This is a genomic window from Streptomyces tropicalis, from assembly GCF_029269835.1.
GTDB classification, from domain to species: domain Bacteria; phylum Actinomycetota; class Actinomycetes; order Streptomycetales; family Streptomycetaceae; genus Streptomyces; species Streptomyces tropicalis.
Genome location: NZ_JARJBB010000006.1, coordinates 57672 through 171190, shown reverse-complemented (window position 1 = coordinate 171190; position 113519 = coordinate 57672). Strand labels below are relative to the sequence as shown.

The window sequence follows — 113519 nt, the reverse complement described above, 5'->3', positions numbered from 1 at the left end:
GGCTGCACGCGCTGCCGGGCCGCGGCGAGCGCTGACGGCCCAGGCACTAGGCTCGCAGCATGTTCTGGCCGATGTTCGCGGTAGCCGCCGGTTTCCTGGGTCTCGCCGTCCTCGGTGTGCTCGCCGTACGGGTCTTCGTCGAGGCGCAGCGCCTCGGCCGTCAGGTCGCGGAGTCGGGGCGCCGCATCAGCCGGGCCGCCGAGGACCTGGAGCGGGCCTCCGCGAGCACCGCCCGGGCCGCCCGGTCGCTGTGACCGCCACGCCGGCCCGTTCCGTGGCGGGGTGAGTGGTGGGGGAGGGGTTCGCCCTGCCATGCTGTCGCCGTCGGCAGGTACGCTGCTGATCGCGGACCGTTGAACGAGGCTCGGACCGTACGGGAGGACGCACGGGGCTTGCCTCGCGTTCACCCCGGAGCGTTACGATCGCTGGCAGCACGGTCGCTCGGACATCAGCCCGACCGGTCGGACAGCATCCCACCCAGCCGCCTCGGTGAGAAGGTAAAAACTCATGATCGGAAGGCTCGGAGCTCCCGAGATCATTCTCATCCTCATCGTCGTCTTCCTGCTGTTCGGCGCGAAGAAGCTCCCGGACATGGCGCGGTCGCTCGGCAAGTCCGCTCGCATCCTGAAGAGCGAGGCCAAGGCGATGAAGGACGAGGGCAACGGTTCCACGCCGGCCGCCCAGCCGCAGCCGAAGGGGGACGAGCAGCCCCCGGCGCAGCGCACCATCCAGGCCGCCCCCGGTGACGTGACGAGTGCACGCCCGGTCAACGAGCCGACGGATTCCACCCAGCGCTGACCTGTGGCCGGATCCTCGGCCAGTTGCACGAGATGAGGACGTGGGTTGCTGAAGTCTGCCCGCAAGAAAGAGAAGGACCCCGAGGGACGGATGCCTCTCGCGGATCACCTGCGCGAGCTGCGCAACCGGCTCGCGAAGGGCATGCTCGCGATCGCGGTCGTCTCCGTGGTGGTCGCCTTCTACAGCCAGAACCTGATGTCCTTCCTCATGCACCCCGTCCCGCGCTGCACCAAGGGTCTGGGTGAGTCCACGGGAGGCAGCTGCGCTGTCATCGCGTACACGGACCTGCTGTCCCCCTTCACCACCACGGTGAAGGTGTGCTTCATGGCGGGCGTGATCATCTCCAGCCCGGTGTGGCTGTACCAGCTCTGGGCGTTTGTGGCGCCCGGCCTGCACAAGCACGAGCGGAAGTACACGTACTGGTTCGTGTCGGCGGCGGTGCCCCTGTTCCTCGCCGGTGCGTGGCTGGCCTACACGATCCTGCCGATCAGCATGCGCGTGCTGCTGGGCATCACGCCCACCGGCTCGGCGAACATCCTGCCGATGGACAAGGTGCTGGACTTCATCGTCCGGATGATCCTCATCTTCGGCGGTGCCTTCGAGCTGCCCCTGCTGCTGGTGATGCTCAACTTCGCGGGCATCGTGACCGGGCACCGGATGGCCGGCTGGTGGCGCGGTGTCGTGATGGGCGTCTTCGTCTTCGGCGCGGTGGCGACCCCCACCACGGACCCCTTCGGCATGATCGCGCTGGCCGCACCCATCGTGGTCCTGTACTTCATCGCCGTCGGCATCGCCATCCTGAACGACCGGCGCCGTGAGCGGGCGAATCCCGACGCCGAGCTGGACGACGACGAGGCCGCGCCCCTCGACCTCACGCCGGAACCCCTCGGCGAGGTGGAGCGTGTGCCCGCGGCGCGGGCCCTGCCGGAGCAGACGCGGGGCGGCGCCGACGGGCAGCCGCCGGCCAGGTACAACGGCTACGACGACGTGACCTGAGCACCGCCCCGGGGCGGTGGCACGTGCGAGGGGCCGGACGGTAGATCCGTCGGGCCCCGGCGTCGTCCGTGCCGGGGGCGCCGGAACCCGATAATGATCGTCCTGTTGTCAGTGCGGCCCGGTACGCTCGGGAGCACGATGACAGAGGACCTCTCACCGGCCGAGCGGTACGCGGCAGCACGCAGGCGCGCTGCCGAGCAGGCCACCGCGCTCGCGGGCTTCCGCGAGATGTACGACTTCGGCCTCGACCCCTTCCAGATCGAGGCCTGCCAGGCCCTCGAGGAGGGCAAGGGCGTACTGGTCGCCGCGCCCACCGGATCCGGCAAGACGATCGTGGGCGAGTTCGCCGTCCACCTCGCCCTCCTGCAGGGCCGCAAGTGCTTCTACACCACGCCCATCAAGGCGCTGTCGAACCAGAAGTACTCCGACCTGTGCCGCCGTTACGGAAGCGACAAGGTCGGCCTGCTCACCGGGGACAACAGCGTCAACTCCGACGCCCCGGTGGTCGTGATGACCACCGAGGTCCTGCGGAACATGCTGTACGCGGGCTCCCAGACCCTCCGCGGTCTCGGCCACGTGGTCATGGACGAGGTCCACTACCTCTCGGACCGCTTCCGCGGCGCCGTCTGGGAGGAAGTGATCATCCACCTCCCCGAGTCGGTGACGCTGGTGTCGCTGTCGGCGACCGTGTCCAACGCCGAGGAGTTCGGCGACTGGCTCGACACCGTCCGCGGCGACACCGAGGTGATCGTCTCCGAGCACCGGCCCGTGCCGCTGTTCCAGCACGTGCTCGCCGGGCGCCGGATGTACGACCTGTTCGAGGAGGGCGAGGGCCAGAGGAAGGCCGTCAACCCCGACCTGACCCGCATGGCCCGCATGGAGGCCAGCCGCCCGTCGTACGGCGACCGGCGGCGCGGGCGTGCCATGCGCGAGGCCGACCGCGAGCGCGAGCGCCGGCAGCGCTCCCGGGTGTGGACGCCCGGCCGGCCGGAGGTCATCGAGCGGCTCGACGCCGAGGGCCTGCTGCCCGCGATCACCTTCATCTTCAGCCGCGCCGCCTGCGAGGCCGCCGTCCAGCAGTGCCTGTACGCGGGCCTGCGGCTCAACGACGACGCGGCCCGGGAGAGGGTCCGCGCCCTCGTGGAGGAGCGCACCGCCTCCATCCCGCGGGAGGACCTGCACGTCCTCGGCTACTACGAGTGGCTGGAGGGCCTGGAGCGCGGCATCGCGGCCCACCACGCGGGCATGCTGCCGACGTTCAAGGAGGTCGTCGAGGAGCTGTTCGTCCGCGGCCTGGTCAAGGCCGTCTTCGCCACCGAGACGCTGGCCCTCGGCATCAACATGCCCGCCCGCTCCGTGGTCCTGGAGAAGCTCGTCAAGTGGAACGGCGAGCAGCACGCCGACATCACCCCCGGCGAGTACACGCAGCTGACCGGCCGGGCCGGCCGCCGCGGCATCGACGTCGAGGGCCACGCCGTGGTGCTGTGGCAGCGGGGGATGAACCCCGAGCACCTGGCGGGCCTCGCCGGCACCCGCACCTATCCGCTGCGCTCCAGCTTCCGGCCCTCGTACAACATGGCGGTCAACCTGGTCGAGCAGTTCGGCCGGCACCGCTCCCGCGAGCTGCTGGAGACGTCCTTCGCGCAGTTCCAAGCCGACAAGTCGGTCGTCGGCATCTCCCGGCAGGTGCAGCGCAACGAGGAGGGTCTCGAGGGCTACAAGGAGTCCATGACCTGCCACCTCGGCGACTTCGACGAGTACGCGCGGCTGCGCCGCGAACTGAAGGACCGGGAGACCGAGCTCGCCCGGCAGGGCGCCGCCCAGCGGCGCGCCGAGGCGGCCGTCGCCCTGGAGCGGCTCAAGCCCGGGGACGTCATCCACGTCCCCACCGGCAAGTACGCGGGCCTGGCCCTCGTCCTGGACCCGGGCCTGCCCGCCGGCCGTTCCAACGGCCACCGCGGCCTGGAGCACCACGACGGCCCCCGCCCGCTGGTGCTGACCGCCGAGCGCCAGGTCAAGCGCCTGGCCGGCATCGACTTCCCGGTGCCGGTCGAGCCGCTGGAGCGTATGCGGATCCCCAAGTCCTTCAACCCGCGTTCCCCGCAGTCCCGCAGGGACCTCGCGTCCGCGCTGCGCACCAAGGCCGGGCACATCCCCGCCGAGCGGCACCGCAAGCGGCGCTCCCAGGCGGCCGACGACCGCGAGATCGCCCGGCTGCGCACCGCCCTGCGCGCCCACCCCTGCCACGGCTGCAACGACCGGGAGGACCACGCCCGCTGGGCCGAGCGCTACCACCGGCTGATGCGGGACACCTCCCAGCTGGAGCGCCGCATCGAGGGCCGCACGAACACGATCGCGCGGACCTTCGACCGCATCGTCGCGCTCCTGACCGAGCTGGACTACCTGCGGGGCAACGAGGTCACCGAGCACGGCAAGCGGCTCGCCCGGCTCTACGGCGAGCTCGACCTGCTCGCCAGCGAGTGCCTGCGCGAGCGGGTGTGGGAGGGCCTCGCCCCCGCCGAGCTGGCGGCGTGCGTGTCGGCGCTGGTGTACGAGGCGCGTGCCGCGGACGACGCGATGGCGCCCAAGCTGCCCTCCGGGCGGGCGAAGGCGGCGCTCGGCGAGATGGTGCGGATCTGGGGCCGCCTGGACGCGCTGGAGGAGGACTTCCGCATCAACCAGACGGAGGGCGTCGGCCAGCGCGAGCCCGATCTCGGCTTCGCCTGGGCCGCGTACATGTGGGCCTCGGGCAAGGGGCTGGACGAGGTGCTGCGCGAGGCGGAGATGCCCGCCGGCGATTTCGTGCGCTGGTGCAAGCAGGTCATCGACGTCCTGGGCCAGATCGCCGCGGCGGCTCCCGTCGCGGAGGGCTCCACGGTCGCGAAGCAGGCCCGCAAGGCCGTCGACGCACTGCTGCGGGGCGTGGTCGCCTACTCGTCGGTGGGCTGACAGGGCCTGGTCCTGCCGGCGGCGTGCCGGCGGGCGGGGGAGGCCGGTCGGGCGGGAGACGTCCCGCCCGACCGGCCTTCCGGCGTCTTCGGGCCCCGGCGCGGGAGCCCCGTGGCCGGGCCCGGCGGGTCACGGCCCGGACCGGCACGGAATCCCGGATTCACCCGTGAAGGTGAGTAGTTCTCGCACGTCTGTGCGCGGTGACATTCCGTGTGCGAGGGGCAGCCGAGCGTGCAAAAGGGCCGAGGTTACTCCTGGGGCGCCTCTGGTTTCAGGCGGTTGCTGAATATGACTCGGCGATGATCCGGTCGGACTAGGCTCGCCCGCGGCGCAGCGAGTTGAGGTGTATTCGTGCGCTTGTTCCCGTATCTGCCGAAGATCCGACATTTCCATGACGTACCCCCCTGCAAGCTCCCCCGAACCCCAGCCGACCCGTCTCAGAGGGCTTACATGGTGAGTGTTCAATCGCCCCCCGGTGGCCGTGAACTTCCCTATCTGCGCGTCTTGTTGCTGCCCGCCATAGTGATGGCGGCGGTCACCGGAGCCGCCGTCGCCCTGGTGGCCGGCCCGGCCCGCCTCGCCGTCGGCTGCTGCGGCGCCGTCGCCACGCTGCTCGTGCTCGTCACCGCCGCCGAGGCGGTGCGCCGCGGGCGCACCGTCCAGGACCAGCGCGTCGAGCACGCCCGTGACCGCGCGCATCTGGAGCGGCGGCTCGCGGCCCACGACCAGGAGGTCCTCCGCCTCGGAACGGAGATCCTGCCCACCGCGGTCCAGTACCTGCGCTCCGGCAACTCCCCCCGCGAGGTCATGCTCGACGTGATCGACGACCACCCCGAGTGGCGCCGCATCCCCGAGTCGCAGCGCGCGGTGGTGCGCATGATCCTCGACATCGTCGACCAGGAGGAGGCCCAGCGCGACTCCACGGCCCGCTCCTTCGTCAGCATCGCCCGGCGCGTGCAGGCGATCGTGCACCAGCAGGCCAAGGAGCTGCGGGAGATGGAGGAGGACCACGGGCGCAGCCCCGAGGTCTTCGACGACCTGCTGCGCATCGACCACGGCACCGCCCTGATCGGCCGCCTCGCCGACTCCGTCTCCGTGCTCGGCGGCGGCCGCCCCGGACGCCAGTGGCCGAACCCGGTCACCCTCTACAGCGTGCTGCGCGGCGCCATGTCCCGGATCCTGGACTACCGCCGCATCGAGCTGCACTCCATCGCCAAGGTCAACATCAAGGGCACCCGCGTCGAGCCGGTCATCCACGCGGCGGCCGAACTCCTCGACAACGCCACCCGCTACTCGCCGCCGCAGACCAAGGTGCACGTCACCGCCGTCGAGGTGCAGACCGGCGTCGCCATCGAGATCGAGGACGGCGGCGTCAGCCTCAGCGAGGAGGCCCGCGCCCGCGTCGAGAACATGCTGGAGCGCGCCAAGGCCGGCATGGACCTCCAGGAGCTCGGCGAGAGCCCCCGCCTGGGCCTGGCCGTCGTCGGCCGCCTCTGCTCGGCGTACAACATGCAGGTCTCCCTGCGGGCCTCGGCGTACGGCGGTGTCCGCGCCGTGCTCATCGTGCCCAGCGACATGATGACCACCGAACCCGCACCCGGCCTCGCCCACGGCATCGGCGCCACCGCCATCCCCAAGCCGGCGGAGGGCGCCCTGGAGGGTCCCAAGCGCACCCCCAAGCGCCGCCGTCCCACCAGCCCCCGCATCCCCGCCCCGGTGTCCGTGGAGGACGACATCCCCGAGGTCACCGAGTGGACGCCCGGCGGTCTGCCGCAGCGCCGCAGCCGGGTCAGGACGCCGCTCAGCCAACGCATCGCCGAGCAGGTGGCCGCCGAACGCGCCGATCAGGAGGCACGGTCCGCCGCGTTCGCGCCCGCACCGGAGCCCGCGTCGAAGGAACCCGAGCCCGGGCTGTGGGTCGAGGCGTTCTGGGACGGCCTCAAGAAGGACAACCCCGGCCCGGACCCGACCGCGTTCACCCAGGACCCGACCGCCTTCACCCACCTGATCGAGCAGCCGGCCCGCGCCGAGGCCGACGACGAGGGGGACCTCACGTGATCCAGCAGCGAGCGAACTTCGACTGGATGCTCAAGGAGCTCCACGACGGCGTACCCGGCATCGAGATGATCGTGGTGCTGTCGGCCGACGGCCTGCGCATCGCACGCTACGGCGGCGACCCCGACGCCGCCGACCGCGTCGCGGCGGCCTGTGCGGGCCTGCAGAGCCTGGCGAGCGCCGTCGCCGTGGAGATCCCGGACAGCGACGGCCGGATGAAGCTGGTCATCATCGAGATCAACGGCGGCTACTTCTACCTCATGTCCGCGGGCGCCAACGCCTACCTCGCGGTGCTCGCCGACATCCGGACCGAACCCGGCCTCATGAGCAGCCGGATGCGGGACCTGGTGGTCCGCATCGGCGCCCATCTGACCAGTCCGCCCCGGCGCAACGGGCAGACCGTATGACTCCTCCGCGACGCAGGCGGCGCCTGCCCGAGCACGAACAGCCGCCGCCTCCGGCGGACGCCGGACGGCAGCGTGCGTCGAAGAACCCCGAGCGGCTGTACGTGGTCGCCGGCGCGGACGAGGACGGCGCCCGTGCCGCCCTGGACCTGGTCACCCTGATCGTGGCCCGGGCCGAACCGCCGCCGTCCGCACCGCCCGAGCAGGTCGCGGTCCTCCGGCTCTGCGCGGCCCCCCTGTCCGTGGCCGAGCTGTCGGCCTACCTCAATCTGCCGTTCAGCGCGATGACCGTCCTGCTCACCGAGCTGCTCACGGCCGAACTGGTCCAGGCGCGGGCGCCGATCGTGCGCCAGTCGATCCCCGACCGTTCCCTCCTCGAAGCGGTGATGCATGGACTTCAACGGCTCTGACACCATCCCCGGACCCCGGACCGAGGACCATCTGCCGCACACGGCCCAGGCCGCGGTGAAGATCGTCATCGTCGGCGGTTTCGGGGTCGGGAAGACCACGATGGTCGGCTCCGTCAGCGAGATCAGGCCGCTGACCACCGAGGAGACGATGACGCAGGCCGGCATCGGCGTCGACGACAACTACGGCTCCGAGTCCAAGACGGCCACCACCGTGGCGATGGACTTCGGCCGCATCAGCATCACGGACCAGCTGGTGCTGTACCTGTTCGGCACCCCCGGACAGCAGCGCTTCTGGTTCCTGTGGAACGGGCTCTTCGAGGGCGCGCTCGGCGCGGTCGTCCTCGTCGACACCCGGCGCCTGGAGGTCAGCTTCGACGTCATAGGGCGGCTGGAGGAACGCGGCGTCCCCTTCGTCGTCGCCGTCAACTCCTTCCCCGACGGGCCCCGTTACCCGCTGCCGGAGCTGCGTGCGGCGCTGGACCTGTCCGAGGAGATCCCGATCGTCGCGTGCGACGCCCGCCGCCGCGCCTCCAGCCGGGACGTGCTGATGACCCTGATGCGCTTCCTGCACTCGCTCGCCATGACCGGTTCGCTCACCTGACCCGGCCGCCGCGGGCCCCCGCGCCGGCCGCCGGGCCCCATGTCCGCGGCCGCGCCGGCTCCCCGCACCCCGCAACCACTTCAGTCCCGAAAGCGACCACTGTGACGCCTGAACCCCACTCCCTGACCGGACCGGACGACCTCGCCCTCGATCCGCCCCCCGGGTGCCCCGCGCACGGCACCGGGCCCGGAGGGCTGCACCGGTTGCACCTGGCGGAGGACCTGACGGCGCTGTACGACACCCTGCGCAAGCAGTACGGCCCCGTGGCACCGGCACTGCTCCACGACGACGTGCCGATGTGGGTGGTCCTCGGCCACGCCGAGAACCTGCACATGGTCCGCACGCCCTCCCAGTTCACCCGCGACAGCCGCATCTGGACCCCGCTCAGGGACGGCATGGTCAAACCCGACCACCCCCTCATGCCGCACATCGCCTGGCAGCCGATCTGCTCCCACGCCGAGGGCGACGAGCACAAGCGGCTGCGCGGCGCGGTCACCGGCGCCATGGCGACCATCGACCACCGCGGGCTGCGCCGCCACATCGGGCGCTGCACCCAGCGGCTCGTCAACCGGTTCTGCGAGGAGGGACGGGCCGATCTCGTCGACCAGTTCGCCGAGCATCTGCCGATGGCGGTGATGTGCCAGGTCCTCGGTATGCCGGAGGAGTACGACGACCGGATCGTCCAGGCCGCCCGGGACATGCTCAAGGGCACCGAGACCGCGATCGCGAGCAACCAGTACATCATGGACTGCCTGCTGCGCCTGGCCGCCCGGCGCCGGGCCCGGCCCGAGGACGACTTCACCAGCCACCTCGTCGGCCACCCGGCCCGCCTCACCGACGACGAGATCGGGCAGCACCTGCGGGTCGTGCTCATCGCCGCCTACGAGGCCACCGCCAACCTCCTCGCCAACGTGCTGCGCCGGGTGCTCACCGAGCCCGGCTTCCGCGCCCAGCTCAGCGGCGGGCAGATGACCGTGCCCGAGGCGGTCGAGCAGTCGCTGTGGGACGAGCCGCCCTTCAGCACCGTCTTCGGCTACTTCGCCAAGCAGGAGACCGAGCTGGGCGGGCAGCGGATCCGCCGCGGCGACGGACTGCTGTTCGGCATCGCACCGGGCAACGTCGACCCGCGGGTCCGGCCCGACCTGGCCGCCGACATGCGGGGCAACCGCTCCCACCTGGCCTTCGGCGGCGGCCCGCACGAGTGCCCCGGGCAGGACATCGGCCGCGCCATCGCCGACGTCGGCGTCGACGCGCTGCTGATGCGGCTGCCGGACATCCAGCTCGACTGCGACGAGGACGCGCTGCGCTGGACCGAGTCCATCGCCTCCCAGCACCTGGTGGAACTCCCGGTGCGGTTCACGCCGCGCTCGCCGCAGGCGGTCACCGCCAAGCCGAGCCCCGGCACCGCGGAGGTCCCGCAGCAGCGGACCCCGTGGGAGATCACCGGCGGCCCGACCGCTCCCGCCCCTGCGGCCGGGCCCGCGCCCGCGGCGTCCCGGCCCGCGGCCGCGGCCGAGGAAGCCGTGCCGGGCGGGCCGGTGACGGTGGGCGGTGCGGACGGCCCGGCTCGGCCGGAGGGAGCCTGGCGGCGCCTGCTGCGCTGGTGGCGCGGCTACTGACCGGCCGCCCAGGCGCCGGGCGAGGACCAGGCCCGCAGCGTCCGCCCGCTGCGGAACCGGTGCGCCCGCCCCGTGACCGGATCGGTGAACTCCAGCTCCCGCGCCAGCAGTTGCAGGGGGCGCCGGAAGTCGCCGGCCGGCACGGGGTCGGTCACCACCGGATACAGGGGATCGCCGAGAATCGGCACGCCGAGAGCGTTGAGGTGCACCCGCAACTGGTGCGTCTGGCCGGTGGCCGGGAGCAGCCGGTAGCGGGCGAGTCCGTCCGCGCGGTGCACGGCGGCCTCCACGCGGGTGACCGCGTTCGGCTCGCCCGGCACCTCCCGCGCGGCGAGCACGCCGCGCTCCTTCAGGATCCGGCTGGACACCGTGCGGGGCAGCGCCAGGCCCGGATCGTGCGGCGCCACCGCCTCGTACTCCTTGCGCACCGCCCGGTCCCGGAACAGCGTCTGGTACGCGCCGCGCTCCTCGGGCCGCACCGTGAACAGCACCAGCCCGGCCGTCAGCCGGTCCAGGCGGTGGGCCGCCGAGAGCGCGGGGATCCCGAGGTCCCGCCGCAGCCGCGCCAGGACGGTCTCGGTGACGTGGCCGCCGCGCGGGGTGGTGGCGAGGAAGTGCGGCTTGTCCGCGACGACGATGTGCTCGTCGCGGTGGACGACCTCGACCGGGAACGGCACCGGAACCTCGGCGGGCAGGTCCCGGTGGAACCAGACGAACATGCCCGGCCGGTACGGCGCGTCGGCACCCACCGCCCGCCCGTCGGCGCCGACGAACCGGCCCGCGCCGAACATCGCGTCGACCACCCCGGGGCCCGCGGCCGCGAGCCTCTCCACGAGGTGCTCCCGCACTGTGCTCCACGGCCCCTCGCCGGGCAGCCGGACGCGCACGGGGTCCACCCCGTCGCGCTGGGGGAGGGGCGGAGGCGGTGGCGGATTCCTGCGTCGCACCCGGTCAGCGTACGAGGCCACCGGCCCTGTACGCAGGTGTGCCCGTCCGCCGGCCGGTGCGCCCGTGCGCCGGTACGGGCCGTGCCGACGCACGGGCGGCCCGCGGGGCCGCCCGCCCGGAGGGGTCCGCCGTCCGGCTATCCGGCCGCGTAGAAGGTGATCAGTGTGGCGCCGCCGTCCCCGTCGACGACCCGGATCGCGGGCTCGGGGATGTCGTGGGTGGCGACGTCGATCTCGCGGGGCCGCTGCACCATGTGCCGCAGGACGACCGGGTAGCGCGCCGTGGCGCCGCCGACGGCGACCACGACGACCTCGTCGCGCGGGTCGTAGGACAGGTAGGAGAACGGCAGCCGCTCGGCCTCGTACTGGTGCCCGATCTCCGGGTCCAGGATCTCGATCGTCACGAGCTCGCCGGCGTGCTCCTCGGTCATCCGGTCCAGGGCCGCCTGCCAGGTGTCGCGGTCCAGCGTCTCGGTGTCGGCCATGGTGGTCCTCCTGCGCGGATGCGATGCCGTTGCGCCCCCGGTGACCGCGGGCCGCTCCCCTCGGCGCCGTCCCGTCCATCGTCCCCGCCGTTCCCGCCGCGCGCACACGGACGCGTGCGGCCGTCACGCGCCGGAGGGGCGGCGCCGTGACGGTGCCGCCCCTCCGTGGGGTCCTCCGGAGGGATCACGCGGCCGGTGCCGAGCCCTCCTGCTCCGCCTCGATGCGCGCGTTCCACTCCCGCTTCGACGACTGCCAGCCGTCCTCGTCGTGGCCGAGCCGCCAGTAGCCGGAGACCGACAGGTCCTCGCGCGGGACACCGAGCTCGACCCGCAGCAGGCGGCGCAGCTCCTTCACGAAGCCCGCCTCGCCGTGCACGAAGGCGTGCATCCGGCCCGCGGGGAACTCCAGCGCCCGCACGGCCCGGACCAGGGCCTCGCCGACCGGCCGGTCCCCGCGGTGCAGCCAGACCACGTCCACGCCGGAGTCGATCTTCTGCTCCTCCTCGGGGCCGGAGACCTCGACGAAGGCGTGGGCCGCGGCGCCCTGGGGCAGCGCCTCCAGGGCGCGGCCGATGGCGGGCAGGGCGCTCTCGTCACCGGCGAGCAGGTGCCAGTCGGCGGTCGCGTCGGGGGCGTAGGCGCCGCCGGGGCCGGAGAAGCGGACCGTTTCGCCGGGCCGTGCGCGCAGCGCCCAGGGGCCCGCGATGCCCTCGTCCCCGTGGACCACGAAGTCCAGCGTCAGCTCGCGGTGCGCGGGGTCCCAGGCGCGGACGGTGTAGGTCCGGGTGACCGGCCACTGCTCGCGCGGGAGCTCCTCGCGGATCCGCTGCAGGTCGAAGGGCTCCGGGTAGGCGGCTCCCGGGGCGGGGAAGAGCAGCTTGACGTAGTGGTCGGTGAAGGCGTCCGCGGAGAAGGCGGCCAGGCCCTCGCCGCCGAGGACCACGCGCTGCATGTGCGGGGTCAGGCGTTCGGTGCGGACGACCTGAGCCGCGTGCACCGGCCGTGGCCTGCGCGCCGGACGTTCTGACATGACGGCCTCCCTGATCCCCGTGCTTAGGCTTGCCTAAGTTAGCATCTTTCGCCGGGGAACACCTCTCCCGTGGGCGCCGCATGACCCCACGTCAGTGGAAGCCTCAGCTCCGCAGCGTGGTGAGGAGCCGCTCCAGGGAACCGCCCAGGCCCCAGCGGGCCGCCAGGTCCTCCAGCGCCGCCGGATCGCGCGGGGCGCGGGGGAGCGCCGTGTCGACGTCGGGCAGCGGGACGTCGGCGGCGACGCGCACCACCTTCGGCGCGACCGCGAGGTAGGGCCGGGACTCGTCGAGCCGCCTGCGCTGCGACGGCGTCAGCCCGGACGCCGGGTCGTCGACGGCCGCCAGGATGCCGGCCAGGTCGCCGAAGCGGTCCAGCAGCCGGGCCGCCGTCTTCTCGCCGATGCCGGGTACGCCGGGCAGACCGTCGCTGGGGTCGCCTCGCAGCAGGGCCAGGTCCGCGTACCCGCCGCCGCCGACGCCGTACTTCTCCCGCAGCACCTCCTCGTCGGTGGTCTGCAGGGTGCCGACGCCCTTCAGCGGGTACAGCACCCGGATCCCGCGGGCGTCGTCCACCAGCTGGTACAGGTCGCGGTCGCCGGTGACGATGTCGACCGGGCCGGCGGACCGGGCGGTGAAGGTGCCGATGACGTCGTCCGCCTCGTACCCCGCGACGCCGACACGCGCGACGCCGACGGCGTCGAGGACCGCCTCGATGACCGGGACCTGCGGGGAGAGCGTGTCGGGGACCTCCTCGGTGTCGGGGCCGCCGGGATGCTCCTCGGCCACCCGGTGGGCCTTGTACGAGGGGATCAGGTCCACCCGCCACTGCGGCCGCCAGTCCGCGTCCATGCAGGCCACCAGGTGGCCGGGTGCGTGGTCCCTGACCAGGCGGTCGATGAAGTCGAGCAGGCCGCGCACGGCGTTCACCGGGCTGCCGTCCGGGGCCCTGACCGACTCCGGGACGCCGAAGTAGGCGCGGAAGTACAGGGAGGCGGTGTCGAGGAGCATCAGTCGTCCGGTCACGTTCCGCATCATGCCGTACGGCACCGACAGCGTCCGCCGTGCGGCACCGACAGCGTCCGCCGTGCGGCACCGACAGCGTCCGCCGTGCGGCACCGGCGCCGACTGCCGACCGCCCCGGACGGTTCCCGGAAACGTATGTGAGGCGGGCCACCTTTGCGTTTGACCCCGGAGCGCCGGGGCAGGCGCGGCTCCGGAACGAAGGTGGTTGCGTCACTCAACTGTTAGCGGCCCTTACGTCCCGCCACCGGCCCCGAGACGAAGAGGTACGCGTGTCATCCAGGCTTGAGGCCGAGCATCTGTACAAGGTGTTCGGCAGACGACCGGACGCAGCAGTGGAGAGGCTCCGCGACGGAGTGGACCGTGAAGAGCTGCGCGCCGTCGGCGCGACGGCCGCGGTGATCGACGCCTCCTTCACCGTGGAGCCCGGCCAGATATTCGTCGTGATGGGCCTGTCCGGGTCCGGCAAGTCCACGCTCCTGCGCATGCTGAACGGGCTGCTGGAGCCGACCGCGGGCCGTGTCCGCTTCGACGGCGACGACCTGACCGGACTCAGCGACCGTGAGCTGCGCGGGGTCCGCTCCCACAAGATCAGCATGGTCTTCCAGCACTTCGCGCTGTTCCCGCACCGCAGCGTGCGCGAGAACGCCGCCTACGGCCTGGAGGTGCAGGGCGTGCCCCGCGCCGAGCGCGAACGCCGCGCCGACGAGGCGCTCGCCCTGTGCGGCCTGGACGGCTGGGAGAAGTCCTGGCCCGACGAGCTGTCCGGCGGCATGCAGCAGCGCGTCGGCCTGGCCCGCGCGCTCGCCACCGACGCCGACCTGCTGCTGATGGACGAGTCCTTCAGTGCCCTGGACCCGCTGATCCGCAGGGACATGCAGGACCAGCTGCTGTCGCTGCAGAAGACGCTGAAGAAGACCATCGTCTTCATCACCCACGACCTGAACGAGGCCATGCGCCTGGGCGACCGCATCGCCGTCATGCGCGACGGCCGCATCGTCCAGACCGGCTCCGCCGAGGACATCCTGCTGCGCCCCGCCAACGACTACGTCGCCTCCTTCATCCAGGACGTCGACCGCTCCCGGGTGCTGACCGCGGAGGCGGTCATGGACCGGGACGTGCGCGGCGACGAGGCCTCCTGCGACTGCGAGACCGCCGCGCCCGACACGCCGTTCACCGACCTGTGCGCGATCAGCGCCCGGGTCCCGCACCCGGTCGCCGTGGTCGGCGAGGACGGGGCGCTCGTCGGGGTCGTGCCCCGGCAGCGCCTGGTCGGGTTCCTCGGCGACGAGAAGGCCGGCCCGGGCACCTGCGACAGCCCCCGGGGCGAAGGCGACGAGAAGGTGATGGCCCATGCCTAGGATTCCGCTCGGCGACTGGGTCAACACCGCGGTCGACTGGCTGCTCGGCCACATGGCCTGGCTCTTCGACTTCCTGAAGGCCGTCTTCACCGGCGCCTACGACGGCATCAACGCGGTGCTGCAGGCCCCCGAACCGCTGCTGCTCGCGGGCATCTTCGCGGTGATCGCCTTCTGGCTGCGGGGTACCGTCGCCGGTGTCCTGACCTTCGTCGGCTTCGCGTTCATCGACTCCCTCGAACTGTGGAACGACGCGATGGTCACGCTGTCGCTCGTCCTCGTCGCCACGATCATCGCCCTGGTGGTCTCCGTGCCGGTGGGCATCTGGGCGGCGCGTTCCAGCAGGGTCAGTGCCCTGGTCCGGCCCGTGCTGGACTTCATGCAGACGCTGCCCGCGATGATCTACCTCATCCCGGCGATCCTGTTCTTCGGCACCGGCGCCTCCGCGGGCATCGTCGCCACGCTGATCTTCGCGCTGGCCCCGGGCGTGCGCATGACCGAGCTGGGCATCCGCCAGGTCGACGAGGAGCTGGTCGAGGCCGCGGCCGCGTTCGGCACCACGCCCCGCAACACCCTGCTCCGCGTCCAGCTGCCGCTGGCATTGCCCACCGTCATGGCGGGCGTCAACCAGGTGATCATGCTCGGCCTGTCCATGGCCGCGATCGCCGGCATGGTCGGCACCGGCGGCCTCGGCGGCGACGTCAACGAGGCCATCGGCCAGCTCAACGTCGGCCTCGGTTCCGAGGCCGGTGTCGCGATCGTGATCCTCGCGATCTACCTCGACCGGATGACCGGTGCGCTCGGCACCCAGGTGTCCCCGCTCGGCCGCCGCGCCGCCGCCAAGGCGCGCGCCGCTCAGGGCCTGAAGATCTGGTCCTACCGGCCCCGCCCGGCCGTCGCCGTGGTCGGCGTCGTGATCCTCGCCCTGGTGGCGGGCGGCATGGGCGTCTTCGCCGGCAACGGCGGCTCGACCGCCGTGGCCGACGCCGAGAACGTCGGCCACGGCAAGAAGATCTCCATCGGCTACATCCCCTGGGACGAGGGCGTCGCCTCCACGTTCCTGTGGAAGGAGATCCTCGAGCAGCGCGGCTACCAGGTCGACGCCAGGCAGTACGACGCGGGACCGCTGTACACCTCCCTCGCCCAGGGCAACGTCGACTTCGAGACCGACTCCTGGCTGCCGACCACGCACGCGCAGTACTGGAAGAAGTACGGCAAGCAGCTCGACGACCTGGGCTCCTGGTACGGGCAGACGTCCCTGGAGCTGTCGGTGCCGTCGTACATGAAGGGCATCGACTCGCTCGACGACCTCAAGGGCAAGTCGGGCACCTTCGGCGGGAAGATCACCGGCATCGAGTCCAGCGCCGGAGAGATGGCCATGCTCAAGAGCAAGGTCCTCAAGGACTACGGCCTGGACAAGGAGTACAAGGTCGTCGACAGCTCCACGCCGGCGATGCTGGCCGAGCTGAAGCGGGCCTACAGCAAGAAGGAACCCATCGTCGTCACGCTCTGGTCCCCGCACTGGGCGTACAACGACTACCGGCTGAAGAAGCTCAAGGACCCGAAGGGCGCCTGGGGCAAGGGCGACGGCGTGCACACGCTGGCCCGCAAGGGCTTCACGGGCGACAACCCGGTCGTCGGCAAGTGGCTGAAGAACTTCAAGCTGGGCGAGAAGCAGCTCACCAGCCTCGAGGCCGAGATCAACAAGGCGGGCAAGGGCAAGCAGCAGGACGCCGTGCGCGCCTGGCTGAAGCGCAACCCGGGCGTCGTCGACAAGCTGGCCCCCGTCCCCGGCGGCTCCGGCGCCAAGCCCGCGGAGGCCAAGCGCCCCGTGAACGTCGCCTGGTTCCCCTGGGACGAGGACGTCGCCGTCACCTACCTGTGGAAGAACGTCCTGCAGCGGCGCGGCTACCAGCTGAACCTGAAGCAGATGGACGTGGGCCCGGTCTACACCGGCCTGGCCGGCGGTGACATCGACCTCAACTTCGACGCCTGGCTGCCCTACGCCCAGAAGAACTACTGGGACAAGAGCAAGGACCGGCTCAAGGACCTCGGCACCTGGTACCCGACGACCTCTCTGGAGATCGCCGTGCCGTCCTACGTCAAGGGCGTCACGTCGCTGGAGGACCTCAAGGGCAAGTCCGGCACCTTCGGCGGGAAGATCGTCGGCATCGAGCCGGGCACCGGCGAGATGAACCTGCTCAAGAGCAAGGTCCTGCCCGGCTACGGCCTGGACAAGGAGTACAAGGTCGTCGACGGCTCCACGCCGGCGATGCTGGCCGAACTCAAGCGGGACTACGCGCAGAAGAAGCCGGTCGCGGTCGTGCTGTGGTCCCCGCACTGGGCCTACAACCGCTACGACCTCACCAAGCTGAAGGACGACAAGAAGCTCTTCGGCGAGGGCAACACGATCCGCACCATCTCGAACGAGAAGTTCCCCGGGCAGTACCCGCAGCTCACCAAGTGGATCAAGAACTTCCGGATGAGTGAGAGCGAGCTGGGCAGCCTCGAGAGCGAGATCAACCAGCGCGGCCAGGGCCACGAGCAGGACGCCGTCGCCGCCTGGGTGAAGCAGCACCCGGACGTCGTGCAGCGCATGACCCCGCAGTAGCCGCCGTCCCGCACACCGCCCGAGGGGCGGGTCCCGCCACGCATACCTGACCGCGTGGCCGGGGCCCGCCCCTCGGGCCGTCCGCGCGCCCCCGCCTTCCCGCCCGCGCGCCCCCGCTTTCCCGTACGCCCGTCCCCGCTTTCCCGTACGCCCGTCCCCGCGCCGCCGTCCGGGGCTACGGTGGGGGGACGACGGCAACGATCCGGCCAACCACGCACAGCCATCCCCTCACCCGAGCCTCCCCGACCGGTGGGCCGGACCCCGCGCCGGGGCCACCCGGGCAGCGGTGCCCCCCGGCCGGCCCCTCCGGACGACCGGGCGGCACGGGGCGCCCGGTGCGGCGCGGACCCGATTCCACTGGCGCGAACCGTGGGGTCGCACCCCACGCGGTACGGCGGGGATGTGACGGCCGCGTGAAACGGTTTGCCGAACGTGCGTAGGGTGCAGAGAAGCCAACAGAAGGAACGCGCCCCGACCAGGACCCCCGGACGGCGGACCGACGAGCGGAGGAGGGAGCCGGAGCGATGGGCGACCACAAGGAACAGCCCCTTCGGGTGGGCGCGGCCGTGCGCCGCCGCCGTCGCGCGCTGGACCTCACGCTCGCCGTCGTGGCCGAGCGCAGCGGCCTGTCGGTGCCCTTCCTCAGCCAGGTGGAGAACGACCGGGCGCGGCCCAGCCGCAGCTCCCTGGAGAAGGTCGCCGACGCCCTGCGCACCACCGCCGTCGAACTCCTGGCGGCGGCCGACCCGGCGTGCAGCGTCGACGTCGTCCGCGCCGAGCCCGACGAGGCCGACGCGCCGGCCCCCGAACCCCGGTTCCGCTCCCTGGTCCGCGGCCACCACCAGCTCCACGCCTCGGAGTACACCGGCGACCACGACGCCGGCCGCGAGTTCCAGCACCGCAACGACGAGCTGATGTACGTCGCCGACGGCGCCGTCGAGATCGAGGCGGAGGGCCGCGCCTACCGGCTCGGCCGCGGCGACACCATGTACCTGACCGGCGGGGTGCGCCACCGCTGGCGGGCGACCGTGCCGGACACCCGGGTGATCGTGGTCGCCGTCGCCGAGCACATCGAGGCGGTCCAGGACCGGTCGCGCTGATGCGGGTCGTCTCCCTGGTGCCGTCGCTCACCGAGGCGGTGGCCGCGTCGGTGCCGGGCGCGCTCGTCGGCGCCACCGACTGGTGCAGCCACCCGGCCCGCCTCGGCGCCGTCCGGATCGGCGGCACCAAGAACCCCGACGTGGAGCGGATCACCGCCCTCGCCCCCGACCTGGTGATCGCCAACGAGGAGGAGAACCGCCCCGCCGACCTCGACGCCCTGCGCGCGGCCGGCACCGAGGTCCTGGTGACCGGGATCCGGTCCGTTCCGCAGGCCCTCGACGAACTGGCGCGGGTGCTCGCCGCCTGCGGGGCGCCGCGCCGCCCGCGCTGGCTGGAGGCGGCCGAGGCCGTCTGGGCGTCGCCGCCCCGGCTCGCCGCCACGGCGGTCGTGCCGATCTGGCGGCGGCCCTGGATGGTGCTCGGCCGGGACACCTTCGCGGGCGACGTCCTCGCCCGCCTCGGCGTCGGCCACGTGTACGCCGGCCACGCCGAGCGCTACCCGCGCATCCCCCTGGAGGAACTGCGTGCGGCCGGTTCCGACATGGTCGTGCTGCCGGACGAGCCGTACCGCTTCACCGCCGACGACGGCCCCGAGGCGTTCCCGGGACATCCCTGCGCGCTCGTCAGCGGCCGCCATCTGACGTGGTACGGGCCGTCGCTGGCCGAGGCGCCCCGCGTGCTGGGCGAGGCGCTGCGAGCAGGGCTCCGCTGACCAGGCCGCGTGCGGTGTGCACGGCCGCGGCGGCCCAGGCGGCGACGAGGACGGCGTACAGACCGGCCGCGAGGGCGACGTAGACGGCGAGATGGGTGTGCCGGGCCAGGGCCGCGGCACCGGTGACGCAGGTCCCCACCGGGAAGGTGAACGCCCACCAGGACATCGCGAAACCCATGCCGCGGCGGCGGGCCCGCGCCACGTACGCCGCGGCCAGGGCCAGCCACAGCAGGGCGAACCCCATGACCGGGACGCCGTACAGCACGGCCAGCACCGCGAAGCCCCGGGCATACGGAGCCGGTACGGCGCCCGGTGCCGCGTCGGCGAAGGCGCCGGTGGCGGTGGTGGACTGCCCGAGCGGGCCGAGGACCAGGAACAGGGTCGGCGCGAGCGCGAGGGGGAGCGCGCCGGCGGTCAGCAGCCGGGTCAGGACCAGGGGCAGCAGGGCCAGCGTCGCCAGCAGGCTCATCCCGAACATCGCCGCACAGCCCAGCAGCAGGCTCTCCCGGGCCTGCCCGGGCGGCAGATGCCCCACGAGTTGCGGGCCGAGCGCGGCGGACACCATCGGCGCGACCACCGGCAGCAGCCACACCGGGGAGGCCTGCCGCAGCTCGGCCCGGTGGTGCACGGCCATCAGGTACGGCACCGCGACGGCGGCCGCCAGAGCGACGACCGTCCCGGCCGTGAACAGGACGACGTCCAGGGCGACCGCCGCCCGGACGCCGATCCAGTCCCGCCCGACGGCCGGGGCACCGCCTCCGACGGCCAGCAGTGCCATCGCCAGGCAGCCGTAGAACGGCGCGGCCGACGGGTCCAGGAGATGGGCGCGGGCCTGGTCGCTGTGGTACCGCCAGTGCAGGGCGCGGGCGGCCAGCAGCGCCACGAGCAGGCCCAGCGACAGCGCCCACACGGCGGCGCACGCCGGGCGCAGCCCCGGAAGGTGACCCGGGAGTGCGGCACCCGCACCGGCGACGGCGGCGGTGCCCATCACGGAGGCGTACCAGTGGGGTCCGAGGTGACGGAGGGCGGGGAACCGGGGCCGGAGTGCGGCGCGGACCGGCAGGGACTGGGCGGCGGTGACCATGCCCCCAGGCTGGCGCGGGCCCGGGGCTCCGGCCAGGGGGCCCGTCCCTATCAGGGCATAAGCTGGGCTTATGGCATGGTCGGAGGGGAGCGCGCAGGCACGGACGCCCGGGGTGCCCCTGGCGCACCGTGTACCGGATCTCGGCGCGCTGGAACTGCTGCTGGCGGTCGCGCGGCTGGGCAGCCTCGGCGCGGCCGCCCGCGAGGTCGGCATCACCCAGCCGGCGGCCAGCAGCCGGATCCGCTCCATGGAGCGCCTGCTCGGCGTCGCCCTGGTGGACCGCTCCCCGCGCGGGTCGCGGCTGACCGACGCCGGTGCGCTGGTGACGGACTGGGCCCGGCGCGTCGTGGAGGCCGCCGAGGCCTTCGACGCGGGCGCGCAGGCGCTGCGCGACCGGCGCGACTCCCGGCTGCGGGTGGCCGCCAGCATGACGATCGCGGAGTACCTGCTGCCGGGATGGCTGATCGCGCTGCGCGCGCGGCGCCCCGACACGGCCGTGTCGCTGCTCGCCGGGAACTCCGCTGCGGTGGCCGCGCGGCTCCTCGCGGGCGAGGCGGACCTCGGCTTCGTGGAGGGGCTGAGCGTGCCGTCCGGCCTGGACTCCGCGGTGATCGCCCGCGACCGGCTGATCGTGGTGACCGCGCCCGGCCATCCGTGGGCGCGGCGCCGGCGGCCGCCGGCCGCGGCCGAGCTGGCGGACACCCCGCTGATCCTGCGGGAGGAGGGGTCGGGGACCCGGCAGGTCCTGGACGCGGCGCTCGGCCGCCCGGCCCGGCCCCTCTTCGAGCTCTCCTCGACCACGGCGGTCAAGGCGTCCGCGGTGAGCGGGGCCGGGCCCGCGGTGCTCAGCGAACTCGCCGTCGGCGAGGAGCTGGCCTCGCGCCGGCTGGTGAGCGTCCCGGTCGAGGGCATCGTCCTGGCCCGCGACCTGCGCGCCGTCTGGCCGGCGGGCCACCGTCCCGCGGGCCCCGCCCGAGAGCTGCTCTCCCTGACCCGCTCCCGCCCCGGCACGGAGCCACCGGCGGGTTGATCGGCGGCGGTCGGCCCCGGCTGCCATCGGCCGTCGGCCGGGGGTGCCGCTGTCGGTCCGGGGTGCGGCCGTCGGTCCGGGGCGCCACGGCGCGTGCCGCCTCCGGGCACGGTCCGGCCCGGCGAAAACGGATGGCGCGCCCGCCCGTCCGCTCGCCACGATGGGGCGCATGAAGCCGACCGCCCCGCCCGCCACCGGAGTCCGGCTCCCCTGGGAACGGCTGCCGGAGACCGTCAGGGACGCCGTCACCGGTGTGCTCGGGGCGCCCGTCGTGCACGCGGTCACCCAGCCCGGCGGCTTCTCGCCCGGCGCCGCCGTGCGCGTACGCACCGCGACCGGGCGGCGGGCCTTCGTCAAGGCGGTCGGCGCGGACACCAACCCCGGCAGTCCGGGGCTGCACCGCGCCGAGGCCCGCCTCGCGGCCGCCCTGCCCGCCGCCGTGCCCGCACCCCGCCTGCTCGGTGCCCACGACGACGGCACCTGGGTCGCACTCGTCTTCGAGGAGGTGGCCGGGCACCAGCCGTCCGTGCCGTGGCGGCCGTCCGAACTCCGGCGCGTCCTGGACGCCGTGGGCCGCCTGGGCGGTGCCTTCACCCCGGCTCCCGTCGCCGTCCCGCCCGCGGCCGAGGCGCTGCGCGACGCGTTCGACGGCCGGCGCCGGCTGCTCGACGACGACCGGACCGACCACCGCGGCCGCCCGGAGCCGTGGGCCGCGGCCCGTCTCGCGGAGCTGACCGCCCTGGCCGCCCCCTGGCCGGAGGCCGTCACCGGGGACACGCTCGCCCACGGCGACCTGCGCGCCGACAACATCCTGCTCACGGGAGGCCGTGACGACGGCGTCGTGTTCGTGGACTGGCCGCACGCGATGCGCGCCGCGCCCTGGGTCGATCTGCTGCTCATGCTGCCCTGCGTGTCCGCACAGGGCGGCCCCGACCCGGAGGAGCTGTTCACCGCGCATCCCCTGGGCCGCGCCGCCGACCCCGCCGCCGTCACGGCGGCGCTGGCGGCCTTCGCCGGCTGTCTCGCCGGAAGCGCGCTGCGGCCCGCGCCCCCGGGGCTGCCCACCCTGCGTGCCTTCCAGCGGGCCCAGGGGGAAGCGGCCCCGGCGTGGCTGCGGACCCGGCTGTCCCGGTCACGGCTCCGACGCGGCCGCTGAGCCGGCCCGGCCGCACCGCCGAGCCGGGCCCGCCGGAGGGAGGAGGGCCCGCCGGAGGGAGGAGGCGGGTGCGTGGGCGTCTCAGGCCGGGTCCGGGACGCTGCGGGCGGCGGACGCCGCCTCGACGAGCGCCCGCACCACGCGGAGGTCGTCGGCCATCTCCGGATGCCACTGGACGCCCACGACCCAGGGGGCGGTGGGCAGTTCGACGGCCTCGACCGTGCCGTCCGCCGCGTGCGCCGACGGGACGAGACCGGTGCCCAGCCGGTCCACGGCCTGGTGGTGGTACGTCGGGACGGTCGTCGCCTCCGGCACCGCGGCGGCGTAGCGCGTGCCCGGGACCGGGGCGACCGGATGGCCGCCGAAGACCCCGACGACCTCCGCGTGCCCGTCGAGGTGCTGCACCAGGGTGCCGCCGAGGGCGACGTTCAGCAGCTGCATGCCGCGGCAGATGCCCAGCAGCGGGACCCCGGCCGCGAGGGCGGCCCCGATCAGGGCGAGCTCCCAGGCGTCCCGGGCCGGCGCGGGCGGCCCGGTCCGGGGGTCGCGCGCGGCGCCGTAGCGGGACGGGTCGACGTCCGGGCCGCCCGCGATCACGAGCCCGTCGAGCCGGGCCACCGCCGCCGCGGCCCGTTCCGGCGCGTCCGGCGGGAGCATCACGGCGAGGCCGCCCGCCCGCTGCACCAGACGGGGGTAGCCGGAGGGCAGCAGGGCGGCCTCCAGCTCCCACACGCCCCAGCGCGCGGCGGTCTCCAGATACGTGCTGATGCCGATCAGCGGCCCCTCGGTCACACGTCCTCCCTGCCTCCCGGTCGCGGCAATGGTGCTGCCTCATACCTTTCCGGTCCACGGCCGGCACGGCAAGCCCCACCGGCCGCGCCGCCCTTCGTCGGCACCCCGTCGACCCGCTTGCGACGGCCCGCCCCTTTGCGGTCGGCCCGCGCAGCCCTCGTCCCGGGCCCGCGCCCGGTCCTCGTGCCGGGCCTCCGCGCCCGCCCGCGCCCGGTCCTCGCGCCGCCCGGCTACCGCGCCCGCGGTCAGGCGGCCGCGGCGACCCCGGCCCGCGGGGCGCCCGGGCTCAGGTCAGGAAGCCCCGCAGCAGGGACGCCGTCCCCGCGCAGTGCTCCCGCATGATCTCCCGGGCCCCGTCGGCGTCGCCGTCCAGCACCGCCTCCACCAGCGCGCTGTGCTGCCGTTGCGAGTGCTCCAGATTCCGCACCAGCAGCGGGATGCAGTCCAGCAGGCCGTTCACCGTCGCCCGGACCGCCGCGTACTGCGCGGCCAGGGACGGCGAGCCGGACAGCTCCGCCAGCGTGAGGTGGAGCAGCGTGTCCAGGCGCCGGTAGTCGGCGAGCGGGGCGTCCCGCGTGCCGTCCAGCGCCTCGCGCAGCCGTGCCGCCTGCCCGCCGGTCAGCCCGTGCGCCGCGCACAGGCCCGCCGCGCCCACCTCCAGCACCTCGCGGAAGCGCAGCGCGTCCTCCACGTCGACCGCCGCGATCCGGCGCCGCAGCTCGTCCTCGCCGCCGGCGTCCGGGCGGGGCCGCACGAACGTTCCGCCGTACCGGCCGCGCCGGGCCTCCACCAGCCCCTGGTCCTGGAGCACCCGCAGGACCTCGCGCAGGGTGACCCGGCTGATCCCGAGCCGCTCGGCCAGCTCCCGCTCGGCGGGCAGCCGCTCGCCCGCGGGCACCAGGCCGAGCCGGACCACCTGGAGGATCTGCTCCAGCGCCTCCTCGAAGCCGTTGCCCGCCCGCACCGGCCGCAGCACCGGTGCGAGGCGGCCGTCGAGCCGTCCCGGACCCGCATCCCGCGCCATCCCGCCGAGCCCCCTTCCCAAGCAATGGTCCTCAGCAATACCTTAGGGCTTCCGGCTCCCCGACGTGGCCCGAGGAGGCTCCCCCCGTGGCAGACCGCACACCCCCGCTCGGCGTCGAGGAACTGCACGCCCTCGTCGCGAGCGGAGAGATCGACACCGTCGTCCTGGCCTTCCCCGACATGCAGGGGCGCCTCCAGGGCAAGCGGTTCGCCGCGCGCTTCTTCCTCGACGAGGTGCTCCACCACGGCACCGAGGGCTGCAACTACCTCCTCGCCGTCGACGCCGAGATGAACACCGTGGACGGCTACACCATGTCCTCCTGGGACCGCGGCTACGGCGACTTCGCCATGCACCCGGACCTGACCACGCTGCGCCGCGTCCCCTGGCACCCGGGCACCGCCCTGCTCGTCGCCGACCTCGCCTGGGAGGACGGCTCCCCGGTGGTCGCCGCCCCCCGCCAGATCCTGCGCCGCCAGCTCGACCGCCTGGCCGAGCTCGGCTACACCGCCCAGGTCGGCACCGAGCTGGAGTTCATCGTCTTCAAGGACACCTACGAGGCCGCCTGGGACGCCGGCTACCGCGGGCTCACCCCGGCCAACCAGTACAACATCGACTACTCCGTCCTCGGCACCGGCCGCATCGAGCCCCTCCTGCGCCGGATCCGCAACGAGATGGCGGGCGCCGGGCTGACCGTCGAGTCGGCCAAGGGCGAGTGCAACCCCGGCCAGCACGAGATCGCCTTCCGCTACGACGAGGCGCTCGTCACCTGCGACCAGCACGCCGTCTACAAGACCGGTGCCAAGGAGATCGCCGCGCAGGAGGGCGTCTCCCTCACCTTCATGGCCAAGTACAACGAGCGCGAGGGCAACTCCTGCCACATCCACCTCTCGCTCGCCCGCGCCGACGGCACCAACGCCATGGCCGGAGCGGCCGACGACCCGGGCGGCATGGCGGAGGTCATGCGGCACTTCCTCGCCGGACAGCTCGCCGCCCTGCGCGAGTTCTCCCTGCTCTACGCCCCGCACATCAACTCCTACAAGCGTTTCCAGCCCGGATCCTTCGCCCCCACCGCCGTCGCCTGGGGCCGCGACAACCGCACCTGCGCCCTCCGTGTCGTCGGCCACGGCCGCTCCCTGCGTTTCGAGAACCGGCTCCCCGGAGGGGACGTCAACCCCTATCTCGCGGTGGCCGGGCTGGTCGCCGCCGGCCTGTACGGCATCGAGAACCGGTTGCAGCTCCCCGAGCCCTGCCCCGGCAACGCCTACGCCGCCGACCACGAGCACGTCCCGGGCACGCTCCGCGAGGCCGCCGAGCTGTGGGAGAACAGCGACATCGCCCGTGCCGCCTTCGGCGACGACGTCGTGGCCCACTACCGCAACATGGCGCGCGTGGAACTGGACGCCTTCGACGCCGCGGTCACCGACTGGGAGCTGCGCCGCTCCTTCGAACGCATGTGAGAGGTCCCTCCGTGTCCGACCAGCACCACCAGCACCCCACGGACGCACCGCACGAGCTGCGCGTCCTCAACCCGGCCACCGAGGAGGTCGTCGCCACCGTGCCGGCCGCCACCGCGGCCGACGTCGACGCCGCCGTGCGCCGGGCGGCCGCCGCCCAGGCCCGGTGGGCGGCCCTGCCGCCCGGGGACCGGGCCCGGCTGCTGCGCCGCTTCGCGGCCGCGGTCGACGCCCACGTCGACGAACTGGCCCGGTGCGAGGTCCGCGAGGCCGGCCACACCATCGGCAACGCGCGCTGGGAGGCGGGCAACGTCCGCGACCTCCTCGACTACGCGGCCGGGGGAGTGGAGCGGCTGACGGGCCGTCAGATCCCGGTGCCCGGCGGTCTCGACATCACCCTCCTCGAACCGCTCGGCGTCGTCGGCGTGATCGCCCCCTGGAACTTCCCCATGCCCATCGCCGCCTGGGCCTCGGCCCCGGCGCTCGCGGCCGGCAACGCGGTCGTCCTCAAGCCGGCCGAGACCACCCCGCTCACCGCGCTGCGCCTCGCCGAACTCGCCCTGGAGGCCGGGCTCCCCGAGCACCTCTTCCAGGTGCTCCCCGGACACGGTCCCGTCGCGGGCGCCGCCCTCGTCGAGCACCCCGGAGTGGCGAAGATCGTCTTCACCGGGTCCACCGCCGTGGGCCGGCAGGTGATGGCCCGGGGCGCCGCCCTGCTGAAGCGGGTCACCCTCGAACTCGGCGGCAAGAGCCCCAACATCGTCTTCGCGGACGCCGACCTGGAGGCCGCCGCGGCCGCCGCCCCCCTGTCCTTCCTCGACAACGCCGGGCAGGACTGCTGCGCCCGCACCCGCATCCTCGTCCAGCGCGGCGTCCACGACCGCTTCCTCGAACTCCTCGCCCCCGCCGTCGAGTCCGTCCTGGTCGGCGACCCGGCCGACGAGGCCACCGCGATGGGCCCGCTGATCTCCCGGACCCAGCTGGAACGCGTCCGCTCCTACGTCGACCCCGGCGCGCCCGGCATCCGCGGCAAGGCCCCCGAGGGCCCCGGCTTCTGGTTCCCGCCGACCGTCCTCACCGGCGTCGACCCGGGCGCGCGGGTGGCCGTCGAGGAGGTCTTCGGCCCCGTCGCCGTCGTCCTCCCCTTCGACGACGAGGCCGACGCGGTCCGTCTCGCCAACGACACCCCCTACGGCCTGTCCGGCTCGGTGTGGACGCGGGACGTCGGCCGCGCCCTGCGGGTCTCCGGCGCCGTCCGCGCCGGCAACCTCTCCGTCAACTCCCACTCCAGCGTCCGCTACTGGACCCCGTTCGGCGGTTTCAAGCAGTCCGGCATCGGCCGCGAGCTGGGTCCGGACGCCCTGACCGCCTTCACCGAGACCAAGAACGTCTTCATCAGCACGGAGGGCCCCGCACAGTGAGCTCACAGACCCCCGAGACCGTCTGCCGCCGGCTGGTCGGCCGGACCGCCGTCGTCACCGGAGCCGGCAGCGGCATCGGCCTCGCGACCGCACGCCGGCTCGCATCCGAGGGCGCGCACGTCGTCTGCGGTGACGTCGACGAGGCCCGCGGCAAGGCGGCCGCCGACGAGGTCGGCGGACTCTTCGTCAAGGTCGACGTCACCGACCCCGCCCAGGTGGAGGCCCTGTTCAAGGCGGCGTACGACACCTACGGCAGCGTCGACGTCGCCTTCAACAACGCCGGCATCTCCCCGCCCGACGACGACTCCATCCTGGACACCGGCCTGGAGGCCTGGAAGCGGGTCCAGGACGTCAACCTCACCTCCGTCTACCTCTGCTGCAAGGCCGCCATCCCGTACATGCGCCGCCAGGGCCGGGGCTCCATCATCAACACCGCCTCCTTCGTGGCCCGCATGGGCGCGGCGACCTCGCAGATCTCCTACACCGCCTCCAAGGGCGGGGTCCTCGCCATGTCCCGGGAGCTGGGCGTGCAGTTCGCCCGCGAGGGCATCCGGGTCAACGCCCTCTGCCCGGGACCGGTCAACACCCCCCTGCTCCAGGAGCTGTTCGCCAAGGATCCCGAGCGGGCCGCCCGCCGCCTGGTCCACATCCCCCTCGGCCGCTTCGCCGAGGCCGAGGAGATCGCCGCCGCCGTGGCGTTCCTCGCCAGCGACGACTCCTCCTTCGTCAACGCCAGCGACTTCCTGGTCGACGGCGGCATCTCCGGGGCGTACGTCACCCCGCTCTGAGGGCTGACCCGTGATCCACGGTGGACCGGCGCGCGGCGTCGGATGCGGTGCGTCGCCGGGCGGAGGGTCGTCGTCATACCGGGCGTGTCCGGGCGGCGCGACAGCGCGGCGAGGTGCCGTGGCTGTCGTCGTGCGGCCGCCGGGGACCGCGGGAGCCCTCCGGCGCGCCCTACCGCGCCCCGGACCGTTACCGCCCGGCCGCAGCGGCGCGCGCCCCGTCCGGCCTACAGTGCCCGGATGAGCATGACGCCCCCGCCCGGCTGGTACCGCGACCCGGACGCCCCGCACCTGGAGCGCTGGTGGGACGGCGCGGCCTGGACGCAGCACCGGCGCCCGCCGGAGCCTGCCCCCGGGCCCGGGGGCGCGCCGCTCGCGCCGCCGCCCGGCCTGAGCGCGGCCCGCGACCGGAGGACCGCCCTCGTCGCGGCCGGGGTCGTCCTGGCCGCCGCGGCCGTCGCCGGGGCACTCGTCCTCGGCCGCGGCGACGGCGGCGGCACCGGCACGGGCGGGACGACCGCCCCCGCCGCCACGTCGGCCGCGGGCACCGAGCGGTCCCGCACGCCGTCCCCGGCCGCCACGGACACCGGCGACCCGTCGGCCGTCGTGGACCAGCTCAACGGCATCACCCTGCCGCTGCCGAGGGGCTGGGAGCGCCCGCAGTACGTCGCCGACGACGACGTCGTCATGACGACCCACGGCACCTACGACTGCCCCGGGGACAACGGGCAGTGCCGGCACGGCACGGTCCGCACGGACACCGCGACCGCGGCCGCCGGGACGTCGCCGGAGACCCTCGCGCGGCAGGACATCGCGGACGCCGCCGACCAGGCGTACGACCACGACACCCTCGACCAGAAGCCGTTCGGCGGGATCACCTCGCACCGGGTCGTCGGATCCGGGCAGGTGGCGGTGGCGGGCCGGGCCGGGTACTTCGTGCGCTGGCGCGTGCGCACCGCGAAGGGCCCCGGCGGGTACGTCGAGTCGCTGGCCTTTCCCTCCAGCGTGGGCACCGAGGCGCCGGTGGTCGTGCGCCTCGCCGCGGACGCCGGTCCCGGCGCGCCCCCGGCGGCCGACATCGACACGATCACCCGGGGCATCCGGCCGGTCGGGGACGCCGCCACCGACGGCGGCGTCGGCAGCAGCATCGGCCCCTCGCACTGACGCACCCGGACCCGGCACGGCCCGGGCGCCACGTGGCGCCCGCCGGCTCAGAGGAAGGTGTGCCCCTCACCGCGGTACGTCGGCACGGTCGCCGTGACCCGGTCCCCCTCCACCAGGTGCAGCTCCGCGAACCGCTCGCACAGCTCACCCGCCTTCGCGTGCCGGAACCACACCTTGTCGCCGATCAGCAGGTCGTCGGCGGGGGAGCCGAGCAGCGGCGTCTGCACCTCGCCCGGGCCCTCCTGCGGGTCGTAGCGCAGCCCCTCGGGCAGGTACGGCACCGGCAGCCGGTCCGGTCCGGCGGCGCCCGAGGCGGGGTACCCGCCGCCCAGCACCGTCACCACGCCGACCCCGGGCCGCCGCACCACCGGCAGGGCGAAGAGCGCGGCCGGACGGCCCCGGAAGGACGTGTAGTTGTCGAAGAGGCGCGGCACGTACAGGCCGGAGCCCGCGGCGATCTCGGTGACCGCGTCCTCGGCGGCGGTGTGCTGGACACTGCCCGTGCCGCCGCCGTTGACGAACTCCAGGTCCGGCGCCACGGCCCGGACCGCCCGCACCACCGCGGCCCGCCGCTCCGCCAGCTCCCGGCGCGCGGCCGTCTGCATCAGCCGGACCGCCCGGGACCGCAGCGGCCGGCCGGACACCGAGTCGCCGACCCCCGCGATGTGCCCCTCGTAGGCCATGATCCCGACCAGCCGGAAGCCGGGCCGGCGGGCCACCAGCCGGGCCAGTTCGGCGACCTGGGCGGGGGAGTGCAGCGGCGAGCGGCGCGCGCCGACCCGCACCCGGCCGCCCAGCAGCCTCAGCGAGGTGTCCAACTCCAGGCACACGCGCACCACTTCGCGGCCGCCCGCCCGAGCGGCGTCCACCAGGTCGAGCTGTGCCGGATCGTCGACCATCACCGTGACGGCGGCGGCGAGCTTGGGGTCCCCGGCGAGTTCGGCGTAGCCGGCGCGGTCGGCCGAGGGGTAGGCGAGCAGGACGTCCTGGAAGCCGGACCGGGCCAGCCACAGCGACTCGGCGAGGGTGAAGGACATCAGCCCCGCGAAGCCGTCCCGGGACAGGACGCGTTCGAGCAGGGACCGGCAGCGTACGGACTTGCTGGCGACCCGGACCGGCTTGCCGCCCGCGCGGCGCACCAGGTCGTCCGCGTTGGCGTCGAAGGCCTCCAGATCCACGATCGCGACGGGGGCGTCGAGAAGGGCGGCGGCCCGGTCGTAACGGGCCCGGTCGGCGGCGCGCGCAGTCATGAACGAAGCCTGCCAGACGGGATTACCGCAGGGTAGAGGGACGTTCCGGGCAGATGCCCCGGCGTCGCGGACTGGTTCCCGTACGGGTGCCGGCAACCCGTAGAGTGACGCGGACGGCGGCCCGGCGAACCGGCCGGACATCTGAGCCGGGATGGCGATTCGCCCGTACGGGTATGCGTGCCCGGTGACGGACGAGACCGTACCGGGCGGGGCCGCGAGCGGGGCCCGCGTACGGGAACGGCCCGGGTACGAGGAAACGGGGGGTGCATGAGCACGGAAGCGAGCCACGCCTCCCTCCCCCCGCGGCCGCCCCGGCCGCCGCACCCGGCCCCGCCCGCAGAGGGCTCCGGCGCGGCGCCGACGGACGCACAGGATGCACCGGGCGGACCGGGCACACCGGGTGCGGGCGGCGCCCGGGCCGCGGGCTCCCCGGCCGCCCGGGACTCGGTGAACTCCCCGGACCCTTCGCAGGCGGCGGCCTCCGGCGCCGCCGCGGCCGACGGCTCCGCCACGCGTTCCCGGCCCACCGGGTCCGCGGCCGCGGGCGCCGCCGCGGCGAGCTCCCGGGAGCAGGTGCGCGGGCCGTCAGGACGGCCCGCTCCGGCGGCGTCGACGGCCGGGCAGGCGGCGGACCGGTGTGCGTCCACCCCCGTGGCCTCCGGCGTCACCGCTCCGGTTGCGCGGACGGCGGACCCGTACGCGACCGGCCCCGCGGCCTCCGGCGGTGCCCCCGACCACCTCCGTCGCCCGGGTCAGGCCCGTTCCGAATCCGCCGCTCGGAACTCCCTTCCCTCCCAGGCGACTTCGACATCCCGTGCGGTACCCGCCCCGGCCTCCCCGGAGCCCGGTCGCCCCGGCTTCCGGGGGCCGCGGTCTCCGCGGGCCGACGGGCCCGCCGGCCCGCCCCCGCCGGCCGCCACCGCCCGCTTCCCGGACTCCCCGCCCACCGCCGGCCGCCCGGCGTCCGCCGACGACCGCCGCCACGCTGCGGCAGACCGCGGCGAGACACTCACGGCCACGACCGGCCTCGACGGAACCGGTACGGCCACGACCGGCCTCGACGCGACCGCTGCGGGCACGACCGGCCCCCACGAGACCGGTTCGAGCGCCGCGGGTTCCGGAGTGCCCCGTCCGGCCACGAGCGGCCCCGGCGCGAACGGCCCCGTGGCCGCGCCCCGGCGCCCGGTCGACCGGCCGGCCGCGTCCGGGCGGCCGGGGGCGGGCGGTCAGGACGTCCGCCCCGGGCGGCCCGCAGCGCGTGGCCGGGACGTCCACCCCGGGCACGCGTCGGAGACGACGACCCGCCTGCGTCCCGTGCCCGCCCACCGGCCCCCGGTACCCGGCGCGCCGCCGGCGACCGGGCACCCGGCCGCCGCACCGGCTCCCGCCCGCCCGGCCGTCCCGCCGCAGCCGGCGCCCGGTGCGGTCGCGCCCGACCCGGCGCTGTCCTGGAGCACCGCGACGCACACCGGTGCGCCCGCCGGCACCGGCCGGCCCGTCATCGCCCTCGGCGAGCCCGAGGGGTACGACGAGCGGGGCCGGCCCCGGGCGCTCGGCATGCGGGTGCGGCCGCGGGCCGCCGCCGCGGCCGCGTGCGTCGTGCTCGGCCTCGGGCTCATCGGCGGTGCGGTGACCGGCAGCTGGCTCACCGGGGACTCCGCGGCGGCCGGCACCACCGGAACCTTCGCCGCCACCGGGGCCCTGTGGCACAACGTCCCCGTCGACCAGCTCTTCCCGCCCACCGTCGAGGGCCGCGGCGCCGGACCCGGCGGCGCCGACCGCACCTGGATCCGCGTCGCCGTCGCACCGGACGGCGGCTGTGCCGGCGCCTTCGACCCGCTGCTGGCCAAGACCCTCGCCCCCGTCGGCTGCGCGCGCCTGCTGCGCGCCACCTACACGGACGCGACCCAGAGCTACGTCACCACCGTCGGCCTGCTCTTCACGAAGGGCGACCCCGCCGCGATGGGCGTCCTGCACACCCGTTTCGAACGGGAGGACCTCGGCGGCCGCACCGACCTCATGCCCCGCCCGTACGCCGCACCCGGCACCGTCGCCGCCGGGTTCGGCGACCGCCAGCGTGCCTCGTGGACCGTCTCCGTGCTCACCGACGCCCCCGTCGTGGTCTACGCCGTCTCCGGCTGGGCCGACGGCCGCACCGTGGACGCCCCCCAGCCGGCCGCGGACGCGGTGCAGGCCGGGGCCACCACCGCACCCGCCCAGGCGGGCCTCGGGCAGGAGGCGCAGGGGCTCGCCGACCGCGTCGAACGCGGGCTCCGCAGGACCGCCGGCCCGTCCCCGGAGTCGTCGTCGTGAGCATCACCAGGACCCCCTTCCCGACCCGCGGGGCCCGCCGGACCGGAGCCCTCGGCGTGCTCCTCGCCGCCGCTCTCACCCTCACCGCGGCCCCAGCCGCCCGCGCCGACGGCATCCGCGCCCAGCAGTGGGCCCTGGACGCCCTGCACACCCAGCAGGCGTGGCGCACCACCCAGGGCAAGGGCGTCACCGTCGCCGTCCTGGACACCGGCGTCGAGGCCGACCACCCCGACCTGGCAGGCAACGTGCTGCCCGGCAAGGACCTGATCGGTTTCGGCGCGCGGCGCGGCGACCGCGCCTGGGCCCGCCACGGCACCGCCATGGCCGGGATCATCGCCGGGCACGGCCACGGCCCCGGCGACTCCGCCGGCGTCATGGGCGTCGCCCCCGAGGCCCGGATCCTGCCCGTCCGCGTGATCCTCGAGGACGGCGACCCGGCCCGCGCCCGGGCCCGCACCAGCCGCGGCGACGCGCTCGCCGCCGGCATCCGGTGGGCCGCCGACCACGGCGCCGACGTCATCAACCTCTCCCTCGGCGACGACTCCGCCTCCGCCCACCCCGAGCCGGCCGAGGACGAGGCCGTCCAGTACGCGCTCAAGAAGGGCGCCGTCGTCGTGGCCTCGGCGGGCAACGGCGGCGAGAAGGGCGACCACATCTCCTACCCGGCCGCCTACCCGGGCGTCGTCGTCGCCGCGGCCGTCGACCGCTACGGCACCCGCGCGTCCTTCTCCACCCGCCGCTGGTACACCACCCTCGGCGCACCCGGCGTCGACATCGTCATCGCCGACCCGGACCACAAGTACTACGAGGGCTGGGGCACCAGCGCGGCCTCCGCCTTCGTCTCCGGGGCGGCCGCCCTCATCAAGGCCGCGCATCCGGACCTCACGCCCGCGCAGATCAAGAAGCTGCTGGAGGACACCGCACGCGACGCGCCGGTCGACGGGCGCGACGACTCCCGCGGCTTCGGGTTCATCGACCCGGCGGCCGCGCTCGCCGCCGCGGGCCGCCTCAGGCCCGCGGGACTGCACGCGGCGGCCTACGGCAACCGCTATTTCGGCCCCGGCCCCGACGGCGCCCCGGGCGACGGCGGTCCCGGCTGGGCGGGCGCCCTCGCGGGCGGCGCCGGAGTGGCCCTGCTGGCCTCGGCGGTGGTGCTGTGGCGGGGCCGCCGCGAGGAGCACGACACGTACTGAACGCCGCGGCACCGCGAACGCCGCAGCACCGGCCCCCACGGTGCCGCGCCGCATCCCCGCCCGCCTCCGCCCCGTCGGCGAGGCCCGGCTCCGCCCCCTCAGGGCACCCCCGGCCCCGCACGACCGTCCCCCGTGAACGCCGACACGGCCGCCCGGGCCGCCGACTCGACCAGGGACACCCCCGCCTCCCGGGTCGCGCTGCCGTCCGACAGCACGGCGAGCAGCAGGTCCCGCCCGCGCACCGTCACCCGCCCGATGCTGTGGACGGTCCACCGGCCGGTCGTGCTCCGCGGCATCCAGCCGTTCTTCAGGGCCCACGCGGAACCGTCGGCCACCGCCGACACCCCCCAGTCCTGTCCCGGGACGACCCGCCCCATCAGCCCCTCGACGTACCGCCGCCCGGCCGCGTGCAGCTGCGACCGCTCCCCGAACACCTGCTCCAGCAGCATGAGCTGCTCGGCCGCCGTGGTCCGGGTCAGCCCCCATCGCGGACCGTCGCCCCCGCGGGTGCCGGTGAGCCCGAGCCGCTCGTTGGCCGCGTCCAGTCCGGCGGCCCCGCCGATGGTGCGCCACAGCGCGGACGCCGCCTCGTTGTCACTGGTCCCGATCATCGCGGCCGCGGCCGCCCGCTCCCGCGCGGCCGGCCACCGACCCGCGTCCTGCGCACCGAGCAGCAGGGCCGCCAGGATGTCCACCTTGACGATGCTCGCCGTGGCGAACACCCGGTCGCCGTGCCCGGCCGCCCGCCCCGACCGCAGATCGCGCACCGCCACGGACACGGCCGCGCCCTCCGGCACCGCCACCGCCCGCATCGCCGCCGCCGGCAGCGCCCCGAGCCACTCCGGGGGACCCGTCACCGCATCCTCCGACACACCGAAGCCTCCCCGCTCGACCCGACCCGGCCCCGCCGACGATACGGCCGCCGGCCCGCACCCGCCCCCCTGCGCACGGGCCCGGGCCCGGGTGGCGCCGGCCCCCGGATAAGGTCGGTGACCGTGGCGAACAAGAACATCCCCGACTCCGGCTTCTCCGACGACGACGGCTCCGCCGACCCGCGGCTCGGCGCGGCACTCGCCGCCTGGTCGGAGGACCGCTCCGCCGTCGGCCCCGTCCTGGAGGCGCTCAAGGGCGCCCGGCTGCTCGTGCCCGTGGTGGCCGTGCTGGGCGAGGTGGAGGAGGACGCGAACGGACTGCGCCGCGAGAAGACCAGCGACATGGCCGTCCCCACCCTGAAGGCCGGGTCGCGCACCGCCCTGCCCGCCTTCACCTCCACCGAGTCCCTGGCCCGCTGGGACCCGGAGGCCCGCCCCGTCGCCGTACCCCTGCACCAGGCGCTGCAGGCGGCCGCGCACGAGAAGGCGGACACCGTGGTCCTGGACGTGGCCGGTCCGGTCCCGTTCGAGCTGACCGGGCCGGCGCTGCTGGCGCTCGCCGAGGGCCGGACGGCGACCGACCCGCTGGCCGACCCGGCCGTCGCGGCGGCCGTGCGCGAGGCCGTGGCCGCCGAACCGGCCGTGCTCCGCGCCCACCTCGGCCCGGGCCGCGCGGACGGCACCCTCGCGCTCGTCCTCGACCCGGCGGCGCCGCAGGCCGAGACGGCGCGTTCCGTGGCCGGGCGGCTGGCCGCCAGCGACACACTGAGGGCCCGCCTGGTGCGCGGCCTCGACCTGGCAGTGCTGCCGGCCGGGGCGACGCCGCCGGGCGAGCCCTTGTACGTGAAGGAGGACTGACGCGGGACCCGCGTACGGTCCGGCGGATCAGCCGTAGACCGGGCCCGTGTACTTCTCGCCCGGGCCCTGTCCCGGCTCGTCCGGGACCAGGGACGCCTCGCGGAAGGCCAGCTGCAGCGACTTCAGGCCGTCGCGCAGCGGCGCCGCGTGGAAGGAGCTGATCTCGGTCGCGCTCGCGTCCAGCAGGCCGGCCAGCGCGCTCACCAGCTTGCGGGCCTCGTCCAGGTCCTTGTGCTGCTCGCCCTCCTCGGTGAGACCGAGCTTGACGGCCGCGGCGCTCATCAGGTTGACGGCGACCGTCACGATCACCTCGACGGCGGGCACCTCCGCGATGTCGCGGGCCATGGCGTCGAAGTCGGGCGACCCGGCGGGGTCGGGGGTGGCCTCGGGGCGGTCCGAGGGGGAGGTGTCACTCATGCCCCTCACCATAGGCGCAGCCCGCCCCCGCCCCGCCCGCGGGCCGTCCCGTGCGGCCCAGGGCGCGGCCCGCGGAGGCCGCCGGGGACGGTCCGCGGCAGTGGATTCGCGCCACCCATGGCGAGCTGCTAACCTTGTGTGACGACCGGTCGGACACGCCTGCCTCGCGGTGAGCGCGCCCGGCCCACAAGTGGAGGCTTTCGAACTCCCACCCGGCCGCCCGTCAGGGCGGCGGGTCACCGGTCAGGCGGTCCCGCACCCCGAGGCGCGGACCCGCCCGAAAGTGCGCCCCGCGGCCATCGCGGCGGTCGCTCCGGTTAGTTCGAGGAGCGCTGCCTGTGATCGTCCCGGGGCATTTTTGATGCCTCGGCGCGGTTAGGTCTAAGGAACACAGAGTTACGCGGCCGTCCGCCAGACCGTCGCGTGGTGCTACCGAGGAGGATCCATCAGCGCCGAGCCCCGCATCAACGACCGGATTCGCGTTCCCGAGGTGCGACTTGTCGGTCCCAGCGGCGAGCAGGTCGGCATCGTGCCGCTTGCCAAGGCCCTGGAGCTTGCGCAGGAGTACGACCTGGACCTGGTCGAGGTCGCGGCCACCGCCCGTCCGCCCGTGTGCAAGCTCATGGACTACGGGAAGTTCAAGTACGAGTCGGCCATGAAGGCCCGTGAGGCGCGCAAGAACCAGGCGCACACGGTCATCAAGGAGATGAAGCTCCGGCCGAAGATCGACCCGCACGACTACGACACCAAGAAGGGTCACGTCGTCCGGTTCCTCAAGCAGGGCGACAAGGTCAAGATCACGATCATGTTCCGTGGTCGCGAGCAGTCCCGGCCCGAGCTGGGCTACCGGCTGCTGCAGCGTCTCGCGGAGGACGTCCAGGACCTCGGCTTCGTGGAGTCGAACCCCAAGCAGGACGGCCGGAACATGATCATGGTTCTCGGTCCGCACAAGAAGAAGACCGAGGCGATGGCCGAGGCCAGGCAGGCGCAGGAGGCCCGCAAGGCGGAGGCGAAGGCCAACCCCGGTCGCTCGCAGAACCCTGCTGACACCGATGCCGACGTCGACGCCGAAGGCGGCATCGACACCGCCGTCGACACCGAGGCCCCGGCCGAGGCGTGACCCCCGGGACGCGAGTCCCAGGAAGTAACCGAAACAAGAGCGACGCTCCACCGTGCCCGGTTTTGCGACCGGGCATCGGAGCGCCACCGACGAGGAGAGAACGGCGCTATGCCGAAGAACAAGTCGCACAGCGGTGCCAGCAAGCGCTTCAAGGTCACCGGCTCCGGCAAGGTGCTCCGTGAGCGCGCCGGCAAGCGCCACCTGCTTGAGCACAAGTCGTCCCGCGTGACGCGTCGCCTCACCGGCAACGCCGAGATGGCCCCGGGCGACGCCGCGAAGATCAAGAAGCTTCTCGGCAAGTGACGCACCGGCGCCCGATCGTGAGAGCGATCCGCGCCGTACGTCTGGACCGGGACCCAATCGTTTCCGGGCCGTGTGAGCACCACCACGGCCCCGCTACAAGGAGTTAACAAGTGGCACGCGTCAAGCGGGCAGTCAACGCCCACAAGAAGCGCCGGGCGATCCTCGAGCAGGCCTCCGGCTACCGCGGTCAGCGTTCGCGCCTGTACCGCAAGGCCAAGGAGCAGGTCACCCACTCGCTGGTCTACAACTACAACGACCGCAAGAAGCGCAAGGGCGACTTCCGTCAGCTGTGGATCCAGCGCATCAACGCCGCTGCCCGCGCCAACGGCATGACCTACAACCGCTTCATCCAGGGTCTGAAGGCCGCGAACGTCGAGGTCGACCGCAAGATCCTGGCCGAGCTGGCCGTCAACGACGCCGGCGCCTTCGCCGCGCTCGTCGAGGTCGCCCAGAAGGCGCTCCCGAGCGACGTCAACGCGCCGAAGGCTGCGTGACGCCGCACCGGCACGAGGCCGACGTGCAGTGAGGACCCGCAGGCTGAGCAAGCCTGCGGGTCCCGTTGTGTCCCGAGACATCCGGCCGGTCCGGCACCGCCGGAACCCGCCGTGGCGGCCGACCCGCCCCGACGGCGGTCCGTAGCTGCAGAGGTGAACCGCATGCCCCCCGCCATCCCCGAGCCGATCTCCCCCCGCTCGCCCCGCGTCACCGCCGCCCGTCGGCTCGCGAAGCGGAACGCCCGGGGCAAGGAGCGGCTGTTCCTCGCCGAGGGACCGCAGGCCGTGCGGGAGGCGGCGGCGCACCGTGCCGGTGGTGCCGCGACGCTCGTCGAGCTGTTCACCACCCTGGAGGCGGCCGACCGCTACGCCGACATCGTCGGCGAGGCCCGCGCCGCGGGCGCCCGCATCCACATCGCCTCCGAGCAGGTCGTCGCCGACATCTCCACCACCGTCACCCCGCAGGGCCTGGTCGGTGTCTGCCGCTTCCTGGACACGCCCTTCGAGGACGTCCTCGCCGCCCGCCCCCGCCTCGTCGCCGTCCTCGCCCACGTCCGCGACCCCGGGAACGCCGGCACGGTGCTGCGCTGCGCCGACGCCGCCGGCGCCGACGCGGTCGTCCTCACCGACGCCTCCGTGGACCTGTACAACCCCAAGGCCGTCCGCGCCTCCGTCGGCTCGCTGTTCCACCTGCCGGTCGCCGTCGGCGTCCCCGTCGACGAGGCCGTCGACGGGCTCAAGGGCGCCGGCGTCCGCATCCTCGCCGCCGACGGCGCCGGCCCGCACGACCTCGACCAGGAACTCGACCGGGGCGCCATGGGCGGCCCCACGGCCTGGGTCTTCGGCAACGAGGCATGGGGCCTGCCGGAGGAGACCCGTGCCCTGGCCGACGCCGTCGTCCGCGTGCCGATCCACGGAAGGGCCGAGAGCCTGAACCTCGCCACCGCCGCGGCCGTATGCCTCTATGCGTCCGCGCGTGCACAGCGTGCCTCCGGAGGGTGCCGCTCCGTCACCGGGAGCTAGTAGGGTGACCAGCTCGGGAGTCCACGCCGGACTCCGGCTCCGCTCGGGCAGGGGGTGCCCCCGGCGTCGTCAGAGAGGTGGGGTACGGGGATGAGGGTCGGCACGAGCAGCGCACCGGGGCGACGGGACGCGCGCCGCCCGCCCACGCCGGGCCCCGGCGACCTCGCCGACCTCGGGCTCGATCCCGACGCCCTGCCCGACGGCCTGGTCGTCGCCGACGAGCAGGGCCGCGTGATCTGCTTCAACGCCGCCGCGTCCCGCATCACCGCGGTGCCCGCCGAGGAGGCCCTCGGCCGCCGGCTGGAGAGGGCGCTGCCGCTGGAGGACCTGGAGGGGCGGCGCTGGTGGCCGCTGACCGACCCCTACGGCGGCCTCGCCATCCGCGTCGGACAGCCCGAACGCAACCTGCTGCTGCACGGCGGCCGCGAGGTCCTCGTCTCCGCCCGGTACGTCCGTACCCACCCCACCGGGCCGGTGCGCCGGGTCGTCGTCTGCCTGCGCGACACCGAGGCCCGCCGCCGCACCGAGCGCAGCCACGCCGAGCTGATCGCCACCGTGGCCCACGAGCTGCGGTCGCCGCTGACCTCCGTGAAGGGCTTCACCGCCACCCTGCTGGCCAAGTGGGAGCGGTTCACCGACGACCAGAAGCGGCTGATGCTGGAGACCGTCGACGCCGACGCCGACCGGGTCACCCGGCTCATCGCCGAGCTGCTCGACATCTCCCGCATCGACTCCGGCCGGCTCGAAGTGCGCCGCCAGCTCATCGACGTCGGCGCCGCCGTGGGCCGCCACATCCAGGCGTACGTCGCCGCCGGACAGCCCGCCGACCGCTTCCTGGTCCGGATCGAGCAGCCGCTGCCCACCCTGTGGGCCGACCCCGACAAGATCGACCAGGTGCTCAGCAACCTCATCGAAAACGCGGTGCGGCACGGCGAGGGAACCGTCACCATAGACGTCACGCCCGCGACGGCCCCCCGGGAAGGGGAGCCGGACGGGCACACCGCCACGTCGGTCACGGTGAGCGACGAGGGGCCCGGCATCCCGGAGGAGTCCATGAACCGCGTCTTCACCCGCTTCTGGCGGGGCAGCAAGCGCGGCGGCACCGGCCTCGGGCTCTACATCGTCAAGGGCATCGTCGAGGCCCACGGCGGCGCCATCACGGTCGGCCGTGCCCCCGGCGGGGGCGCGCAGTTCCGATTTACCCTGCCCGTGGGCACCCCGGCGCACCTGCTCTGAGCACCGCCGGGCCCCCACGGGCGCATCCCCCGGTCACCGCCCCGTTAGACTCGGCCTTTGGCACCCTTGCGTCCCAAGAACGGCGACGGCCCGTCCCAGGATCGGAGACGGTTCGTCCACGAGTCGGTGACGGGACCTCCAGCCAGCCAATCGGAAGCACGGGAAGAGATGTCGGCACCGAATAAGTCGTACGACCCTGTAGAGGTCGAGGCGTTGAAACCGGAAGAGATCGAGCGCATGCGGGACGAGGCGCTCGCCGCCTTCGCCGCCGCGGACTCCCTCGACGCGCTCCACGAGGCCAAGGTCGCCCACACCGGCCCCGCCTCCCCGCTGGCCCTCGCCAACCGCGAGATCGGCGCCCTGCCCCCGCACGCCAAGGCCGACGCCGGCAAGCGTGTCGGCCAGGCCCGCGGCGCCGTGAACAAGGCGCTGGCCGGCCGGCAGGCCGAGCTGGAGGCCGAGCGCGACGCGCGGGTGCTCGTCGAGGAGGACGTCGACGTCACGCTGCCCTACGACCGGGTCGCCCCCGGCGCCCGGCACCCCCTCACCACGCTCTCGGAGCGCATCGAGGACATCTTCACGGCCATGGGCTACGAGGTCGCCGAGGGCCCGGAGACCGAGGCCGAGTGGTTCAACTTCGACGCCCTCAACATCGGCCCGGACCACCCGGCGCGCGGCGAGGCCGACACCTTCTTCGTCCAGGGCCCCGAGGGCCGCGGGGAGTCCGGTGTCGTGCTGCGCACCCACACCTCGCCGGTCCAGATCCGCTCCCTGCTCCAGCGCGAGCTGCCGGTCTACGTGATCTGCCCCGGCCGCGTCTACCGCACCGACGAGCTGGACGCCACGCACACCCCCGTCTTCCACCAGGTCGAGCTGCTGGCCGTCGACGAGGGCCTGACCATGGCCGACCTCAAGGGCACCCTGGACCACATGGTCCAGTCGCTGTTCGGCGAGGGCATGAAGACCCGGCTGCGGCCGAACTTCTTCCCCTTCACCGAGCCGAGCGCCGAGATGGACATGCTCTGCTACGTCTGCAAGGGCGACTCCGTCGGCAACCCCGACCGGCCCTGCCGCACCTGCTCCTCCGAGGGCTGGATCGAACTCGGCGGCTGCGGCATGGTCAACCCGCGGGTGCTCACCGCCTGCGGCGTCGACCCGCAGAAGTACAGCGGCTTCGCCTTCGGGTTCGGCATCGAGCGGATGCTGATGTTCCGCCACAACGTCGAGGACATGCGAGACATGGTCGAGGGCGACGTCCGGTTCACCCGGCCGTTCGGGATGGAGATCTGATGCGGGTCCCGCTTTCCTGGCTGCGGGAGTACGTCGAGCTGCCGGCGACCGAAACCGGCCGTGACGTCCAGGCCAAGCTCATTTCGGCCGGCCTCGAGGTCGAGACCGTCGAGCAGCTCGGCGCCGACCTCAAGGGGCCGCTCGTCGTCGGCCGGGTGCTGACCATCGAGGAGCTGGAGGGCTTCAAGAAGCCGATCCGCTTCTGCACCGTCGACGTCGGCGGCGCCAACGGCACCGGCGAGCCCCAGGAGATCGTCTGCGGCGCCCGCAACTTCGCCGTCGGCGACAAGGTCGTCGTCGTCCTGCCGGGCGCCGTGCTGCCCGGCGGCTTCGCGATCAGCGCCCGCAAGACCTACGGCAAGACGTCCCACGGCATGATCTGCTCGACCGACGAGCTGGGCATGGGCGACGACGGCACGCACGGCATCATCGTGCTGCCGCCGGAGACCGAGACCGGCCGGGACGCCATCGAGCTGCTGGAACTGGTCGACGAGGTCCTCGACATCGCCGTCACCGCCAACCGCGGCGACTGCCTGTCGATCCGCGGCGTCGCCCGCGAGGCCGCGATCGCCTACGGGCTGCCGTTGCGCGACCCGGCCCTGATCGACGTACCGGCCCCGAACGCCCTCGGTCACCCGGTGAAGATCTCCGACCCGATCGGCTGCGACCGCTTCACCGCCCGCACCGTCACCGGCCTGAGCCCCGAGGTGCGCTCCCCGATCTGGCTCCAGCGCCGGCTCCAGAAGGTCGGCATGCGCCCGATCTCGCTCGCCGTCGACGTCACGAACTACGTGATGATGGAGCTGGGCCAGCCCCTGCACGCCTACGACCGCTCCCTGGTCCGCGGCACCATCGGCGTGCGCCGGGCGCAGGAGGGCGAGAAGATCGTCACCCTGGACGGCACCGCGCGCACGCTGCACGCCGAGGACCTGGTCATCACCGACGAGCGCGGCCCGATCGGCCTGGCCGGCGTGATGGGCGGCGCCGACACGGAGATCGCCGACCACGACGCCACCGCGAACGGGACGGACGCCACCACCGCCGTGGTGATCGAGGCCGCCCACTTCGACGCCGTCTCCGTCGCGCGCACCGCCCGCCGGCACAAGCTGTCCTCGGAGGCGTCCCGCCGCTTCGAGCGGGGCGTCGACCCGCAGGCCGCCTCCGCCGCGGCCCAGCGCACCGTCGACCTGCTCGTGCTCCTGGCCGGCGGCACCGCCGAGGCCGGCGTCACCGAGGTGATCGCGCCGTCCGCGCCGCACACGATCACCGTCCCGGCGGACCACCCGGACCGGGTCGCGGGCGTGCGCTACGGCCGGGAGACCGTCGTCCGCCGCCTGCAGGAGGTCGGCTGTGACGTCTACGGGCAGGACGAGCTGATCGTCACCGTGCCGTCCTGGCGGCCCGACCTCACCGACGCCAACGACCTGGCCGAGGAGGTCATCCGGCTGGAGGGCTACGAGAACCTGCCCTCCACGCTGCCCCGGCCCCGGGCCGGCCGCGGCCTGACCCACCGTCAGCGACTGCACCGCCGGACCGGCCGGGCGCTCGCCGGCGCGGGCTTCGTCGAGGCGCTGAACTACCCGTTCGTCGGTGAGCAGGTCCCCGACCAGCTCGGTCTGGCGGCCGACGACCCCGCCCGCCGCATGGTCCGGCTGGTCAACCCGCTCAACGACGAGGAGCCCGCGCTGCGCACGACGCTGCTGCCGGGCCTGCTCGCCGCGCTCCGCCGCAACGACGGCCGCGGCAGTCACGACCTCGCGCTGTTCGAGACCGGCCTGGTCTTCCACCCGCGCGAGGAGCGGGCCGCCGCCGTCCACCTCCCCGTGGACCGGCGCCCCACCGACGAGGAGACCGCGGCACTGGACGCGGCGCTGCCCGAGCAGCCGCGCCACGTGGCCGCCGTCCTGGCCGGCGCCCGCGAGCAGGCGGGCTGGTGGGGAGCGGGCCGTCCGGCCGGCTGGTCGGACGCGGTCGAGTCCGCGCGGACCGTCGCCCGCGAGGCCGGCGTCGAACTGATCGTGCGCAAGGGCCGGTACGGTCCGTGGCACCCGGGCCGGTGCGCCGAGCTCGCGGTCGCCGTGGACGGCACCGAGCAGGTCGTCGGCCACGCCGGTGAACTGCACCCGCGCGTTCTGAAGGCGCTGGGCCTGCCCGAGCGCACCTGCGCGATGGAGCTGGACCTGGACGCCCTGGAGCGGGCCGGGGACGACACCCTGCAGGCGCCGCGCATCTCCACCTTCCCGGTGGCCACGCAGGACGTCGCCCTGGTCGTGGACCGGCCCGTCCCGCACACCGAGGTGGAGGCCGCGCTGCGCGAGGGCGCCGGTGAACTGCTGGAGTCCATCCGGCTGTTCGACGTCTACGAGAACGCCGAGCAGCTCGGCGAGGGCCGGAAGTCGCTGGCGTACGCCCTGCGCTTCCGCTCCGCCGACCGGACGCTGACCGTCGACGAGGCGTCGGCGGCCCGGGACGCGGCGGTCGCCCTGGCCGCGGAGCGCACCGGGGCGGAGCTGCGCGCCTGACGCGCGGCCCGGCACCGCACCCGGAGCACCCCCGGGACACCGCGCCCCCGGGCGCCGGCCACCACGGCCGGCGCCCGGGGGCGCGCGCCGTTCCGGGGCCGTCACGGGCACCGGCGGCCCCTCACCCGTTCGGGTGGCACGGCCGGATGATCCCTCCGCCGTGCACCGCCCGGCCGACAGAATCGACCGTGGCCCCCCGGGGCCGGTCTGCGCTGTCGGGGCCTTTGGGGGGCCACGCATGAACCGCATCAGGGCTGGGGCCGCGCGCAGCGCGCCGTCCCGCAGGAACTCCCGCACGGCAACCGGACGCGGCGCCCGCGCCGACGTCCGGACACCCGTCCGGAGAGGGCTCCCGGCCTGGGCCCGCGCCGGTGCCCGCCGCCCGGAGCGCACTCCGTCCGCCGGGCCCGGATCCCGCCCGCCGAACCGGGCGCTCGCCCTCGGTCCGCCCACGGTCTGGGGCGCCCTGGCCGTCACCTACCGGCTGACCTGTCCGCTCGCCCAGGGCCACGGCCTCGGCTCGCGGCTGGCCACCGGCGCCTTCCTCCTCGCCGCCGGCACCGGCCTCGTCCTGACGGTGCGCCGGACGCTGCTGCGCGAGCTGCGGCAGGCCCGTGCGGTGGCGGGCGCCGCCCAGCGGGTGGTGCTGCGGCCGCTCCCGTCCCGGGTCGAGGGGCTCGACCTCGCCGCGGCGCACCTGTCCGCGGACCGCGGCGCCCTTGTCGGCGGCGACCTGTACGAGGTGATCGCCACCGAGCACGGGGTGCGGCTGGTCGTGGGGGACGTCCGCGGGCACGGACTCGCCGCCCTCGGGACGGTCGCCGCGGTCCTCGGCAGCTTCCGCGAGGCCGCCCACGACGAGCCCGAACTCGCCGGTGTGCTGCGCCGGCTGGAGCGGGCGCTCGGCCGCCACCTGCGCGAGCGGGCCCGCACCGGGCACCCGGTGCCCGGCCCCGAACCGGAGCCCGGTGCCACGGAGGACTTCGTCACCGTCCTGCTGCTGGAGATCGACCCGGCCGGCCGGGTGCACGCGCTCAACTGCGGGCACCCCTGGCCGTACCGGCTCGGCGGCCACGGCGCGGTGCCGCTGGCCCGCGCCGAACCGCTGCCGCCGCTCGGGCCCTTCCCGCTGCCGGCCGCACTGGACGCGGCGGACGTGGGACGGCTGCCGCCGGGGGAGGCGCTGGTGCTGTACACGGACGGCGCGGAGGACGCCCGCGACGCCAAGGGCCGCTTCTTCCCGCTCGCCGCCGTCCTGGCCGAGGCCGCCGCGGACCGGCCCGTCGTCCCGCAGTCCGTCCTGCGTACCGTGCTGACCCGGCTGCTGCGCCACACCGGGGGACGGCCCGCCGACGACGTGGCCGTGCTGGTGGTGCGCAACGGCCGTCCGGCGCGCGCCTGCGCCGGCCCGGCGGCCGCACGGGGGGCCGGCGGGCCGTCCGCCCCGCCACGGAGTGTCGAGCAGGCGGCCGGGCGGACGGCGCGGTGACGGGCCGCCGCACTGTTCGAGGGGGAGCCGGCGGCCCGGCCGGCCTCTTGCGAGGCATCCCAGTGAACCGGCCGGGGACTCTGTGCGACAGTGCGCACACGCCCCGGGTTCGCGCACTCGGTTCACACCCCGTGTGAAGCCGCACGCACTACTCTGTCCGCACCGAGCCATCCGGGGGGCCCGAATGCAGCCCAACACTCTGCTCGACGCGATCCTGGACGAGGCCGGAGTCTCGCACGCCGGTCTCGCCGCCCACGTCAACCAGGCGGGGCGGGCGCGGGGTCTCGCGCTCCGCTACGAACACACCGCCGTGGCGCGCTGGCTGAAGGGCCAGCGGCCGCGCGGCCAGGTGCCGGACCTGATCTGCGAGGTGCTCGCCGCCCGGCTGCACCGGCCCGTGACCCTCGACGACATCGGCCTCGGCGTGCCCGGCGAGCCCGCCGCCGCGCACGGCACCTCGCTGTCCGGCTTCGTCGAGCGTGCGACCGCGCTGTGGCGCTGCGACGAGCAGCAGCGCCCGCACCTCCTCGGCGCGCCCGCCGTCACCGGAACGCCCGCCGTGATGCCCGTGTGGGAGTGGGAGAACCCGCCGGAGGACGTCGACGTCTCCCGCGGCGGCCGGCACCGGGTCACCACCGCCGACCTGGAGATGCTGCGATCCGCCCGCACGCACTACGAGCAGATGTACCGCAAGACCGGGGGCGTGGCCACCCGCAGCCGGATCGTGGGCTTCCTCAACGCCGAGGCGGCGCCCCTGCTGCGCGGCAGCTACACCGACGCCACCGGACGCCAACTCCACCGGGCCACCGGCGGGTTGGTGGCCGTCGCCGGCATCTGCGCGTACGACTCCGACGCGCACGGGCTGGCCCAGCGCTACTTCCACCAGGCGCTGCGGCTGGCCAAGGCCAGCGGGGACCGGGGACTCGGGGCGTACGTCATCGCCCTGCTGGTCAACCAGGCGCTGTTCCTGCGGGAGAACCGCCAGGCGGTCGCCTTCGCCGAGGCCGCCCTGCGCGCCGCCGGACGCCACATCACGCCCGCGCTCGCCTCCGACCTGTACGCGATGCAGGCGAAGGCGTACGCCCATCTCGGCGACGGCAGCAGCGCGCTGTCCTGCATCCGGCGCGCCGAGGAGGCCGCCGAGCGCATCCGGCGCGGCCGCGAACCCGACGAGACCGGCTATGTGCAGCCCGGGCTGGTCAACGTCCAGGTGGCCGAGGCGCTGCTCAGCCTCGGCGAGCTGGCGGCGGCGGAGGAGCACGCGGCGGCCGCGGTGGACAACCCGGCCCACGACCGGGGCCGGGTGCACCGGCTCGCGATGCTCAGCACGATCGAACTGCGCCGCGGCAACGCCGACAAGGCGGTGGCCACCGCGGTGCGGATGGCGGAGCAGGCCCGCGGCATGGAGTCGCAGAGACTGCGCGACCGGCTGCGCGCGGTCCGCGAGCACCTGGTGCGCAGCGGCTGCGCGGGCACCGCGGAGGCGGCCGAACTCATCGACGGGGCGCTGCGCGTGCCGCTCTGACGGGCCGCCGGCTCCGCCCACACGCCCCGGCCCGCAGGAGCCCCGGGCGCCGCAGCGCGCACCCGGCGTGCGCTCCCGGACCCCCGCACGCCCGTCCCTGCGCCCGCCGTTGCGCCGGGCGCGGCTCGCCGTACGCCTGCTGCCACGCGGCCCCGGCTGCGATATTGCCACTTACCCGTCGGAAGGTGGCAGGACCGTGCAGTGGACGAAACAGAACGAACAAACTGTGTATGAAAACCGCTGGTTCCGGGTCAACCTGGCAGACGTCGCACTGCCGGACGGCCGACACATCGACCACTTCCTCATACGGCTGCGGCCCGTCGCCGCGGCCACGGTCGTCAACGACGCCAACGAGGTCCTCCTCCTGTGGCGCCACCGCTTCATCACCGACAGCTGGGGCTGGGAACTCGCCGCGGGCGTCGTCGAGGACGGCGAGGACGTCGCCGCCGCGGCCGCCCGCGAACTCGAGGAGGAGACCGGCTGGCGGCCGGGCCCGCTGCACCACCTCATGAGCGTGGAGCCGTCCAACGGCCTCACCGACGCCCGGCACCACATCTACTGGTCGGACGAGGGCGAGTACCTCGGACACCCCGTGGACGACTTCGAGTCCGACCGCCGGGAATGGGTCCCCCTCAAGCTCGTCCCCGACATGGTCGCCCGCGGCGAGGTCCCCGCCGCCAACATGGCGGCCGCCTTACTCCTCCTGCACCACCTCAGGCTCGGGCAGGACACCGTGCCCCGGTCCCCCCACCGCGTCCCGCCCGGGCCCCGGGTGCACCGCGGCGCGGACCGGCGGACCGGCCGGCGCTAGCGGCCGACGGCCTGCCAGACCGTGACGACCAGCGCGCCGACGGCCGTGAGCGCCCCGACCGCGGGCAGCGGCCAGCGGGCGTGCTCCAGGGAGTTGATGCGGACGTGCAGTTCGTCGAGCTCCTTGGCGGTCTCCTCGGTGCGATGGCTGAGGAGCGCCAGGCCGCCCTCGACGCGGGCGTAGGCCACGTCGAGGCGGCGCCGTAACTCTGCGAGTTCTCCGTGGGGGACTGGATACTCGGGACCGGCGGTCACAGGTCCGCTCCTTTCCGTAGTCGTCTCACATCCCTTGCAGGGGCAGGGTGAGTCAACTCGCCTGGTGAGCGCGCGGGGAGCGTGTGCGACGGGCATATGCGGGTCCGGCGCGCACACGGTGTGCGAAGGACGCGGGCCCGGCACCTGTGGACGGTGCCGGGCCCGCGGACGCCGGATGCTGCACGGAGCGTGCTCAGTACGAGTAGAAGCCCGATCCGCTCTTCCGGCCGAGACGGCCGGCGTCCACCATGCGCTGGAGCAGCGGGGGAGCGGCGTACAGCGGCTCCTTGTACTCCTCGTACATGCTCTGCGCGACCGAGGCGACGGTGTCCAGGCCGATCAGGTCGGACAGCTTCAGCGGGCCCATCGGGTGGGCGCAGCCCATCTCCATGCCGTTGTCGATGTCCTCGCGGCTGGCCATGCCCGACTCGAACATCCGGATCGCGGACAGCAGGTACGGGATCAGCAGGGCGTTCACGACGAAGCCGGAGCGGTCCTGGGCGCGGATCGCGTGCTTGCCGAGCACCTTCTCGGTGAACAGCTGCGCCCGGCTCAGGGTGCCCTCGGAGGTGGTCAGGGCGGGGATCAGCTCGACCAGCTTCTGCACCGGGGCGGGGTTGAAGAAGTGGACCCCGATGACGTGGTCGGGCCGCGAGGTGGCGACGGCCAGCTTCACCAGCGGGATCGAGGAGGTGTTCGAGGCGAGGATCGCGTCCGGGCGGCTCACCACCTGGTCGAGGACCTGGAAGATCTCGGTCTTGACCTGCTCGTTCTCCACCACGGCCTCGATCACGAGGTCCCGGTCCGCGAACTCGCCGAGGTCGGTGGTGAAGCTCAGCCGCGCCTGCGTCGCGTCCCGCTCCTCCTCACTGATCTTGCCGCGCTCGGCCGCCTTGGCCAGTGAGTTGTACAGCCGGGTACGGCCGATCTCCAGGGCCTCGCCGGTGGTCTCGGCAACCATCACGTCCAGCCCCGCACGGGCGCACACCTCGGCGATGCCCGCGCCCATCTGGCCGCAGCCCACCACTCCGACGCGTTCGATGTCGCTCACATCGTCCCTTTCGCTGATCTACGGCTGTGGCAGGCGGCCCCTGGTCGTGGTGCCTGCTCCGATCGTGCACGTTACCCCCGCGGCGCCGATGATCGATCGCCCGGGTCGTGCATGCTGACCCGGTACACGATCCGTGACGAGACGGATCCACGGCGTGTGGAGAGCCCCCCGATGGACGGTACCGCCCGGTTCTCACGGCGTGCCTTCACCGTGGCCGCGCTGTCGGCGCTGGTGACGACGGGGGACGCGGCGGCTGCCGGACGTTCCGACTCCGGTGGGCCCCTCCCGCCCGCGCCCGCCGTGCGCCCCCTCCCGCCCGCCGCGGGCGGGACGTCGTCCCCGGGCGACGGCGCGGAGCCCGGGGACCCGCGCATCCCGGCGCCCGCGATGCGCGGCATGTGGCTGGCGGCCGTGAACAACCGCGACTGGCCCTCGCGCCCCGGCCTGAGCGCGGCCCGGCAGCGCACCGAGCTGGTCGCACTCCTCGACGCCGCGGTCCGCAACCGCCTGAACACGGTGATGTTCCAGGTGCGGCCGGCCGCCGACGCGCTGTGGCCCTCGCCCTACGAGCCGTGGTCGGAGTTCCTGACCGGCACCCAGGGCGCGGACCCGGGCTGGGACCCGCTCGGCACGGCCGTGGCGGAGGCGCACGCCCGCGGACTCCAGCTGCACGCGTGGTTCAACCCGTACCGCGTGGCCCTGCACGACGACCCGGACCGGCTCGCCGCCGGCCACCCGGCCCGCATCCACCCCGACTGGATCGTGCCCTACGGCGGGAAGCTCTACTACGACCCGGGTCTGCCGGAGGTCCGCGCCTTCGTCCAGCAGGCGATGCTGGACGCGGTCCGCCGCTACCCCGTCGACGGCGTCCACTTCGACGACTACTTCTACCCCTACCCGGTGGAGGGCCGGTCCTTCGACGACGACGACGCCTTCGGCCGGTACGGGAGCGGCTTCGCCGGGCGGGCCGACTGGCGCCGCGACAACATCGACCGGCTGGTCCGGGAGACCGCCGCCGGGGTCGCGGCGGTCCGCCCCGGCACCCGGTTCGGCATCAGCCCCTTCGGGGTGTGGCGCAACGCGTCGACCGACGCCCGCGGCTCCGACACCGGGGCGGGCGTGCAGACGTACGACGACCTGTACGCGGACACCCGCACCTGGGTCCGCGAGGGCTGGATCGACTACGTCGTCCCCCAGCTCTACTGGAGCATCGGCCAGGACGGCGCCGACTACGCCCGGCTGGTGCCCTGGTGGGCCGAGGTGGCCCGGGGCAGCCGCACCGAGCTGTATCTGGGGGAGGCGCTGTACAAGGCGGGCGACGCCACCCAGGGCGTGGGCTGGCGGGACCCCGCCGAGCTGACCCGGCACCTGGCCCTGGCCGCGAAGCAGCCCACGGTCCGCGGGCACGTCTTCTTCGCCGCGCGGGACGTCGCGGCCGATCCGGCGGGCGCCCTGGCGCGGGTCGTCGCCGACCACTACACCGAGCCCGTGCCGGCGCCGCGCTGACGGCGCACGGCGGGCAGGGGCCTCCCGCGGGGAAGGTCCCTGCCCGGCCGGGTACTCAGCGGTGGCCCTCGTCCCTGTGGCGGACCTGGCAGTCGGGGCCGGGGCTGATGACGGCCTCGTGCCCGTTCTCCAGGCGGACGCGGTAGGGCGGGTTGCCCTCCGTGCCGATCACTTCGACGACTTCCGAGATCTGGTCGTGTTGCCCGACCACCCTGCCGTGCTGGACAAGCTGGTCGCCGACGGATGCGTGCATCTGCAGCGCCTCCTCACCGTGTGCGGGAGCCGCGGCCCGCGGCCTCGGGCCTGCGGCGCGGGGTGTGCCCGGTGCCGGTCTGTGCGCGCCGGAGCCGCGGTGGGCGAGGCGTCAGCCGCGCGCCCGCTGCGTCACGGCGATGCACACGAGTACGGCCGCGGCGGTGAGCGGGGCGGCCACCGTGAGGTGCTCGCCGAGCAGCAGCACCGACCACACCAGTGTGAGCAGCGGCTGGGCCAACTGCAACTGACTGGCCTTGGGAATCCCGACGGCCGCCATCCCCCGGTACCAGACGACCAGCCCGAGGAACTGCGACCCCGCCGCGACCCACACCAGCCCGGCCACGGCGTGCGCTCCGAGGTGCACCGGCTCGTACGTCAGCGCCAGCGCGGCGGCGGGCACGCCGACCGGCAGGCAGAGGACCAGGGCCCACGCGATGACCTGCCAGCCGGGCATGGCCCGGGCCAGCCGGCCGCCCTCGGTGTAGCCCGCGGCGCACACCAGCAGGGCGGCGAAGAGGTAGCCGTCGGCGGCCGTGAGGGCGCCGCCGCTCTGCTGCACCGTGAAGGCGCCCACGGCGACCGCGCCCGCCAGCGCCGCGGTCCAGAAGGTCCGCGACGGGCGGGTGCCGACGCGCAGTGCGGAGCAGACCGCGGTGGTCAGCGGCAGCAGTCCGACGACGACGGCGGCGTGCGCGGTCGTCGACGTGCGCAGGGCGAGCGTGGTCAGCAGCGGGAAGCCGAGCACCACGCCCGCGGCGACCACGGCGAGCCCCGGCCAGTGGTGCCGGGCCGGCGGCGGCACCCGCAGCGCCAGCAGGCAGCCGCCCGCGATCACCGCGGCGAGGACGCTCCGCACGGCCACCAGCGACCAGAGGCCGAAGCCCTCGAGGCCCCAGGCGGTGGCCGGGAAGGTCAGCGAGAAGGCGACGACGCCGAGGGCGGCCTGGAGCGTGCCGGCGCGGCGGCCGGCCGGAGCCGGGCCGGCGGGGGCGCCCGGGGAAGCGGAGACGCCCGTGGAGCGGACCGCTATCGAAGGCGAGGGAATAGCGCTACTCTGTACTCTCATGAACCAGCGTAGCAGTGTGGGTGAACTGGCGGATAGCCTCCGACGGGAGCTCCACCGCTACTCTCCTGGTGGAAAGCTTCCCTCGAGCCGGGCCCTGGTCGAGCGTTTCCGGGTGAGCCCCGTGACCGTGTCCCGGGCGCTGGCGCAGCTGGCCGCCGAAGGCCTGGTCGTCACCCGCCCCGGGGCCGGTGCGTTCCGTGCGCACCGCCCGGCCCCCTCCGCCCCGGCCGCCGACACCTCCTGGCAGGAGGTCGCCCTCAGCGCGGACGCCACCACGGACCTCGCCCCCCGCACGGTCGACGCGGCCGGCGTCACCGTCACCCTCGCCGCCCCGCCGCCCGGCGTGATCGAGTTCAGCGGCGGCTATCTCCACCCCTCGCTGCAACCGGAGCGCGCCATGGCCGCGGCGCTGTCCCGGGCAGGCCGGCGACCCGGCGCCTGGGGGCGGCCGCCGCTGGACGGGCTGCCGGAGCTGCGCGAGTGGTTCGCGCGCGGCATCGGCGGGCCCGGCGGGACCGTGACCGCCGCCGAGGTGCTGATCGCGGCCGGCGGCCAGTCCGCGCTGACCACCGCCCTGCGCGCGGTCGCCCCGCCCGGCGCCCCGGTGCTCGTCGAGTCGCCCACCTACCCGGGCATGCTCGCCATCGCCCGCGCGTCCGGGCTGCGTCCGGTCCCGGTGCCGGTGGACGCCGACGGGGTGCGCCCCGACCTGCTCGCGGCCGCCTTCCGCGCCACCGGCGCGCGCGTCCTCGTCTGCCAGCCCCTCTTCCAGAACCCCACCGGTGCCGTGCTCTCCCCCGAACGGCGCCCGGAGGTGCTGCGCATCGCCCGGGAGGCGGGCGCCTTCGTCGTCGAGGACGACTTCGTGCGGCGCCTCGTGCACGAGGACGCCGGACCGCTGCCGCCCCCGCTCGCCGCCGAGGACGCCGACGGGGTCGTGGTCCACGTCGGCTCGCTGACCAAGGCCACCTCGCCGAGTTTCCGGGTGAGCGCGCTGGCCGCCCGCGGTCCGGTGCTGGAGCGGCTGCGCGCCATCCAGGTCGTCGACTCCTTCTTCGTGCCGCGCCCCCTGCAGGAGGCCGCCCTCGAACTCGTCGGCTCGCCCGCCTGGCCCCGCCATCTGCGGGCCGTGTCGGCGCAGTTGCGGGCCCGCCGGGACGCCATGACCGCGGCCCTGAGCCGCGACCTGCCCGAACTCGCCCTGCCGCACGTCCCGTCCGGCGGCTACCACCTGTGGCTGCGCCTGCCCGACGGTACGGACGAGTCCGCCCTGGGCGCCGCCGCCCTGCGCGCGGGCGTAGCCGTCACCCCCGGCCGCCCCTACTTCAGCGCCGAGCCGCCCGCCGCCCATCTGCGGCTCGGCTTCGCCGCGGTGGGCGGCACGGCCGAGATCGCCGAGGGGGTGCGGCGGCTGCGGGCCGCGTACGAGGAGGTGGCCCGGGTGGGCTGACGCGCCGGGCCGCGCGGTCGCCGGCGCGGTGCGCGCCCGGGGCGCCGGTCACCCGCCCGTCCGCGTCCGGACCGACCGCACGCACGGTGACCCTCCGGTAACAGCCCTTGACCTGAACGCGGTTGCGGCTCACGATCGCCGCATGGCACTCCGGGTCACGTTCGTCGCCGCCGCGCGCAGCACCCCACTGCTCGCGGAGCGCTTCGAGGACGACCGGCTGCTGGACCAGGCGGGCTGGGACGAGGTGCAGCGTGTCGCTCCCGCGCTGGTGCCGCTGGCCGCCGCCGAGCTGCGCTACTGCTCGCCGTCCCCGCGCAGCCGCACCACCGGGGACGCGCTCGGCTACACCCCGCTCGCCCAGCTCGCGCTCCGCGACTGCGACATGGGCCGCTGGCGCGGGCTGACCCTGGGCGAGGCGATGGCCCGCGAGCCGGAGGCCGTGGACGGCTGGCTCGCCGACCCCCGCAGTGCCCCGCACGGCGGGGAGTCGCTGCTCGCCTTCGTCGCCCGGGTCGGCGGCTGGCTGGACACCCGGCCGCTGGAGGACGGGGGCCGGATCGTCGCCGTGGCCGAGCCGTCCGTCATCCGCGCCGCCCTCGTCTACGCCCTGAAGGCGCCGCCGTCGACGTACTGGAACATCGACGTCCGCCCGCTGGCCACGACGACCGTCACCGGCTGGGCCGGCCGCTGGAACCTCCGCCTGGAGGGAGCCCTCCCGCAGGCCGCCCCCTGAGGGCTGTCCCGCAATCCCCGGCGGGCGCACGACGACAGCTACGGCACCTCGCCGCGGTGCCGGATCGCCCGAACACGCCCAGTACGAGGACGACCCTCCGCCTTGCGGTGCACCGCATACGACGCCGTGCGCCGATCCGCCGGGGGCCACGGGACAGCCCTTGGCCCCGCGCGTCCCTCGGGAGCCGGGCGGCCCCCGGAGTCAGGCGGCCCCTTGGAGTCCCGGCCCGTCCCGGACGTACTCCGTGGTGAGGAGCAGGTCCTTGGCGGGACCGCCCACCCGCCACACCGAGCGCCAGCGGTCCCCGTCGAGCACGGTGAACGTGCCGCGGTAGAGGTCGGCCGCGCAGGGGTGGTCGGCGACGTGGTGCCCGGTGCGCAGGTCGAGGTCGTGGAAGGGGCGCCCGTCGGCGAACCGGACGTCCGCCGTGCCCGGCGTGCCCCCGGGCAGGAAGCGCAGCGTCCGCCCGGCGGGCCGGGCGGCACCGTGCCAGACGAAGGTGCCGGACTCCCGGTGCAGCAGCCCGCCCCCGTCCAGCGGTGTGAAGACGGCCGTCCCGCTGAACCGTCCCTCCGAGCCGTCCGCCCGGTCGCGCACGGTCCGCTCGACCCGCCATGCCCCGGCCAGCCACCCCAGCACATCGGCCACCGGCCGCCCCGCTCCGTCCCCGCCGCCGTCCACCCGCGCCTCACCACTCCCGCCGCCTGTCCGCCCCCCATCCTGCCGCCCGCCCCGCCCCCCGGCGTCACGGCCCCCGCCGTAGCGCGCCGCACCGGTCCGGATCCCCGGCCGGTGCGCCCCCGCGGGCAGTGCCGTCCGCGCCCTGCCCGGAAGCGGCTCGCATGAGATTGCATAAACGTGCATCGATACGTATAGTCATGCCATCCAGAGGGAGGATCCATGGCTGTACGTGTGGCGGTCGCCGGAGCGAGCGGATATGCGGGCGGGGAAGTGCTGCGTCTGCTCCTCGCGCACCCGGAGACCGAGATCGGCGCGCTGACCGGCAACACCAACGCCGGGCAGCGGCTCGGCGCGCTGCAGCCGCACCTGCTGCCCCTGGCCGACCGGGTCCTGGCGGAGACCGCGCCGGAGGTCCTCGCCGGGCACGACGTCGTCTTCCTCGCCCTGCCCCACGGGCAGTCCGCCGCCGTCGCCGAGCAGCTCGGCCCGGACGTCCTGGTCGTCGACATGGGCGCCGACTTCCGGCTCCGGGACCCCGCCGACTGGCAGCGGTTCTACGGCACCGAGCACGCCGGGACCTGGCCCTACGGCCTCCCCGAGCTGCCCGGCGGCCGTGCCGCCCTGCGGGGGGCCCGGCGCATCGCCGTGCCCGGCTGCTACCCGACGGCCGTCTCCCTCGCGCTGTTCCCCGCCTACACCGCCGGCCTCGCCGAGCCCGAGGCCGTGGTCGTCGCCGCCTCCGGCACCTCCGGAGCCGGCAAGGCGCCCAAGCCGCACCTGCTCGGCAGCGAGGTCATGGGGTCGATGACGCCGTACGGCGTCGGCGGGGTCCACCGCCACACCCCCGAGATGATCCAGAACCTCGGCGCGGCCGCGGGGGAGCCGGTCTCCGTCTCCTTCACGCCCATGCTCGCCCCCATGCCCCGCGGCATCCTCGCCACCTGCACCGCGAAGGCGCGGCCCGGGGTGACCGGGGACGCGGTCCGCGCGGCCTGGGCCAAGGCCTACGCCGACGAGCCCTTCGTCCACCTGCTCCCCGAGGGCCAGTGGCCGGCCACCGCGTCCGTGCACGGATCCAACGCCGTCCAGGTGCAGGTCGCGTACGACGCGGCCGCGCACCGCATCATCGCGATCAGCGCCATCGACAACCTGACCAAGGGCACCGCGGGCGGTGCCGTGCAGAGCATGAACATCGCCCTCGGGCTCGACGAGTCCACCGGACTGACCACGATCGGAGTCGCACCGTGAGCGTCACGGCAGCCAAGGGATTCACGGCGGCGGGCATCGCCGCCGGAATCAAGGAGAACGGCAACCCGGACCTGGCCCTCGTGGTCAACACCGGGCCCCGCCGCGCCGCCGCGGGCGTCTTCACCTCCAACCGTGTGAAGGCCGCGCCGGTGCTGTGGTCCGAGCAGGTCCTCAAGGACGGCCGGCTCTCCGCGGTGGTCCTCAACTCCGGGGGTGCCAACGCCTGCACCGGACCGCAGGGCTTCCAGGACACCCACGCCACCGCCGAGCGCGCCGCCGAGGCCCTCGGCGTCGGCGCCATCGAGGTGGCCGTCTGCTCCACCGGCCTGATCGGCGTCCTGCTCCCCATGGACAAGCTGCTCCCGGGCATCGGCACGGCCGCCGCCCAGCTCTCCGAGCACGGCGGTGAGAAGGCCGCCCTCGCCATCAAGACCACCGACACCGTCCACAAGACGTCCGTCGCGACGGGGGACGGCTGGACCGTCGGCGGCATGGCCAAGGGCGCCGGCATGCTCGCCCCCGGCCTGGCCACCATGCTCGTCGTCCTCACCACCGACGCCGACGTCGACAGCGCCGTGCTGGACCGCGCCCTGCGCGACGCCACCCGGGTCACCTTCGACCGCGTCGACTCCGACGGCTGCATGTCCACCAACGACACCGTCCTGCTGCTGGCCTCGGGGTCGGCCGGGACCACCCCCGCCTACGAGGACTTCGCCCGGGCCGTGCAGGCCGTCTGCGCCGACCTCGGCCGCCAGCTCATCGGCGACGCGGAGGGCGCCAGCAAGGACATCAGGGTCGAGGTGGTCAACGCGGCCACCGAGGAGGACGCCGTGGAGGTGGGCCGCTCCGTCGCCCGCAACAACCTCCTCAAGTGCGCCCTGCACGGCGAGGACCCCAACTGGGGCCGCGTCCTGTCCGCGATCGGCACCACGCGGGCCGCCTTCGAGCCCGACCAGCTCAACGTCGCCATCAACGGCGTCTGGGTCTGCAAGAACGGCTCGGTCGGCGAGGACCGCACCCTCGTCGACATGCGCTACCGCGAGGTGCACATCGTCGCCGACCTCGCCGCCGGCTCGGAGACCGCCACCATCTGGACCAACGACCTCACCGCGGACTACGTCCACGAGAACAGCGCCTACTCGTCATGACCGGAACCACGCGGAAGCACACCGCGCTCCCGAAGGCGCAGACCCTCATCGAGGCGCTGCCCTGGCTGACCCGGCACCACGGCCGCACCGTCGTCATCAAGTTCGGCGGCAACGCCATGGTCGACGCGGACCTCAAGGCCGCCTTCGCCCAGGACGTCGTCTTCCTGCGGCACGCCGGCCTGAAGCCCGTCGTCGTGCACGGCGGCGGCCCCCAGATCAGTGCCGCCCTCGACCGGCACGGCATCGTCAGCGAGTTCAAGGCCGGCCTGCGGGTCACCACCGAGCAGGCCATGGACGTCGTACGGATGGTGCTGGCCGGGCAGGTGCAGCGGGAGCTGGTCGGGCTGCTCAACCAGCACGGCCCGCTCGCGGTCGGCCTCACCGGCGAGGACGCGCACACCATCACCGCCACCCGGCACACGCCCCGGATCGACGGCGAACTCGTCGACATCGGCCGGGTGGGCGAGATCACCGAGATCGACACGGGCGCGATCGAGGCCCTGCTCGCCGACGGCCGCATCCCGGTCGTCTCCTCCATCGCCCGGAGTCAGGACGACGGACATGTCTACAACGTCAATGCTGATACGGCGGCTGCGGCACTCGCTGCGGCACTGGGCGCCGAAACCCTCATGGTCCTCACGGACGTCGAGGGCCTCTACGAGGACTGGCCGCACAGCGACGAGGTGATCAGCCGCCTCACCGCCTCCCAGCTGGAGAAGCTGCTGCCGGAGCTGTCCGCCGGCATGGTGCCGAAGATGGAGGGCTGCCTGCACGCCGTGCGCAACGGCGTGCAGACCGCCCGCGTCATCGACGGCCGGGTGCCGCACTCCATCCTGCTGGAGATCTTCACCGACGAGGGCATCGGCACCATGGTGGTGCCCGACGCCCGGGGCGACGCACACGACCGCGACGGCGACGACGGGTCCGAGGGGGACACGGCATGACCGGCAACGAGGAGCTCACCCGGCGGTGGCAGGGCGCGCTCATGAACAACTACGGCACCCCGCGGCTGCCCCTGGTCCGCGGGGCGGGCAGCAGCGTGTGGGACGCCGACGGCCGGGAGTACACCGACTTCGTCGGCGGCATCGCGGTCAACGCGCTCGGCCACGCCCACCCCGCCGTCGTCGAGGCCGTGAGCCGGCAGATCGCCACCCTCGGCCACGTCTCGAACCTGTTCGTCGCCGAACCGCCGGTGGCGCTCGCCGAACGCCTCCTCCAGCTCTTCGGCCGCGACGGCCGGGTCTTCTTCTGCAACTCCGGCGCCGAGGCCAACGAGGGAGCCTTCAAGATCGGCCGGCTGACCGGCCGCACCCACATGGTCGCCGCCCGGGGCGGCTTCCACGGCCGCACCATGGGCGCCCTCGCGCTGACCGGGCAGCCCGGCAAGCAGGAGCCCTTCCGCCCGCTGCCCGGCGACGTCACCCACGTCCCCTACGGCGACGCGCAGGCGCTGGCCGCCGCGGTCACCGAGGAGACCGCGCTGGTCGTCCTGGAGCCCGTGCAGGGCGAGAACGGCGTCGTGGTCCCGCCGCCCGGCTACCTGAAGGCGGCCCGCGCGATCACGGCGGCGACCGGCTCCCTGCTGGTCCTCGACGAGGTGCAGACCGGCGTGGGGCGCACCGGCCACTGGTTCGCCTACCAGGCCCACGAGGGCGTCCTGCCGGACGTCGTCACGCTGGCCAAGGGCCTCGGCGGCGGACTGCCGCTCGGCGCCACCGTCGCCTTCGGGCGGGCCGCCGAACTGCTCGGCCCGGGCCAGCACGGGACCACCTTCGGCGGCAACCCGGTCGCCGCGGCCGCCGGACTCGCCGTCCTCGACACGCTCGCCGAGGACGGCCTCCTGGACCATGTCAAGCGGCAGAGCGAGCGGCTGCGCGACGGAATCGAGGGCTCCGGCCACCGGTTGATCGACCACCTCCGGGGCGCGGGCCTGCTGCTGGGTATCGTGCTCACCGAGCCGCTCGCGCCGCAGGTGCAGCAGGCGGCTCAGGACGCCGGCTTCCTCGTGAACGCCCCCGCCCCCGACGTCGTCCGGCTGATGCCCCCGCTGAACGTCGAGGACGCGGCGGTGGACGCCTTCCTGGAGGCGCTGCCCGGCATCCTGGACGTGGCCGAGGGAGACGGACGAGCCGGGGAATGAGACGACGATGAGTCAGGCGCAGGAAGACGGGCAGGCGGCCTCGGGCCCCGCCCTGCCGCAGACCCGCACCGCACGCCACCGCCGGATCGTGGACATCCTCAACCGGCAACCGGTGCGCTCGCAGAGCCAGTTGGCCAAGCTGCTCGCCGACGACGGGCTGTCCGTCACCCAGGCGACGCTGTCGCGGGACCTCGACGAGCTGAACGCGGTGAAGATCCGCAACGACGACGGGGACCTGATCTACGCGGTGCCCAGCGAGGGCGGTTTCCGCACCCCGCGGGCTCCGCTCGGCGGGTCGGCCAAGGAGGAGCGGATGCGGCGGCTCTCGCAGGAGCTGCTGATCTCCGCCGAGGCCTCCGCGAACCTCGTGGTCCTGCGCACCCCGCCGGGCGCCGCACAGTTCCTCGCCTCCGCCATCGACCAGGCCGAACTGCACGACATCCTCGGCACGATCGCGGGCGACGACACCCTGATGCTGATCAGCCGGGACCCCGACGGCGGACAGGCCCTGGCGGACCACCTGCTGCGGCTGGCCCAGAACGGGCACTGAGGCGGGCACACGGAAGGGGCGCACCGGTCGCGGTGCGCCCCTCGCCGGCGCCCGTGGGGGGTGGGGGATCGCGGGGCCCGCGGGCCCGGCCGGGAGCCGGGGACCCGGCCCGCGGGATCAGTCGAGGTGGGCCGCCAGTCCCCGGGTGCAGCGGACCTCGTCGTCGGCCGTGATCAGCAGGGCCTCCGCGTCCGGAAGGGACTCCAGCCAGGCCAGCCCCTCCTGGGCCCCCCGCGCGAATGCGGCCGTGGCCCAGCAGTCCGCCCAGGTCAGCCGGGGCGCGACCACCGTGACCGACACCAGGTCGGTCCTCGCGGGCCGGCCGGTGCGGGGGTCCACGATGTGCGCGCCGCGCTCGGCCGTACCGGAGGTGGCGACCGCCAGCTCCCGCGCCCCGGCCGTGGAGACCACGGCCGCCAGCCCGCCCGGCCGCAGCGGGTCCGACACCCCGACCCGCCAGGGCCGGTCCGGTTCCGGCGCCCCGAGCAGCTGGACGTCGCCGCCGCCGTTGACGCTGACGCCGCTCGCCCCGGCCGCGGCGATCCGCCGGGCCGCCCGCTCGGCGGCCCAGCCCTTGACGATCCCGGTCGGGTCGAGCCGGCCCGCGTAGCGCAGGCTGAACCAGCCCCCGGCGGCCCGCTCGGCCTCGGCGCCGAGGCCGAGCACCTCCGCGACCTCGGCGTCGCACTCCCCGACGGTGATCTCGCCGCGGGCCAGCCGGGACACCTGGCTGTCCTCGCGGTACGTGCTGAACACCGCGTCGGCCCGGCGCAGCCCGGCGACGGCGTCGTCGAGGGCCGCCCGGACCGCACCGGGGTCCCCGCCGCGGACGTCGAAGGAGAAGACGGTCCCCATGACCTCCTCCGTCCGGCGCACCGCGGCGGGAGTCTCGGCGTGCGCCGCCACGTCAGCCACCGGCCTGGTCCAGCGCGGACTGCAGCGACTGCCGGTAGCCGCCGCTGGTGTAGGTGGCGCCGGACACCGCGTCGATGTGCGCGCTGCCGGCCGCCACCGCCTCCTTGTTGAGCCTCGGCACGGCCATCGCGGTCTTCTGGCTGCTCAGGCCGCCCTTGGGCGCCTGGACCGCGTCGGCCTCGACGATCTTCCCGCCCTTGACCGTGATGCGGACCTGGACCGGTCCGTACTGGGTCTGCACGGTCCGGCCGGTGACGGTGCGGGCCGTGGCGGCACCGGACGCCGAACCGGACGAGGAGGAGCCCGCCGACGAGCCCGAGGAGACCCCCGAGCCCTTGCCGCCCGCCGAACCCCTGGACCCCGCCGAGCCCCCGGAGCCCGCCGTTCCCTTGGCACCCGACGACGCCGAGCCCGACGACCCCGCCGCGCCCGCCTTCATCCGGTCCAGGGCGGACTGGAGCGACTGCTTGTAGCCGGTGCTGGTGTAGGTGGCGCCGGAGACCGCGTCGATCCGTGCGCTCTGCGCGGCGACCGCCTCCTGGTCGAGTTTCGGCACGGCCGTCGCGGTCTTCTGGTCGCTGAGGCCGCCCTTGGGCGCCTGGACGGCGTCCGCCTTGACGACCTTGCCGTCCTTGACGGTCAGCCGCACCTGGACCGGCCCGTACTGCGTCTCGGCCACGGTGCCGGTGACGGTGCCGCCCCCCGCGGCCTGCGCGCCGCCCTGTGGCGACTCCTGTCCGGCCGCCGTCTGCTGGGCCGCCGCGCCCGCCGCCGACGCGGCGGCCGGGCCGGACGACGGCTTCAGCGACAGCAGCAGCACGATGCCGGACACCGTCGCGGCGCCGGCGAGCACCGCACGCCGGATGGGATGGCTCTTCCTCATCGCTTCTGAACTCCTGATTTCCCTGGGGTCCGTGGGTCCGTGGGTCGGTGGGATCGGCGGGGGCGGCGGGGCCGCCGCTCACATCTCGAACGACTCGTGGTGGATGCGCCGGGCGGGGACCCCCGCACCGCGCAGTGCGTCGTACACCGACTGCGCGAAGCCGGCCGGCCCGCACATGAAGACGTCGTGGTGGTCGATGTCCGGGATCTTCCGCTGGAGGGACTCCGCGGAGATGTCGGGGCGCTCCCCGTCCGGGCTGTTCACCGCGTACATCAGGCGGGCGCCGCGCTCGTCGGCGATCCTCGCCAGCTCGTCCCACAGGGCCAGGTCCTGCGTGCTGTTGGCCCGGTACAGAAGGGTGATGTCGCCGGCCGCGCCGGGCAGCGTCTCGAACAGCGCCCGCATCGGGGTGATCCCGACACCGCCGGCGACCAGCAGCACCTTGCCGCGGCTGCGCCGGGACGCGGTCAGCGCGCCGTACGGGCCCTCCGCCCACACCCGGGTACCGGGGGTGAGCTCGCGCAGCCCCGCGCTGTGGTCGCCGATCGCCTTGACGGTGATGCGCAGCAGGTCCGGGCGGGGCGCCGCGGACAGCGAGTACGGGTGCGAGCTGAAGCGCATCCCCGGCGCGAGGAACCGCCAGCGGAAGAACTGCCCGGCCTCCGCGCCCATCCGGTGCAGCCTCCGCCCGCCGATCAGCACCGACACGATCCCCGGCGTCTCCTCGATCACCGCCTCGACCCGCATCCGGTGCCGGAGGTTCAGCCGGATCGGGGTGATGACCCGGTACCAGAGCACCAGCGCGGTCACCGCGCCGTACAGCCCGTACCAGAAGGTCCTGGCCGCCGGTTCGACGGCGAAGTCGTTGCCGGTGCTGATCTGGTGCCAGAACGTCAGGAACACCGCCGCGTACGTGAACAGGTGCACGTGGTACCAGGTGTCGTACGGCATCCGGCGGCGGACCGGGCCGATCGAGACCAGCCCGATCACGACGAGGAGTCCGGTGCCGACGGCGGCCTTGCCCATGTCGGGCAGCTGCTCGACGGAGTCGACGGTCTGCTGGACGACGTCGCCGAGCGACTTGCCTGCCTGCAGCGCGTAGCCCCACATGGTGAGGAAGACGTGCGCGAGGACGAGGCAGATGGTGTAGCGGCCGCTCATGGCGTGCCAGCGGGCGACCCGGTCGGATCCCACCCGCCGCTCCAGGGCGGGCACGCGGGCCATCTGGAGCACGACCAGGGCGATGAGGTAGCCGGCGAGCAGGCCGGTGATCCGCCCCGCGTTGAGGATCCGCCCGCCGGTTCCCGCGACGGACGGGGTGTTCATCCACCACAGCCAGAGGACGCCCGCCGCGCCCGCCCAGACGGCGAGCAGCAGCGGAACGGCGGGGGAGCGGCGCGGCCGGATGCGGCGCATCGTCTGGCGCCGGGCGGCGCGGCCTCCTGCGAGCGTGGTGGTCACGGTTCCTCCGTGGACGGGGGCAAGGGGGGCGGCGTGGTCCCTTGGTCGTGGAATACGTGTCATGCCGGCCGGGCGTTCAGCGTCCCGCCGAGTCGAGTGCGGACTGGAGCGAGCCGATGTAGCCCTGGCTGGTGTAGCTGGCCCCCGAGACGGCGTCGATGGACGCGCTCTGCGCGGCCAGCGCCTCGCGCCGCAGCTGGGGCAGCGCGTAGCTGTTGATCTCCTGGTCCCGCGGGTTGTCCGAGGGGTACGCCACGGCGGTCACGTCGGTGATCCGGCCGTTCTTCAGCGTCACCCGCACCTGCACGGGCCCCCAGCGGGTCTGCACGGTCCGCCCGGTCACGGTCCGGGTGCCGGTGGTGTGCCCGGACGAGGAGCCGCCGGACGGCGAGCCCGTCGTCCCGGACCCGGCGGTGGCACCGCCGGACGCGGCCGGCGCGGGCGCCGCGGCGACCTCGGGGAGCGTGTGCGGCTTCAGCGACAGCAGCATCACCAGGCCGGAGACGGTGGCGGCGCTCGCCAGCACGACGCGGCGCAGCGGGCGGTTCTTCTTCAGCGCGTGCATCGGGACCTCACAGCTCGAACGACTCGTGGTGGATGCGCCGGTCCGGCACCCCGGCGGCGCGCAGTGCCTGGTACAGGTCCTGCGCGAAGGCGTGCGGACCGCAGAGGTAGACGTCGTGCCCGGCCAGGTCGGTGACGGTGCCCCGCAGGGACTCGACGGTGAGGTCCGGCCGCTCCCCGCGGGGGCCGTTGAGCGCGTACAGCACCCGTGCGCCCCGCCAGCGGGCGACGGCCTCCAGCTCGGCGCCCAGCGCCAGGTCCTCGGGGGTGCGCGCCCGGTACAGCAGCGTGACGTCGCCGGGCAGCGTCTCGAACAGCGCCCGCAGCGGGGTGATGCCGACCCCCGCGGCGATCAGCAGGGAGCGGTGCGAGGTCTGCCGGTCCCCGGTCATGGACCCGTAGGGACCCTCCGCCCACACCCGGGTGCCCGGCCGCAGCAGCGGCACGGCCGCACTGTGGTCGCCGAGCGCCTTCACCGTGATCCGCAGCAGGTCCGCCCGGGGCGGCGCGGACAGGGAGTACGGCGTGGAGGTCCGGGCCAGGCCCGCGCCCAGGAAGCGCCAGCGGAAGAACTGCCCGGGCTGCGCCCCCAGCTCGTCGAGCCGCTCGCCGCGGATCACGACCGAGTACACGCCCGGCGACTCCAGGTGCACCGACTCGACCCGCAGCCGGTGCCGGCGGTTCAGCCGCACCGGCTCCAGGATCCGGAACCACACCACCAGGGCGGCGGCCCCGAGGTACAGCACGTACCAGGCGGCGGTGGCCGCGAAGTGGCCGTTGAACTCGTTGCCCAGCGACAGCTGGTGGCCGAAGACCAGGAACACCGCCGCGTAGGTCAGCAGGTGCACGTAGTACCAGAACTCGTGGCTGGTGCGGCGGCGCACGGCCCGCGCCGAGGTGATGCCCACCGCGAACAGGACGAGCGTGCCGGCGGTCGCCTTCAGCATGTCCGGGTAGTCCAGGACGACCGTCACCGTCTCGTGCCACAGCGAGGCCCGGTCCTGCGCCGCGTAACCGGCGAGGATCAGCACCACGTGCGCGACCAGCAGGCAGATCGTGTACCGGCCGGCCATGGCGTGCCAGCGGGCCACCCGGTCCGAGCCGACCCGCCGCTCCAGCAGCGGCACCCGCGCCATCAGCGCGACCAGCACCGCGACGGCGTACCCGCACAGCAGCCCGGCGATCCGGCCCGCGCCGGTCAGCCACCCGGCGGTGCCCACGACGTTCGCCGTGCCGAACCACCACAGGGCGACCACCGCGGCCGCCCCGGCCCACAGGGCCGCGAGCACGGCTCCCGCCGGTGATCGTCGCGCCGCCACCGGTACGGTCGGTGCCGCCCGGTGCTCGTACACGGTCGTCATGGGTCCCCGTCCTTTCGCCTGTGCAGGACGCAACTGTGCGGGGCCAACCTCTGAGGGCGCTCTGAGAAACCTGGGTGCGGACCCGCCGCCGCGGGCGTCCCGGCGGGCGCCGGCCGTGCGGATCCCGGGCCCCGCACAGCCCCCGGCGGTCCGGGCCCGGCCGGGCACTCCTAGGAAACTCAGAGGCAGGGCTTTCGCCGGAACGGCGCACGACGGGGGATGCTGGAGGGGCGATGAACACTCCCCACGACTCGTCCACCGCCCCCGCCCGCACCGGCCCGCCCGTCCTGGCCAGGCCCGACGGCACCCCTGTCCGGGTCCTGGTCGTCGACGACGACCCGGACCTCGCCGAGGTGCTCAGCGGGGCCCTGCGCTACCAGGGCTGGCAGGTGCGCACCGCCCAGGACGGCGCCGCGGCCGTCGCCGAGGCCCGCGAGCTGCTGCCCGACGCGGTGGTCCTGGACGTCATGCTCCCCGACACCGACGGCTTCGCCGTGCTGCGCTCCCTGCACGAGGTGAAGCCCGACGTGTGTGTGCTCTTCCTCACTGCGCGGGACGCCGTGGAGGACCGCATCGCCGGGATCACCGCGGGCGGCGACGACTACGTGACCAAGCCGTTCAGCCTGGAGGAGGTCGTCGCCCGGCTGCGCGGGCTGCTGAGGCGTGCGGGCATGGCGCGGCAGCCGGAGGACGACGGACCGCGGCTGACGGTGGGCGACCTCGTGATGGACGAGGACGCCCGCGAGGTCACCCGGGGCGGCGACCTGGTCGAGCTGTCCCCGACCGAGTTCGAGCTGCTCCGCTTCCTGATGACCAACCCGCGGCGGGTGCTGAGCAAGGCGCAGATCCTCGACCGCGTCTGGTCCTACGACTTCGGCGGCCAGGCCCATGTCGTGGAGCTGTACATCTCCTACCTGCGCAAGAAGGTCGACGCCGGACGTGAACCGATGATCCACACGGTGCGCGGCGCCGGTTACGTCCTGAAGCCGGCCGTCCGGTGAGCGGCGCACCGCCGGAGGGCACCCCGGCCGGGGCGCGGACCGCGCCCGGCGCGGTGCGACGGGCGCTCGCCGGGCTGCGGCCGCGCACCCTGCGGGCCCGGCTGACCGCGGGCCTGGTCGTGCTGCTCGCGCTGAGCTGCGCCGCCGTCGGCGTGGCCGCCGTGGTCGAGCTGGACGGCTTCCTGACCAGCCGCGTCGACCAGCAGCTGCGGGACGTCGGCACGCGCTACCCGGCGAGCCTGGAGCACGGCGCCGCGCTGCGCAACGACCACGACGGCGACGAGCACGGCGACACCCGCCGGCAGGCGTCCGGCACCTTCGGCGCCCGCCTGCTGAACGGCCGGGTCACCAACGCCGCCGTGGTGCCCGGCGCCGACGCGGACGACTCCACGGATCTGACCGTGCGCCTGACCCCGCGGGACCGGGCCGCGCTGGCCGCCGTCCCGGTCGACGGCCGCTGCCACACGCTCAGCCTGTCGCCCCTGCACCGCTACCGGGTCGCCGCCTACCGGGGCATGGACGGCGACGTGCTCCTCACCGGTCTCCCGCTGGAGCCGGTGGAGGCCACCGTGCACCGCCTGGAACTGGTCGCCGCCGTCGTCTTCGGCGCGGCCCTCGCGGTCGCGGGCATCGCGGGAGCGCTGTGGGTGCGCTGGTCGCTGCGGCCGCTGAGCCGGGTCGCGGCGACCGCCGCCGGGGTCAGCGAACTGCCGCTCGCCAGCGGCGAGGTGGCGCTGCCGATGCGCGCCCCGGAGTCCGACCCGCGCAGCGAGGTCGGCCGTGTCGCCACCGCCTTCGACCGCATGCTCCACCATGTCGAGGACGCGCTCACCAAGCGGCACGCCAGCGAGGAGCGGCTGCGCAGTTTCGCCGCCGACGCCAGCCACGAGCTGCGCACCCCCGTCGCCTCGGTGCGCGGCCACGCGGAGCTCGCGCTGCTGCACCCCGGACCGGTGCCGCCCGAGGTCACCCGCGCCCTGGAGCGGATCGCCGCCGAGTCCGCCCGCATGGGCGAGATGGTCGACGAGATGCTGCTCCTGGCCCGCCTGGACGCGGGCCGTCCCCTGGAGCGCCGCCCGGTCGACCTCACCCGCCTGGTCCTGGACGCGGTCACCGACGCCCGGGCGGCGGGTCCCGAGCACGGCTGGACCCTGGAGCTGCCCGAGGAGCCGGTCACCGTGACCGGCGACGCGCACCGGCTCCAGCAGGTCCTGGCGAACCTGCTGGCCAACGCCCGGCTGCACACCCCCCGGGGCACCAAGGTGACGGTGTCCCTGGAGACCGGCGGGGAGTCGGCCCTGCTCCGGGTCCACGACGACGGGCCGGGTGTGCCCGCGGAGGTCCAGCCCGGCGTCTTCGAGCGGTTCACCCGCGCCGACCGGCGCCGCACCGGGTCGTCCGGGGGAGCGGGGGCCGGTCTGGGGCTGTCGATCGTGGCCGCGGTGGTGGAGGCGCACGGCGGTGACGTGGAGCTGGACTCCCGGCCGGGCGCGACGACCTTCACGGTGCGCCTGCCGGCCGGCACCCCGGCCCCGGGCGGCGACGCCCGGTAGCGGGCCGGGGCCGTCGCCCCGCCGGCCGTGCCGATCGCGAGGCGGGGGTGCCGGGCCGGCTCGGCCCGCGCGCGGGCGCGTCGCAGCGCTCAGACCGCGGAGGGGGGCAGCGGCAGCGGCAGCCCGGGCAGTCCGTCCAGGCTGGTGGCCACGTGCTCCTTCCTGGTGAAGTACGCGCTCAGCGACGCGTCGTCCTCGCGGGCGAAGCGCTGCCAGTGCAGGTCGCGGTCCGCCTCGTACGCCATCAGCGGGACCGCGTACCCGCAGGTGTCCCGCACCAGCTCGGCCCGGACGACGACGACCGCGCGCAGGCCGTGCGCGGACGGGTCGATGTCCGGGAAGTGCGTGAGGAGGCCGGGGAAGCGGGGGTCGTCGCGGAACACCGGCTCGCCGCGGCCGTGGACGCGCACGATGTTCGGTGGGCCCTGGAAGGCGCACCACATGAGGGTGATCCGGCCGTTCTCCCGCAGGTGCGCGACGGTCTCCGCGTTGGACCCGGCGAAGTCCAGGTAGGCCATGGTGCGTTCGTCGAGCACGGCGAAGGAGCCCTTGAGGCCCTTGGGGGAGAGGTTCACGGTGCCGTCGCCGGAGAGGGGGGCGGTGGCGGTGAAGAAGACGGGCTGCTCCTCGATGAAGCCGCGGAGCCTGCCGTCGATGCGCTCGTAGGTCTTTCCCATGGCCGTTGATTGTCCGCGCGTTTCCTGCGCCTGTCCGGGGAATTCCGCGCCGCTGCGAGCCGCATCCCCGCATCCCCGTGCCGCACGCTCCCTCCGGGCCCCGCCTCCGCCCCCCCGCGGCCGTCCCGGCCGGCGTGTCCTCGGGGCGGCCGCGGGTGCCTGCCGGCCGGGGGGCGGGCGGGCAGGCCACCGGGGGCCGCGGATGCCGTCCGGCCCGGTCGCCGTCCGGCCGGGACCGGTGCGGGACCGCGTCCGGCGAGAGGTACGGACCGGCGCGCCCGGCCGTTCAGACGCGGATGGGATTGACGAACCATGCAGAGTTCTGCATACTCATGCATGTCAGCGAATGCACTGTGAGGAGAAACCCGTGACCGAGCGCGTCGTACTCGCCTACTCAGGCGGTCTGGACACCTCCGTCGCCATCGGCTGGATCGCCGAGGAGACGGGCGCCGAGGTCATCGCCGTTGCGGTCGACGTCGGCCAGGGCGGCGAGGACCTGGACGTCATCCGCAAGCGCGCCCTCGCCTGCGGTGCCGTCGAGGCCGAGGTCGCCGACGCCAGGGACGAGTTCGCCGACGAGTACTGCCTCCCGGCGATCAAGGCCAACGCCCTCTACATGGACCGCTACCCGCTGGTCTCCGCCCTGTCCCGGCCGACCATCGTCAAGCACCTGGTCGCCGCCGCCCAGAAGCACGGCGCCTCCACGGTCGCCCACGGCTGCACCGGCAAGGGCAACGACCAGGTCCGCTTCGAGGCCGGCATCGTGGCCCTCGCCCCCGACCTCAAGTGCATCGCCCCGGTCCGCGACTACGCCATGACCCGGGACAAGGCCATCGCGTTCTGCGAGGAGAAGAACCTCCCGATCGCGACCACCAAGAAGTCCCCGTACTCCATCGACCAGAACGTCTTCGGGCGCGCCGTCGAGACCGGCTTCCTCGAGGACATCTGGAACGCGCCGATCGAGGACATCTACGAGTACACGCAGAACCCGGCGCTCGCCCGGGAGGCCGACGAGGTGGTCATCACCTTCGAGGCCGGCGCCCCCGTCGCCGTCGACGGCCGGCCCGTCACCGTCCTCCAGGCCATCCAGCAGCTCAACGAGCGGGCCGGAGCCCAGGGCATCGGCCGGATCGACATGGTCGAGGACCGCCTGGTCGGCATCAAGTCCCGCGAGGTGTACGAGGCTCCCGGTGCGATCGCCCTGATCACCGCCCACCAGGAGCTGGAGAACGTCACCGTCGAGCGTGAACTCGCCCGCTACAAGCGGCAGGTCGAGCAGCGCTGGGGCGAACTGGTCTACGACGGCCAGTGGTTCTCCCCGCTCAAGCGGGCCCTGGACGGCTTCATCGACGAGGCCAGCCGGCACGTCTCCGGCGACGTCCGGATGACCCTGCACGGCGGCCGCGCGGTCGTCACCGGCCGGCGCTCCGAGTCGTCCCTGTACGACTTCAACCTGGCCACCTACGACACCGGCGACACCTTCGACCAGGCCGCGGCCAAGGGCTTCATCGACCTCTACAGCCTGTCGTCGAAGATCGCCGCGAAGCGTGACCTGGCGGGCGGCGCCTGACACGGGCCCGCCCGACCCGCCCGGGCACCCCGCACGCACTAGCCTGACAACCGCCTCCTCACTTCCGGGTGGGGAGGCGGCGGCACATCCAGACCCCCGAGGAGCAACGCAAGTGAGCAGCAACAGCGGTGACGTCCGGCTCTGGGGCGGCCGTTTCGCCGACGGTCCCGCCGAGGCCCTGGCGAAGCTGTCCGCGTCCGTCCACTTCGACTGGCGCCTCGCGCCCTACGACATCGCCGGGTCCCGCGCCCACGCCCGCGTGCTGCGCACGGCGGGGCTGCTCACCGACGACGAGCTCACCCGGATGCTGGCCGGCCTGGACCGGCTGGAGGCGGACGTGGCGGACGGCTCCTTCGTCGGCACCGTCGCCGACGAGGACGTCCACACCGCCCTGGAGCGCGGCCTGCTGGAGCGCCTCGGCCCCGACCTCGGCGGCAAGCTGCGCGCCGGCCGGTCCCGCAACGACCAGGTCGCGACCCTGTTCCGCATGTACCTGCGCGACCACGCCCGGATCGTCGGCGGCCTGATCGCCGAGCTCCAGGACGCGTTCGTCGGCCTCGCCGAGGCCCACCCGGACGTGGCCATGCCCGGCCGCACCCACCTCCAGCACGCCCAGCCGGTCCTGTTCGCGCACCACGTCCTGGCCCATGTCCAGGCCCTGTCCCGGGACGCCGAGCGGCTGCGCCAGTGGGACGAGCGCACCGCCGTCTCCCCCTACGGATCGGGTGCGCTGGCCGGCAGCAGCCTCGGCCTCGACCCCGAGGCGGTCGCCGCGGACCTCGGCTTCGAGCACGGCAGCGCCGGGAACTCCATCGACGGCACGGCCTCCCGGGACTTCGTCGCGGAGTTCGCCTTCATCACCGCCATGATCGGCGTGAACCTCTCCCGGATCGCCGAGGAGATCATCATCTGGAACACGAAGGAGTTCTCCTTCGTGACCCTGCACGACGCGTTCTCCACCGGTTCGTCGATCATGCCGCAGAAGAAGAACCCGGACATCGCCGAGCTGGCGCGCGGCAAGTCCGGCCGCCTGATCGGCAACCTGACCGGGCTGCTGGCGACCCTCAAGGCGCTGCCGCTGGCGTACAACCGCGACCTGCAGGAGGACAAGGAGCCGGTCTTCGACTCCTGCGACCAGCTGGAGGTCCTGCTCCCCGCCTTCACCGGCATGGTGGCCACCCTCACCGTCCACCGCGACCGCATGGAGGAGCTGGCGCCCGCCGGCTTCTCGCTGGCCACCGACATCGCCGAGTGGCTGGTCCGGCAGGGCGTGCCCTTCCGGGTGGCGCACGAGGTCGCCGGCGAGTGCGTCAAGGTCGCCGAGGCCGAGGGCAAGGAGCTGGACGAGCTGACGGACGAGCAGTTCGCGAAGATCAGCGCCCATCTGACGCCCGAGGTCCGCACGGTCCTCAACGTGCCCGGCGCGCTGGCCTCCCGCAGCGGCCGCGGCGGCACGGCGCCGAGCGCGGTCGCCGTCCAGCTCGCCGAGGTGAAGCAGGACGTGGCCGCACAGCGCGTCTGGGCCACGGCCAAGCAGGCGAAGTAGCAGGTCGCGACGGGCGGGGCGGCACGGGATACGTTGGTCCTCCACGGCAAGGAACCGACCGAACGGAGCCCGTGATGCCCTTCGCCCTCCCCCAGGCCCGCGGCTCCGCCCGACCAGGAGGCACCCCCGCCTGCCACGTCGGCCTGGGGCTGGCCGCCGTCGGGCGTCCCGGCTACATCACCCTCCGCCGCGACCGGGACCTGCCGGCCGACCGCACCGTCGACGCCCTGCGCGCGCGCACCCACGAACTCCTGGACGCCGCCTACGCGCAGGGCGTCCGCTACGTCGACGCGGCCCGCTCCTACGGCCGGTCCGAGGAGTTCCTCGCCGACTGGCTGCGCGCCCGCCCGGACGCGGACGACGTCGTCGTCGGCAGCAAGTGGGGATACACCTACACCGCCGACTGGCGCACCGACGCCGAGAAGCACGAGGTCAAGGACCACGGCCTCGCCGCCTACGAGCGGCAGCGCGCCGAGACCGACGCGCTCCTCGGGGACCGGCTGGACCTCTACCAGATCCACTCCGTCACCCCGGACAGCCCGGCCCTGACCGACCGGAAGCTGCACGCCGAGCTGGCCGAGGCCGCCGCCCGGGGCGTCACCGTCGGCTTCTCCACCAGCGGCCCCGCACAGGCGGACGCCGTCCGCGCCGCACTCGCCGTGACGGTCGACGGCGCGCCCCTGTTCCGTACCGTCCAGTCCACGTACAACGCGCTGGAGACCTCCGCGGGCCCGGCGCTCGCCGAGGCGCACGACGCCGGGCTCACGGTGATCGTCAAGGAGGGCGTGGCCAACGGCCGGCTCGCCGGTCCCGGGGCGCCGCAGGCCCTGCGGGACGTGGCCCGGGAGACGGGGCTCGGGTGCGACGCCGTGGCGCTCGCCCTGGTGCTGCGCCGACCGTGGGCGGGCGTCGTCCTCTCCGGCGCGGCGACCGTCGCCCAGCTCGCCTCGAACCTGCAGGCCGCCGCCGTGGACCTGGACGACGAGCGGGTGGCCCGCCTGGACGCGCTGGCCGAGGACCCGCACGCGTACTGGGCGCAGCGGGCCCGGCTGCCCTGGCACTGAGCCGCCGGCGCACCCAGCACCCCGCACCCGGCACCGCGCACCCCGTACCGCGCACCCCGTACCGGCGGATTCCGGTGCCCACACCCCTCAGCCTGAGACGCACATGCCCGTGATGAGACAAAGATGTCTCACATGGGGTATCGTCGTCTCATGGCCGTCGACCGTGACCACGTGCTGCGCAGCGCAGCCGCCCTGCTCACCCGCAAATCCACCGCCACCATGGACGAGGTCGCCAAGGCGGCCGGGATCAGCCGGGCCACGCTGCACCGCCAGTTCTCCGGGCGCGACGCGCTCGTCCGGGCGCTGGAGTCGCTCGGCATCGCGGAGTGCGAGGCCGCCCTCGACGCGGCCCGCCTCGCGGACGGCCCGGCCGCCGACGCCGCACGGCGCCTGATCCGCGAGATCGAACCGGCCGCCGGCCTGCTCGCCTTCCTCTACACCGAGAACCAGCTCTTCGAGGGCGAGCAGCAGAACGCGGGCTGGGCCCGCATCGACGAACGCATCGCGGAGCTCTTCCGCCGCGGCCAGGCCGACGGCACGTTCCGCATCGACCTCAGCCCCGGCTGGCTCACCGAGGCGCTCTACGGCCTGCTGGCCGCCGCCTCCTGGGCCGTGTGCGAGGGCCGCGTGGCCCCCAGGGACTTCACCCACATGACCGCCGAGCTGCTGCTGGGCGGCGCACTGCGAAGAGAGGAACCATGACCGGCACCCTGCAGACGGCCCGCGCGGCGGAAGTGGAGAGGCGCCCGGGCCGCTGGCTCGCGCTCTCCGTCCTCGTCCTGGCCGTGCTGCTGGTGGCCGTGGACGCGACCGTCCTCGGCCTGGCGACGCCCTACATCAGCGAGGACCTCCGGCCCTCCGGCACCCAGCTGCTGTGGATCGGCGACGTGTACTCGTTCGTCATCGCGGGTCTGCTCGTCTCCATGGGCAGCCTCGGCGACCGCGTCGGCCGCAAGCGCATCCTGCTCGTCGGCGCCACCGCCTTCGGCGCGCTGTCCGTCCTCAACGCCTACGCGACCACACCCGCGCTGCTGATCCTGGCGCGGGCGCTGCTCGGCGTCGCGGGCGCCACCCTGATGCCCGCCACCCTCGCCCTGATCCGCAACCTCTTCCACGACGCGCGCGAGCGCAGTCTCGCCATCGGCATCTGGGGCGCCACCGCCTCCGCGGGCACCGCCGTCGGCCCGATCGCCGGCGGGTTCCTGCTGGAGCACTTCTGGTGGGGCTCGGTGTTCCTGATCAACCTGCCCGTGATGGCGGTGCTCGTCCTGGTCGGCATCCGCACCCTGCCGGAGTCCCGCACCCTGCACCCCGGCCCCTGGGACCTGCGCAGCGTCCTGCTGTCCCTGGTCGGCATGATCGCCCTGGTGTACGCGGTGAAGGAGGCCGCCGGCCGCGGCCCCACCGCAGTGAGCCTGGTCACGGCCCTGCTCGGAGCGGTGGCGCTGTACGGCTTCGTGCACCGCCAGCTCACCCTGCCGACCCCGCTGCTGGACATGCGGCTGTTCCGCAACCGCGGCTTCAGCGGCGCCGTGCTCGCCGACCTGCTGACCGTGCTCGGCATGTCCGGCCTGGTCTTCTTCCTCTCCCAGTACCTGCAACTGGTCCAGGGCCGGCGGCCGTTCGAGGCGGGCCTGGCCGAGCTGCCCGCCGCGGTGGGCGCGGTGGCGGCCGGCCTGGTCGCGGGGCGCGCGGCCCGGCGCTTCTCGGTGCGGGCCGTGGTCTGCGGCGGACTGGCCGCCGTGGGCCTGGCGCTCGCCGCCCTGACCGCCCTGAGCGCCACCACCGGCTACCCGCTGCTGGGCGCCGCCCTGCTGGTGGTCGGCGTCGGTGCCGGACTCTCCTTCACGGTGACCGCCGACGTCATCCTCGCCGCGGTCCCCAAGGAGCACGCGGGAGCCGCCTCCGCGGTGTCCGAAACGGCGTACGAACTCGGCGCGGCCCTCGGCATCGCCCTGCTCGGGTCCATCGTGACGGGCGCCTACCGCGGCTTCGCCGGTCCGGCGGGCACCCCTCCCGCAGCCCGCGAGTCGCTGGGCGGCGCCGTGGAGGCGGCGGCCGGGATGCCGCAGCACGCGGCGCGGGAACTGCTCACCGCGGCCCGGGACTCCTTCGTGCACGGCCTGCACCTGGCGTCCGGCGCGGGTGCGGTGGTGCTGCTGGCCACGGCGGTCGCGGCCTGGTTCCTGCTGCGCGGCCGGCGGCTGTGACCGCACGGCCGCTGTGACCCCGCGGCCGCGGGGCGGTGCCCCGGCGGCCGGGCGGCTCAGGCCGCCTTCGCCTTGGTGGCGTACATGTCCACGTACTCCTGGCCCGAGAGCTGCATGACCTCGGCCATCACCGAGTCGGTCACCGCGCGCAGCACGTACCGGTCCCGGTCCATCCCCTCGTAGCGGGAGAACTCCATCGGCTCGCCGAAGCGGACGGTGACCCGGCTCGGCCGGGGCAGGCCCGAACCGCTCGGCTGGATCTTGTCCGTCCCGATCATCGCGAACGGGACCACGGGGGCGCCGGTCATCAGCGTGAGCCGCGCGATGCCGGTGCGCCCGCGGTAGAGGCGGCCGTCGGGGGAGCGGGTGCCCTCCGGGTAGATGCCGAAGACCTTGCCCTCCTCCAGGATCCGGCGGCCGGTCATCAGCGCCGCGACACCGCCCTTGCCGCCGTCGCGGTCCACCGGGATCATGCCGACGCCGGTGAAGAACCAGGCCATCAGCCGGCCCTTGAACCCCTTGCCGGTGACGTACTCGTCCTTGCCGATGAACATCACCTGCCGGTCGCAGACCAGCGGCAGGATCATCGAGTCGATGAACGTCAGGTGATTGCCGGCCAGGATGACCGGACCGTCGCCCGGGATGCGCTCCGCGCCCTCCACCCGTGGGCGGAACATCAGGCGCATGATCGGACCGAGCACTGCCTTGATGAGCACGAAGCGGGACAACGGGCCCTCCGGTGTCAAGGGATGCGGGATGAGTCTGTGCAGGTGAGGACGATACTCGCGAGTCGGGGCCGAATGCACATCGGGCTCACCGCGTCTTACGCACTGTTGACGTGGATTTATCCCGGACACCACGTCGCCGCGCCCCCGTTCACCAGGACGGAACACTCCGGTGGCAGCCGTCACGCGCGGCTGCGCCCGCCCCGGCCGCCCGGCGGGTCGTCACCCCGTCCGCCCCGTCCGTCATCCCGCGTCACCCGGGTGTTCGGCACAAGGCCTCCCGCCGGTCATGCGCACCCCCCTACGATCGGCGCGCACCCCCCGGACCACACGACGGCAGGAGACGGTTCATGGGCACGCAGGAGTCGGACGGACAGGCACAGGCGACCGGACGCCGGGCGCTGCTCGGCGCCGCGGTGCTCGGCGCGGGTGGAGCGGTCCTCGGCCTGCCCGGTGCGGCGCGCGCGGCGGGCACGGGGGCCAAGGCGGCCGGACCGGTCGCGGACGCAGGCGCCCCGGCCGGTCGCGGCGGCCTGAAGAGCCTCCCGGTGCCCACGGTCATCGGCCACCGGGGCGCCAGCGGCTACCGTCCCGAACACACCTTCGGCTCCTACGAGCTCGCCCTCGACCTCGGCGCCCACGTCGTCGAGGCCGGCGACCTGGTGCCCACCCGCGACGGCCACCTGGTGTGCCGTCACGAGCCGGAGATCGGCGGCACCACCGACGTCGCCGACCACCCCGAGTTCGCCGGCCGCAGGACCACCAAGACCCTCGACGGCGTGCCCACCACCGGCTGGTTCACCGAGGACTTCACCCTCGCCGAACTGAAGAGGCTGCGCGCCGTGGAGCGCATCCCGGCCAACCGCCCGCACAACACCCTCTACAACGGGCGCTGGGAGATCCCCACCTTGGAAGAGGTCCTGAAGTGGCAGGACGAGCAGACCCGCAAGCGCGGCCGGCAGGTGTGGATCTACCCCGAGACCAAGCACCCCACCTACTTTCGCAAGCTGGGCCTCGGCCTGGAGGAGCGGGTGGCCAAGCTGCTGCGCACGCACGGCAAGGACGGCCGGGACGCGCCGGTCATCCTGCAGTCCTTCGAGCCCTCCAGCATCCAGCGCCTGAACAAGCTCGTCGACAACCCGCTCGTCGTGCTGCTCTCCACCGCCGACAGCCGCCCCTGGGACTTCGTCGAGGCCGGCGACCCGCGCACCGTCGCCGACCTCGTCACCCGGCGCGGGCTGCGCGAGATCGCCTCCTACGCGCAGGGGATCGGGCCCACCACGGACCTGGTCGTCCCCCGGGACAAGGACGGCAACCTCACCGAGCCCACCACGCTGGTCCGCGACGCCCACGCCGTCGGCCTGGTCCTGCACCCCTACACCATGCGCAACGAGAACCCGTTCCTGCCGCCGAAGTACCGCCGGGGCACGGCACCCGACGCCTACGGCGACGCCTTCGCCGTCTTCCGGACGTTCTTCGCCACCGGCATCGACGGCATCTTCACCGACAACGCGGACACCGCGCTCCTCGCCCGCGCCGACTTCGTCAACGGCTGAACGCCCGCTGACCGCTTGGGGTGAACCCGCGGCCGGCCCGGCAACCCGCGCCGGCCCGGCCGCGTCGTGCCGCATATGACGCACGACCTGCTCACCGCCCTGCGCCCGCTGCTCGCCGCCGAGGCCTCGGCCGAGGCGCACGCCTCGGGTGCCGAGCCCGGCGACCTCGAACAGGCCGTATGGGTGCGGCTGCTGGAGCGCCTGGCCGCGGGCCGCCCGCCCCGCGACCCGCAGGTCTGGCTGCGCCGCGCCGTCCGCCTGGAGGCCCGCCGCGCCCGCCGCACCGACCGCATCGAACGCCCCTACGGCCTGGAACCCGCCGACCCCCACGCCAGCGGCCCCGAGCAACTCGCCCTCGCCGCCGCCGGCCTGCGCTCGCTGCGCTCCGCCGTGCGCCGTCTGCCCGGCCGCTGCCCCCGGCTGCTGGAGGCGCTGCTGTCGCCACGCGACCTCACGTACCGGGAAATCGCGGGCGAGTTGGGCATCTCACAGGGAAGCCTGGGTCCGGAACGTTCCCGATGCCTGGGATGTCTGCGACGACTGCTGACGCCGGAGGTTGCGGCGCGCCGGGCACGGGGATAGGAGTGGGGACGACAGGTGATCAGGTGAGCGGGAGGCGTGCGCACATGGGCATGAGCGTGACCATCTCTGCGGCGGCCGGGCAGGACGCGGAGCAGATCTTCAGGTTGCAGTACCTGTGCTTCCAGGGCGAGGCGGCGCTGTACGGGAACTACCGCATCGACCCGCTCGTCCAGACCCTGGACTCGGTCCGTCAGGAGGTCGCCGACGACTGCGTCTTCGTGGCGCGGCTCGGTGACGAGGTGGTCGGCTCGGTCCGGGGCCGGGTCACCGGGGACGGCGCCGCCTCCATCGGCACGCTCTGCGTCCACCCGCGGCTGCAGGGCCACGGCATCGGTGCCCGGCTGCTCCGCGCCGCCGAGGCCGTCCTGGCCGGGGAGCGCGGCGCCACCGTGTTCCGGCTGCACACCGGCCACCGCAGCGAGGGCAACCTGCGCCTGTACCGGCGCGTCGGCTACCGGACGGTCGGCACCTCCGAGGGTGCCGACGGCGTCCCGATGATCGTCCTGGAGAAGCCCGCCGGCACGTACGTGACGACGGCGTAGACGCGGCACGGCCGGGGCGGCGGCCCCGGCCGGACCGGTCAGGCGGCGTGCTGCTCCTGCCGGTGCGCCCGGCGGAGCCAGTACAGAGCGGAGACGGGCAGCAGCACGGGGATGAACAGGTAGCCCATGCCGTAGTCCGACCACACGGTCGCGTCCGGGAAGGCGGACGGCTCGACCAGCGTCCAGGTGCCCACGACCAGCACGCCCGCGAGCTCCGCGGCACAGCACACCAGCGCGGCCCGCCGGGCCCTCTCGCCGCCGCGGACCAGCGAGTACGTGATGAAGCCGTAGACCACGCCCGCGACCGCGGAGAGCGTGTAGGCGAGCGGGGCGCGGCCGAAGTCGGTCGCGATCTGGTAGGCGGAGCGCGAGACCGCGCCGACGACCATCACGCCGTACAGCCACAGCAGGACCATCCCGGGCCCGCCGATCAGCCGGGTCCGCGCCGGCTTCGGCTCGGTGGCGGTCATCTCATCCTCCCCAGATGTCGTAGAGCCGCACTTCGAGGACGGCGAGCACCACGCCCGCGGCCGCCACCGTCACCGAACCCCAGCGCGTCCGCTCCGCCAGCGACATGAAGCCCGCCGCCGGCACGCAGGCGAAGGCGCCCAGCAGATAGGCCACGAAGATCGTCGTGCCCTGCTCCGGCTTCTGGCCGCGGGCGAGCGCCACGAACCCGACCACCAGTTGGACCACGGCCAGCAGCGTGACCACGCCCATCCCGATGAAGTGCCAGTCCTTGGTCGGCTGGTCGCGGTGGGCCGCCCATCCGCACCATGCGGCGAGCAGCAGCGCGGCGACGCCGGTCGCCAGCGTCAGGGCATCAAGCATGCTGCGACCTTATTACGGCGCAAATGGCCCGCGGTCCCCGGGCCCGCGCCCGTGCCCCCCGGGGGTAACGGCGCGGGCGGTCCGGCGGGTGCAGAGGCCGTGGCGTTCGCCACAGGCGTCGTGCGGCAGGCCCGCACGGCGCCCCTGCGGCGCCCCGCCGGCACCCTTGCCGCCCCTGGCCGGGCGGCCCGGAAGCGGGGCCCGTGCCGGGCCGGACCGGGGTGTCCACGACGGTCCAGCATGCGGACAAGGATTCCGGGCCGCCCCGACCCGTCTGCTTTACTGGCCGCATGACCACGACGAGCGACCGCACCCCTGCGACCGAGGCGCCCCTGACGCCCGGTGCTCGTTGTCTGTGTCCTGTGCGTCGAATGTGCGCCTTCTAGAGGGCCCCTGCACCGCCTGAGCCTCGCGCCCCGAAGCGAGAGCCCGCTCCCGTCCGCCCCCGTGCCCGCCACGTCCGGCGCCGCGGACCGAGCGACCCCCTCAGCCTGACCGGCGTGGGGGCACCCCCACCACGCACACGCGTCCCGCCACCGAAGCGCCACCGCGGGCACCGTGCTGCGTCCCGGCTGCCCACGACCATGAATGCCGTGCGCGGCGCCCACGACGCGCCCCGCACTCGACAGTGACGGAATCCCACGTGATCACCACATCGGGCCTGACCAAGATCTATCGGGCCGACCGCTCGCGCGGCCGCGAGGTCACCGCCCTCGACGGCGTCGACCTGCACGTCCGCGAAGGCGAGGTGTACGGCGTCATCGGCCAGTCCGGCGCCGGCAAGTCCTCGCTCATCCGCTGCATCAACCTCCTGGAGCGCCCCACCTCCGGCACGGTCACCGTCGCCGGGCAGGACCTCACGGCCCTCGCCGGGCGCGGCCCCCGTGCCGGGAAGGAGCTGCGCCGGGCGCGCAGCCGCATCGGCATGGTCTTCCAGCACTTCAACCTGCTGTCCACCCGGACCGTGCAGGACAACGTCGAGCTCCCGCTGGAGATCCTCGGCACCACGGGCCGGGACCGCTCCCGCAAGGCGCTCGAACTGCTCGACCTCGTCGGCCTCGCCGACAAGGCCGGGGCGTACCCGGCCCAGCTCTCCGGCGGGCAGAAGCAGCGCGTCGGCATCGCCCGCGCCCTCGCCGGCGACCCGAAGGTGCTGCTCTCCGACGAGGCCACCAGCGCCCTCGACCCGGAGACCACCCGCTCCATCCTCCAGCTGCTGCGCGACCTCAACCGGCAGCTCGGCCTGACCGTCCTGCTCATCACCCACGAGATGGACGTCGTCAAGAGCGTCTGCGACTCGGCCGCCCTGATGGAGCGCGGCCGCATCGTCGAGTCGGGCACCGTCGGCGAACTGCTCGCCACCCCGGGCTCGGAGCTGGCGTCCGCGCTGTTCCCGGTCGGCGGCGACGCCTCCGGCCCCGACCGGACCGTCGTCGACGTCACCTTCCACGGCGAGGCCGCCACCCAGCCCGTCGTCTCGCAGCTGGCGCGGACCTACAACATCGACATCTCCATCCTCGGCGCCGCCGTCGACACCGTCGGCGGCCTCCAGGTCGGCCGGATGCGCATCGAGCTGCCCGGCCGCTACGAGGACAACGTGGTGCCGATCGGCTTCCTGCGTGAGAAGGGACTGCAGATCGACCTCGTCGACAACCCGGCCGACCCGGCCGTCCCGGCCGTCCCGGCCGGCCCCGCCGCTCAGGCCCTGCTGGTGAAGGAAGGTGCCAAGTGACCTGGTCCGAGACGCAGCCGCTGCTGTCCCAGGCGTCCTGGGACACCCTCTACATGGTGGGCTGGTCCACGCTCTTCGCCGTGGTCGGCGGGCTCCCGCTCGGCCTCCTGCTGGTCCTCACCGACCGTGGCGGGCTGCTGCAGAACCTCCCCGCGAACAAGGTGCTCGGGCAGGTCGTGAACGTCGCGCGGTCGATGCCGTTCATCATCCTGATGGTCGCCCTGATGACCTTCACCCGCTCGATCACGGGCACGACCATCGGCCGCGAGGCCGCCATCGTCCCCCTGGCCATCGGTGCCGTCCCGTTCTTCGCGCGCCTGGTCGAGACGGCCGTCCGCGAGGTGGACGGCGGACTCGTCGAGGCCGTGCAGTCGATGGGCGGCAACACCTGGACCGTCGTCCGCAAGGTCCTCGTACCGGAGTCCCTGCCCTCGCTGATCTCCAGCACCACCACGACGATCGTCGCCCTCATCGGCTACTCCGCCATGGCCGGCACGGTCGGTGCCGGCGGCCTCGGCGACATCGCCATCCGCTACGGCTACCAGCGCTTCGAGACCCAGCTGATGTGGATCACGGTCGCGATCCTCGCGGTCGTCATCTCCGTCATCCAGTTCGCCGGCGACTTCGCGGCGCGCTCGCTGCACCGCCGCGGCGGCCGCTCCGGCCCCGCCCCGAGGCTGCGGCTGCTCAGGGCCGAGGAGCCCGCGGCCGCCGCGGTCGACAAGGTCGCCTGAGCCGGCACCCACCCCCCAGACCCCCCGTCCACCCATGACGGGGTCGCACCACTCATGAGGAAAGGCACTTTTCGTGCGTAACACCGCCAAGATCACCGCCGCCGTCGCCGCCGCCGGAGCCCTCACCCTCGGGCTCTCCGCCTGCGGCTCGGGCACCCAGAGCAACGGATCCGCCGGCCCCGCCGGCCCCCTGGTCGTCGCCGCGAGCCCGACCCCGCACGCCGAGATACTCACCTTCGTCAAGCAGCACCTGGCGAAGAAGGCGGGCCTCGACCTGGAGGTCAAGGAGTTCACCGACTACGTCACGCCGAACACGGCGACCGAGGACGGCTCCGTCGGCGCGAACTACTTCCAGAACAAGCCCTACCTCGACGACTTCAACAAGAAGAACGGCACCCACATCGTGCCGGTCGTCACCGTGCACCTGGAGCCGCTCGGCCTGTACTCCCACAAGGTCCGCAAGACGGCCGCGCTGAAGGACGGCGCCACCGTCGCCGTCCCCAACGACACGGTCAACGAGGCGCGGGCCCTGAAGCTCCTGGCGGCAGGCGGCCTCATCACCCTCAAGAGCGGTGCGGGCACCGAGGCGACCCCGCAGGACATCGCCGCGAACCCCAAGCACCTGAAGTTCAAGGAGCTGGAGGCGGCCCAGACCCCGCGCTCCCTGGACGACGTGGACGCCGCGGTCGTCAACGGCAACTACGCCATCTCCTCGGGTCTGAAGCCCGCCAAGGACGCCCTGGTCCTGGAGTCGGCGAAGAACAGCCCCTACGGCAACTTCCTCGCCGTCAAGAAGGGCGCCGAGAAGGACCCGCGGGTGAAGAAGCTCGCCAAGCTCCTCACCTCGCCCGAGGTGAAGAAGTTCATCCAGGACAAGTACGCGGGCTCCGTCCTCCCGTCGTTCTGACCCTCCCTCAGGCACCCCCGGCGCCGCGTACGACGCGGACCGCCGGGCCCGGGGCCCGCACCCGCGACGGGTGCGGGCCCCGTGGTGCGTGCGGCCGCCCCCATGCTGCATGCTGGGCAGTTCAGCCAGGTCCCGAAGGATTACCGAAGGTTACGGAGCGGCGCATGACGAGCACCTTCCCCACCATCTCCATCAGCACGGAGCGGTTGGTGCTGCGTCCCCTCGACGAGGACGACGTCCCCGCCCTGGCCGCGATGATGAACGACGAACAGGTCGCGTCCTGGACCGACGTCCCGCAGCCCTTCGGCGAGGACCGCGCACGCACCTGGATCACCGGCCACGCGCCCGCCGAACGCGCCGCCGGACGCGGTCTCGACCTGGCCGTCACCGAGTTCCTCACCCAGCGCCTGGTCGGCGTCGTCCAGCTCACCCGGACCGACTGGCACGTCCGGTCCACCGAGCTGTCGTACATCGTCGCGCCCTGGGCGCGTGGCGAGGGCTACGCCTCCGAGGCGGCGCTGGCCACCGCCCGCTGGCTCTTCCGGGACCAGAAGTTCGAGCGGGTGGAGCTGCGCACCGCCGCCGACAACACCGCCTCCCAGCAGGTCGCCCAGAAGATCGGCTGCATCAGCGAGGGTGTCCTGCGCAACGCCTGCATAGCGCACGTGCGCACCGAGGACGGCGGCTGGACCGACCTGCGCACCGACTTCATCGTCTGGAGCCTGCTGCCCGAGGACCTCGCGGGCGCCGGGGAGCACCTGGCCGACGGCGCCGGCTACCCCTCCTACTCCGACTGGAACTGACGCGGCGCCGCAGCGTTCGGGCCGGACCCCTCGGCGCACCGGCCGACGGGGTACCCTCTCGGAACGCCCGTGCGGGCCGTCCCCCGACGATCTGCGACATCCCCTGGAGACTGACGACGATGGCCGACCGGGTCACGGTGATCGGCTGGGACGGCTCGCCGCTGACCGCCGCGGCACGTTCCGCCCTCGGTGCCGCCACCCTGGTGGCGGGCGCCGCCCACCACCTCGCACTCGCGGAGGTGCCCGGCACCGCCGAGCGCGTCCGCCTCGGCAGCGTCCCCCTCGCCGCCCGCCGCATCGCCGCCCACCGCGGGACCGCCGTGGTGATCGCGGACGGCGACCCCGGCTTCTTCGGCGTCGTGCGGACTCTGCGCGCACCGGATTTCGGCCTCGAGGTCGAGGTGGTCCCCGCGGTGTCCCCCGTCGCCGCCGCCTTCGCCCGCGCCGGGATGCCCTGGGACGACGCCCAGGTGGTCGTCGCCCACAAGCGCACCCTGCGCCGCGCGGTCAACGTGTGCCGGGCGCACACCAAGGTCGCCGTGCTGACCGCCCCCGGGGCCGGACCCGCCGAACTGGGCCTCCTGCTGGAGGGAGTCCACCGCACCTTCGTCATCTGCGAGGAGCTGGGCACCGAGCGGGAACAGGTCACCGTCGTCACCTCCGACAACGCCGCCGACCACACCTGGCGGGACCCCAACGTCGTCATCGTCATCGGCGGCCCGGCCGGCGGCGGCGAGGGCGGCGGCTGGATCGCCGGACGCGACCCCGCCGCCGGCCCCCGCGGCTGGACCCGGCCCGCCGCCTCGTACGGCGGCGACCTCGGCGAGGGGGAGTCGGATCTGCTCCGCGCCGCCCAACTGGCCCGGCTCGGGCCGCGCGTCGGCGACCTGGTGTGGGACATCGGCTGCGGCAGCGGTGCGTTCGCCGCCGAGGCCGCGGGCGGGGGAGCCGCCGTCATCGCCGTCGACCACGACCCCACCGCCTGCGCCCGGGCCGAGGAGGCCGCCCGCCGCGCCGGCGTCCAGCTCCAGGTGGTGCGCGGCAGCGCCCCGCACGTGCTGGAGAACCTGCCGGAACCGGACGTCGTGCGGGTCGGCGGCGGGGGAGCGGCCGTGGTCTCCGCGGTCGCCGACCGCCGACCGCAGCGCATCGTCGCCCACGCCGCGACCCGCGACACGGCCGAACGCATCGGCCGCGACCTGACCGAGCACGGCTACGACGTCGAGTGCGCGCTCCTCCAGTCCGTCGAACTCGACACCCGGGCCTGGACGGAGAAGGAGCGGAGCGTCGCCTTCCTGCTCAGCGGGGTCCTGCCCGAGCGCGCCCCGTGATCGGGTTGTCGTACCGCGCGCGGTAGGCTGGCCGACCGTTGTGCCGCACTGGGTGGACCGGAACTTCGTTCGTCAATGTCCGGAAAACCCGCCCGTTTTGAGGGGAGTGTGGTACGGCAGAACCGGGGGACGCGCAACGTGGCGCAGTCCACAGCGGACCGACGCGGATCGGGCTGTCACGGCGACGGCACGACCACGACAATGCCACTCAATGGCTTTGTCGCCTTTTACCGGCGGGTCGTTCGTGCCGCTGGGCACGGACGCTCGTTCTTCACTGCGGGACGGTCGGTGCGCCGTCCCCGGTGAGCTGGTCGCAGGAGCACTTAACCGATGGGCGAGGGGTACGCATGACCGACACCGGCCAGGTCCCGGGCGAGGGACTGCCGGAGAGCGCAGGCATGGTGGAGCAGCCGGGCGTACCCGCCTCCACCACGTACGCCTACCTCTCCGAGAACCCTGCCGAGGACGAAGACCTGCTGCTGCCCGGTTCCCACGGTGCCTGGGGCAACGAAGTGCCGCCGCCCGCCCCGGAGCCGGTCGTCGAGGCGTTCCATGCCCCCGGACCGCACGAACTGTCCGGCCGCGACACCGGCTCGGTCGACCTCGGCGGCGTCCTGCACCCCGGCCCGCCCGGAGCCGCGCCCGGGGGGCAGCCCGCGCCCCGCCGCCCGCTGCACCTCGGCCCGCCGCTGCCCGACAGCTCCGCGAGCCCCGTCCGCTCGCTCGCCGACCGCGGCCCGGCCGGGGTGCGTGCCCGGCAGCCCGCACCGGCGGCGGCCGCCCCCGAGCCCGCCGAGGCCGTGTACCCGGGGGAGGCGGTCCCGCAGGGCGCCGCCCCCTGGGGCGCCCCAGGCCAGGCTCCGGTCCCCGCCCCGGCCGGCGCACAGGGCCCGGCTGCGGAAACGGTTGCTCCGGCCGCCGCGCCCGCCGACCCGGCCCCCGCCCGGGCCGCCCTCCCGCAGCCGGTGCCGCCGCCCGCGGCCGCCGAACCGGCCGGGGACCCCGCGGGCCGGCCCGAGCCGGGCCCCGAGGCCGTCCCGTCCGCCCCGGAGGGCGCGCAACCCGCGCCGGGCGGTCCGGAGTCCGCAGCAGGGCACGCGCCGGACGCCGCGTCCGCGACCGGTCCCGCCGGGCCGCCCGCCGAGGCCGCCGCGACCGGTTCGGAGACCGGCCCCGAGGGCGCGTACGCCGCCGGGGCGACCCCGGCCGACGCCGCCCCGGCCGGACAGCTTCCGCCCCTGACCGCGGCCGTACCGGGCCAGGCCCTCGACGCCGCCGTCGCACGACGGGACCGGGGCCCGGACGCCCCCCGGTCCTCGGGCGCCCTCCAGGGTCCCGAGGCCCTCCGGGGCCCGGAGCACACCCCGGCCGCGGAGCAGGCCCCGTACACGGAAACGGCTCCCGGGGCCCCCGCCGGATCCGCGCCGGAGACGGAGGCCGCCCCGCTGCCGCAGCCCCCGGCCGCCCCCGACGCCACCGCCACGCCCTTTGACGGCATCGCCCTGCCCGCCGACGCGGCCCCGCAGCCCGGGGACACGGCGACGGGCACCGTGACTCCGCAGCCCGTCCCGGCGGGCGGGCAGCCCCAGCCGGACGCCGTCCCGTCGGAGCCGCAGGCCGCACCGCCCGCCCCGCAGACCGCGGCCGCCGAGGCCGGGTCCGCCCCGGTCCCGGACGGCACCGACCCGGCCCTGCTGCAGGGCCCGCAGCATCCCGAGGCGGACACCACGCCCGCGGACCGCACCGGGCCCGACCAGGGGGCCGACCGGCAGCCGGTCGCCGGCCCCGCCGCACCGGCCCCCGACGTCCTGCAGGCCCCGCACCCGGTCGAGCACGCGGCCCCGGCCGCTCCCGACGCCGTCGCCGGCCCCGGCGAGGCGCCCGAGGAGCACGGTCCCGGCGCGCCGGTCCCGGCCGCGGTCCCGCTGCAGGCGCAGCCGGGCCAGCCGATCGGCCGGTTCGTCCCGGTGGAGGGCACGGTGCCCAGCGCCCCGCACCTCGCCCCGACCCCGCCGCACCCGCTGGTCCTGCCCGCCGAATCCCCGGCCGCGCAGGACCCGGAGGCCGCTGGGGCGCCGGACGTACCCGCCGTGACCGTCCCCGCCCCGCGCGGGGCCGACACCGTCCCCGCGGCGCCCGCCGCGGAACCCGAGACCGAGGTCGTACAGCACGCCGACGACCTGCACACCCAGGTCGCCGACCAGGAAGAGAGCACGGCCCCCGTGGCAGAAGCACAGCAGTCCACCGGACCGGCCGCGCCCGGCTTCGACGACGCCGAGCGCGAGGCCGTGCTCCGCGTCATCCGCGAGCGCCGCGACATCCGCAACGGCTTCCGCAGCGACCCGATCCCGCACGAGGTCCTGCTGCGCGTCCTGGAGGCGGCGCACACCGCGCCGTCCGTGGGCCACTCCCAGCCCTGGGACTTCGTCGTCATCCGCTCCGCCGACACCCGGCAGGCCATGCACGAACTGGCCATGCGCCAGCGCGAGGCCTACGCCAAGTCGCTGCCGAAGGGCCGGGCGAAGCAGTTCAAGGAACTGAAGATCGAGGCCATCCTCGACACCCCGGTGAACATCGTCGTCACCGCGGACCCGACCCGCGGCGGCCGCCACACCCTCGGTCGCCACACGCAGCCGCAGATGGCCCCCTACTCCTCCGCGCTCGCCGTGGAGAACCTCTGGCTCGCCGCCCGCGCGGAAGGCCTGGGCGTCGGCTGGGTCAGCTTCTTCGACGAGCGCGAGATGGTCCGCGAACTCGGCCTGCCCGAGCACCTGGAGGTCGTGGCCTACCTGTGCGTCGGCTACGTCGACGAGTTCCCGGGCGAGCCCGAGCTGATGCAGGCCGGCTGGTCCAAGCGCCGCCCGCTGTCGTGGGTCGTCCACGAGGAGACGTACGGACGCCGCGCCCTGCCGGGGGAGGACCCGCACGACCTGCTCGGCGAGACGGTCGCCCAGATCCGGCCGCTGGACGCCAAGGCGCTCGGCGAGGCGTGGGAGCGCCAGAAGCGGATGACCAAGCCGGCCGGCGCACTCGGCATGCTGGAGATCATCTCCGCGCAGCTGTCCGGCCTGTCCCGCCAGTGCCCCCCGCCGATCCCGGAGCCCGCGGCCGTCGCGATCTTCGCCGGCGACCACGGCGTGCACGCCCAGGGCGTCACCCCCTGGCCCCAGGAGGTCACCGGCCAGATGGTGGCCAACTTCCTCGGCGGCGGAGCGGTCTGCAACGCCTTCGCCGCGCAGGTGGGCGCCGAGGTCTGCGTGATCGACGTGGGCGTCGCCACCGACCTCCCGGCCACCCCCGGCCTGCTGCCCCGCAAGGTCCGCGCCGGCACCTCCGACATGACCGCCGGACCCGCGATGACCCGCGAGGAGGCCAAGCAGGCCATCGAGGTCGGCATCGAGACCGCCCGCGACCTGGTCGCCGCCGGGAACAAGGCGCTGCTCACCGGTGAGATGGGCATCGCCAACACCACCGCGTCCGCCGCCCTGATCTCCGTCTTCACCGGCGCCGACCCGGCGGAGGTCACCGGCCGCGGCACGGGCATCAACGACGAGACCCTGGCCCGCAAGACCGAGGTCGTGCGCCGCGCGCTCGAACTGCACCAGCCGGACCCGGCCGACCCGATCGGCGTCCTCGCCGCGCTCGGCGGCTTCGAGCACGCGGCCATGGTCGGCCTGCTCCTCGGCGGCGCCTCCCTGCGCACGCCGGTGATCCTGGACGGCGTCAGCGCCGGCGCCGCCGCCCTGGTCGCCCGCGCCGTCGCCCCCGAGGTCCTCGCCGCCTGCATCGCGGGCCACCGCAGCGCCGAGCCCGGCCATGTCGCCGCCCTGAACAAGCTCGGGCTGCGCCCCCTGGTCGACCTCGACCTCCGGCTGGGCGAGGGCACCGGCGCCCTGCTGGCCCTCCCGCTGGTGCAGAGCACCGCGCGGGCCATGCACGAGGTCGCCACCTTCGACTCGGCCGGCGTCACCGAGAAGTGACCGCGGGCCCGGGGCCGGGGGCGCACGCCCGCCGGCCCCGGCCCCGCCGTACGCCCGGCCGCCTCCCGCGGACCCCACCCGAGGCGAGCACCGCCCGCCGAGGCACTAAAATCCCCACGTCAGGGCCGCTCCGGAGCCGCAGCGCCCATTCGTACCGCCTGGACGAGGAGCCGCACCTCTCATGGCCGAACACCCCGCCTATCCCGTAGGTCTCCGCCTGACCGGCCGCCGTGTGGTCGTCGTCGGCGGCGGACAGGTCGCCCAGCGCCGGCTGCCCGCGCTCCTCGCCGCGGGCGCGGACGTTGTGCTCGTCTCCCCGGAGGCGACCCCCTCCGTCGAGGCCATGGCCGACGCGGGCGAGATCACCTGGCAGCGGCGCCCCTACGCGGAGGGCGACCTCGCCGGGGCCTGGTACGCCCTGGTCGCGAGCGACGACGCGGAGGCCAACGCCCGTGCGTCCGCCGAGGCGGAGCGGGAGCGCGTCTGGTGCGTCCGGTCCGACGACGCGGACAGGGCCACCGCCTGGACCCCGGCCACCGGGCAGAGCGAGGGCGTCACCGTGGCCGTGCTGACCACCGACGCCCGCGGCCGCGACCCCCGGCACACCGCGGCCGTCCGCGACGCGGTCGTCGAGGGACTGCGGGACGGCACCCTGGTCGCCCCGCACCACCGCACCCGCACCCCGGGCGTCGCCCTGGTCGGCGGCGGCCCCGGCGACCCCGACCTGATCACCGTGCGCGGCCGCCGCCTGCTCGCCGAGGCCGACGTCGTCATCGCCGACCGGCTCGGCCCGCGCGACCTGCTGGCCGAACTGCCGCCGCACGTCGAGGTCATCGACGCCGCGAAGATCCCCTACGGCCGCTACATGGCCCAGGAGGCCATCAACAACGCCCTGATCGAGCACGCCCGCAAGGGCCGGTCGGTGGTGCGCCTCAAGGGCGGGGACCCGTACGTCTTCGGGCGCGGCATGGAGGAGGTGCAGGCGCTCGCCGAGGCGGGCATCCCGTGCACCGTGGTGCCCGGCATCTCCAGCTCCATCTCCGTCCCGGGCGCCGCGGGCATCCCCGTCACCCACCGCGGGGTCGCCCACGAGTTCACCGTGGTCAGCGGCCATGTCGCCCCTGACGACGAGCGCTCCCTGGTCGACTGGCCGAGCCTGGCCCGGCTCACCGGCACGCTGGTGATCCTGATGGGCGTCGACAAGATGGGCCGGATCGCCGAGACACTGATCGCCCACGGCCGGTCCCCGGACACCCCGGTGGCCCTGGTCCAGGAGGGCACCACGGCCGCCCAGCGCAGGGTGGACGCCACCCTCGCCACGGTCGCCGAGACCGTCCGGGCCGAGGACGTGAGGCCGCCGGCCGTCATCGTCGTCGGCGAGGTCGTCGCGGTCGGCACGCCGACCGACCGGTGATCCCGGGCCGTCCCGCTCCTTCCGTGCCGCAGGCACCGCTTCGAGGACAAGGCAGTATCACTTCCGTGGCCGATCTCATCACCGTCGAGGACCCCGACGACCCCCGCCTCGGCGACTACACCGGCCTGACCGACGTCGAGCTGCGCCGCCGCCGCGAACCGGCGGAGGGCCTGTTCATCGCCGAGGGCGAGAAGGTCGTCCGCCGGGCCAGGGACGCCGGATACGGCATGCGCTCGATGCTGCTCACCCCGAAGTGGGCCGACGTCATGCGCGACGTCATCGACGAACTGACCGCCCCGGTCTACGTGGTCGCCCCCGACCTGGCCGAGCGGGTCACCGGCTACCACGTGCACCGCGGCGCCCTCGCCTCCATGCAGCGCAAGCCGCTGCCGGCCGCGGGCGAACTGCTGCGCGGCGCGCGCCGGGTCGCCGTGATGGAGGCGGTCAACGACCACACCAACATCGGCGCCATCTTCCGCTCCGCGGCCGCCCTCGGCATGGACGCGGTGCTGCTCTCGCCGGACTGTGCCGACCCGCTCTACCGGCGCAGCGTCAAGGTCTCCATGGGCGCCGTCTTCTCCGTGCCCTACGCCCGCCTGGACACCTGGCCCCAGGGGCTCGACTCGGTCCGCGAGGCCGGGTTCACGCTGCTCGCCCTCACCCCCGACGAGAAGGCGCGCAGCCTCGACGAGACCGCCCCGCACCGGATGGACCGCGTCGCGCTGATGCTCGGCGCGGAGGGCGACGGCCTCTCCCGGCAGGCGCTGGTCGCCGCGGACGAATGGGTCCGCATCCCCATGGCCCACGGCGTCGACTCCCTCAACGTGGGCGCCGCGGCGGCGGTGGCCTTCTACGCGGTGGCGACGGGCCGGCCCACGGCCTGAGCCGCGGCGCCCGGACCCGCGGCGGTACGGGGCGCGTCCGCGGCGGGCGCCGTCAGGCCCGGCCGCACGGCGGCCCACCCCGCGCGCACCGGCTCCCACCGGGTCCGTTCCCGCTGCGTCCGCTCCTGCGGACTCTGCCCGTTCCGGGCCTGCTCCCGCCCCACGCGCGGACCGCTGCCGTCGCCGCCGAGCCCCCGCGCCGGGCCCTGGCAGCCCTGCGCGACCGCGATGCCGAGGGCGACCAGCAGCGTCACCACCACGAAGACGAACAGCCGCTGCCGCAGCAGACGCGGGTTGGCGGGCCGCAGCCCGGTCCCGGTGGGGCGGGCCGGCCGCCCGGCGCCGCTGCGCGGACCCGGCCCGCGGCTCCCCGTGCGCGAGCCGTCCCGGGACGCCGAACCCGGCCGGGCCCCGCCCGCGCGGGACGACGTGGACCCCGCGCGCGACGAGCTGCCGCCGCGGGACCCGCCCCGCGAGGCCGAGGCCCCGCGCGGCGCGGGGGTGCCGGATCCGCCCTGCGGGCGCCTGCGGCCCCGCTGCTGCTCCGGGTACGAGGCCCGCTGGTCCGGACGGCCGCCGCGCCGCTGGTCGGCGTACCCGGGCCGTGACGGCTCGGCGCGGCCGGCGGGCCGGTGGTCCGGACAGGTGTCGACGAGCGGCCCGGTCGGCCGGTCCGCCTCCGCGGCGCGCGGCGCGGGCGGCCGCAGGTCCTCCAGATCCTGAGCCTCCCGCGCCGCGATCTCCTTCAGCCGGAGCGACAGTTGCAGCGTGCTCGGCCGCTCCTCGGGGTCCTTCGCCAGACAGGCCCGCACCAGCGGGGCGAGCGCGTCGGGCACGCCGTGCAGGTGCGGCTCCTCGTGCACCACGCGGTAGAGCATCACCTCGGAGCTGCCGTGCCCGAAGGGGGAGTCGCCGGTCGACGCGTACGCGAGGGTCGCGCCGAGCGAGAAGACGTCGGTGGCCGGGGTGACGGCGGCGCCGCGCACCTGCTCCGGGGCGAGGAAGCCGGGGGAGCCGACCGCCGTGCCGACGTGCGTGAGCGTGGAGGCGCCGGTGGCCCAGGCGATGCCGAAGTCGATGATGCGGGGGCCCTTGGGGGACAGCAGGATGTTGGACGGCTTCAGGTCCCGGTGCACCACCCCGGCCTCGTGCACCGCGACCAGTCCCTCGGACAGCGCGGCCCCGACGGCGGCCACGTCGGCGGCGCGCAGCGCGCCCTCCTCGGCGACCTTGTCGTGCAGCGAGGGGCCGGGCACGTACTGGGTGGCGAACCACGGCCGGTCCGCGTCCAGGTCCGCGGCGACGAGACGCGCCGTGCACCCGCCGCGGATCCGCCGCGCGGCGGACACCTCGCGGGCGAACCGCGAACGGAACTCCTGGTCCTCGGCCAGGTCCGGCCGGATGACCTTCAGGGCGACCCGCTGGCCCTTCCGGTCGGAGCCCAGGTAGACCACGCCCATCCCGCCCGCGCCGAGCCGTCGGTGAAGCCTGAACGAGCCGACGACGCGCGGGTCCTCGCGCCTCAGGCGCATCATCGCCATGTTCATCCCCGCTGCCCGGTCCCTGTGACGAGCCACAGCTTACGTTTCCGGGACCGTCCACGCGCAGAGGCCGCGCCCTCTCGGCCCGATCGATTGTCTCTACCGGACAGGACAGTTGAAGGAAGGTCAGGACCGCGGGAGGCCACCCGGACCGGCCGCCCGGCAGAGCGCAACCGCCGGGCGTGCCAGGGGGATTGGAGACGTCACGGAGGATCTTCGGGCACCGGCCAGGACGGTCCGCCACGCCCGGGGCGGAGCTCCTCGGGAGGCCGTCCGGACGGGCCGCGACGGGGTGCCCGGGGGCCGCCCGGACGCCGTGCGCGTGAGCGAAGTCACGCGCACCCGGCCGGGGCGGTCCGGTGAACCGCCCCTCACCGGAGACCCTCTCGGGGAAGACCCCGAGACCGGCGGACGCGTCTCCACCCAGGGGAGTACGCACCACGGCACGGCTCATCCTCCGGGAGGCCCGGCAATCGGTACGAGGGCATGACGTCCGCCGTCCCCGCCGGGCCTAGATTTGAGGTCAAGCGGCGGGTGCGGTACTCGTCCCCCGAGGTCGGACACCCGCCGCTCCAGGAGCGCCGGGAGACCGGGTGCACCTGGGAGCACGGCGGACACACACAGACAGACCGCGGTCAGCACAGACGGTCGGGAGAAGGACCATGGCCCACACGGCAGCGCGGACACCGTTCCGCACGGAGGGGCGCGGCGCGTACGCCGTGCTCCGCCGCAGCCGCCCGGGCCGCCGCCACCCCCTGGTGGCGACGCTGATGGCCCTTCCCCTGGCGGCCCTGCTCCTGCTCGTCTTCGACGGCTGGGAGACGGTGGCCACTCAGGCGTCGTCCGTGGGCGTGATGCTGGGGCGCTGAGCGGCGACCCCAGGCCCGGAAGAGCGGTCCGGGCGGGGACATCCACCCATGAAACCCCGTGGGGACGGGGGTACGGCGGACGGCACAGATGCCGGCGCAGCTGGGGAGCTGCGCCGGCATTGCTGTGTGCGCGGCGTCCCCGCGCCCCGGCCCGCACCCGGCATCCCGGCGCGCGAGACCGTCCGCCTCACTCCGCCGCCGGCGCACGACCGCCCCTCCCCGCCTCCGCATTCCGGCGGACGAGACCGCCCGTCCCGCCTCCGCATTCCTGCGCACGGCACCGCCCGTCCCGTCGCCCTACCACCCGGCCCCTGCACCGCCGCCCGTCCGGCCCCGTACCCTCGCCTGCGGAACCGCCCTGCAGCGGGACGGCGTCATCCGGCGTGCGTATGCGGACGTACCCGCCGCACGGCGGACGCCGGGTCCGCGGACGCCGGGCACACCCGCGCCGCACGGCCTGCGCCCGGCGGCCGGGCCGACCGTACGGCGGCCGTACCGGCAGCAGGGTGGCCGCATCGGCAGCAGCGCGCGGCGTGCGGGGCGCGATCGCGGCCCGAGGACGAGGGGGACCCGTGACCGAAGACCTTCAGGCCGCCCTGGCCGCCCGCGCCCGGGCCGCGGTGCACACCGCCCCGGGCGCCGGGTGCCCGTGCCACCCTGCCGGCACCCTCGCCGACCGGCCCGACGCCACCGTCGTCCGGCACGCGGGCGCCGTCGCCAAGGCGCACGCCCCCGGCACCGACGCGGGCGCGCTCGCCCTGCGCCTCGCGGTGGCCGCCCGGCTTCCCGGGGTCCTGCTGCCCCCGCTCACCCCGGCCGCCGAGGTCCTCCACGGCCGTCCGGTCACCTGCTGGCCCCACGGGACCCCGGTGGACCCCGACGCCCCGGACACCGCCCCCTGGGAGGCCGCCGCCGCCCTCCTCGCCCGCCTGCACCGCACCCCGGTCGACGCCGCCCCGCCACGTGCCGGGCCGTCCACCGCCCACCCGGCCCCGGCCGGGCGAACCCTGCCCCCGATGCGCGGCCCCGCGAGGGCGGCCGAGGCCCTCGCCCGCCTGCGGGCCGAGGCGCCGGGCCACCCGGCCGCCCGTCCCGTGCTGCGTGCCTGGCGCACCCTGCCCGCGTGGGCACGGGCCGAGGAGCCCCCGCCGGGACCCGCCGTCCTGTGCCACGGCGACTTCCACCTGGGCCAGCTCGTGCGCCACCCGGCACCCGACGGTCCCTGGGTCCTCATCGACGTGGACGACCTCGGCGCCGGCGCCGGTGCCTGGGACCTGGCGCGGCCGGCGGCCTGGTTCGCCTGCGGTCTGCTGCCTCCGGAGGAGTGGGCGCGCTTCCTGGGCGCCTACCGTGCGGCCGGCGGACCCGCGGTGCCCGCCGACGGCGACCCGTGGCCGGACCTGGACGCCCCGGCCCGGGCCCTCACCGTGCAGACCGCCGCCCGGTCCGTCGTCCGGGCGGCCGCGGCGGGCCGCCCGCTGGACGAGGTGGAGCAGGCGCCGGTCGACGCGTGCGACCGAATGAGCCGCCGTCCCGCCGAGTTGGCCGACGGCGAGCGCCCGTAGGGTGCAACCGACCGCAGCCGAACGGAGTCTGTCCTGGCGATACGCGAAGCAGGACCGACCGAGCAGGAGTTGAGCCGACCATGCAGTGTCCGAAATGCCATGCGCCGATGCACACCTACAACCGCAACGGCGTCCAGATCGAGCAGTGCAGCGGCTGCCGCGGCATCTTCCTCGACTACGGCGAGCTGGAGGCGCTGACCCGCCTGGAGTCGCAGTGGTCGCAGCCCGCGCCGCCGCCCCCGCCCGCGCCGCAGGCGTACCCGGCCGCTCCCGCCTGGGGCGCCCCGCACGGCGGCCACCACGGCGGCGGCCACGGCCACGGGCACTACGACCACCACCGCCACAAGAGCTTCGGGCACATGCTGTTCTCCAGCTGAGCCCGCCGCGGAGCCCCCGCAGCCCCTCCCGGGGCCGCGGGGGCCGTTCCGGTGCCGCGCATGCAGAAAGCCCCCGGTCGGGGACCGGGGGCTTCGAGGTGTGGACGATACTGGGATTGAACCAGTGACCTCTTCCGTGTCAGGGAAGCGCTCTCCCGCTGAGCTAATCGTCCGCGGGGCCGTGATCCGGGGATCACGGGCACTGCGTGCGCGATACTGGGATTGAACCAGTGACCTCTTCCGTGTCAGGGAAGCGCTCTCCCGCTGAGCTAATCGCGCGGGGGATCATGCGATCCGGGGCGGACCCGCAGGTCCAGTGGACGATACTGGGATTGAACCAGTGACCTCTTCCGTGTCAGGGAAGCGCTCTCCCGCTGAGCTAATCGTCCTTGGAGGTGGAGACGGGATTTGAACCCGTGTAGACGGCTTTGCAGGCCGTTGCCTCGCCTCTCGGCCACTCCACCAGGAGTGTAGGGGACCGTGAGTCCCCATCTTCCTTCGAGCGGACGACGAGGCTCGAACTCGCGACCTCAACCTTGGCAAGGTTGCGCTCTACCAACTGAGCTACGTCCGCCTGTCGTTTCGGGCCGCTTGCGCGTCCCGGCGACGTGTTGAACTCTAGCGGATTCCCGGGCCAGTACAAAAACGCGTTTGTGCAGCGTGCTGCGCTGCGTGCCCGCGGGGCACCCGGAAGGACACGTCCGGGCCGCCGGCCGGACACCCGTCCTAGACTCGACGGCGTGCTCCACCGCCCACCTCTCGCCCGCTTCGGCGACCGCGTCGCCACCGGCCTGATCGACGTCACCGACGATCCCGCCGCCCTGGACTCCGCCGGTTTCTGGGCCGTCGCCGCGGACTACGAGGGCCGGCTGACCTGCGCCCGCTTCCGGGACGTGCGGGAGGAGCCCGTGCCCGCGCCGCGGCCGGGACGGTGGCGGGGGCCGGCGGTCGGCGACTGGACGTCGTCCCTGGACCGCGCCGGGTACACGGCCGGGGTGCGGCGGATCCGGGAGCACATCGCCACCGGCGCGGTCTACCAGGTGAACCTGTGCCGGGTGCTCTCCGCCCCGGTCCCGCCCGACGCGGACGTGGACGCCCTCACCGCCGTGCTGGCCCGCGGCAACCCGGCCCCCTACGCAGGGACGATCCGTCTGCCGGCGCACGGCGTCGAGATCGCCACCGCCTCGCCCGAGCTCTTCCTGCGCCGCGCGGGCGCGACCGTGGAGTCCGGCCCGATCAAGGGCACCGCCCGCACCGAGGCCGAGCTGCTGGAGAAGGACTACGCCGAGAACGTGATGATCGTGGACCTGGTCCGCAACGACATCGGGCGTGTCTGCGCCACCGGCACCGTCTCCGTGCCCGACCTCTGCGCCGTGGAGAAGCACCCCGGCCTGGTCCACCTCGTCTCCACGGTCCGCGGCGAGCTGCGCCCCGGGACCGGCTGGCCGGAGCTGCTGGACGCCGCCTTCCCGGCCGGCTCGATCACCGGAGCCCCCAAGTCGAGCGCCCTGCGGATCATCGACGCCCTGGAGACCGCGCCCCGCGGGCCGTACTGCGGGGGCATCGGCTGGGTCGACGCCGACCGCGGCACCGGCGAGCTCGCCGTCGGCATCCGCACCTTCTGGATCGACCGGCCCGCCGCGGGGCCGCCGGTGCTGCGTTTCGGCGCCGGCGCGGGGATCACCTGGGACTCCGACGCCGAGGGGGAGTGGCGGGAGACCGAGCTCAAGGCGGCCCGGCTGCTCGCGGTAGCGTCGGGTGCACACGAGGACATCGGAGAGGGACTGGTGACGTGAAGATCTGGCTCGACGGCGGGTTGCAGGACATCGGGACCGCCCGCGTCTCGGTCCTCGACCACGGGCTGACCGTGGGCGACGGCATCTTCGAGACGGTGAAGACGGCCGGCGGCAGGACCTTCGCGCTGACCCGGCACCTGGACCGGCTGACCCGCTCGGCGCGCGGCCTGGGCCTGCCCGACCCCGACCTCGACGAGGTGCGGCGCGGCTGTGCGGCCGTCCTCGAGGCCAACCCGATGGCGCTGGGCCGGCTGCGGATCACCTACACCGGGGGCCACGGCCCGCTCGGTTCGGACCGCGGCGAGGACGGCCCCACCCTCGTGATCGCCCTCGGGGCGACCACCCGGCGCCCGGACTCCACCGCCGTGATCACGGTCCCCTGGACGCGCAACGAGCGGGGCGCGCTCACCGGTCTGAAGACCACCTCGTACGCGGAGAACGTCGTGGCCCTCGACCGCGCCCACCGGCAGGGCGCCTCCGAGGCCCTCTTCGCCAACACCGTCGGGCAGCTGTGCGAGGGCACCGGGTCCAACGTGTTCGTCGTCCTCGACGGCGAGATCCACACCCCGCCGCTCGCCTCCGGCTGCCTCGCCGGCATCACGCGCGCGCTGGCCGCCGAGTGGACCGGCGCGCAGGAGACCGACCTGCCGCTGGACGTGCTGGAGCGGGCCGACGAGGTCTTCCTCACCTCGACCCTGCGCGACGTCCAGGCGGTGCACCGGATCGACGGGCGCGAACTGCCCGGCGCCCCGGGCCCGGTGACCGCCAAGGCCATGCGCATCTTCCAGGAGCGCTCCGGCGACGACCTGGATCCGTAGACCGCTGCCCTCCCGGGCGTCCGCGGTCCGTCCCCCGAGGGGAAAAGGGGCTGACGCCGGACCGCCCACCGGGTAGAACACCCCTGATGACCACGACTCTGCGGCCGACCGAGCCGCTTCAGCGCCGCGACGACGGCACCCGCTCCCGCCGCTACCAGGTCTGTGTGAACGGCAGGCCCGTCGGCGTGATCCACCTCGGCACCTCCGCGTCCCTCGGCGACACGGTGGCCCGCGTCCACGACCTGCGCATCGAGGAGGGCGACCGGCGCCGCGGCCGGGCCACGGTGGCCGCGCTGGCCGCGGAGGAGGTCGTCCGCGGCTGGGGCTGCCGGCAGATCGAGGCGGTCGTCCCCGCCGACGCCCCCGAGGCGCTGCGGCTCGCCCGCACCCTCGGCTACGTCCTGCGCAACCGCGGCATGGAGAAGCCGCTCGGCGAGGTGCCGCCCGAACTGCCCCCGGGGAGCGTCGCCCGCCCCATGACCGAGGCGGAGTTCGCCGCGTGGCGGGAGAGCGAGGCGGAGCACTACGCGCACACCTGGGCCGAGCGGGGCGTGCCCGAGGCCGAGGCCCGCGCCAAGGCGCGCCGCGACCTCGAGCAGTTGCTGCCCGACGGGCTCGCCACCGCCCACGCCCGCTTCAGCGTCCTGGAGCACGAGGGCACCCGGGTGGGCGTCCTGTGGCTGGCACGGCGCGACGAGCGGGGGTTCGTCTTCGACGTCGAGGTGGACGCCGCCCACCGCGGGCGCGGGCACGGCCGCACGCTGATGCTCCTCGCGGAGGCCCAGGCCGTCGCCGCGGGCCGGCGGGTCCTCGGGCTGAACGTGTTCGCGGGCAACACCCCGGCCGAGCGGCTCTACGAGTCGCTCGGCTACACGACCGTGCTGAGTGCGCTGTACAAGCCGCTGCTCCAGGTGTAATCGGGCGGTTGCGGCCGGGACGGCCGCGCCGGGGCCGGTCCCGGGGGGTCAGGCCTTCTGGCCGGCCGACAGCCGGTCCACGATCTCCTCGATCCGCGCGCGCAGGCCCGCCTGGCTCTTGCCGCCGTCCAGGCGCTCGCCGCCGACGACGTAGGTCGGCGTGCCGGTGACGCCGATCGCCCTGCCCTCGGCCTGGTCGGCGTCGACGATCAGGATGTGCCGTCCGTCGATCAGGGCGGTGTCGAACTCCTCGGCGTCCAGGCCCAGTTCGCGGGCGACCTCGACCAGGAAGGACTCGCCCCCGCGGTCCAGCTCCTCGACCCGGCCGAGCACCGCCTCCACGTACGGCCACATCCGTCCCTGGACGGCGGCCTCCTCGGCGGCCTGCGCGGCGGCGAAGGCGTGCTTGTGCTTCTCCAGCGGGAAGTGCCGCAGCCGCAGCTCCAGCCGGTCGCCGTAGCGGTCGCGCAGGGCGCGCAGGTCGTCCAGCGCGGTGCGGCAGTCCGGGCACTGGAGTTCGCACCAGACGTCGAGTACCGGGACGGCGGCGCGTACGGGGGAGGAGTCGCTCATGGGGTCCAGTCTCCCAGCCGGGGGGCCGCCCGGCCCCATCGGGACCGCCCGGACCGGATCCGCCCGCGCGGCCGGGGCCACCGCCGTGCGGGACCCGGGGAGGAGGCGACCCGGAGATGTCCCTGATCCGCGCCCGGAGCGTGGCATCCGGGAGCGGGCGGGGTGCAGGATGGAAGGGACGAAACCACCCGCCCGGCCGCGTCGCCAGGAGGCCCGCCCATGATTGCCGAGACCGTCTGTTCCGCCGTCTCCGCGGCCGGCCTGGGCATCGCCGCGGTCACCGCGTACCGCAGGCGCTTCCATGCCGCCGTCCGGATCGCCGCCTACTCCCTGATCCCGGTCGCCCTGGTGATGACGGGCGTCGTGGGCTGGGTGGCCGGCACGGCGTTCCGCCCCACCGCCTGGGCCGGGTTCGTGCTGCTCGCCGTCGCCTGGGGGCTCTTCGCCGCGACCCGGGCCGTGGAGCGCCGCCGCGGCGGCACCCGCAAGGAGCGCAGAGCGGCGGCACGTGCCGCGCGCGAGGGCTCCGGGCGGCAGGAGGCCGCGGCCCCGGAGGCGTCGGCGCCCGCCCTCGGCCCGGCCGGGAGCCGGGACGGCGGCGCGTCCGGCCGTTCCGCCGCGGCGCCCCGGAGCGAGGACGACTTCAGCGACATCGAGGCCATCCTCAAGAAGCACGGCATCTGACGGCCGCGCCCTCCGGCACGGCCGGTTCGTCAGGGGTGGTCCGGCAAGTGCTCAAGATCAGAACCAAAGCGAACCGAAGATCACGGAATACGGCGAACTCCCGTACCTTCCGTGTGTGTTGATCGCGCCACGGGCGCCGGCTGCGTCATCATCACCGCGAGATGGTGGACACGACACAGAGCGAGGCCGCGCCTGAGAAGGACGAGCAGCGCGGGTGCCTCTTCGCCCTATCCCAGCCGCCGCTGATGATCTTCCTGGCGGTGATCGGGTGTCTGCTGCTCATGGCTTCGCTGCACGACCTGCTGCTGCCGTGAGCCGTACCGTGGGTCCTCGGCGTCACCCGCCGGGGACCACGACCCGCCCCCGCGCCGTCCGGGAACGCGCCGGTCCCGGGGTCCGCGGACGTCAGCCCGCCGCCTCCTTGCGCCGCGCCCGGTACGCCGCCACGTGCAGCCGGTTGCCGCAGGTGCGGCTGTCGCAGTACCGCCGAGAGCGGTTGCGCGAGAGGTCCACGAAGGCGCGCCGGCAGTCCGGGGCCTCGCAGCGCCGCAGCCGCTCCCGCTCCCCGGCGACCACGAAGAACGCGAGCGCCATGCCGCAGTCGGCGGCCAGGTGGTCGGCGACCGAGGCGCCCGGGGCGAAGTAGTGCACGTGCCAGTCGTAGCCGTCGTGGTCGGTCAGCCGGGGGGTGGTGCCCGCGGCGGCGACCAGTTCGTTGATCATCCCGGCGGCGGTCCGGCTGTCCGGGGCGGAGAAGATCCCCGCGAACCGCGCCCGGATCCGGCGCACCGCCGAGAGGTCGAAGTCCGAGAGCGTCCCCACGTCGCTCATGCGGTGGGTGCGCACGAACTCCTCGAGGGCCGGCAGGCCCGCCAGTCCGTCCGGAGCCGCGTCGTCCTCCGGGGCGGTGTTCACCAGATCCACCACGGTGTCCAGGGCGCACCGGGTGTCGTGGGTGATCAGCACGTTTCGCTCCCTGCCTGGAGATCGGGCACACGCCCGCCGACGCGGGCAGATCGTAGCGGCTCCAGGAGCCGCCGGACCCGGCCGCACGCACCGGCGCTCGCCGATTCCAACGCAGGGCCGCCGCCCGTGGTTCCCGCCCCGCTCCGCTCCCGGTCACGCAGCGTCATGCCGCCGGGGGGCCCGGGCGCGGCCCTCCTCGCGCGCGAGCGCACCGGCACCGCCCCCCGGCCGGGGGAGCGGTACCGGCGCGTCCTGTGCGGTTGTCCTGGCCCGAGCCGTCTCCCCGAGTGGACGGCGCCGGGCGGCCTGGGGCCTCGACGGGTCGGGCTAGCTTTCCGCGAGGATGTGGGAGAGCTCCTGATCGAGATCGAAGTGCCGGTGTTCCGTGCCCGGGGGCACGGCCGCGTCCGTCCGCTTCAGGAAGGACTCCAGGGCCCGCGCAGGGGCCTCGAGCAGGGCTTCGCCCTCCGGGGAGCTCAGGGCGATGCAGACGACGCCCTGACCGTGACTGCGCGACGGCCAGACGCGGACGTCGCCGGTGCCCGTGGGGCGGTGAAGCCCTTCGGCGAGGAGGTCGCGGGCGAACACCCACTCGACGGTCTCCTCGGCTCCGGTGTGGAAGGTGGCGTGCACGGCGTAGGGGTCGGCCGTGTCGTACCGCAGTCCTGCGGGGACAGGCAGGGAGGACTCGCTCGACACAACGAGGCGCAGGTGCAGCTCGCAGCTGACCGTGGTGTTCATAAGCGCCAGGGCCTTTCGCTCAGTGTGCGCTCGGGGATTCGCACGTCGGCGAAATCGACATGCCACCTACGGTGCCGTTGTAAACCCCTCTGAGTGTTTTGCCTGGCTTTAGGTAACTCTTCCGGCCGAGAACCCGTTCGCGCGGTACCACCATTCCGGTGACATGTTTCTCTCCGGTAGGGTTCCCGTGTATGAATACGGGGAGTGACGAACCGGGCCGCGGAGCCGCGACGCCGGGCGGCCCGGGGGCGGACGGGGCGCAGGACCGGCGGGGGCTGGGGTCCCGGGCGCCCGTGTTCGTCCGGTCACGCCGGGTGCTGCACCTGAGCTGGCAGGCCGGGATCTTCGTCGTCGGCCTCGCGGTGGTCGCCGCCGGTGTCGTGATGCTCCCGCTCCCCGGTCCCGGCTGGGTGGTGATCTTCGCCGGCATGGCGATCTGGGCGACCGAGTTCGTGTGGGCCCAGCTCGTGCTCCGCTGGACCCGGCGCAAGGTCACGGAGGCGGCCCGGCGCGCGCTGGACCCCCGGGTGCGCCGCCGCAACATCGCCCTGACCACGACCGGACTGGTGATCGTCGCCGTCCTGGGCGGCATCTACGTGTCGAGGTTCGGCCTGGAGATGCCGTGGCGGGTCCGGGGCGGGTGAAGCCCGTCCCCGCTGTGCGGAGGACCTGGTCCGGGCCACCCCCTGACATGGGGTAATGTTCTTCCTGCGCCCGGGCGATTAGCTCAGTGGGAGAGCGCTTCGTTCACACCGAAGAGGTCACTGGTTCGAACCCAGTATCGCCCACCCGGCACGGCGGCCCGTCTGCGATTCGGCAGACGGGCCGCCGTCGTATGTGCGGACCTCCGGTCGCGCCGGTCCGGCGCGACCGGCCCGACGGCATCCCTGCGGCACGCGCGGGCCCGGGACCGGAGCGCCCCGGAGCGCCCGACGGCCCGGGGCGCGAAGGGGGAGCATCGAACCGGACGGTGACGATCCGTTACATGACGGGGGCTCCGGGCGGTCCGGGAAGAACGGTCCGGGCATTGTGCGCGCTCCGGGAAGAAGTGCCCGAAGATCGGAGCGCACCGGACTTCCGGAGCCGCGCCCATTCCTCCGTGAAGTCCCGCCGCGGGCATCGGCCGGAAAATCCCCGCGGCGTATTCCGAAACACCGTCACATTTCTTCCGGACAACCCGCGCCGAGCGGAAACGGCCGGCCGCACGGACCGGAGACGCGCACGTCCCTCCCGGATGCCCCTTCCCCGCACTCGTACGCCGCCCGGGCCCGGCGGAAGGGCGTCCGCACCGCGCGACGGCGCACACGGCTCCCGCGCGGCGCCGCGGCCCGGCACACTCGCCCCATGGACTGGAACCGGTACCGCTTCCTCAGCCTGTGGGACCTGCCCGCCCCGCCCGATGCCGTGTACGCCGCACTGGAACAGGTCGAGGAGTACCCGGCGTGGTGGCCCCAGGTGCGGGAGGTGCGGCGCGCCGGCGCCGAGAGCGGGATCCTCCGGGTGCGTGCACTGCTTCCCTACGAGCTGGTGGTCACCGCGGAGCAGACGCTGCGCGATCCGGCGGCGGGTGTGCTGCAGGCGGCGCTCTCCGGCGACCTCGTGGGCTGGTCGCGGTGGACGGTCGCGGCCGGAGGAAGGGGCACCCTCGCCCGCTACGACCAGGTCGTCGACGTGACGCGGCCGCTGCTGCGCCGGCTCGCGGTGCCCGGGCGTCCCTTCCTCCGGCTCAACCACCGGCTGATGATGGCGTCCGGCCGCCGCGGGCTGGCCGCCCGGCTGCGGACGGTTTGAAGGAAGCCCGTGGGGACCTGTATTGTTCAGTGCGTTCCCGGGCGATTAGCTCAGTGGGAGAGCGCTTCGTTCACACCGAAGAGGTCACTGGTTCGAACCCAGTATCGCCCACCGGGAAAGGCCGGTCCCTCGCGGACCGGCCTTTGTGCATGCCGTGCCGTGGCCCGGAGCCGTCGCCGGTCCCGCCGGTGGCGGTCTACGCCGCCGCCGTCAGCTCCGGCCGCAGCGGCCACGACGGATCCACCGACTCCTCCGACCCGCTGCGCGCGAACCACGCCTGAAGGCCGCGCGCCTGGGCGGCGTGCCAGCCGGTCTGCAGGACGTGCAGCTCCCCCGGGGTGAGCCGCTCCAGCCGGGTCGCGAAACGCCGGCCGAGGGCGCGCACCACCTCCAGCGCGGCCAGCGCGTCCGCCCCCGCCTCGTGCGCCCCGTCCAGCGCGACCTCGTAGTGCGCGCAGAGATCGGTCAGGGTGCGGCGGCCCTTGCGGTACCGGTCGAGGTGCTTGTCCAGCACCCGCGGATCCAGCACCCGCAGCGGCGACGCCTCGAACCAGCGGTCCAGCGAGGACGCGCGGTGGCGGCGCAACTCCCGGTCCAGCAGCGTCAGGTCGAACGGCGCGTTCATCACCACCAGCGGACGGCCGCGGGCCGCGTGCTCCGCCAGCTCCTCGGCTATCTCGTACATCACCGGAGCCGGCCAGCGGCCGTTGCGCTGCAGATGCCCGTCCGTCAGCCCGTGCACGTCCGTGGCGGCCGGCGGCACCGGCACGCCCGGGTTCACCAGCCAGCGCGCCACCCGCGGCCGGCCGCCCGGCGCGTCCTGGACGACGACGGCGGCCGACACGATCCGGTCGGTCTCGACGTCGACGCCCGTCGTCTCGGTGTCGAAGGCGGCCAGAGGCCCCTCGTACCACGTCATACGCCCACAACTCCTCGTTCACCCACGGCAGCTGACGCACCGTCTTCTGCCCCGTTTGGTGATACCCGGGCTGTTTGCGCCGTACGCCGGAAGGACACAACAGGAGTACGGGTCTTTGCAGTTCAGCGGCCCGCGGCAGGTATCCCTACGGCGCGGAAGGCTGTTGGCCATGGCGATTGCGCAGCCCGAGCGGGGCGGGCTGCTGCCCGAGCGGACGGGTCCCCTGCGCGGCACCCTCGCCACCACCGCGTGCATGGAGACCCTCCAGGTCGGCTATCTGCACGCGGTGGCCGCGGCCGCCGGCTGCTCCCTGTCCCAGCCCTTTCTGGACAACGGCATCGACTGGCACGTCAGTCACAGCGCCCCCGGGCACACCGTCGACGACGAGGTGACCATCAAGGTGCAGCTGAAGTGCACCTACCAGCTCGCGCCCCGGCCGCCGGGCCCGTCCTTCTCCTTCACGCTCGACAACACCCACCTGGCGAAGCTGGCCCGCACCCCGGTCTCGGTGCACAAGATCCTGGTCGTGATGATCGTCCCGCGCTCGCAGGAGCAGTGGCTGCGGGCCGGACACGACCGGCTCGACCTGCGGCACTGCTGCTACTGGGTCAACCTGGCCGGCCACCCCGTCACCGGCCGGCACCGCACCACCGTGCGGATACCGACCTCGCGCATCTTCGACGACCGCGCGCTGTGCGAGATCATGACGCGGGTCGGGACGGGAGGCAGACCATGACGCACCGCCCCCTCGGCGAGCCGCTGCGACCGGTGCTGCCGCACCCCGTCGGCCCCTCCGGCGCCCGTCCCCCCGAGCCCGCCGACGTCGACCCCGCCGTCCTCGGCACGCTGCTGCACCGGCACGGCTGGCAGCGGCGCGGCGGGGCTCCCGGACGCTACGGGCGCTGGACCCCGCCCGGCCCCGGCGGCGGCACGACGAGCCTGCTGGTGCCCGAGAGCCGTGCCTTCCCCGACAGCGACGACCTGCTCGGCGAGGCGCTCGACGCCCTGTCCCGCAGCGGCACGCCCGCGGCGCGCGAGGTGCTGCTCTCCCTCGCCGTGCCCAGCGACGAGATCCGCTGGTGGCGGGACGCACCCACCGGCCCCGGGGACGCCGCGCCCTGGACCGTGGAGGAGCGGCTGCGCTCCGCGGCCCGCGGGATGCTGCTCGCCGCCGCCCTCGCCACCCGCGCCCGGGCCGGATACCACGGCGCCCGGCACCGCAGATCGGCCGCCGCCGTCCTGGAACACGTCCTCGTGGGCTCCGCGGCCGACGGCCGCCGGCTGACCGCGTTCGTCCCCGCGGGCACCGGGCGCCCGCTCGCGGTGCGGCTGCACCAGGCCCTGTACGCGGTGCGCGAGGCCATCGACTACCAGCGGGCGGCCGGCGGCATGGACGCCTTCGACAGCGCCGTCGGGGCGGGCGCCAGCCGCGAGTTCACCGAGTCCCTCGTCGCCCTGGTGCGCGGAGCCGAGGGCGCCCGCATCGCCGTCGAGTGGGCGCCCGCCGCCGGCGTCCCCGCGGACTGCGCGGCCGCCGCCGAACCGGTCGAGTTCTCCCCGGGCGACCTGCCCGTGCTCCGCGAGGCCGGCGCCCGCTACCTGCGTGAGGAGCCGTCCGTGCCGGTGCGGATCACCGGCGCGGTGCTGCGGATGCGCCGTCCCGGGCCGCGCGGCGAGGGCGCCGTTCGGCTCCGGGTGATCTCCGGCGCCGAGGTGCCGCACGTCCGGGTGACCCTGGGCGAGGAGGACTACCGGATCGCCGGGCACGCCCACCTGGTCGGGCTGCCGGTGCGGGTGGACGGGCGGCTGGAGAGCCGGGGCGGCTTCCGCCGCCTCACCGGCGCGTCGGGCGTCGTACCGGTGCAGGTGGACGACGAGGAGCGGGACCGCCTGATGAAGTCCGTGCAGGAAGGCACGGACGACGTCGAGGACGCCGACTACTTCGGGGAGGCGTGCCCGGGGGAGGACTGAGGGTGACCGTTTCGCGGTCGGCGGCCCCGGCTCGGTACGATCCCGTCATGCGCGCGCTCCCGGTATGGCGCCGCACCCCGCCTTCAGTCAGGAGAGACCGGTGTCAGACGTCCGTGTGATCATCCAACGCGATTCCGAGCGGGAAGAGCGCGTGGTGACGACGGGCACTACGGCCGCGGACCTCTTCGCCGGCGAGCGCTCGATCATCGCCGCGCGCGTGGCCGGCGAGCTCAGGGACCTCGGCCACGTGCTCGCCGACGGCGAGACCGTCGAGGGGGTCGGGATCTCCTCCGAGGACGGGCTCAACATCCTGCGCCACTCCACCGCGCACGTGATGGCCCAGGCCGTGCAGGAGCTCTTCCCCGAGGCCAAGCTGGGTATCGGCCCGCCCGTGAAGGACGGCTTCTACTACGACTTCGAGGTCGAGAAGCCGTTCACGCCCGAGGACCTCAAGGCCGTCGAGAAGAAGATGCAGGAGATCCAGAAGCGCGGGCAGCGCTTCTCCCGCCGCGTCGTCACCGACGAGGCGGCCCGCGAGGAGCTGGCGGACGAGCCGTACAAGCTGGAGCTGATCGGCCTCAAGGGCTCGGCCTCCTCCGACGACGGCGCGGACGTCGAGGTCGGCGCCGGCGAGCTGACGATCTACGACAACCTGGACGCCAAGACCGGCGAGCTGTGCTGGAAGGACCTCTGCCGCGGTCCGCACCTGCCCTCCACCCGTCTCATCCCGGCGTTCAAGCTGATGCGCAACGCGGCCGCCTACTGGCGCGGCAGCGAGAAGAACCCCATGCTCCAGCGCATCTACGGCACCGCCTGGCCGTCCAAGGACGAGCTGAAGGCCCACCTCGACTTCCTCGCCGAGGCCGAGAAGCGCGACCACCGCAAGCTGGGCAGCGAGCTCGACCTCTTCTCCATCCCCGAGCAGATCGGCTCCGGACTCGCCGTCTTCCACCCCAAGGGCGGCATCGTCCGCCGCGTGATGGAGGACTACTCGCGCCGCCGCCACGAGGAGGAGGGCTACGAGTTCGTCTACACCCCGCACGCGACCAAGGGGAAGCTCTTCGAGACCTCGGGCCACCTGGACTGGTACGCCGACGGCATGTACCCGCCCATGCAGCTCGACGAGGGCGTGGACTACTACCTCAAGCCCATGAACTGCCCGATGCACAACCTGATCTTCGACGCACGCGGCCGCTCGTACCGTGAACTGCCGCTGCGCCTCTTCGAGTTCGGGACCGTGTACCGGTACGAGAAGTCGGGCGTCGTGCACGGCCTGACCCGGGCCCGCGGCTTCACCCAGGACGACGCGCACATCTACTGCACCCGCGAGCAGATGTCCGAGGAGCTCGACAAGACGCTCACCTTCGTCCTCGGCCTGCTGCGCGACTACGGCCTGACCGACTTCTACCTGGAGCTGTCCACCAAGGACCCGGAGAAGTTCGTCGGCTCCGACGAGGTCTGGGAGGAGGCGACCGAGACGCTGCGCCAGGTCGCCGAGAAGCAGGGCCTGCCCCTGGTGCCCGACCCGGGCGGCGCCGCCTTCTACGGCCCGAAGATCTCCGTCCAGACCAAGGATGCGATCGGCCGCACCTGGCAGATGTCGACCATCCAGCTCGACTTCAACCTGCCCGAGCGCTTCGACCTGGAGTACACCGGCCCGGACGGCGTCAAGCAGCGCCCGGTCATGATCCACCGAGCCCTGTTCGGCTCCATCGAGCGCTTCTTCGCGGTGCTCCTGGAGCACTACGCGGGCGCCTTCCCGGCGTGGCTCGCCCCGGTGCAGGCCATCGGCATCCCGATCGGCGACGCGCACGTGGGCTACCTGGAGAAGTTCACCGCGGCCGCCCGGCGCAAGGGCCTGCGGGTGGAGGTCGACTCCTCCTCGGACCGGATGCAGAAGAAGATCCGCAACGCCCAGAAGCAGAAGGTGCCGTTCATGGTCATCGCGGGCGACGAGGACATGGCCAACAACGCCGTCTCCTTCCGCTACCGCGACGGCTCCCAGGAGAACGGCATCCCGTTCGACGAGGCCATCGTCAAGATCGCCCAGGTGGTCGAGGACCGGGCCCAGGTCTGAGCGCGGCGGCCCGGCCGGGCCGCCGCACGGAACGTCCGAGCCCCCGCGGGAGCCCCCTCCCGCGGGGGCTCCCGCCGTCCGTCGCCCCGGCCGCCCGGGACCCGGGGGCGAAGCCATATGCTGCGTTGCATGACGAGTGAGCCGGAGCAGCAGATCGGAGTGGGGACGCAGGACGCGTTCCAGCGCCTGTGGACGCCCCACCGGATGGCCTACATCCAGGGCGAGAACAAGCCGAGCGGCCCGGGCGCCGGCGACGGCTGCCCCTTCTGCTCCATCCCGGCCCAGTCCGACGAGGACGGCCTGATCGTCCGCCGCGGCGAGCTGGTGTACGCGGTGCTCAACCTCTACCCGTACAACGGCGGTCACCTGATGACGGTGCCCTACCGCCACGTCGCCGACTACACCGATCTGACCACGGCGGAGACCGCCGAGCTGGCGGAGCTGACCAAGCAGGCCATGCAGGCCCTGCGCGCCGCCTCCGGCGCCCACGGCTTCAACATCGGCATGAACCAGGGCACGGTCGCCGGCGCCGGCATCGCCGCCCATCTGCACCAGCACATCGTGCCCCGCTGGGGCGGCGACACGAACTTCATGCCGGTCGTCGGCCACACCAAGGTGCTGCCCCAACTGCTCGCCGACACACGGAAGATGCTGGCGGAGGCCTGGCCCACGGCCTGACCGTCCGAACCCGGCGCCACGGCACCCCGGCGCCCGCGCACGGGCCGCCGCCCCGGTCCCGGGACGGCGGCCCACGCGCGGCCGGCTACGCGTCGTAGACGTCGGCCTTCTTCGGTGCCACGTCCTGGACCGTTCCGCTCAGCACCGCCGACCGGGAGCCGAACTTCTCCACGTCCACGCCGTTCTCGCGGAGCGTCCTGAGCGCCGCCGCGTGCACCACCCGCAGCACCGGCGTCGCGGCGCGCAGCGCGTCGTCGGCCATGAAGCGGTGGCGCCAGGGCTGGTCCGCCCACGCGTGCCGCAGACCGAAGGGCTCCGGCAGCGTCAGACCGCCGCCGAGCCAGTTCAGCACCGGCGGGTACCAGGTCAGCGGGGCGCGCGCGGCGAGCCGGACCACCTCGTCGGCGTCGACCAGGGGCAGCTTGACCTTGCGGGTCTCCCAGAACCGCAGGGCCTTCTGCACCTCCTTCTCCCTCGCCGCGGGCTTCTCGTTGAACAGCGGGTTGACCGGACCCAGGGCGTGCCCGGTGACCTCGATGCGCAGGGTGTCGTGCAGCACCGTCACCGTGATCAGCATGGTGATCACCAGGTGGCCGTCCCACAGCGTCCACTGGACGCCGAGGTAGTGGCGGTCGCCGCTGCCGAACTGCTGCTTGTTGCAGATGTCCTGTATCGCGTGCGTGCGCACCGTGTACGCGTCCACGTCGGTGCCGCTGGGCCGGGACACCGCGTCGGCGTTCTCCCCGATCGGCGTGACGATCCAGTGCGTGATCGACGGCTTGGGGAAGCCGCCCGTGTTGACGGGGGTGCGCTCCAGCATGCCGAGGCCGCCCTGGATCGCCGTGATGACGTCCCAGCTGCGGAACGGGTGGAAGTCCTTGCCCGGCTCGGCGGAGACGAGGTCCTCGGCCAGCTGCCAGGAACCCCAGCGGGTGCCCATGCCGAGTATGCCCTTGGGCCCGGCGTAGAAGACGGAGTTGGAGCGCTGCTCGGCACCGAGCCGTGCCAGCTCCTTGCGCACCTGCTCGGCCGCGTCGCCCGGGCTGCCCGGCACCGCCTCCGGGACCTTGGCGCCGAGGCCGCCGCCCGACAGCAGACTCTCCCAGCGCTCCCGCAGGTCCCGCGCCGAGCGCTCGCAGATCTGCTTGGCCCAGAACCAGCCGACCACCGGCAGCACCACCGCCGCCCGCCCGTACCAGGCCCAGAAGCCGTGGAAGGGCATCTTCACCAGGAACAGCACCGCCAGCGCGCCCACCCCGGCCAGCAGCACGGTGGCGACGGCGCCGGCCCGCTTGTCCTCCCGCCGGCCGACCGTGGTGCGCAGGGTGAACACCACCAGCCACACCAGGAACCCGGGCAGGAAGAGCACCCCGCACAGCACCGTCACCGCAGCGAGCCAGTTGTCCCGGTCCCGCCGGATGCGGTGCGCCGCCAGGCAGTGCTCCACCACCACCTGGGGCTCCACCCCGAAGGACTGGATGAGCGGCTTGCGCCCGGCGCCCAGCGTGCGGTCGATCACCGCCCTGGAGAAGGCCTCACCGAGCTTGGGCCGGAGGATCCGCGCCCAGGGCCGCGGTGGTTTCACCGTCGACCTGTGCCACTCGTTGTCCGCCTGGAGGATCTTGGCCACCTCGTCGTCCCGGTAGGCCGCGGAGGCGAGCGCGTTGGTAGCCGCCGTCTGCCCCATCGACCCCGACAGGGGCACCTGCGCCCCGGGACTGAAGTCGAACCCGTCCGTCACTGCCGCCCGCCCCCTCGCCGCCGCTCCTGCACCTGCGGCCTTCCCGACTTCCCTGCCCCGCACACCTGTTGATCAGGTCATCAGCGTATCCGCAGGCACCGCGGCACGGGGGCGGACGGCCGAAGCCGCCCGCCCACTGGGAGGGAAGCGCTCCGCGGTGATCCGGTTGTGCGCCCGGCGCGCCCGGCGCGCTCGCTAGGAGGCCTCCTCCTCCTGCGCACGCACCCGCTGCGCGACCTGCGGCGGCATCGGCTCGTGCCGCGCGTAGCGGCGGTCGAAGCGCGCGGTGCCGTGCGAGAGGGACCGCAGGTCGACCGCGTACCGCCCGATCTCGATCTCGGGCACCTCGGCGCGCACCAGCGTGCGGCCGCCCGGCGTCTGCTCGGTGCCCAGCACCCGGCCGCGCCGCCCCGACAGGTCGCTCATCACGGCGCCGACGTAGTCGTCGCCGACCAGCACGCTCACCTCGGAGACCGGCTCCAGCAGATGGATGCGCGCCTCCGCGGCCGCCTCCCGCAGCGCGAGCGCGCCCGCCGTCTGGAAGGCGGCGTCGGAGGAGTCCACTGAGTGCGCCTTGCCGTCGACCAGGGTGATCCGGACGTCGATCAGCGGATGCCCGGCCGCGACCCCCCGCGCGGCCTGGGCCCGTACGCCCTTCTCCACGGACGGGATGAACTGCCGCGGCACCGCCCCGCCCACGACCTTGTCGACGAACTCGATGCCCGAACCGCCGGGCAGCGGCTCCACCTCGATCGCGCAGATGGCGTACTGCCCGTGCCCCCCGGACTGCTTGACGTGCCGGCCGCGGCCCGAGGCCGGGCCCGCGAAGGTCTCCCGCAGGGACACCCGGTGCGGGACGACGTCCACCTGCACGCCGTACCGGTTGCGCAGCCGCTCCAGCGCCACGTCGGCGTGCGCCTCGCCCAGGCACCACAGCACCACCTGGTGCGTGTCCTGGTTCTGCTCCAGCCGCATGGTCGGGTCCTCGGCCGCCAGCCGGGCCAGCCCCTGGGAGAGCTTGTCCTCGTCCGCCTTGCTGTGCGCCTGGATGGCGAGCGGCAGCAGCGGGTCGGGCATGTCCCACGGCGCCATCAGCAGCGGGTCGTCCTTGGCGGAGAGGGTGTCCCCGGTCTCGGCGCGGCCCAGCTTGGCCACGCACGCCAGGTCGCCGGCGACGGCGAACGCCACCGGCCGCTGCTGCTTGCCGAAGGGCGTCGACAGGGCGCCCACGCGCTCGTCGACGTCGTGGTCCTCGTGGCCGCGGTCGGCCAGCCCGTGCCCGGAGACGTGCACCGTCTCGTCCGGGCGCAGGGTGCCGGAGAAGACCCGGACCAGGGAGATCCGTCCGACGTAGGGGTCGGAGGCGGTCTTCACGACCTCCGCGACCAGGGGGCCCTGCGGGTCGCACGCCCGGAGCTCGCGGGCCGCGCCGTCCGGTGTGGTCACCCGGGGCGCCTCGCGCTCCGGCGGGGTCGGGAAGCCCCCGGTGATCAGCTCCAGCAGCTCGACCGTGCCGAGGCCCTGCCGGGCCCCCTCGGCGGCGGGCGCGGCGGCCAGCACCGGGAAGAAGACCCCGCGGGCGACGGCCCGCTCCAGGTCCTGCACCAGCGTCTTCAGGTCGATGGACTCGCCGCCGACGTAGCGGTCCATCAGCGTCTCGTCCTCGCTCTCCGAGATGATGCCCTCGATGAGCCGGTTGCGGTGCTCCTCGATCTGCGGCAGCTGGTCCTCGCCCGGCTCGGACTCCTTGCGCTCGCCCGAGGCGTAGTCGAACAGCTTCTGCGTCAGCAGCCCGGTCAGGCCGGTCACCGGCGCGTGCCCGTCGGGGCCCTGCGGCCCGTGCAACGGCAGGTACAGCGGCAGCACGGCGTCGGGGTCGTCGCCGCCGAAGGCCTCGGCGCACACCCGCGTCATCTCCTCGAAGTCCGCGCGGGCGGCCTCCAGGTGCGTGACGACGATGGCGCGCGGCATGCCGACGGCCGCGCACTCCTCCCACACCACGCGGGTGGCCCCGTCGACGCCGTCCGAGGCCGAGACGACGAAGAGGGCCGCGTCCGCCGCCCGCAGACCGGCCCTCAGCTCCCCGACGAAGTCGGCATAGCCGGGGGTGTCCAGAAGATTGATCTTGATGCCGTCCCATTCGACGGGCACCAGGGAGAGCTGTACCGACCGCTGCTGCCGGTGCTCGATGTCGTCGTGGTCGGAGACGGTGCCGCCGTCCTCCACGCGGCCCGCCCGGTTCACCGCTCCCGCCGTCAGCGCGAGCGCCTCCACCAGAGTCGTCTTGCCCGAACCGGAGTGGCCGACCAGCACCACATTCCGTATGGACGCGGGGTGGTCGGCCGCCTCTGCCCTGCCGGCGGCTCCGGGATGTGTGTGCGCCTTGTCGCCCATGGTCCTGCCTCCCGTGCACGGTGAGGTCACTGTGGGCGCGGACACGCGGGACCGCCCACTGGCGGCTCCGGGACGCCCGCGGTCCTTCGAGCTTTCCACTCCCGTCACGCCGCGTCCATACGAGGGACCCGATCCCGCCTCCCGCCCGGGCCGGCCCGCCACGGGCCCGATCCGGGGGCGGGGCCGCGGGTGCCCGGCCGTCGCCCCCGCGCGCGCGTGGCTACGATGGGCCAGCCGGTGGCCAGCAGGGGCCGCCCGCGACACCGACCCTTGGGCAGGCCATGCTGAACAAGTACGCGCGTGCTTTCTTCACGCGTGTCCTCACGCCGTTCGCCGCGTTTCTCATCCGCAGGGGCGTCAGCCCCGACACGGTGACGCTCATCGGCACGGCAGGGGTGGTCGCCGGCGCGCTGGTCTTCTACCCCCGGGGCGAGTTCTTCTGGGGCACGGTCGTGATCACGCTGTTCGTG

Annotated in this window: 104 protein-coding genes, 7 tRNA genes and 1 pseudogene (2 of these 112 cut by a window edge); 76 read left to right on the top strand and 36 right to left on the bottom strand. The window is 74.5% G+C overall.

Going from position 1 to position 113519, the window contains the following annotated elements:
- From P3H78_RS14605 to P3H78_RS14560, 10 genes are all read left to right on the top strand, one after another.
- On the top strand, positions 1 to 35 hold the 3' end of the coding sequence (locus P3H78_RS14605) for a hypothetical protein (RefSeq protein WP_276109387.1). Its footprint begins 274 nt before the window's first position; only the last 35 of its 309 coding nucleotides appear in the window; the start codon falls outside the window, past its left edge; it ends in the stop codon at positions 33 to 35.
- 24 nt (positions 36 to 59) lie between these two features.
- Positions 60 to 254: a hypothetical protein gene (locus P3H78_RS14600; protein WP_276109386.1), complete on the top strand. Its 195-nt coding sequence runs from the start codon at positions 60 to 62 to the stop codon at positions 252 to 254.
- A 253-nt stretch (positions 255 to 507) separates the two neighbouring features.
- Positions 508 to 798 (top strand): Sec-independent protein translocase subunit TatA, encoded by a 291-nt coding sequence (gene tatA, locus P3H78_RS14595; protein WP_276109385.1) that lies wholly within the window; start codon positions 508 to 510, stop codon positions 796 to 798.
- Between the two features lie 90 nt (positions 799 to 888).
- On the top strand, positions 889 to 1794 hold the full coding sequence (tatC, locus tag P3H78_RS14590; protein WP_276109384.1) for a twin-arginine translocase subunit TatC: 906 nt from the start codon (positions 889 to 891) through the stop codon (positions 1792 to 1794).
- 93 nt (positions 1795 to 1887) lie between these two features.
- Positions 1888 to 4743, top strand: a complete 2856-nt coding sequence (locus tag P3H78_RS14585; RefSeq protein WP_276109383.1) for a DEAD/DEAH box helicase — start codon at positions 1888 to 1890, stop codon at positions 4741 to 4743.
- A 450-nt stretch (positions 4744 to 5193) separates the two neighbouring features.
- Positions 5194 to 6801, top strand: a complete 1608-nt coding sequence (locus P3H78_RS14580) for a sensor histidine kinase (RefSeq protein ID WP_276109382.1) — start codon at positions 5194 to 5196, stop codon at positions 6799 to 6801.
- A complete protein-coding gene (locus tag P3H78_RS14575) occupies positions 6798 to 7205 on the top strand; it encodes a roadblock/LC7 domain-containing protein (RefSeq protein WP_276109381.1) in 408 nt (135 codons plus the stop codon). The genes P3H78_RS14580 and P3H78_RS14575 overlap by 4 nt, the downstream gene beginning before the upstream one ends.
- Positions 7202 to 7612, top strand: a complete 411-nt coding sequence (locus tag P3H78_RS14570; RefSeq protein WP_276109380.1) for a DUF742 domain-containing protein — start codon at positions 7202 to 7204, stop codon at positions 7610 to 7612. Before P3H78_RS14575 ends, P3H78_RS14570 begins: the two co-directional genes overlap by 4 nt.
- The gene (locus tag P3H78_RS14565) at positions 7593 to 8213 is read left to right on the top strand and encodes a GTP-binding protein (protein WP_276109379.1); all 621 of its coding nucleotides are present in this window, start codon (positions 7593 to 7595) and stop codon (positions 8211 to 8213) included. The genes P3H78_RS14570 and P3H78_RS14565 overlap by 20 nt, the downstream gene beginning before the upstream one ends.
- A gap of 101 nt (positions 8214 to 8314) precedes the next feature.
- Positions 8315 to 9832, top strand: coding sequence for a cytochrome P450 (locus tag P3H78_RS14560; RefSeq protein ID WP_276109378.1), 1518 nt, complete (start codon positions 8315 to 8317; stop codon positions 9830 to 9832).
- On the opposite strand, the gene P3H78_RS14555 is transcribed toward P3H78_RS14560, so the two are convergent.
- From P3H78_RS14555 to P3H78_RS14540, 4 genes are all read right to left on the bottom strand, one after another.
- Positions 9826 to 10779, bottom strand: a complete 954-nt coding sequence (locus P3H78_RS14555; RefSeq protein WP_276109377.1) for a pseudouridine synthase — start codon at positions 10777 to 10779, stop codon at positions 9826 to 9828. The two genes, P3H78_RS14560 and P3H78_RS14555, sit on opposite strands and share 7 nt — an antisense overlap.
- A gap of 137 nt (positions 10780 to 10916) precedes the next feature.
- The gene (locus P3H78_RS14550; protein ID WP_276109376.1) at positions 10917 to 11264 is read right to left on the bottom strand and encodes a DUF5335 family protein; all 348 of its coding nucleotides are present in this window, start codon (positions 11262 to 11264) and stop codon (positions 10917 to 10919) included.
- A 184-nt stretch (positions 11265 to 11448) separates the two neighbouring features.
- On the bottom strand, positions 11449 to 12294 hold the full coding sequence (locus P3H78_RS14545; RefSeq protein ID WP_276109375.1) for a siderophore-interacting protein: 846 nt from the start codon (positions 12292 to 12294) through the stop codon (positions 11449 to 11451).
- A gap of 103 nt (positions 12295 to 12397) precedes the next feature.
- Positions 12398 to 13327: a 5'-3' exonuclease gene (locus P3H78_RS14540; RefSeq protein WP_276109581.1), complete on the bottom strand. Its 930-nt coding sequence runs from the start codon at positions 13325 to 13327 to the stop codon at positions 12398 to 12400.
- Between the two features lie 260 nt (positions 13328 to 13587).
- Here P3H78_RS14540 and P3H78_RS14535 point away from each other — a divergent pair, with 260 nt between their 5' ends.
- The 4 genes from P3H78_RS14535 to P3H78_RS14520 all read left to right on the top strand — a co-directional run bounded on the left by P3H78_RS14535 (position 13588) and on the right by P3H78_RS14520 (position 19097).
- Positions 13588 to 14676, top strand: a complete 1089-nt coding sequence (locus P3H78_RS14535) for a quaternary amine ABC transporter ATP-binding protein (RefSeq protein WP_276109374.1) — start codon at positions 13588 to 13590, stop codon at positions 14674 to 14676.
- Positions 14669 to 17284 carry an ABC transporter permease/substrate binding protein gene (locus tag P3H78_RS14530; protein ID WP_276109373.1) on the top strand — a complete coding sequence of 872 codons (2616 nt, stop codon included), beginning with the start codon at positions 14669 to 14671 and terminating at the stop codon, positions 17282 to 17284. Before P3H78_RS14535 ends, P3H78_RS14530 begins: the two co-directional genes overlap by 8 nt.
- A gap of 524 nt (positions 17285 to 17808) precedes the next feature.
- Positions 17809 to 18384, top strand: coding sequence for a helix-turn-helix domain-containing protein (locus P3H78_RS14525; RefSeq protein ID WP_276109372.1), 576 nt, complete (start codon positions 17809 to 17811; stop codon positions 18382 to 18384).
- Positions 18384 to 19097, top strand: coding sequence for a helical backbone metal receptor (locus P3H78_RS14520; RefSeq protein WP_276109371.1), 714 nt, complete (start codon positions 18384 to 18386; stop codon positions 19095 to 19097). The genes P3H78_RS14525 and P3H78_RS14520 overlap by 1 nt, the downstream gene beginning before the upstream one ends.
- Here the strand turns inward: P3H78_RS14520 and P3H78_RS14515 are convergent.
- Positions 19009 to 20181: an SLAC1 family transporter gene (locus P3H78_RS14515; RefSeq protein WP_276109370.1), complete on the bottom strand. Its 1173-nt coding sequence runs from the start codon at positions 20179 to 20181 to the stop codon at positions 19009 to 19011. The genes P3H78_RS14520 and P3H78_RS14515 overlap by 89 nt on opposite strands.
- Positions 20182 to 20251: 70 nt before the next feature.
- Between P3H78_RS14515 and P3H78_RS14510 the strand changes: the two genes are divergently transcribed.
- Together P3H78_RS14510 and P3H78_RS14505 are read left to right on the top strand one after the other, a co-directional pair.
- On the top strand, positions 20252 to 21211 hold the full coding sequence (locus tag P3H78_RS14510; protein WP_276109369.1) for a LysR family transcriptional regulator: 960 nt from the start codon (positions 20252 to 20254) through the stop codon (positions 21209 to 21211).
- Positions 21212 to 21380: 169 nt separating this feature from the next.
- Entirely contained in the window at positions 21381 to 22367 is a 987-nt protein-coding gene (locus P3H78_RS14505; RefSeq protein WP_276109368.1) for a phosphotransferase family protein, read from the top strand.
- A gap of 81 nt (positions 22368 to 22448) precedes the next feature.
- Here the strand turns inward: P3H78_RS14505 and P3H78_RS14500 are convergent, their stop codons facing one another.
- Both P3H78_RS14500 and P3H78_RS14495 read right to left on the bottom strand, forming a co-directional pair.
- Positions 22449 to 23159, bottom strand: a complete 711-nt coding sequence (locus P3H78_RS14500) for a gamma-glutamyl-gamma-aminobutyrate hydrolase family protein (protein ID WP_276109367.1) — start codon at positions 23157 to 23159, stop codon at positions 22449 to 22451.
- 286 nt (positions 23160 to 23445) lie between these two features.
- Complete coding sequence (locus P3H78_RS14495) at positions 23446 to 24183, bottom strand: FadR/GntR family transcriptional regulator (protein ID WP_276109366.1); 738 nt, start codon at positions 24181 to 24183, stop codon at positions 23446 to 23448.
- 86 nt (positions 24184 to 24269) lie between these two features.
- On the opposite strand from P3H78_RS14495, the gene P3H78_RS14490 reads away from it, so the two are divergent.
- The 4 genes from P3H78_RS14490 to P3H78_RS14475 all read left to right on the top strand — a co-directional run bounded on the left by P3H78_RS14490 (position 24270) and on the right by P3H78_RS14475 (position 29007).
- Positions 24270 to 25640 carry a glutamine synthetase family protein gene (locus P3H78_RS14490; protein WP_276109365.1) on the top strand — a complete coding sequence of 457 codons (1371 nt, stop codon included), beginning with the start codon at positions 24270 to 24272 and terminating at the stop codon, positions 25638 to 25640.
- Positions 25641 to 25651: 11 nt separating this feature from the next.
- Entirely contained in the window at positions 25652 to 27058 is a 1407-nt protein-coding gene (locus tag P3H78_RS14485; RefSeq protein ID WP_276109364.1) for an aldehyde dehydrogenase family protein, read from the top strand.
- The gene (locus P3H78_RS14480) at positions 27055 to 27846 is read left to right on the top strand and encodes a 3-oxoacyl-ACP reductase (RefSeq protein WP_276109363.1); all 792 of its coding nucleotides are present in this window, start codon (positions 27055 to 27057) and stop codon (positions 27844 to 27846) included. Before P3H78_RS14485 ends, P3H78_RS14480 begins: the two co-directional genes overlap by 4 nt.
- A gap of 243 nt (positions 27847 to 28089) precedes the next feature.
- Positions 28090 to 29007: a DUF2510 domain-containing protein gene (locus P3H78_RS14475; RefSeq protein ID WP_276109580.1), complete on the top strand. Its 918-nt coding sequence runs from the start codon at positions 28090 to 28092 to the stop codon at positions 29005 to 29007.
- A gap of 47 nt (positions 29008 to 29054) precedes the next feature.
- On the opposite strand, the gene P3H78_RS14470 is transcribed toward P3H78_RS14475, so the two are convergent.
- Positions 29055 to 30257 carry an amino acid deaminase/aldolase gene (locus P3H78_RS14470; protein ID WP_276109362.1) on the bottom strand — a complete coding sequence of 401 codons (1203 nt, stop codon included), beginning with the start codon at positions 30255 to 30257 and terminating at the stop codon, positions 29055 to 29057.
- 1314 nt (positions 30258 to 31571) lie between these two features.
- Between P3H78_RS14470 and P3H78_RS14465 the strand changes: the two genes are divergently transcribed.
- Together P3H78_RS14465 and mycP are read left to right on the top strand one after the other, a co-directional pair.
- Positions 31572 to 32570, top strand: a complete 999-nt coding sequence (locus P3H78_RS14465) for a hypothetical protein (RefSeq protein WP_276109361.1) — start codon at positions 31572 to 31574, stop codon at positions 32568 to 32570.
- Entirely contained in the window at positions 32567 to 33763 is a 1197-nt protein-coding gene (mycP, locus tag P3H78_RS14460) for a type VII secretion-associated serine protease mycosin (protein WP_276109360.1), read from the top strand. The genes P3H78_RS14465 and mycP overlap by 4 nt, the downstream gene beginning before the upstream one ends.
- A gap of 98 nt (positions 33764 to 33861) precedes the next feature.
- Here mycP and P3H78_RS14455 read toward each other — a convergent pair whose 3' ends face one another.
- On the bottom strand, positions 33862 to 34620 hold the full coding sequence (locus P3H78_RS14455; protein ID WP_438827967.1) for a serine hydrolase: 759 nt from the start codon (positions 34618 to 34620) through the stop codon (positions 33862 to 33864).
- Positions 34621 to 34758: 138 nt separating this feature from the next.
- On the opposite strand from P3H78_RS14455, the gene P3H78_RS14450 reads away from it, so the two are divergent.
- The gene (locus P3H78_RS14450; RefSeq protein WP_276109359.1) at positions 34759 to 35493 is read left to right on the top strand and encodes an SseB family protein; all 735 of its coding nucleotides are present in this window, start codon (positions 34759 to 34761) and stop codon (positions 35491 to 35493) included.
- Positions 35494 to 35520: 27 nt separating this feature from the next.
- Here P3H78_RS14450 and P3H78_RS14445 read toward each other — a convergent pair whose 3' ends face one another.
- Complete coding sequence (locus tag P3H78_RS14445) at positions 35521 to 35910, bottom strand: DUF1844 domain-containing protein (RefSeq protein WP_276109358.1); 390 nt, start codon at positions 35908 to 35910, stop codon at positions 35521 to 35523.
- 445 nt (positions 35911 to 36355) lie between these two features.
- On the opposite strand from P3H78_RS14445, the gene infC reads away from it, so the two are divergent.
- The 10 genes and pseudogenes from infC to P3H78_RS14395 all read left to right on the top strand — a co-directional run.
- On the top strand, positions 36356 to 37030 hold the full coding sequence (gene infC, locus P3H78_RS14440; protein WP_276109578.1) for a translation initiation factor IF-3: 675 nt from the start codon (positions 36356 to 36358) through the stop codon (positions 37028 to 37030).
- Between the two features lie 108 nt (positions 37031 to 37138).
- Complete coding sequence (gene rpmI / locus P3H78_RS14435) at positions 37139 to 37333, top strand: 50S ribosomal protein L35 (protein ID WP_004933563.1); 195 nt, start codon at positions 37139 to 37141, stop codon at positions 37331 to 37333.
- Positions 37334 to 37443: 110 nt separating this feature from the next.
- The gene (gene rplT, locus P3H78_RS14430; RefSeq protein ID WP_003989074.1) at positions 37444 to 37827 is read left to right on the top strand and encodes a 50S ribosomal protein L20; all 384 of its coding nucleotides are present in this window, start codon (positions 37444 to 37446) and stop codon (positions 37825 to 37827) included.
- 162 nt (positions 37828 to 37989) lie between these two features.
- Positions 37990 to 38850: a TrmH family RNA methyltransferase gene (locus P3H78_RS14425; protein ID WP_276109357.1), complete on the top strand. Its 861-nt coding sequence runs from the start codon at positions 37990 to 37992 to the stop codon at positions 38848 to 38850.
- A gap of 90 nt (positions 38851 to 38940) precedes the next feature.
- Complete coding sequence (locus tag P3H78_RS14420; RefSeq protein WP_276109356.1) at positions 38941 to 40086, top strand: sensor histidine kinase; 1146 nt, start codon at positions 38941 to 38943, stop codon at positions 40084 to 40086.
- A gap of 168 nt (positions 40087 to 40254) precedes the next feature.
- Entirely contained in the window at positions 40255 to 41376 is a 1122-nt protein-coding gene (gene pheS, locus P3H78_RS14415) for a phenylalanine--tRNA ligase subunit alpha (protein ID WP_276109355.1), read from the top strand.
- Entirely contained in the window at positions 41376 to 43898 is a 2523-nt protein-coding gene (pheT, locus tag P3H78_RS14410; RefSeq protein WP_276109354.1) for a phenylalanine--tRNA ligase subunit beta, read from the top strand. Before pheS ends, pheT begins: the two co-directional genes overlap by 1 nt.
- Before the next feature lie 238 nt (positions 43899 to 44136).
- Entirely contained in the window at positions 44137 to 45387 is a 1251-nt protein-coding gene (locus P3H78_RS14405) for a PP2C family protein-serine/threonine phosphatase (RefSeq protein WP_276109353.1), read from the top strand.
- Positions 45388 to 45571: 184 nt separating this feature from the next.
- On the top strand, positions 45572 to 46912 hold the full coding sequence (locus P3H78_RS14400) for an NsdA family TPR-like regulatory protein (RefSeq protein ID WP_276109352.1): 1341 nt from the start codon (positions 45572 to 45574) through the stop codon (positions 46910 to 46912).
- Between the two features lie 196 nt (positions 46913 to 47108).
- Positions 47109 to 47651: pseudogene (locus tag P3H78_RS14395) on the top strand (NUDIX hydrolase); the annotation flags it as partial.
- A gap of 68 nt (positions 47652 to 47719) precedes the next feature.
- On the opposite strand, the gene P3H78_RS14390 reads toward P3H78_RS14395, so the two are convergent.
- Both P3H78_RS14390 and P3H78_RS14385 read right to left on the bottom strand, forming a co-directional pair.
- Entirely contained in the window at positions 47720 to 47977 is a 258-nt protein-coding gene (locus P3H78_RS14390; protein ID WP_276109350.1) for a hypothetical protein, read from the bottom strand.
- Between the two features lie 193 nt (positions 47978 to 48170).
- Positions 48171 to 49028, bottom strand: a complete 858-nt coding sequence (locus tag P3H78_RS14385; protein ID WP_276109349.1) for a 3-hydroxybutyryl-CoA dehydrogenase — start codon at positions 49026 to 49028, stop codon at positions 48171 to 48173.
- A gap of 171 nt (positions 49029 to 49199) precedes the next feature.
- Here P3H78_RS14385 and P3H78_RS14380 point away from each other — a divergent pair, with 171 nt between their 5' ends.
- Entirely contained in the window at positions 49200 to 50534 is a 1335-nt protein-coding gene (locus tag P3H78_RS14380) for a glycoside hydrolase family 10-like protein (protein WP_276109348.1), read from the top strand.
- Between the two features lie 55 nt (positions 50535 to 50589).
- Here P3H78_RS14380 and P3H78_RS14375 read toward each other — a convergent pair whose 3' ends face one another.
- Positions 50590 to 50787: a DUF1918 domain-containing protein gene (locus tag P3H78_RS14375; protein ID WP_276109347.1), complete on the bottom strand. Its 198-nt coding sequence runs from the start codon at positions 50785 to 50787 to the stop codon at positions 50590 to 50592.
- Between the two features lie 111 nt (positions 50788 to 50898).
- Positions 50899 to 51855, bottom strand: a complete 957-nt coding sequence (locus tag P3H78_RS14370; protein ID WP_276109346.1) for a DMT family transporter — start codon at positions 51853 to 51855, stop codon at positions 50899 to 50901.
- On the opposite strand from P3H78_RS14370, the gene P3H78_RS14365 reads away from it, so the two are divergent.
- A complete protein-coding gene (locus tag P3H78_RS14365; RefSeq protein WP_276109345.1) occupies positions 51854 to 53305 on the top strand; it encodes an aminotransferase-like domain-containing protein in 1452 nt (483 codons plus the stop codon). The genes P3H78_RS14370 and P3H78_RS14365 overlap by 2 nt on opposite strands.
- A 142-nt stretch (positions 53306 to 53447) precedes the next feature.
- Positions 53448 to 54038: a histidine phosphatase family protein gene (locus tag P3H78_RS14360; RefSeq protein ID WP_276109344.1), complete on the top strand. Its 591-nt coding sequence runs from the start codon at positions 53448 to 53450 to the stop codon at positions 54036 to 54038.
- Positions 54039 to 54239: 201 nt separating this feature from the next.
- Here the strand turns inward: P3H78_RS14360 and P3H78_RS14355 are convergent, their stop codons facing one another.
- Complete coding sequence (locus P3H78_RS14355) at positions 54240 to 54686, bottom strand: DUF6314 family protein (RefSeq protein ID WP_276109343.1); 447 nt, start codon at positions 54684 to 54686, stop codon at positions 54240 to 54242.
- Between the two features lie 252 nt (positions 54687 to 54938).
- Between P3H78_RS14355 and argC the strand changes: the two genes are divergently transcribed.
- From argC to P3H78_RS14330, 5 genes are read left to right on the top strand one after another with little or no spacing between them, the layout of a single operon-like run.
- Entirely contained in the window at positions 54939 to 55967 is a 1029-nt protein-coding gene (gene argC, locus P3H78_RS14350; RefSeq protein ID WP_276109342.1) for an N-acetyl-gamma-glutamyl-phosphate reductase, read from the top strand.
- Positions 55964 to 57115 (top strand): bifunctional glutamate N-acetyltransferase/amino-acid acetyltransferase ArgJ, encoded by a 1152-nt coding sequence (gene argJ, locus P3H78_RS14345; RefSeq protein ID WP_276109341.1) that lies wholly within the window; start codon positions 55964 to 55966, stop codon positions 57113 to 57115. Before argC ends, argJ begins: the two co-directional genes overlap by 4 nt.
- Positions 57112 to 58059: an acetylglutamate kinase gene (argB, locus tag P3H78_RS14340; RefSeq protein WP_276109340.1), complete on the top strand. Its 948-nt coding sequence runs from the start codon at positions 57112 to 57114 to the stop codon at positions 58057 to 58059. The genes argJ and argB overlap by 4 nt, the downstream gene beginning before the upstream one ends.
- Positions 58056 to 59255 (top strand): acetylornithine transaminase, encoded by a 1200-nt coding sequence (locus P3H78_RS14335; RefSeq protein WP_276109339.1) that lies wholly within the window; start codon positions 58056 to 58058, stop codon positions 59253 to 59255. Before argB ends, P3H78_RS14335 begins: the two co-directional genes overlap by 4 nt.
- A gap of 7 nt (positions 59256 to 59262) precedes the next feature.
- Positions 59263 to 59805 carry an arginine repressor gene (locus P3H78_RS14330; RefSeq protein ID WP_276109338.1) on the top strand — a complete coding sequence of 181 codons (543 nt, stop codon included), beginning with the start codon at positions 59263 to 59265 and terminating at the stop codon, positions 59803 to 59805.
- Positions 59806 to 59922: 117 nt separating this feature from the next.
- On the opposite strand, the gene P3H78_RS14325 is transcribed toward P3H78_RS14330, so the two are convergent.
- The 5 genes from P3H78_RS14325 to P3H78_RS14305 all read right to left on the bottom strand — a co-directional run bounded on the left by P3H78_RS14325 (position 59923) and on the right by P3H78_RS14305 (position 64989).
- The gene (locus tag P3H78_RS14325) at positions 59923 to 60660 is read right to left on the bottom strand and encodes an FAD:protein FMN transferase (protein WP_276109577.1); all 738 of its coding nucleotides are present in this window, start codon (positions 60658 to 60660) and stop codon (positions 59923 to 59925) included.
- 52 nt (positions 60661 to 60712) lie between these two features.
- Positions 60713 to 61603 (bottom strand): FMN-binding protein, encoded by an 891-nt coding sequence (locus P3H78_RS14320; protein WP_276109337.1) that lies wholly within the window; start codon positions 61601 to 61603, stop codon positions 60713 to 60715.
- Between the two features lie 78 nt (positions 61604 to 61681).
- Positions 61682 to 63064: a ferredoxin reductase family protein gene (locus P3H78_RS14315; protein ID WP_276109336.1), complete on the bottom strand. Its 1383-nt coding sequence runs from the start codon at positions 63062 to 63064 to the stop codon at positions 61682 to 61684.
- 76 nt (positions 63065 to 63140) lie between these two features.
- Positions 63141 to 63629, bottom strand: coding sequence for an FMN-binding protein (locus P3H78_RS14310; protein ID WP_276109335.1), 489 nt, complete (start codon positions 63627 to 63629; stop codon positions 63141 to 63143).
- 7 nt (positions 63630 to 63636) lie between these two features.
- Positions 63637 to 64989 (bottom strand): ferredoxin reductase family protein, encoded by a 1353-nt coding sequence (locus P3H78_RS14305; protein ID WP_276109334.1) that lies wholly within the window; start codon positions 64987 to 64989, stop codon positions 63637 to 63639.
- Positions 64990 to 65222: 233 nt separating this feature from the next.
- On the opposite strand from P3H78_RS14305, the gene P3H78_RS14300 reads away from it, so the two are divergent.
- Both P3H78_RS14300 and P3H78_RS14295 read left to right on the top strand, forming a co-directional pair.
- Positions 65223 to 65990 carry a response regulator transcription factor gene (locus P3H78_RS14300; protein WP_276109333.1) on the top strand — a complete coding sequence of 256 codons (768 nt, stop codon included), beginning with the start codon at positions 65223 to 65225 and terminating at the stop codon, positions 65988 to 65990.
- Positions 65991 to 66043: 53 nt separating this feature from the next.
- Positions 66044 to 67543 carry a sensor histidine kinase gene (locus tag P3H78_RS14295; protein WP_276109576.1) on the top strand — a complete coding sequence of 500 codons (1500 nt, stop codon included), beginning with the start codon at positions 66044 to 66046 and terminating at the stop codon, positions 67541 to 67543.
- Between the two features lie 89 nt (positions 67544 to 67632).
- Here P3H78_RS14295 and P3H78_RS14290 read toward each other — a convergent pair whose 3' ends face one another.
- Positions 67633 to 68220 (bottom strand): pyridoxamine 5'-phosphate oxidase family protein, encoded by a 588-nt coding sequence (locus P3H78_RS14290; RefSeq protein ID WP_276109332.1) that lies wholly within the window; start codon positions 68218 to 68220, stop codon positions 67633 to 67635.
- 367 nt (positions 68221 to 68587) lie between these two features.
- Here P3H78_RS14290 and P3H78_RS14285 point away from each other — a divergent pair, with 367 nt between their 5' ends.
- The 5 genes from P3H78_RS14285 to P3H78_RS14265 all read left to right on the top strand — a co-directional run bounded on the left by P3H78_RS14285 (position 68588) and on the right by P3H78_RS14265 (position 74610).
- Complete coding sequence (locus P3H78_RS14285; RefSeq protein ID WP_276109331.1) at positions 68588 to 69790, top strand: argininosuccinate synthase; 1203 nt, start codon at positions 68588 to 68590, stop codon at positions 69788 to 69790.
- A gap of 112 nt (positions 69791 to 69902) precedes the next feature.
- The gene (gene argH, locus P3H78_RS14280; RefSeq protein WP_276109330.1) at positions 69903 to 71336 is read left to right on the top strand and encodes an argininosuccinate lyase; all 1434 of its coding nucleotides are present in this window, start codon (positions 69903 to 69905) and stop codon (positions 71334 to 71336) included.
- A gap of 74 nt (positions 71337 to 71410) precedes the next feature.
- Complete coding sequence (locus P3H78_RS14275; RefSeq protein ID WP_276109329.1) at positions 71411 to 72400, top strand: aldo/keto reductase; 990 nt, start codon at positions 71411 to 71413, stop codon at positions 72398 to 72400.
- Positions 72401 to 72550: 150 nt separating this feature from the next.
- Complete coding sequence (locus tag P3H78_RS14270) at positions 72551 to 73102, top strand: TetR/AcrR family transcriptional regulator (protein WP_276109328.1); 552 nt, start codon at positions 72551 to 72553, stop codon at positions 73100 to 73102.
- Positions 73099 to 74610: an MFS transporter gene (locus tag P3H78_RS14265; protein WP_276109327.1), complete on the top strand. Its 1512-nt coding sequence runs from the start codon at positions 73099 to 73101 to the stop codon at positions 74608 to 74610. The genes P3H78_RS14270 and P3H78_RS14265 overlap by 4 nt, the downstream gene beginning before the upstream one ends.
- A gap of 56 nt (positions 74611 to 74666) precedes the next feature.
- Here the strand turns inward: P3H78_RS14265 and P3H78_RS14260 are convergent, their stop codons facing one another.
- Positions 74667 to 75338, bottom strand: a complete 672-nt coding sequence (locus P3H78_RS14260; protein WP_276109326.1) for a lysophospholipid acyltransferase family protein — start codon at positions 75336 to 75338, stop codon at positions 74667 to 74669.
- 347 nt (positions 75339 to 75685) lie between these two features.
- Between P3H78_RS14260 and P3H78_RS14255 the strand changes: the two genes are divergently transcribed.
- The 3 genes from P3H78_RS14255 to P3H78_RS14245 all read left to right on the top strand — a co-directional run bounded on the left by P3H78_RS14255 (position 75686) and on the right by P3H78_RS14245 (position 78015).
- Positions 75686 to 76891, top strand: coding sequence for a glycerophosphodiester phosphodiesterase (locus tag P3H78_RS14255; protein WP_276109325.1), 1206 nt, complete (start codon positions 75686 to 75688; stop codon positions 76889 to 76891).
- Positions 76892 to 76966: 75 nt separating this feature from the next.
- Positions 76967 to 77473 carry an RNA polymerase sigma factor gene (locus tag P3H78_RS14250; protein ID WP_276109324.1) on the top strand — a complete coding sequence of 169 codons (507 nt, stop codon included), beginning with the start codon at positions 76967 to 76969 and terminating at the stop codon, positions 77471 to 77473.
- Between the two features lie 44 nt (positions 77474 to 77517).
- Entirely contained in the window at positions 77518 to 78015 is a 498-nt protein-coding gene (locus P3H78_RS14245; protein WP_276109575.1) for a GNAT family N-acetyltransferase, read from the top strand.
- Positions 78016 to 78053: 38 nt separating this feature from the next.
- Here P3H78_RS14245 and P3H78_RS14240 read toward each other — a convergent pair whose 3' ends face one another.
- Positions 78054 to 78485 (bottom strand): hypothetical protein, encoded by a 432-nt coding sequence (locus tag P3H78_RS14240; RefSeq protein ID WP_276109323.1) that lies wholly within the window; start codon positions 78483 to 78485, stop codon positions 78054 to 78056.
- Between the two features lies 1 nt (position 78486).
- Positions 78487 to 78846 carry a hypothetical protein gene (locus P3H78_RS14235; RefSeq protein ID WP_276109322.1) on the bottom strand — a complete coding sequence of 120 codons (360 nt, stop codon included), beginning with the start codon at positions 78844 to 78846 and terminating at the stop codon, positions 78487 to 78489.
- Between the two features lie 643 nt (positions 78847 to 79489).
- Here P3H78_RS14235 and P3H78_RS14230 point away from each other — a divergent pair.
- From P3H78_RS14230 to P3H78_RS14195, 8 genes are all read left to right on the top strand, one after another.
- The gene (locus P3H78_RS14230; RefSeq protein WP_276109321.1) at positions 79490 to 80578 is read left to right on the top strand and encodes a methionine ABC transporter ATP-binding protein; all 1089 of its coding nucleotides are present in this window, start codon (positions 79490 to 79492) and stop codon (positions 80576 to 80578) included.
- Positions 80575 to 81312: a methionine ABC transporter permease gene (locus P3H78_RS14225; RefSeq protein WP_276109320.1), complete on the top strand. Its 738-nt coding sequence runs from the start codon at positions 80575 to 80577 to the stop codon at positions 81310 to 81312. Before P3H78_RS14230 ends, P3H78_RS14225 begins: the two co-directional genes overlap by 4 nt.
- 73 nt (positions 81313 to 81385) lie before the next feature.
- Positions 81386 to 82219: a MetQ/NlpA family ABC transporter substrate-binding protein gene (locus tag P3H78_RS14220; protein WP_276109319.1), complete on the top strand. Its 834-nt coding sequence runs from the start codon at positions 81386 to 81388 to the stop codon at positions 82217 to 82219.
- Positions 82220 to 82383: 164 nt separating this feature from the next.
- The gene (locus tag P3H78_RS14215) at positions 82384 to 83022 is read left to right on the top strand and encodes a GNAT family N-acetyltransferase (RefSeq protein WP_276109318.1); all 639 of its coding nucleotides are present in this window, start codon (positions 82384 to 82386) and stop codon (positions 83020 to 83022) included.
- Between the two features lie 119 nt (positions 83023 to 83141).
- Entirely contained in the window at positions 83142 to 84353 is a 1212-nt protein-coding gene (gene cbiE, locus P3H78_RS14210; RefSeq protein ID WP_276109316.1) for a precorrin-6y C5,15-methyltransferase (decarboxylating) subunit CbiE, read from the top strand.
- 347 nt (positions 84354 to 84700) lie between these two features.
- On the top strand, positions 84701 to 88333 hold the full coding sequence (gene cobT, locus P3H78_RS14205; protein ID WP_276109315.1) for a nicotinate-nucleotide--dimethylbenzimidazole phosphoribosyltransferase: 3633 nt from the start codon (positions 84701 to 84703) through the stop codon (positions 88331 to 88333).
- A gap of 181 nt (positions 88334 to 88514) precedes the next feature.
- A complete protein-coding gene (cobA, locus tag P3H78_RS14200; RefSeq protein ID WP_276109314.1) occupies positions 88515 to 89747 on the top strand; it encodes a uroporphyrinogen-III C-methyltransferase in 1233 nt (410 codons plus the stop codon).
- Between the two features lie 65 nt (positions 89748 to 89812).
- Positions 89813 to 90631, top strand: a complete 819-nt coding sequence (locus P3H78_RS14195) for a TrmH family RNA methyltransferase (protein WP_276109313.1) — start codon at positions 89813 to 89815, stop codon at positions 90629 to 90631.
- Here the strand turns inward: P3H78_RS14195 and P3H78_RS14190 are convergent.
- A complete protein-coding gene (locus P3H78_RS14190; protein WP_276109312.1) occupies positions 90598 to 92178 on the bottom strand; it encodes a serine/threonine-protein kinase in 1581 nt (526 codons plus the stop codon). The genes P3H78_RS14195 and P3H78_RS14190 overlap by 34 nt on opposite strands.
- A gap of 656 nt (positions 92179 to 92834) precedes the next feature.
- On the opposite strand from P3H78_RS14190, the gene P3H78_RS14185 reads away from it, so the two are divergent.
- The 3 genes from P3H78_RS14185 (at position 92835) to P3H78_RS14175 (ending at position 94983) form a co-directional block, all read left to right on the top strand.
- Entirely contained in the window at positions 92835 to 93041 is a 207-nt protein-coding gene (locus P3H78_RS14185; protein WP_276109311.1) for a hypothetical protein, read from the top strand.
- 572 nt (positions 93042 to 93613) lie between these two features.
- The gene (locus P3H78_RS14180; RefSeq protein ID WP_438827965.1) at positions 93614 to 94606 is read left to right on the top strand and encodes a phosphotransferase family protein; all 993 of its coding nucleotides are present in this window, start codon (positions 93614 to 93616) and stop codon (positions 94604 to 94606) included.
- A gap of 80 nt (positions 94607 to 94686) precedes the next feature.
- Positions 94687 to 94983 (top strand): TFIIB-type zinc ribbon-containing protein, encoded by a 297-nt coding sequence (locus P3H78_RS14175; RefSeq protein ID WP_276109310.1) that lies wholly within the window; start codon positions 94687 to 94689, stop codon positions 94981 to 94983.
- A 101-nt stretch (positions 94984 to 95084) separates the two neighbouring features.
- Here P3H78_RS14175 and P3H78_RS14170 read toward each other — a convergent pair.
- The 5 genes from P3H78_RS14170 to P3H78_RS14150 form a co-directional block, all read right to left on the bottom strand.
- Positions 95085 to 95156, bottom strand: a tRNA-Val gene (locus tag P3H78_RS14170).
- Between the two features lie 34 nt (positions 95157 to 95190).
- Positions 95191 to 95262 (bottom strand) — tRNA-Val (locus P3H78_RS14165).
- 38 nt (positions 95263 to 95300) lie between these two features.
- Positions 95301 to 95372: transfer RNA gene (locus P3H78_RS14160), tRNA-Val, on the bottom strand.
- Between the two features lies 1 nt (position 95373).
- A tRNA-Cys gene (locus P3H78_RS14155) sits at positions 95374 to 95447 on the bottom strand.
- 37 nt (positions 95448 to 95484) lie between these two features.
- Positions 95485 to 95557 (bottom strand) — tRNA-Gly (locus P3H78_RS14150).
- A gap of 166 nt (positions 95558 to 95723) precedes the next feature.
- On the opposite strand from P3H78_RS14150, the gene P3H78_RS14145 reads away from it, so the two are divergent.
- The 3 genes from P3H78_RS14145 (at position 95724) to P3H78_RS14135 (ending at position 98514) form a co-directional block, all read left to right on the top strand.
- Positions 95724 to 96779 (top strand): chorismate-binding protein, encoded by a 1056-nt coding sequence (locus tag P3H78_RS14145; RefSeq protein WP_276109309.1) that lies wholly within the window; start codon positions 95724 to 95726, stop codon positions 96777 to 96779.
- On the top strand, positions 96776 to 97597 hold the full coding sequence (locus P3H78_RS14140) for an aminotransferase class IV (protein WP_276109308.1): 822 nt from the start codon (positions 96776 to 96778) through the stop codon (positions 97595 to 97597). The genes P3H78_RS14145 and P3H78_RS14140 overlap by 4 nt, the downstream gene beginning before the upstream one ends.
- A gap of 86 nt (positions 97598 to 97683) precedes the next feature.
- Positions 97684 to 98514 (top strand): GNAT family N-acetyltransferase, encoded by an 831-nt coding sequence (locus P3H78_RS14135; protein WP_276109307.1) that lies wholly within the window; start codon positions 97684 to 97686, stop codon positions 98512 to 98514.
- 48 nt (positions 98515 to 98562) lie between these two features.
- Here P3H78_RS14135 and P3H78_RS14130 read toward each other — a convergent pair whose 3' ends face one another.
- Entirely contained in the window at positions 98563 to 99087 is a 525-nt protein-coding gene (locus P3H78_RS14130; protein ID WP_276109306.1) for a DsbA family protein, read from the bottom strand.
- A 219-nt stretch (positions 99088 to 99306) separates the two neighbouring features.
- Between P3H78_RS14130 and P3H78_RS14125 the strand changes: the two genes are divergently transcribed.
- Both P3H78_RS14125 and P3H78_RS14120 read left to right on the top strand, forming a co-directional pair.
- Complete coding sequence (locus P3H78_RS14125; protein WP_276109305.1) at positions 99307 to 99771, top strand: hypothetical protein; 465 nt, start codon at positions 99307 to 99309, stop codon at positions 99769 to 99771.
- 161 nt (positions 99772 to 99932) lie between these two features.
- Positions 99933 to 100085, top strand: a complete 153-nt coding sequence (locus tag P3H78_RS14120; protein WP_276109304.1) for a hypothetical protein — start codon at positions 99933 to 99935, stop codon at positions 100083 to 100085.
- Between the two features lie 91 nt (positions 100086 to 100176).
- Here the strand turns inward: P3H78_RS14120 and P3H78_RS14115 are convergent, their stop codons facing one another.
- Positions 100177 to 100737: a CGNR zinc finger domain-containing protein gene (locus P3H78_RS14115; protein WP_276109303.1), complete on the bottom strand. Its 561-nt coding sequence runs from the start codon at positions 100735 to 100737 to the stop codon at positions 100177 to 100179.
- Positions 100738 to 101064: 327 nt separating this feature from the next.
- Positions 101065 to 101478 (bottom strand): SsgA family sporulation/cell division regulator, encoded by a 414-nt coding sequence (locus tag P3H78_RS14110; RefSeq protein WP_004002642.1) that lies wholly within the window; start codon positions 101476 to 101478, stop codon positions 101065 to 101067.
- A 191-nt stretch (positions 101479 to 101669) separates the two neighbouring features.
- Between P3H78_RS14110 and P3H78_RS14105 the strand changes: the two genes are divergently transcribed.
- From P3H78_RS14105 to P3H78_RS14090, 4 genes are all read left to right on the top strand, one after another.
- The gene (locus tag P3H78_RS14105; RefSeq protein ID WP_276109302.1) at positions 101670 to 102122 is read left to right on the top strand and encodes a TIGR02611 family protein; all 453 of its coding nucleotides are present in this window, start codon (positions 101670 to 101672) and stop codon (positions 102120 to 102122) included.
- Positions 102123 to 102194: 72 nt separating this feature from the next.
- A tRNA-Val gene (locus tag P3H78_RS14100) sits at positions 102195 to 102266 on the top strand.
- Between the two features lie 556 nt (positions 102267 to 102822).
- Entirely contained in the window at positions 102823 to 103269 is a 447-nt protein-coding gene (locus P3H78_RS14095) for an SRPBCC family protein (protein ID WP_276109301.1), read from the top strand.
- Between the two features lie 39 nt (positions 103270 to 103308).
- A tRNA-Val gene (locus P3H78_RS14090) sits at positions 103309 to 103380 on the top strand.
- Positions 103381 to 103465: 85 nt separating this feature from the next.
- On the opposite strand, the gene P3H78_RS14085 is transcribed toward P3H78_RS14090, so the two are convergent.
- Positions 103466 to 104188, bottom strand: a complete 723-nt coding sequence (locus P3H78_RS14085) for a 3'-5' exonuclease (RefSeq protein ID WP_276109300.1) — start codon at positions 104186 to 104188, stop codon at positions 103466 to 103468.
- 169 nt (positions 104189 to 104357) lie between these two features.
- Between P3H78_RS14085 and P3H78_RS14080 the strand changes: the two genes are divergently transcribed.
- From P3H78_RS14080 to P3H78_RS14065, 4 genes are all read left to right on the top strand, one after another.
- Positions 104358 to 104924: a DUF4365 domain-containing protein gene (locus P3H78_RS14080; protein WP_276109299.1), complete on the top strand. Its 567-nt coding sequence runs from the start codon at positions 104358 to 104360 to the stop codon at positions 104922 to 104924.
- The gene (locus P3H78_RS14075) at positions 104921 to 106159 is read left to right on the top strand and encodes a hypothetical protein (protein WP_276109298.1); all 1239 of its coding nucleotides are present in this window, start codon (positions 104921 to 104923) and stop codon (positions 106157 to 106159) included. Before P3H78_RS14080 ends, P3H78_RS14075 begins: the two co-directional genes overlap by 4 nt.
- A 100-nt stretch (positions 106160 to 106259) precedes the next feature.
- Entirely contained in the window at positions 106260 to 108236 is a 1977-nt protein-coding gene (thrS, locus tag P3H78_RS14070) for a threonine--tRNA ligase (protein WP_276109297.1), read from the top strand.
- A gap of 117 nt (positions 108237 to 108353) precedes the next feature.
- Complete coding sequence (locus tag P3H78_RS14065) at positions 108354 to 108914, top strand: HIT family protein (RefSeq protein WP_276109296.1); 561 nt, start codon at positions 108354 to 108356, stop codon at positions 108912 to 108914.
- Positions 108915 to 108999: 85 nt separating this feature from the next.
- On the opposite strand, the gene P3H78_RS14060 is transcribed toward P3H78_RS14065, so the two are convergent.
- Complete coding sequence (locus P3H78_RS14060) at positions 109000 to 110601, bottom strand: AbeC-like domain-containing protein (RefSeq protein WP_276109573.1); 1602 nt, start codon at positions 110599 to 110601, stop codon at positions 109000 to 109002.
- A gap of 249 nt (positions 110602 to 110850) precedes the next feature.
- Complete coding sequence (locus P3H78_RS14055; RefSeq protein WP_276109295.1) at positions 110851 to 113049, bottom strand: elongation factor G-like protein EF-G2; 2199 nt, start codon at positions 113047 to 113049, stop codon at positions 110851 to 110853.
- A gap of 281 nt (positions 113050 to 113330) precedes the next feature.
- On the opposite strand from P3H78_RS14055, the gene pgsA reads away from it, so the two are divergent.
- A protein-coding gene (gene pgsA, locus P3H78_RS14050; protein WP_276109294.1) for a phosphatidylinositol phosphate synthase crosses the window boundary here: on the top strand, positions 113331 to 113519 show its start. The gene runs 492 nt beyond the window's last position; only the first 189 of its 681 coding nucleotides appear in the window; it begins with the start codon at positions 113331 to 113333; its stop codon lies off the right edge, out of view.

Coding starts and splice junctions, on each gene's coding strand:
- P3H78_RS14520 (WP_276109371.1), top strand. CDS start 18,384: ATGCGGGTCGTCTCCCTGGTGCCGTCGCTCACCGAGGCGGTGGCCGCG.
- P3H78_RS14235 (WP_276109322.1), bottom strand. CDS start 78,846: ATGCTTGATGCCCTGACGCTGGCGACCGGCGTCGCCGCGCTGCTGCTC.
- P3H78_RS14335 (WP_276109339.1), top strand. CDS start 58,056: ATGACCGGCAACGAGGAGCTCACCCGGCGGTGGCAGGGCGCGCTCATG.
- P3H78_RS14600 (WP_276109386.1), top strand. CDS start 60: ATGTTCTGGCCGATGTTCGCGGTAGCCGCCGGTTTCCTGGGTCTCGCC.
- P3H78_RS14420 (WP_276109356.1), top strand. CDS start 38,941: ATGAGGGTCGGCACGAGCAGCGCACCGGGGCGACGGGACGCGCGCCGC.
- P3H78_RS14190 (WP_276109312.1), bottom strand. CDS start 92,178: ATGAACATGGCGATGATGCGCCTGAGGCGCGAGGACCCGCGCGTCGTC.
- rpmI (WP_004933563.1), top strand. CDS start 37,139: ATGCCGAAGAACAAGTCGCACAGCGGTGCCAGCAAGCGCTTCAAGGTC.
- P3H78_RS14120 (WP_276109304.1), top strand. CDS start 99,933: ATGGTGGACACGACACAGAGCGAGGCCGCGCCTGAGAAGGACGAGCAG.
- P3H78_RS14530 (WP_276109373.1), top strand. CDS start 14,669: ATGCCTAGGATTCCGCTCGGCGACTGGGTCAACACCGCGGTCGACTGG.
- P3H78_RS14055 (WP_276109295.1), bottom strand. CDS start 113,049: ATGGGCGACAAGGCGCACACACATCCCGGAGCCGCCGGCAGGGCAGAG.
- P3H78_RS14585 (WP_276109383.1), top strand. CDS start 1,888: ATGATCGTCCTGTTGTCAGTGCGGCCCGGTACGCTCGGGAGCACGATG.
- P3H78_RS14105 (WP_276109302.1), top strand. CDS start 101,670: ATGAATACGGGGAGTGACGAACCGGGCCGCGGAGCCGCGACGCCGGGC.
- P3H78_RS14510 (WP_276109369.1), top strand. CDS start 20,252: ATGGCATGGTCGGAGGGGAGCGCGCAGGCACGGACGCCCGGGGTGCCC.
- pheS (WP_276109355.1), top strand. CDS start 40,255: ATGTCGGCACCGAATAAGTCGTACGACCCTGTAGAGGTCGAGGCGTTG.
- P3H78_RS14445 (WP_276109358.1), bottom strand. CDS start 35,910: ATGAGTGACACCTCCCCCTCGGACCGCCCCGAGGCCACCCCCGACCCC.
- P3H78_RS14330 (WP_276109338.1), top strand. CDS start 59,263: ATGAGTCAGGCGCAGGAAGACGGGCAGGCGGCCTCGGGCCCCGCCCTG.
- P3H78_RS14175 (WP_276109310.1), top strand. CDS start 94,687: ATGCAGTGTCCGAAATGCCATGCGCCGATGCACACCTACAACCGCAAC.
- P3H78_RS14580 (WP_276109382.1), top strand. CDS start 5,194: ATGGTGAGTGTTCAATCGCCCCCCGGTGGCCGTGAACTTCCCTATCTG.
- P3H78_RS14565 (WP_276109379.1), top strand. CDS start 7,593: ATGGACTTCAACGGCTCTGACACCATCCCCGGACCCCGGACCGAGGAC.
- argB (WP_276109340.1), top strand. CDS start 57,112: ATGACCGGAACCACGCGGAAGCACACCGCGCTCCCGAAGGCGCAGACC.
- P3H78_RS14320 (WP_276109337.1), bottom strand. CDS start 61,603: ATGAGGAAGAGCCATCCCATCCGGCGTGCGGTGCTCGCCGGCGCCGCG.
- P3H78_RS14400 (WP_276109352.1), top strand. CDS start 45,572: ATGCAGCCCAACACTCTGCTCGACGCGATCCTGGACGAGGCCGGAGTC.
- P3H78_RS14290 (WP_276109332.1), bottom strand. CDS start 68,220: ATGGGAAAGACCTACGAGCGCATCGACGGCAGGCTCCGCGGCTTCATC.
- P3H78_RS14085 (WP_276109300.1), bottom strand. CDS start 104,188: ATGACGTGGTACGAGGGGCCTCTGGCCGCCTTCGACACCGAGACGACG.
- P3H78_RS14185 (WP_276109311.1), top strand. CDS start 92,835: ATGGCCCACACGGCAGCGCGGACACCGTTCCGCACGGAGGGGCGCGGC.
- P3H78_RS14250 (WP_276109324.1), top strand. CDS start 76,967: ATGACGCACGACCTGCTCACCGCCCTGCGCCCGCTGCTCGCCGCCGAG.
- P3H78_RS14405 (WP_276109353.1), top strand. CDS start 44,137: ATGAACCGCATCAGGGCTGGGGCCGCGCGCAGCGCGCCGTCCCGCAGG.
- P3H78_RS14065 (WP_276109296.1), top strand. CDS start 108,354: ATGCTGCGTTGCATGACGAGTGAGCCGGAGCAGCAGATCGGAGTGGGG.
- tatA (WP_276109385.1), top strand. CDS start 508: ATGATCGGAAGGCTCGGAGCTCCCGAGATCATTCTCATCCTCATCGTC.
- P3H78_RS14370 (WP_276109346.1), bottom strand. CDS start 51,855: ATGAGAGTACAGAGTAGCGCTATTCCCTCGCCTTCGATAGCGGTCCGC.
- P3H78_RS14270 (WP_276109328.1), top strand. CDS start 72,551: ATGGCCGTCGACCGTGACCACGTGCTGCGCAGCGCAGCCGCCCTGCTC.
- P3H78_RS14310 (WP_276109335.1), bottom strand. CDS start 63,629: ATGCACGCGCTGAAGAAGAACCGCCCGCTGCGCCGCGTCGTGCTGGCG.
- cbiE (WP_276109316.1), top strand. CDS start 83,142: ATGGCCGACCGGGTCACGGTGATCGGCTGGGACGGCTCGCCGCTGACC.
- P3H78_RS14570 (WP_276109380.1), top strand. CDS start 7,202: ATGACTCCTCCGCGACGCAGGCGGCGCCTGCCCGAGCACGAACAGCCG.
- P3H78_RS14300 (WP_276109333.1), top strand. CDS start 65,223: ATGAACACTCCCCACGACTCGTCCACCGCCCCCGCCCGCACCGGCCCG.
- P3H78_RS14475 (WP_276109580.1), top strand. CDS start 28,090: ATGACGCCCCCGCCCGGCTGGTACCGCGACCCGGACGCCCCGCACCTG.
- P3H78_RS14495 (WP_276109366.1), bottom strand. CDS start 24,183: ATGGCGCGGGATGCGGGTCCGGGACGGCTCGACGGCCGCCTCGCACCG.
- P3H78_RS14125 (WP_276109305.1), top strand. CDS start 99,307: ATGATTGCCGAGACCGTCTGTTCCGCCGTCTCCGCGGCCGGCCTGGGC.
- P3H78_RS14245 (WP_276109575.1), top strand. CDS start 77,518: ATGGGCATGAGCGTGACCATCTCTGCGGCGGCCGGGCAGGACGCGGAG.
- P3H78_RS14275 (WP_276109329.1), top strand. CDS start 71,411: ATGCCCTTCGCCCTCCCCCAGGCCCGCGGCTCCGCCCGACCAGGAGGC.
- P3H78_RS14135 (WP_276109307.1), top strand. CDS start 97,684: ATGACCACGACTCTGCGGCCGACCGAGCCGCTTCAGCGCCGCGACGAC.
- P3H78_RS14540 (WP_276109581.1), bottom strand. CDS start 13,327: ATGCGGAACGTGACCGGACGACTGATGCTCCTCGACACCGCCTCCCTG.
- tatC (WP_276109384.1), top strand. CDS start 889: ATGCCTCTCGCGGATCACCTGCGCGAGCTGCGCAACCGGCTCGCGAAG.
- P3H78_RS14215 (WP_276109318.1), top strand. CDS start 82,384: ATGACGAGCACCTTCCCCACCATCTCCATCAGCACGGAGCGGTTGGTG.
- P3H78_RS14515 (WP_276109370.1), bottom strand. CDS start 20,181: ATGGTCACCGCCGCCCAGTCCCTGCCGGTCCGCGCCGCACTCCGGCCC.
- P3H78_RS14060 (WP_276109573.1), bottom strand. CDS start 110,601: ATGGGGCAGACGGCGGCTACCAACGCGCTCGCCTCCGCGGCCTACCGG.
- P3H78_RS14110 (WP_004002642.1), bottom strand. CDS start 101,478: ATGAACACCACGGTCAGCTGCGAGCTGCACCTGCGCCTCGTTGTGTCG.
- P3H78_RS14365 (WP_276109345.1), top strand. CDS start 51,854: ATGAACCAGCGTAGCAGTGTGGGTGAACTGGCGGATAGCCTCCGACGG.
- P3H78_RS14325 (WP_276109577.1), bottom strand. CDS start 60,660: ATGGGGACCGTCTTCTCCTTCGACGTCCGCGGCGGGGACCCCGGTGCG.
- cobA (WP_276109314.1), top strand. CDS start 88,515: ATGGCCGAACACCCCGCCTATCCCGTAGGTCTCCGCCTGACCGGCCGC.
- P3H78_RS14255 (WP_276109325.1), top strand. CDS start 75,686: ATGGGCACGCAGGAGTCGGACGGACAGGCACAGGCGACCGGACGCCGG.
- P3H78_RS14550 (WP_276109376.1), bottom strand. CDS start 11,264: ATGGCCGACACCGAGACGCTGGACCGCGACACCTGGCAGGCGGCCCTG.
- P3H78_RS14375 (WP_276109347.1), bottom strand. CDS start 50,787: ATGCACGCATCCGTCGGCGACCAGCTTGTCCAGCACGGCAGGGTGGTC.
- P3H78_RS14265 (WP_276109327.1), top strand. CDS start 73,099: ATGACCGGCACCCTGCAGACGGCCCGCGCGGCGGAAGTGGAGAGGCGC.
- P3H78_RS14240 (WP_276109323.1), bottom strand. CDS start 78,485: ATGACCGCCACCGAGCCGAAGCCGGCGCGGACCCGGCTGATCGGCGGG.
- P3H78_RS14380 (WP_276109348.1), top strand. CDS start 49,200: ATGGACGGTACCGCCCGGTTCTCACGGCGTGCCTTCACCGTGGCCGCG.
- P3H78_RS14130 (WP_276109306.1), bottom strand. CDS start 99,087: ATGAGCGACTCCTCCCCCGTACGCGCCGCCGTCCCGGTACTCGACGTC.
- P3H78_RS14425 (WP_276109357.1), top strand. CDS start 37,990: ATGCCCCCCGCCATCCCCGAGCCGATCTCCCCCCGCTCGCCCCGCGTC.
- P3H78_RS14470 (WP_276109362.1), bottom strand. CDS start 30,257: ATGACTGCGCGCGCCGCCGACCGGGCCCGTTACGACCGGGCCGCCGCC.
- pheT (WP_276109354.1), top strand. CDS start 41,376: ATGCGGGTCCCGCTTTCCTGGCTGCGGGAGTACGTCGAGCTGCCGGCG.
- P3H78_RS14545 (WP_276109375.1), bottom strand. CDS start 12,294: ATGTCAGAACGTCCGGCGCGCAGGCCACGGCCGGTGCACGCGGCTCAG.
- P3H78_RS14525 (WP_276109372.1), top strand. CDS start 17,809: ATGGGCGACCACAAGGAACAGCCCCTTCGGGTGGGCGCGGCCGTGCGC.
- P3H78_RS14080 (WP_276109299.1), top strand. CDS start 104,358: ATGGCGATTGCGCAGCCCGAGCGGGGCGGGCTGCTGCCCGAGCGGACG.
- P3H78_RS14095 (WP_276109301.1), top strand. CDS start 102,823: ATGGACTGGAACCGGTACCGCTTCCTCAGCCTGTGGGACCTGCCCGCC.
- P3H78_RS14075 (WP_276109298.1), top strand. CDS start 104,921: ATGACGCACCGCCCCCTCGGCGAGCCGCTGCGACCGGTGCTGCCGCAC.
- P3H78_RS14505 (WP_276109368.1), top strand. CDS start 21,381: ATGAAGCCGACCGCCCCGCCCGCCACCGGAGTCCGGCTCCCCTGGGAA.
- cobT (WP_276109315.1), top strand. CDS start 84,701: ATGACCGACACCGGCCAGGTCCCGGGCGAGGGACTGCCGGAGAGCGCA.
- argC (WP_276109342.1), top strand. CDS start 54,939: ATGGCTGTACGTGTGGCGGTCGCCGGAGCGAGCGGATATGCGGGCGGG.
- P3H78_RS14305 (WP_276109334.1), bottom strand. CDS start 64,989: ATGACGACCGTGTACGAGCACCGGGCGGCACCGACCGTACCGGTGGCG.
- P3H78_RS14360 (WP_276109344.1), top strand. CDS start 53,448: ATGGCACTCCGGGTCACGTTCGTCGCCGCCGCGCGCAGCACCCCACTG.